This window comes from Corynebacterium sp. HMSC28B08 (assembly GCF_001806865.1).
Lineage (GTDB): Bacteria > Actinomycetota > Actinomycetes > Mycobacteriales > Mycobacteriaceae > Corynebacterium > Corynebacterium auriscanis.
Window position 1 is genome coordinate 83,599 of the sequence record NZ_KV786178.1, and the last position, 100,566, is coordinate 184,164.

A 100,566-nucleotide genomic window follows, 5' to 3' on the forward strand; every position below is an offset into this window, starting at 1 on the left:
TTTTTAGCAGCGCAGCCTCGCAGTGTGTGAAAGTATGCGCGCATGAGCGCTGCGGAATTGTTTTCGAAGACCGGTCCAATGGAATGCGTCGACAATGGTGCTCGATGAAGGACTGCGGTAATCGTGCGAAGGTTGCGCGCTACGCGTCCACGACAGGTAGTGCCTAGGATTCCCGCGATACCCCAGCGCGGAGGAGGGAATCCCGATCGTATCTGCAGCGAGTTTTCGGCGCGGGGTTGATAGAAGGCGTTGGTGTACGGATTCTCGTTAGGGAAAACAGTTCCCCTGGGTTTAATATTTTGTTAAACAGTTCTTAATCGAATAAGCCCGGGGTATGCCCGGTCTAACCCCCGATCACAATAAGGAGGTGCCCGACCATGACGGAAGGGCTGCGCCTTGACGCTTCCTGGGTGGACTACACACTGGTGGCGCTCTACTTCGCCTTTGTCCTCGGAATTGGATGGGCTGCGAAATCGCGAGTTTCCAGCTCCATCGACTTCTTCCTCTCTGGCCGGTCCCTGCCCGCATGGGTAACGGGACTGGCTTTTATTTCGGCCAACCTGGGTGCCGTGGAAATCGTGGGCATGTCCGCCAACGGCGTGCAATACGGTTTCGAAACCATGCACTACTTCTGGATCGGTGCGATTCCAGCCATGGTGTTCCTCGGCATCGTGATGATGCCGTTTTACTACGGCTCCAAAGTCCGATCCGTGCCAGAGTTCATGCGCCGGCGCTTCGGAAACGGTGCCCACCTGGTCAACGCACTGTCCTTTGCCGTCGCGCAGTTGTTGATCGCAGGTATTAACCTGCTGTTGCTAGCCAAGGTCGTGAACTCCCTGCTTGGCTGGCCCCTATGGATCACGCTGGTCATCGCTGCCGTCATCGTCCTCAGCTACATCACCTTGGGTGGTTTGTCTGCCGCAATCTACAACGAGGTTTTGCAGTTCTTCATTATCATTGCCGCCCTACTGCCGCTGACCCTCATTGGTCTGCACAATGTGGGTGGCTGGAACGGGCTGAAGGAGAAGGTTGTCAACCCTAACCACTTCCACACCTGGCCCGGCACCGAGATCTCCGGATTCGACAACCCAGTGGTTTCCGTCATTGGACTTACCTTCGGCCTCGGTTTCGTACTCTCCTTTGGTTACTGGACCACCAACTTCGTTGAAGTTCAGCGTTCTATGGCCGCCGATTCTCTATCAGCAGCCCGCAAGACTCCCATTATTGGCGCGTTCCCCAAGATGTTCGTTCCCTTCATCGTTGTTATTCCCGGCATGATCGCTGGTGCGACCGTGACCCCACTAGTTGACGGTTCGGCGCAGCCCAACGATGCGATGTTGTACCTCATGCGCGACATGCTGCCGAATGGCCTGCTGGGTGTGGCGCTGGCTGGTTTGTTGGCTGCGTTCATGGCTGGCATGGCTGCCAATATCTCCGCGTTCAACACCGTGTTTAGTTACGACCTGTGGCAAACCTACGTGAAGAAGGATCGCGACGATAGCTACTACTTGCGCATTGGCCGCATTGCTACCATCGCCGCCACCGCCATCGCCGTTTTCACCGCTTTGCTGGCGAACAACTTCGGCAATGTCATGGATTACCTGCAAACGCTATTTGGATTCTTCAATGCCCCACTGTTTGCAACCTTCATCCTGGGTATGTTCTGGAAGCGAATGACTCCAACCGCGGGTTGGGTGGGCTTGGTCCTGGGTACGACCTCGGCGATTGTCTACTGGGCTATCGCCAGCTTCGGTGGTACCGACATCAGTTTCTTCAACCTACCGGGGCAGGGCACTGCGTTCGTTGCTGCGTCTCTCGCATTCGTTGTGGACATCGTTGCCTCCGTTATAGTCTCCTTCGTCACCAAGCCCAAGCCGGATAGCGAGTTGGTTGGTTTCGTTAAATCCGTTACCCCGAAGGAACACCTCATGGATGAGGCAGAAGCATCGCTGCCTTGGTATCGCCGCACCGTGCCACTGGGCATTTTGTGCCTTATCTTAGCCCTCGGCCTCAACGTCATCTTCGCCTAGACCTCGAGCAAAAAAGGAGGAAAACAATGAGCAAGTTTGCAACGCGAGCATTCGATATCCGCAACGTTATTGGGGGTCTGTTGGGGCTGTACGGCTTGATTCTGGTGGTCAGCTACTTCTTCTTGGACCCAGGAATTGACGCCAGTACGGGCCAACCGAAAGATGAGGTCTACAACCTCTACGCCGGAATCGCGATGGTGGTTGTGGCGGTAGTGTTCTTTGTGTGGGCCAAGGCATCACCGGTCCGCGCAGACCAAGGCAGTGCCAATGCCACGGAGGATGAGCGTACCGAGCACGCCACTCGCTAGTTGGGGTGAGCGTGGAAGCTCGGCCGGAGCTCCACCGCGCTCCCGGTAAGCACCATCGCGGCGAAACTGCACGTGAGGCTGCGCGGCCGAGCGCCAAGACAACGACGGAAAGGGATGGGTCTCGTGAACGACAAAGCACAACCGGTGAAGGATCCTCAAGAAAACCTAGGCGGTGTGCGGGTAACACGCACCACCTTGGCCGATGGTCGCGAGTTGATCTACTTCGACGATGATCCGGTGTATGTCTCTGGTGAAAAGACGCGCGAATTGCGCGATTCCCGCGAACTGCCGCCAGCGAAAACGGTCTCCGAGATGCGCCGGGACCCCCTCACTGGGCAGTGGTATGCCTATGCCGCGCACCGCATGAACCGCACGTTTATGCCCCCTGCCAACGAGAATCCACTGGCCCCTACCCGGCCCGGGGAACTACCAACCGAGATTCCCGCAGACGACTACAACGTCGCGGTATTTGAAAATCGGTTTCCATCCCTTTCCATGCATATGGACTTTCAGGAGGACTTTGCCACCCGTGTGGATGGCGAGGAACTCTATCCGCGTCTGCCTGCGAAGGGGCGCTGCGAGGTCGTGTGCTTTACGCCTGACGTAGAGTTGTCCTTCCGCGATTTGCCCTTCCGACGCGCCCGCACGGTGGTGGAAGCATGGGCACACCGCACGCGCGAGCTCTCCGAGCTTCCGGGTGTGCGTTACGTGTACCCATTTGAGAATCGCGGCGCAGAGATCGGAGTGACCTTGCAGCATCCGCACGGTCAGATTTATGCGTACCCTTATTTGCCACCGCGTGCGAAAGAGATCGCAACCCAAGCTGCAGCGCATCGCCAGGAAACGGGGGAGGACCTCTTCGACTCGGTACTCCGGGCAGAGCAGCGCAGTGGTCGGCGCATTGTGGCCGCAGGCGAACACTTCACCGCCTTCGTGCCCGCGGCCGCCAAGTGGCCGGTAGAAGTCATGCTGATTCCGCATCGTGCAGCACCCGATTTCGCGGCGTTGAGCGATGAGGAAAAGGATGAGCTTACGCGCATGTACCTAGACCTGTTGCAGCGCTTTGACCGCTTCTTTGACGGTGTGGATCGCACCCCGTATATCGCCAGTTGGAACCAAGCACCGATCGGCCCTGAGCGCGCTCACGGCCGCCTGCACCTGCAACTGTTTTCCATGATGCGTTCTGCAGACAAGATGAAGTTCCTTGCAGGTTCCGAATCAGGACAGGGCGCTTGGATTTCGGATACCACCCCGGAACGCATCGCCGACCGCCTGCGCGAAATGGCGCAGGACTAAGCACGTCCGCCCGCCCGCGACCTACATATCAACACAACGAAAGCGATTTCCTTGAGTACGACGGCAACTGGAAGCGAACCCACCCAACCCCAGTGGATGCACACTCGGGACCGGGCAGCGGCCATCACGGATGTTCGCAACCTGTTCAGCGAACAATTTACCGGGCAACCGCAAGGTGTGTGGTCTGCTTCCGGGCGCGTGAACCTCATTGGCGAGCACGTGGACTACGCGGGTGGCATTTGCCTGCCGTTTGCGCTGTCCCAGCGGACGTACGTGGCCGCCCGCGCTAACAACGACGGGGTATACCGCATTGCCTCCCACTGGTCGGGCGGGATCACCCGTGCGGAGATCCCCACCCAGGACGTTCGCCCAGGCCACCCCGCGGATTGGACGGGGTATATCGCAGGTGCCGTGTGGGCGGCGTGGAACAACGGCACCATGCCGGCCGCATGGGCCAATGGCATCACCAACCCCGGCTTGGACATCGCCATTGAATCGGATGTGCCCGTGGGCGCGGGGCTTTCCAGCTCCGCTGCGCTGGAATGCTCTACGGCACTGGCCGCGTGGGAAATCAGCACGGGCAGCACCCTCGCCGAGCAAAGCCAAGTGGCCCAGAAGAAGGTATTGGATGGATTGCGCGCGGCGTCGATCCAAGCAGAAAACGACGTGGTGGGCGCCTCCACCGGTGGCCTTGACCAAACGGTTGCACTGTTTGGGAAGGCGGGGAATGCGCTGGCGATTGATTTCGCCACCAACGCAGAACAGCAGGTCACATTCGATATCGATTCCCGGGGATTGGCGATCCTCATCATCAATACCAACGCCCCACACCAGCTCGCCGATGGGCAGTATGCCGCCCGGCGCGCTGTTACCGATGGGGTAGCGGCAGATCTGGGTGTTCCTACGCTGCGGCAGGCCCCTGATGCAGTGCGGCGCTGCCAACCGTGGGCCGACAAGCAGTGGAATTCTTGGTCGGCGGAGCAGCAGCAAGATATGCCATTGGAACGGTGGCGCGCGGTGGTCGAGGCGCGGGTACGCCACGTGGAAACCGAGATTGACCGTACCGCACGTGCCATTGAGGTGTTGCGTGCGGGCGAGTTCCGTCAGTTCGGGGAGTTGATGCAGGCCAGCCACGCCTCCTTGCGCGATGACTACGAGGTTACGGTGCCGGAGCTCGATACCGCCGTGGAGGTGGCGCTGCGTCACGGTGCCCTTGGCGCCCGCATGACCGGCGGCGGATTTGGTGGCTCGGCGATCGCTCTGGTCGATGCTTCTCAGGCTGAAACGGTCGCTGCCCATATAGCTTCTTCTTTTGCCGACGCCGGATTCGCCCGACCGGAGTTTGCCATCGCAATTCCAAGTGAGGGCGCGCGACGGGAAGAATGATCCGTCCGAATGCAGGTTTTCAGTATTCCAGCTAGAAGATTCGAAATGGCTTTGCGAAGCTAACCGGGGTAACCTGACTAACCGTGTTTCGCACCATGTTGAAATCTAAAATCCACCGTGCCACGGTCACTCAGGCAGACCTGCACTACGTAGGTTCGTGCACGATTGACGCCGACTTGATGAAGGCCGCCGATATCCTCGAGGGTGAGCAGATCGACATCGTGGATATCAACAACGGCAATCGACTGACTACCTACGCCATCACTGGAGATGCCGGTACGGGGGTTATTGGCATTAACGGCGCAGCTGCCCGTCTGATCAGTCCAGGGGACTTGGTCATCATCATTGGGTATGCGCAGTATTCCCAGGATGAGCTGGAGGGTTATAGTCCCAATGTCATTTTCGTGGATGAGAATAACAAGCAACTTGAGTTTTGCGATGACCCAGCTCATGCGCCGGAAGGGTCGGGGTTGTTAAACCCACGGCATCCGTCGGAAAGCAACTAGGCGTTCTACCTCCCCCAATAAAAGGTGTATGTCATTTACATCTTATAAAGACTGGTTCTAGGATGAAGCTATGCACCTAACCACTTTTGCCGATCTGGGTCTGCGATCCATGATGATGCTGGGCGACCTCCCGGAGGGGGAACGCCTCACCATTGCTGATCTGGCAAAAGCGACCAACGCATCGGAAAACCACTTGGCGAGGGTTATTGCCAAGCTTGTCGATATGAAGATGGTGGTTTCTGTACGAGGGCGCAACGGCGGGGTGTATCTATCGGACTCGGCCCGTGGGGCCAGTGTGGGAAGAATCTTGAGGGAACTCGAAGGCCCCAGCGAAGTCGTTGACTGCACTGGTAACAAGCCTTGCCCTCTTGCCGCACGAAACTGCGCCTTGCGGCATCGTCTTGCTGACGCCCAGGAAGCGTTCTTCGCAGAGTTAGATGGGGACACAATTGGTGGACTCATCGCAGCCACACGTCCGGTTGGAACGCGAATCTCAGAGGATGCCCACGGACCCTCTCGCACGCTCGGATTGCCGACGGTACCCCTGAAATCTCAGTAAAGGGGACCGAGAGTATAACGAGCGGGCGCGAACAGTACCGAAAGTTGGATGTCAATGTTCATCAGCACGAACCCCAAGACCGATCGCACCGCTCTGTCCGGGGAAAACGCCGAAATCATCCGCCAAACCCTTCCCGTCATCGGCGACAACATCAACGCAATTACCCCGGTGTTCTACCGCACCATGTTCACCAACCACCCAGAGCTGATCGCCGATACCTTCAACCGCGGAAACCAACGTTCCGGCGAACAGCAGAAGGCGCTGGCCGCGTCCATCGTCACTTTCGCAGCCATGCTGGTTGACGCTAATGCTCCCGATCCAGTGGAAATGCTGTCCCGTATCGGGCACAAGCATGTGTCTTTGGGAATCACCGCGGACCAGTACCAGATCGTTCATGACAATCTGTTCTCCGCCATCGTGGAGGTTTTAGGTGAAGCCATCACGCCAGAAATCGCGGCTGCGTGGGATGAGGTGTACTGGCTCATGGCCGACGTGCTCATCGATTACGAATCAGACCTGTACAAGTCCGCGGGTGTGGAGGCGGGCGATGTCTTCCAGAAGGTAGTGCTAAAGGGCAAGAAACAACTCAGCGAGGCCGTTACGGAGTACACCTTTGCCGGCCATGGTTTCGATAAGGCGCTGGCAGGGCAGTACACCTCTATCGGTGTGAAGCTTCCCGATGGTGCCCGTCAACTTCGTCAGTACTCCCTGATCAGCCACGATGCTGATGGGTTCTCGGTCGCTGTGCAGCGCGATGGTGAGGTATCCAGTTTCCTCCTCAATGACGTCCACGTTGGCGACGAAGTCGATGCCACCCTTCCAGCCGGCGATCTGGTTCTTCAGCCAGGTGATTCGCCAGTTGTTTTGGTGAGCCAGGGCATTGGTTCTACCCCAATGACCGGTATGCTTGCCTCTCTCGTTGCTGCTCAGGGTCAGGTTGACCGCCCTGTAGTTGTGCTTCATGCAGACGCCGACGAGGCTGCTTACGCCCAGCGCGAAACCACCGAAAAGCTAGTTGCTGCTCTGCAGCAGAAGGGTTCCGCCGAGCACATCACTGCCTACCGGGATCGTGGCGAGTCCCTCGACCTGGCCAAGCTGCTTGCCGATGGGAAGCTGCCTACCAACGCGGAATGGTACTTGTGTGGTGGTAACAACTTCCTGCAGAATGTTCGCGAGCAGCTTGAAGCAGGTGCTGCGGACTTGGCCCCGGCTGCGGTTCACTTCGAACTATTCAGCCCAAATGATTGGTTGATTGGCTAAAACCCGAGTGAACCCCTGGGATCGGTACTGCCTTCCCGCTCCCAGGGGTTCGCTGTGCTTGCCTATTCCCTAGGGAAGCTAGGCCGTTTCAATCTCAGGTGTGTGAAGATTCTCTTTCCCCGGGGGGGCTTGCGGACGCACACACCCCACCCTTGTTCACCATGATGAAGATTCTCTTTCCCCGGGGGGCTTGCGATGCCGGTGTAGCTCAAAGCTGATGTCAGTTATCGGTCAACGAAACCGTGTCGTGGTGATGCAGTAGGCTATATAGCCGTGACTGATGCAACTAACACCCCGCGTAATGATTCTGCTCAAGACCTTCCGGAACAGCTGCGAATCCGCCGCGATAAGCGCACCCGGATCCTGGAATCCGGGAAAGATGCGTACCCGGTAGAGGTGCCACGCACCCACTCTCTCGCCGAGGTACGTAGTCGCTGGGAAGTGTTGCCCAAGGACGGCGATGAAGGGGAGGCGCCGGGCGTCGATAAGAAAGAAGGTGTGACCTACCTGCAATCGGGTGAAGAAACCCAAGAGGTTGTAGGGGTGGCCGGCCGCGTTATGTTCGTACGCAATACCGGCAAATTGGCGTTTGCCACGTTGCAGGATGGCGACGGTACTACTTTGCAGGTCATGCTCAGCTTGGCAGAGGTCGGTGAGGAGGCACTGGCCGATTGGAAGGCGCTGGTAGACCTCGGAGACATGGTGTTCGTGGAGGGGCGGATCATTTCCTCCCGTCGTGGCGAGCTGTCGGTGATGGCACAGCGGTGGTTCATGGCCGCGAAGTCATTGCGTCCGCTGCCTGTGGCACACAAGGAAATGAGCGAAGATACGCGCATTCGTCACCGCTACACTGACCTGATCATGCGGGAACAAGCCCGCAACAACGCGATGACCCGCATCAAGGTGATGCGTGCACTGCGGAACGCGCTGGAACGCCGCGGTTTCCTGGAGCTGGAGACACCCATGTTGCAAACTCTGCACGGCGGTGCAGCTGCCCGTCCGTTCGTGACGCACTCCAATGCGCTGGATATTGACCTTTACCTGCGTATTGCCCCAGAATTGTTCCTAAAGCGCGCCGTGGTGGGTGGCTTGGATCGCGTATTCGAAGTGAACCGTAACTTCCGTAATGAGGGCGTGGATTCCTCTCACAGCCCCGAGTTTGCAATGCTCGAAACCTACCAAGCCTATGGCGATTACAACACCGCCGCTACTACCACACGGGAAATTATCCAGGAAGTGGCCACTGAAGTGTTCGGCACCACCAAGGTGACTCTCGTGGATGGCACTGAATACGACTTGGGCGGCGAGTGGCCAGAGATGAAGATGTACCCATCGCTCAACGAAGCTTTGCAGAAGAAATACCCGGGTCAGCCGGAGGTCACCATCGCTTCCACTGTGGAGGAGCTGAAGCAGCTGGCCAAGGTTGTCGGCCTCGACGTGCCAACCAAGGGCGGCTGGGGTCACGGCAAGCTTGTGGAAGAGCTATGGGAGCACCTGTGCGAAGACCAGCTGAATGGGCCGGTATTCGTGCGCGACTTCCCGGTCGAGACCTCGCCCCTCGTTCGTCAGCACCGTAGTGAGCCGGGAGTGACTGAGAAGTGGGACCTGTACGTTCGCGGGTTCGAATTGGCCACTGGTTATTCCGAGTTGGTTGACCCGGTAATCCAGCGTGAGCGCTTTGAGGATCAGGCCCGCCTAGCCGCGGGTGGAGATGACGAAGCCATGGTGCTGGATGAAGACTTCCTTGCCGCGATGGAGCAGGGAATGCCCCCAACAGCAGGTACGGGAATGGGTATCGACCGACTGCTCATGGCTTTGACGGGCCTGGGTATCCGCGAGACGATTTTGTTCCCAATGGTGAAACCCGAGCGCGATAATTAACCGGTGTGGGTGCGCGAACGCGCTTTTCGTGCATCCACCTAGTGGGGGTGGGGACTGTAACTTAACTACTGTTTTCCCCAAAAGTGTGACGCAGGCCATGAACTAGTTTAGGATATAGACATAATTATCCGAACATGCAGATGCTTAAGATTTGCACTGAAAACCAGTGAAAGGTGGCCGCACGAATGAGCGACCAAAGCAAGCGTGACGATTCCACTCCGGGTCTGAACAACCTCAAGCGTGATGCCATTGGTACCGCGATGCGCGTACTGACCCGCTTCACCGGCTCCGACTTGGCTGAAAAGTACGGTCTGGGCAAGAAGGTCGACCGGGTGGCGTACGAATCTACCAAGACCGGTATGCGGACCTTGGGTGCCGTCAATCGTCAGTTCAAGAAGATCAAGGGCACCGGCAAGCCAGTGCGCCTGCCAAATCAGACCACTGACGACAACGAGCAGCCAGTACCAACCGAGGCGCCAAAGCCCGGCAAGGCACTGTTTGACCTGAACCCAACCGAGGATCAGGAAATGATCGTCGCAGCGGTTCGTGAGTTTGCTGAGGAGCGCCTGCGCCCAGTAGCTGCCGAGTCCAACGAGTCCTCCACACCTCCAGAAGGATTGCTGGAGACCGCTGCTGAGCTCGGTGTGGCACTCATCAACCTGCCAGAAGAGTACGAAGGCATCGCAACTGCCTCTGGCGCCACCACCAACGCACTCATTGCAGAGGCCCTTGCTTTCGGCGACATGGGCTTGGCTACCGCTGTTCTGGCTCCAGCTGCCGTTGCAAACGTCATCACCAACTACGGCGATGACGCACAGCAGAAGACTTACCTGCCAGAGTTCGCAGGCGAATCTGTGCCACCAGCAGCGGTGATCGTTTCCGAGTCCCGTCCACTGTTTGACCCGTTCGAGCTGCAGACCGCCGCGGTCCGTGAAGGCAGCGATATCGTCATCAACGGCGTGAAGACCATGGTTCCAAACGCTGGCGCTGCAGAGCTGTTCATCGTGGCAGTCAACCTAGACGGTGTGAACACCTTCGCCATCGTGGAATCCGACACCGAGGGGCTGGTTGTTGAGGCCGATCCTTCCATGGGCCTGCGTGGCGCTGCATTGGGCCGCGTGCTGTTCAAGGACGTTCGCGTCCCGGCCGAGAACCTGCTGGGTGGCGCTGACCTGTCAGATTCTGATCGGACCGAGCAGTATGCAGAAATCATCCGCCGTGGTCGCCTGGGCTGGGCTGCTCTGGCTTCCGGCACCGGTGAGGCCATCCTCGAGTACACCAAGAAGTACGTCAACGAGCGCGAGGCATTTGGCGAGCCAATCTCCCACCGCCAGGCAGTTGCCTTCATGGTGGCGAACCTCCGCATCGAGCTTGACGGCCTGCGCATGATCCTACTGCGCGGAGTTTCCCGCCTCGATCAGGGGCTGTCCTACCACCGCGAGGCTGGCCTTGCACGTCGCTTCGCTTCCGACAAGGGCATGGTTATGGGTCTCGATGGTGTACAGCTGCTCGGCGGACATGGCTTCACCAAGGAGCACCCGGTCGAGCGTTGGTACCGCGACATGCGCGCTATCGGCATCGCCGAGGGCGTTGTCATCCTGTAAAACCCGCCAATCGATCACGTAACTGATCATCTACGACCTAGAGGAACCTGAAACATGATTAATCTGGAACTCCCTAAGCGCCTTAAGGCGGGTGCCAACCAAGCCCACCAGGCCGCAGCGGAAATCTTCCGTCCCATCTCCCGCAAGTACGACCTCAAGGAGCACGCCCGTCCGGTAGAGCTGGACACCATGGCATCCCTCGTAGAGGGCATGGCCGATGCTGGCCAGGCTATGGCCGGTGCATCCGGTGGCCGTGGCGATTCCAAGAAGAAGCAAAACGATGGCGTGAAAAACGGCGGCAACATGGCTTCCGTGCTGAACGTTATCGAGACCTGCTGGGGTGACGTGGGACTAACCCTGTCCATTCCTTACCAGGGCTTGGGCAATTCCGCGATTGCCGCCGTTGCTAACGACGAACAGCTCGAGCGTTTCGGCAAGGTATGGGCCGCCATGGCTATCACGGAGCCACAGTTCGGCTCCGACTCCGCAGCCGTCGCCGCTACCGCAAAGCTGGATGGCGACGAGTACGTGTTGAACGGTGAGAAGATCTTCGTTACTGCGGGCGAGCGCTGCACCCACGTTGTGGTGTGGGCATCCGTGGACAAGTCCGCTGGCCGCGCAGCCATTAAGTCCTTCGTTGTGCCACGCGATACCCCAGGCTTCGAGCTGGTTCGCTTGGAGCACAAGCTGGGCATCCGCTCCTCCGATACCGCCCACTTCATCTTGGATAACGTCCGCATCCCGAAAGAGAACCTGCTGGGTTCTCCTGAGGTGGACACCAAGAAGGGCTTCGGGGGTGTTATGGCCACCTTCGACAACACCCGTCCGCTGGTGGCCGGCATGGCCGTCGGCGTGGCGCGCGCTTCCCTCGAGAAGCTGCGCGAGGTACTGACTAACGCTGGCGTCGAAATTGATTACGACAAGCCGGCCTGGGCCCAAAGCGCGGCTGCTTCCGAGTACATCCGCTTGGAGTCCGATTGGGAGGCCGCTTACCTGTTGACTTTGCGCGCTACTTGGATGGCGGACAACAAGATTCCTAACTCCAAGGAGGCTTCCGAGTCCAAGGCGAAGGCCGGACGCATGGCTACCGATCTGACCTTGCGTGCGGTGGAGATGGCCGGGGCATACGGTTACTCCGAGCGCGACTTGCTGGAGAAGTGGGCTCGTGACTCCAAGATCCTCGATATCTTCGAGGGAACCCAGCAGATTCAGCAGCTCATTGTTGCGCGCCGTGAGCTGGGACTGTCTTCCGCACAGCTGAAGTAAACCCCGCTTTCTTCCGAAGGAAATTGCCCTTGTACAGGTGAATTAGGCTCCCTGTACAAGGGTTTTTTGTTGCATGGTGCCCAAATAAGGGGAGGGGGAGTAACCTATTGTTTTCTTTTTAGCCCATTTTCGTTAAAGTTTTTGCGGTTATGCGTTCACCTGCTGCAATGCGCAGCAGTAGCGAGTACGTACCAGAAGGCGCGCCAGTTCCTATCGATTCTGGCGATCGGCAACAAGTAAAAGGCGTTTAGGAAATGGCGAACCAGGTCCCCGGTGGGGGTTCAGGATCTAATCGAATGGTAGAAACACTGCAACTATCGGACGATACCGTTCAACCTCAGGTCAATAACGACAAATGGTGGCACATCGCATTCGGTGGCATGCTCCTCGTGGCTGTCCTTTACTTTGGGGCCTGGACAACGCAGCACATCCCGTCTTCCGCGAATTATGTTGTGCTTGCAGTTACCGTTGTTTTCGGTTTGTTCATGGCATTCAACATCGGTGGCAACGACGTCGCGAATTCCTTTGGTACTTCCGTCGGTGCGGGTACGTTGACCATGAAGCAAGCCCTCATTGTCGCCGCAGTCTTTGAAGTTGGAGGCGCACTGTTAGCGGGCGGTTCAGTAACCAAGACCGTCCGCAGTGGCATCGTGGATCTCGATGAGATCGACCTATTGCCCATGGACTTCGTCTACATTATGATCGCTGCGCTCATGGGCGCTGCGATTTGGTTGCTCATTGCAACGAAGAAAGGTTGGCCGGTATCCACGACCCACTCGATCGTCGGTGGGATCGTGGGAGCGGCCCTGTGTCTAGGTTTTACTACTCACACGGGTGGCTGGTCTATGGTGCAATGGGGGGAAATCGGCCGAATTGCCTCCTCGTGGGTTATTTCCCCACTACTCGGCGCCTTGGCAGCTTATCTGCTGTTCAGTGTGATCAAGCGGACCGTGTTGCAATACAATGACCGTGCAAATGCGGGGTTGGAACGGGTGCGCCGCGCGCGCATTAACCATGCTTCCCGGCACAAAGATCTGTTCCGCAGTCTTAGCGAAGTCCAGCAGATTGCGTACAACAACGAGATGGCCCGGGATGCTGTGACGTACTCGCGTGGAGATTTCACGCGCGAGCAGCTGGAGAGCGACTACTACCGCGAACTCTACGATCTTGACCAAGAGGCGAACCAACTCAACGTCCACAAGGCGCTGGTGTATTGGGCACCGCCGCTGGCCGCATTTGGTGCGGTGGTGATCACCGCGATGCTGTTGTTCAAAGGGCTATCCAATGTGGACATCCATGTGTCCGCCGTTGGGTCTTTGCTTATTATGGCTATGATTGCCGTCTTGGTGTGGACCAGCGTGTACATGGTTGCTAAGGCCTTGCGGAAGGAATCTGTGGATCGTTCCACATTCATTCTGTTCAGCTGGATGCAGGTATTCACCGCATCAGCCTTTGCTTTTAGCCACGGCTCTAACGACATTGCCAATGCGGTGGGACCGTTTGCGGCGATTTTGGACGTTCTAGCTACTGGCGAAATCAATTCCGAGGCAATGGTGCCGACTGCGCTGCTGTTCGCCTGTGGCATCGCGCTGGTGGCAGGACTGTGGTTCATTGGCCGCAATGTGATCACTACGGTTGGATCGGGCCTTACCAATATTCACCCGGCCAGCGGATTTGCCGCGGAGCTGGCGGCAGCCGCCATTGTCATGAGTGCATCACTACTAGGACTGCCCGTGTCCTCCACTCACATCTTGATCGGCGCTGTCCTGGGGGTGGGAATTGTTAACCACGAAGCGAACTGGGGCTTGATGAAGCCCATCGCGATGGCATGGGTGATTACTATTCCCGTGGCGGCAGGAATTGGCGCGATGGGTCTCTTTATCCTGCGCCTCGCATTCGGAGCCTAACGCCTTCGGGTTGTGACCGCTCCAGGGGGAGCGGTCTTTCGGCCGTAGTTCTGCTGCGTTAAGGTCATTCACGAAAAACCTTAGGGGTTGGTCTTCGGTTTTCCTCCGGCCTGGGCAAGTTGTTGTATTCTAATTAATTACTGTGATTTTTGTCTTATTTTCTGATAAAAATTAATCTATAGTTAACCCAGTGGCTAAGAGTGGGATAATCTCTATTTGCCCCTGATTGAAACAATCGCCCTGCGCAATTCCCTGTGCCCAATGAAACCAATGCAGTGGAAACCACCATCGTCTTTCGGGCAAAGGGTAAACCGGCGCTTGACTACACTCAGGAAGGCTTTAACACTCATGACCGTGGATACCTCGAACGCAGCGGGGGCTGCGACCAACAATGCTGGGGCGGTGAAGGGGGCCGATGCTAGCGATAAATGGTGGCACCTCGCTTTCGGGCTTTTGCTGCTGGGTACCGTCGTTACTTTCGGCCTGTGGGTGACCGACTACGTTGGCGCCACATCCCATTACGTCGTTCTTATTGTCACTATCTTCTTTGGCCTGTTCATGGCTTTCAACATCGGTGGTAATGACGTTGCCAACTCCTTTGGAACCTCCGTGGGTGCGGGCACGTTGACGATGAAGCAAGCGCTTATGGTTGCCGCTGTTTTTGAAGTTGGCGGCGCCGTCCTGGCCGGTGGCAGTGTGACCGAAACCGTCCGCAGTAACATCGTCGATCTTGACGGTGTGCAGCTGGAGCCCATGGAATTCGCCTACATTATGATCGCGGCTCTCCTCGGCGCTGCACTGTGGCTGCTGGTTGCTACCAAGATGGGATGGCCCGTTTCCACCACGCACTCTATCGTCGGCGGCATCGTCGGTGCGGCCGTCACGACTGGTCTTATCACCGGTAAAGGTGGATGGGACATGGTCCAGTGGAGCGAAATTGGCCAGATCGCCATTTCGTGGGTGTTGTCCCCGGTGCTGGGTGGTCTGGCAGCGTATCTGCTCTTCCGGGCCATCAAGGGTGGAATCCTTCGCTATAACGAGGCCGCTGATATGCGACTACGCGAACTGAAGCAGAAGAAGATCGAACATCGCCGTCGCCACAAGGAGGCATTCGAGCGACTCAGCGAAGTTCAACAGATTTCCTACACCAATGCCATGGCTCGTGATGCCCAGACCGTCATGGACGATGACTTCGACCGCGAACAGTTGGAGTCGGAGTACTACCGCGACCTTTACCGCCTGAATGATGAAGCCGAGGACGTGGAAGCCCACCAGGCCCTGGAACGCTGGGTTCCGCTGCTCGCTGCGATTGCGGCGGTCATCATCACCGCGATGATGCTGTTCAAAGGGCTGAAGAACATCGACTTCACCCTCTCCACCTTCAACACGGTGCTGATCATGCTTATGGTTGGCGCAGTCGTGTGGATGGCCGTCTACATCTTCGCCCGCACAATGAAGAACAAATCCCTGGACCGCTCCACCTTCCTGCTTTTCAGCTGGATGCAGGTGTTTACCGCGTCCGCGTTCGCATTTAGTCACGGCTCTAACGACATTGCCAACGCGGTAGGCCCCTTCGCCGCCGTTGTGGACGTTATTGCTCACAATGAGATCCGTAGCTCTGCTAGCGTCCCCGGTGCCCTGATGGCTGCCGCGGGTATCGCACTGGTTGCCGGCCTGTGGTTTATTGGCCGTAACGTGATCAAGACCGTTGGTACGGGCCTGACGAACATTCACCCAGCCAGTGGCTTCGCCGCCGAGCTTTCGGCAGCTGCTGTGGTGATGGGAGCTTCTTTGCTGGGGCTGCCCGTTTCTTCCACTCACATCCTGATCGGCGCCGTTTTGGGCGTGGGCCTAGTGAATAAGGCCGCTAACTGGAACCTCATGAAGCCCATCGCGTTGGCGTGGATCATCACTGTGCCTGCCGCCGCTGCAGTGGGTGCGGTAGGCGTCTGGATTCTTCGTATGGCGTTCATGGGTTAACAATTAGCTTTCGAACGCTCCCTTTTCTCGAGCCCGGTACGCATGATCCACCGGGCCGCGGCCGTGCCCCACGCGTAGCGCGGCCGCTTTTTCTATAGCCCCATGCAGCCACTGGGTCGCCCAGACCAAGGCGGCGTCGTAGGAATTGCCACCACCCAAACGAGTAGCCAAAGCAGAGCTCAGAGAACAACCCGTGCCGTGAGTATGTGGCGAATCAACGCGCGGGGAGGAAGCGATGTGCAAGGGGGAGGTGCCAACGGTGGCGCGGTGTGCCTCGGCGCTTTCGGTAGCGCTATGTGGTGCCACCCAGGCGTTACCTGCTTCTTCCCCGTTGAGATGGCCTCCTTTTACTATTACATTGACGCCGTGCTCATCCGACCACGCCTGGGCCTGGGCCACGGCTTCATCGAACGAACCAGCGGGAGTTTGCTCGCACAAGATCGCCAGCTCTGGAATGTTCGGAGTGATCACGGCGTGGTCGGCGTAAGCACTCAACGAGGCAGCAAAGGAGCGTACGGCCGCTTCCGCATCCTCGGCGAGCAGGCGATCCTCGCTGGTGGCGATCATCACGGGATCGAAAACCAACACGGGCACGGGGTGGTTGGCCAGCCAGTTTTGTACCACCTCGGTGGTTGTGAGATCACCGAGCATGCCGATTTTGACGGCATCGAGATCCACGTCCTCAAAAACCGCTGCCAGTTGCTGTGTGAGGAATTCGGCGCCAGGAGTGTGTACGGCGCGAACTCCCTGCGTGTTTTGTGCGACCAAGCTTGTAACGACGGATAAGCCATAACCTCCGGCGGCGAAGATGGACTTCAGATCGGCTTGGGCACCTGCGCCACCGGAGGGATCCGTGCCCGCGATGGAAAGCACGCGCGGGGCAAGGGGGAAGTAATTGCGGTTATTCATACCTCCTATTGTGCCTCCGGTTGCGCTTTCGGTTCTGGTTCCGGTTGCAATTGCCGGCGCGTTTTCCTTGATGCCCGCTGACATGTCGGAGGGGGAGGGGGCAGGTCGGTTAGGCTCCTGTGTCTGGCTGTGGCAGTTCGCGTGGAACCACCTTGCCTACTGGGTTCCGCGGCAGCTCATCTAGGTAAACGAAGTAACGTGGAACCGCGTGGCGCGCTAGCTTCTGCTTGACCTCGGCAATAACCCCCTGCTCGAAGGACCGCTTTTCCTCGTCAGTGAGTTCTGCCGCCTTCCTGTTCTTGAAAACGACCCACGCGCACAGGGCTTGGCCGTACATGGGGCAATCAACGCCACGAACAGCAGCTTCCTCGATTTCTTCGCGAGAAGTGAAAATGTTTTCTGTGTCCTGTGGGTAGACGTTTTCCCCACCGGAGACGATCATGTCGTCACTGCGACCGGCGATGAAGAGCAAACCCTCTTCGTTGTAGTACCCCAGATCGCCAGTTGCGACCATTCCGTCAACAACGTCCTTGTCGGAACCGGGGCGGGTATAGCCCTCGAAGAGCATGTCGTTTTTGACGAAGATGCGACCGGTTTCACCAGCGGGTACTTCCTTGCCCTCGTTATCCAGGATCTTCAAGGTTGTGGCCATCGGCGGCCTACCAGCGGTCTTGGGGAAGCGCCTCAATTCTTCTGGCGTGGCGATGGAAGCCCAGCTGACTTCGGTAGAGCCATATAGGTTGTACAACACGTCGCCGAACTTCTTTTGCGTTTCCTCGATTACTGCCGGTGGCAGAGCTTCGCCTGAGGTTGCGATGATCTTGGTGCCAGGGTTAAACCCTTCCGGAACAGCATCGAGCATGCGGCGGAGCATGGTGGGAACCATAGCGATGGTGTACGGCCGGTTCTTCTCGATGACCTGAACTGCGGCCTCAGGAGTGAATTTGCGCTGCAGAATCATTGTGTTGCGCAGGGCTAGGGCCAGCTGGATCTGGGCGAAGCCCCATGTGTGGAACATGGGTGCGGCAAGGAAGGCTGGGCGGTGGTGCTTCAGCGGGATGCGGCTCATGATCGACGAGGCCGGCATATACGTCTTGGGCTCGGGACGGCGCGCGCCCTTAGGAGTACCAGTAGTGCCCGAGGTCAAGATAATCGTGCGGCCCATTCGTGGACGGGAGGGGACAGTGAGATCTTCTGGTGTGGTCCGTAGAACCTCATGCAGGCTGGCCCACTCGTTGCTGCGGGTGGCGTAATCACCGCTGTCGATGGCATCGCGAACATTGCTCTGGGGCTTTTGGGCGGCCTCCGCTTCGCGGCTCAGTCCCAGGGTGTCGCCGAATTCCCAAGCGACAATCACGTGCGCGCCATTGAAGTCCTTCGGCAATAGCGGCAGGAATTCCTCGTCGATGAACATTACATCGACCTTTTGCTCGGTAAGAACCGCGCGGGTTTGCTCGGCCGAGGAACCAGTGTTGAAGAAAACGATGTCCGTACCCAAGCGCCCGTGGGCACACAGGGTGAGGATGAGACCGCGGTGGTTACGGCACAGTACACCGATCTTGTCGCGCTCACGCACACCGCTGCGGAACAGGGCGCGAGCCAGCGTATTGGTCTGCTCGTGCAGTTCGGAGTACGTCATCGAACCAGCGTCGTCGATGATTGCCGTATGGAACGGGTCGCGAGCTGCGCCGATGGAGAGCAACCCGGCCGGAAGGAAGCGCCACTGGTACATCGATTGCAGCGCTTTACCTGCAGCCATGGGGGTCATAGGGCCCAGTACACCAGACTTGAAAAGCGGGACTGTGCCTTTGGCGAGGGTGCCCACGGTATCGGCATGGTCGCGCAAAGTTAGTTTGGGAGACATCGCTGCAGCGTTCATCAATCCGGACCTTTCCCAGCAGGTTTTTTGAATATATCTGCTGGTTAATTGTTGAATGGTTGTGTATTTCCACTCATGTGGTGACGTGGTCTTGACGTTAGCGTAGGGCGTGGGGGTATGGAGGAGTTTTGAGAAAATATTTATTTGTTTAGGGATACGATTCCTCGTTGCTCTCATAGGGTGTTCGCTGAAGGCGGACACCCGGGAAGCTTGAGTCAGAATAAGCTTGTGACCTGCGAATAGTGAGGTGGCTGGGGGCGTGGGGGCGTCGGAATAAGACGAGTAGAGGCGGTTGTTAGTACAAAGGCAATCGTTGTTGTCGGGTCGCACCACTATGGTGGGCAGCAGACCTTCCACCAGAAAGAAGAGGGAGTACACCATGTTTGAGAGGTTCACCGATCGCGCTCGTCGCGTTGTTGTGCTAGCGCAGGACGAAGGCCGTGCGCTGAACCACAATTACATCGGCACGGAACACATCCTGCTTGGCCTCATTCAAGAGGGCGAGGGGGTCGCGGCCAAGGCGCTGGAGTCCATGGGTATTTCTCTCGACGCCGTGCGTACCGAGGTTAAAGAAATCATTGGCACTGGCGGTCATCCGCCAAGCGGGTACATCCCGTTTACTCCGCGTGCCAAGAAGGTACTGGAACTGGCGCTACGCGAGGCACTCCAACTGGGCCATAAGTACATCGGAACGGAACACCTCCTGCTCGGTTTGATCCGTGAGGGTGAGGGAGTAGCTGCCCAGGTTCTGGTGAAGCTGGGCGCCGACCTTTCCCGCGTGCGTCAGCAGGTTATTCAGCTGCTCAGCGGCTATGAGGGCAACGAGAGCTCCGAAGAGGGCGAGGGTGAGCCCGCAGCTGCTGGCGTGGGCTCCGCTGCGAGCGCTACTAGCGGTAGCAAGATTGGCCAGAAATCGAATTCTCTGGTGCTTGATCAGTTCGGTCGCAACCTCACCCAGGCTGCCAAGGACGGCAAGCTCGATCCGGTAGTGGGGCGCGAAAAGGAAATTGAGCGCGTGATGCAGGTCCTCAGTCGCCGTACCAAGAACAACCCTGTGCTGATCGGCGAGCCGGGTGTGGGTAAGACTGCAGTTGTTGAGGGCTTAGCGTTGGACATCGTCAACGGTCGTGTGCCGGAGACGTTGAAAGATAAGCAGCTCTACTCGTTGGATCTGGGTTCCCTGGTCGCCGGTTCCCGTTACCGCGGTGACTTCGAAGAGCGCTTGAAGAAGGTGCTCAAGGAGATCAACCAACGGGGAGACATCATTCTGTTCATCGATGAGATCCACACCCTGGTTGGCGCCGGGGCTGCGGAGGGCGCGATCGATGCTGCAAGCATCCTCAAGCCCAAGCTGGCGCGTGGTGAGCTCCAGACAATCGGTGCCACCACGCTGGACGAGTACCGTAAGCACATCGAAAAGGATGCAGCCCTGGAACGCCGTTTCCAGCCGGTTCAGGTACCGGAGCCATCCGTTGATCTGACCATCGAGATTCTCAAGGGCCTGCGCGATCGCTACGAGGCACACCACCGCGTGTCCATCACAGATGGCGCACTCGCGGCGGCAGCGCAGTTGGCAGATCGCTACATCACCGACCGCTTCTTGCCGGATAAGGCCGTGGACCTCATTGATGAGGCCGGTGCGCGTATGCGCATCAAGCGGATGACGGCACCGAAGTCCATCCGCGAAGTCGATGAGAAGATTGCAGCAGTCCGCACCAAGAAGGAAGCGGCCATCGATGAACAGGACTTCGAGAAGGCAGCAGCTCTCCGCGATGATGAGCGCAAGCTGACCGAAGAGCGTGAGGAAAAGGAAAAGGCTTGGCGCGCTGGCGAGCTCGACGAGGTTGCAGAGGTCGGCGAGGAGCAGATTGCTGAGGTCATGGGCACGTGGACGGGCATCCCGGTCTTCAAGCTGACCGAGGAAGAGTCCTCCCGTCTGCTGCGCATGGAAGATGAGCTGCATAAGCGCATCATCGGCCAAGAAGATGCAGTCAAGGCAGTATCTCGCGCCATCCGTCGTACTCGTGCAGGCCTCAAGGATCCCAAGCGCCCATCGGGTTCCTTCATCTTCGCTGGTCCATCAGGTGTGGGTAAGACGGAGCTCTCCAAGGCACTGGCGGAATTCCTGTTCGGTGAGGATGACGCTCTAGTGCAGATCGACATGGGTGAGTTCCATGACAAGTTCACAGCTTCTCGCCTGTTCGGTGCCCCTCCGGGATACGTTGGATATGACGAAGGTGGCCAGCTGACCGAGAAGGTTCGGCGCAAACCATTCAGCGTTGTTTTGTTTGACGAGATTGAAAAGGCGCATTCCGAGATTTACAACACCTTGTTGCAGGTTTTGGAAGACGGTCGCCTCACCGATGGGCAAGGTCGCATGGTCGACTTCAAGAACACCGTGCTGATCTTCACGTCAAACCTAGGCACTAGGGACATTTCCAAGGCCGTTGGCATGGGCTTCTCCAGCGGTGGGGAAGACGATGAATCCACGCAGTACGCGCGCATGAAGGACAAGGTGCACGATGAGCTGAAGAAGCACTTCCGCCCTGAGTTCCTTAACCGTATTGACGACATCGTTGTTTTCCACCAGCTCACCAAGGAACAGATCGTTCAGATGGTGGACCTGTTGTTGCGTCGTGTCACCAATGCGCTGGAGCAAAAGGACATGGGACTAGAGATTTCCGAGCAGGCCAAGAACCTGCTGGCCAAGCGTGGTTTCGATCCCGTATTGGGTGCTCGCCCACTGCGTCGTACAATTCAGCGCGAGATCGAGGACCACCTGTCCGAGAAGATCCTCTTCGGAGAGATCGGGGCAGGAGAGATCGTCACCGTAGACGTGGAAAATTGGGACGGCGAGTCCAACGGCAAGGATGCGAAGTTCGTTTTCGGTACCAAGGTGAAGCCACTGCCTGAGGCAGAGGAAGCAAGCCCCGCAGATGAGGCTCAAGAGGCTGTCGTTGGAGCCGCTGAGAAACAGGTGCCAGAGGACGAGGCTTACGACACTGCCCAGGAATCCGGTGAAGGAAACTGGTCTAAGGAGCAGTAAGGACTCCGGCTGCCCTTCCCTTGAGGCTTTCCGGTTCGTACCTGAAGCTAGAAGAACCAGAGACCGGCCCCCGGTGCACTACCCCAAGTGCGCCGGGGGCCGGTTTTTATGCTGGTTTTCTTTGTGGGCTAGCGCGGAATATTACCGCAACTCGTGGTGGGGTAGGGCTTCCCACGGAAAACGGCATCCAGCCAGTTCATGGCCGGAGCCAGATTGTCCAACATCGGTAATACGTGGTCAATCAACGGAGCGACCGGAGGCAACGGGGTTTCGCGGTAGTATACCGACGTCCCGGCCTCGCACCACTGCCGTGCCATCGTGCGAGCGCCCTGCACAGGAATGGAATCGTCGTTTTTTCCATGCCCAACGAATACTGGAACGTTAGGTGGCCTGTGACCGATTTCCTGATCAGCCAAGACGGACTTCAGTGGCTCCTGCTGGGCGAGCTGCTCCAAGGACTTACCGGATTTGGTGAGGGTCCGGGTATCTACATACGCATGCCGGGCTAGGGACTGCGGAATGCATTCATCGGCAGTCTGCTCTAGCAACCGCTTACCTTTATCGTTGAGTAAATCATCAACCAAGGGTTTGAGTTCTGGTTTCGCGGCAATGAAACCATTGATGGCATATCCCAAAACCCCGGCCAGAGGCTTGCGATCAATCGCAGCTGCGGTTTGGGCCAGGTTGGCTGGTGTACCCCCGGCGTAACCCGCGACCACGTTAATACCCTTGCCATAGGTGGGAGCCAGCTCCACGGCAGCTGCGGATCCGCCACCGCCCTGGGAGTATCCATAGAACGCCACTGGAGAGGCCGAGGTGATGCCCTTTACGTTCAAGTTGACAGCCGCACGGGCCATATCGATGGTGGCTTGCCCTTGCTCCACGCGGTTCATGTAGGTGTGTTGGCGGGAGGTGCCCAAACCGGGCAGGTCGGTCAGAGCAACATTCCAGCCACGCGCCAAGGCGCCTGCCACCGGAATGGCCTCATATTCCAGCCCCACCGACAACAGCTTTCCCGGAGCACACGCATCGCCACTGCCCTGGGTGCCGGGTGCAATAGTAAGCAAAGGTCGCGGCCCTTTTCCTGTCCATGGCTGAGACGAGCGCAGTACGGTTCCGGTGACTGGGATTCGTTGACCGTTGTTGTCAGTGGACACATAGGCCACGCGCTCGGACTTCGACATCATCCAGTCGACGAATGGCAGTCCAAAGGCAAATTGGCTCGGTGCCCGCTTGATGACATCGCCGGGGTTGCCCGACACAGTCGCTGGAAGGGAATCGTAGAACCCGCGCGCATTGCGATCCAAAGCCCCCCATGTATTAGATGACAGCATGTCCGCCGGTCCTTGGGAGGATCCCAGGGCGGAGGAGGACCCCGATGCTGCAGATCCACGGGCCGAACCTTCCGCCGCATCGTAGGAGGGGCTCGGTGCCGGCTGGGCGGCTGCCAGGCCGGCACCACCTACGGCACTACCAATTCCGACGCCACAAGCTAGCGCCACAGAAGCTGATGCTTTGCACACCCGCTGCGAGATGAAAGATACTAGTGAGGTTCTCATGAATGATGACTATAGTTTTACCGCAGACATATTTTTGCCACGTAACGGAAAATACTTCGGAAATTGATGTAATTCTTGCGCGGAGCTTCCCGGACTCTTGCAGGTCTGCGATGTTCTGCGGCAACTATTGCGTTGATTAAAAGCCGAACTATGTGGGCAAACGCAGCCCGGTTAATCCGGTTTCGGGCTTTGGTTCAGATCGGTTGCGGTTAACTGTTGCGCGTTCTCCTCGGGCCTCGGTGTGCTCTGCTATTCCCTCCGTGGGCGCTGCGTTCGAGGGATCGTTACTGGTGGTTGCGTCTTGCCGATGCCCGTCGGTGCGCTCCGCTAACCCGTCTGCAACCAGAGAATTCACTGCCCGGGTGAGCTGTGCTTTGTCGTGCCACAGCAGATCGATCTCGGCACGAGTGGCGCGTGAGTCTTTGCGAGAACGCAGTAAACCCATAATTTTGCCCCGCACCTGCCGGTCGGTGCCTTCGAACTTCTGAACGCGTTTGGCGGCGGATGCTTTCTGCTGTGCTGAGGGCTCTGGTCGACCCGCGGCTACCCACTGACAGTGTTTCCGCACAGGGCACTGATCACATTGCGGGTTCTTGGCTCGGCATATAAGTGCCCCCAGCTCCATGAGGGATGCGGTCATCATCTGTGCATCCTCGTGTGCCTGAGGATCGTGATGATGGGGTTTGACGTGGCGTCGAACCAAAAACGGATCTGGATCCACCCACGGCATCAATTCGGCGACATCCACCAAGTCCCGTGCGCGCGCCGGCCCCTGCAAATAAGAGCCGAAAACTACTCGGTGAAGTACACGGCGCACGTTGGTATCGACCACGGGGACTGCTTGCTCGAATGCAAAAGCGGCCACAGCGCGGGCTGTGTAGGAACCGATACCAGAAAGGGATTCGAGTTCGGCGATGGTATCGGGCACGTTCCCGTCGTGGCGCTGAGTGCAATCACGGGCACACTCCTGCAACCGGAGCGCACGGCGCGGATAGCCGAGGTTGGCCCACATTAGCAAAACTTCGGCCTTGGAGGCGACAGCTAAATCTGCGGGCTGGGGCCACCTCCTCATCCATGCTTCCCACAGGGGGATGACCCGAGAAACGGGGGTTTGCTGCGACATGACTTCGCTCACTAGAATTGCCCACGGCGAGGTATCTGGGTGGCGCCAGGGCAACACGCGACCGTGGCGGGCGAACCAGTGGTTAAGATCGCGAGCGAACTGTAGCCGGTCTATGGGGTAGGCGCTGAGGCGCCCTTCCGCGGAGGTGGCGAGGGGGTAGTCAGGGGTTGGCATAGCAAAAATAAGTCTATCCAAGGCAGAATTAAACGTATGACAAGCCCGCACGAAATGACACCCCAACAAGCTTGGGAAGCGCTGCGCACAGGCAATGAGCGCTTTATGCAAGATAATAGTGACCACCCCAATCAAGGCCCCGGTCGTCGCCAAACCCTTACCCAAGGGCAGCGCCCGCATGCCGTGGTACTAGCGTGTTCGGATTCGCGCGTGCCCGTAGAGATCGTTTTCGATCAAGGCCTAGGGGACCTGTTCGTCATCCGTACGGCGGGTGAGATTACGGACCTCTCCGTACTCGCAAGCCTGGAATTCGCCGTTGATGGCCTAGGCGTGCCTCTGGTTGTGGTCCTCGGTCACGAGAGCTGCGGGGCTGTGAAGGCTGCCCAGAACGCTCTCGATGGCGGAGATCTTCCAGATGGATTCCAACGCGTGCTGGTGGAGAAGGTTACGCCCTCCCTGTTGTCAGCACGGAAGAAGGGGTTCGAGGGCTCCGATGAGTTCGAGAAGAACCACGTGCGGGAAATCGCGGATCACATCGTGGATCGATCCCCTGAGATCCAAGCGCGCGTCAAGGATGGGCGGTGTGCCGTCGTGGGATTGCGCTATCGTCTGTCGGACGGCCGCGCGGAGCCCCTGGTTGGGTTCGGCTTGGACATTGAAACTGGTGAACCCAGCGCCTAAAATGCGGCGAATTTTGACGTTCCAAGACGTGTCATTACCGCAGGCGAGCGCACCAATCGGCTAGGGTGAGCCCCGTGACTGATCCGAACTCCCGCAAGCCGCTACCCCCCGAGGTCTACAAGCGCCGGCGTATCGCTGCCGTCGTGGTGCTGGTGCTGGTGTTGCTACTGTTGTGGTGGTTGATCGGGTCTCTGGGTGGGGACGAGGAAACGCAGAATGCGGCGTCGAATCAAAAGGCCCAGACCACCCAGACCTCGTCGGTGGCTGCCAGCGACAGTGCCACTCCGACAGAGACGAGGAGTGAAAGTTCCGCGCCGGGAGAATCGGACAAGAATAAGGAGCAATCCCAGACCCCCAGTGAGACCGCAAAGGACGAAGGTAAACCGAAGAAGGACACCTGTGGTTTGTCGGACCTGGAAGTAATCGCGAAGCCTGGCGCACCTTCTTTCGCGCCGGATGCGGTGCCGAACTTCTTTGTCACCATCAATAACCCCACCGCCGCCGATTGCACGATCGACTTGGATCAAGACAAGTTGAGCTTCGAGGTCTTCACGCTCAACAACTACCAGCGTGTGTGGGGTGACCTAGATTGTAATGAACCAGGGGCTTCAGGCGAGCGTGTAATCAAGGCAGGGGAATCCGCCAAGTATTCGTTGAACTCTTGGTCGCGCACGACCAGTGCTCCGAGCGCATGTGAAGCGCGACAACCCGTGGGGCCCGGCGGTTACCTTTTGTACGCGCACGTGGGTGATAACACGTCCAAGCCCGCCACGTTTAACCTGCAGTAACGCTTAGCCAGCAGTAACGTTCAAGCCTGCAGCAACCTTTAACCAGCAGCAACCTTCAAACCTGCCCACTTCACGGCCTCGTAGAGGTGGCCTACTTCCGTGACTTTCATGTTCTTAGGGGCATCGTAAAGGCAGTTTTTGGGAACTGCTGCTGAGGTGAAACCCAGGCGGGACGCCTCGGCTAGCCGTTGGGTTAATTGTGGAACGCGCCGGACTTCTCCGCCCAGGCCCACTTCTCCTACCGCGATCGCCCCCAGGGGGAGCGGGTGGCCAGTGGCAGTGCTTGCCAAGGCCAACACTAGGGCGAGGTCGGCAGCGGGCTCCTGGATGCGGATGCCCCCGACGGTGGCTGCGTAGACTTCCTTTTCGGTCAAACGCAAGCCGCAGCGTTCGGAGAGTACGGCCAGGTTCATGGAGACGCGCCCCGCATCGATCCCAGTGACGTAGCGTTTCGGGTTTCGGATATCGGAGTTGACGGCGAGGGTTTGCACCTCGGAGACCATGGCCCGGCGACCATCCATCGTGACGGTGATGGCCGTGCCGGTAACGGATTCGGTGCGGTGGTGCAAGAAAAGACCTGAGGGATCGCTGACTTCGCGGATGCCGTGTGCGGTTTGTTCGAAACAACCGACTTCGTCGGTAGCACCGAAACGGTTTTTGATACCTCGCAAAAAGCGCAGGGCCGAGTGCTTATCCCCTTCGAAGTTCAACACCACATCCACGAGGTGCTCGATGGTACGGGGGCCGGCTACATTGCCCTCCTTCGTCACATGACCAATCGCGATGACTGGGGTGCCGGAGGCCTTGGCGAAGGTCGTGAGTGTGGACGTTACCGATCGGGTTTGGGTTACACCACCGGCCACTCCTTCTACACCTGTTGCCTGCATGGTTTGCAGTGAGTCCACGATCACGAGTTCAGGTTTCACGGCTTCAATGTGAGCGAGGGCGCGCTCCAAGTCGTTTTCATTGGCCAAGTACAGTCGATCGTCCAATGCGCCTGTGCGTTCTGCCCGGTGGCGCACTTGTCCCACGGATTCTTCCGCGGTGAGGATCAATACGGTTCGTCCCAGTTTTGCCCATCGCGCGGCTACCTCCAGAAGGAGCGTGGACTTTCCCACCCCGGGCTCGCCCGCCAAGAGAACCGCGCTACCGGGCACGATGCCACCGCCCAACACGCGGTCCAGCTCGGCCAAGCCACTGGGCCGGTGGTTGGCAATGGTTGGATCGATCTTGGTGACCGGCTGTGCTGCGGCGCTGCTGGGAATCAACCCCGCGGAGCTGCTGACAGCAGCGCGACTACCCACAATGGCCGTGGCCGGCGCTTTTTCCTCAAGTGTTCCCCATTCACCGCACGAGGGGCAGCGGCCCATCCACTTGGAGATCTGGTACTCACACGCAGTGCACGTGTAGACGGTGTTCTTCTTTGAGGTCTTGGCCATGGGGTCCACAATAAACAACCGGCCGGACACGCAATGGTGCCCGGCCGGTTTGATATTCGAACAGGGGCTTTATCGAGCGCGTTGAAATAGGGAAACGCGCGCGACCCCTCCGCTGCGGGTGCTTAGTGCTGGTGCTCGCCGCCAGCCTTTGGGGCGTCGGTGGAGACGTGGGTCTCGGCATCGCGGTTCAGGGTGCCGGCCTTCGGGGTGTAAGCAACGATAGGAGCGTTGACCTTTGCACTGCCGGTATCGAACTTGATCTCAACTTCCTTCTGACCACCGATGTGCGCACCGGTCAGGCCGGAGATGGAGGTGGTGACGTAGCTGTTGCAGGAACCCTGCTGGCCACCCTTCTTCATCGAATCAACGGCATCCTTGTAGTCCGCAACGAGGGAGCAGTTGGGGCCAACGGCCTTATCACCCTGAAGGGTGACGGGCTTGCCGTCTACCTTCACGGACTGGAGGTTAACCTTCTTGCCGACCTGGTCAACGTTGCCAGCAGTGAACTTCACGGAAAGCTGGTTGTTTGGATCCACAACAACGGCTACATCGCGCAGAGAAATCTGCTTACCGGCCTGTGCGAACACGCCGTTCACGGCGGGAACTTGATTGGCCGTCTGAGAGATGTGACCTGCACCGCAGGCGGTCAAGGCCAAGGCGGAACCAGCGGCCACGGCAGCCAACGCAGCACGCGTGGCGGTCGACTTCTGGGACTTCACGATGAGATCCTCCATCTGAGGCGATAATGCAATAAACGTCTAGCCAATAGATTAAACCCTTCGCACCGCGAATACATAGTTGTGTTTGCGCTGCTGACCTATGGCGGGGGCATTTGATGGGTTTTTCGCCCCAAATAAGGGTGGAAGGCGGGTGTTCCGGCCCTTTAATCGATTGTGTGCACTCAAGGGCAGCCCCGTCATGTCCGTTGACAGGCCGGGGCAGCCTCGGTGCCCAACTGCAGTCTGGGGTAGAATCTGAAAGCCAGCTGGTTAAAACCCCTAGGTTGACTTGCCCTAGGCGAAAGTGGTTATAGCCCCCCAAGGAAGGATGAGTTCTCTCACTCATGGAGTTCAAGGTCGGAGACACAGTCGTTTACCCGCACCACGGTGCCGCCGTGATCGAGGGGATCGAGCAGCGCGAGTTCAAGGGGGAGAAGGTCGACTACCTGGTTCTCCGCATCAACCAAGGGGACCTTTCGGTTCGCGTTCCCGCAGCTAACGCGGAAAAGGTGGGTGTGCGCGATGTGGTCGGCGAGGAAGGGCTTCGCAAGGTCTTTTCCGTCCTTCGCGAAACCGATGTGGAAGAAGCCGGCAACTGGTCCCGCCGCTACAAGGCTAACCAGGAGCGTCTGACTTCCGGTGACGTCAACAAGGTCGCCGAAGTGGTTCGTGACCTGTGGCGCCGCGATCAGGACCGGGGCTTGTCCGCAGGTGAGAAGCGGATGCTTGCTAAGGCGCGGCAGATCCTCGTCGGTGAGCTGGCCTTGGCTGAGGGGGTGGACGACAAGAAGACCGATGCCCTCTTGGAAGAAATGCAGGAGGCGATTAAGCGTCACCGCGAGGCAGCCGAGGCCGCACGGGCAGCAGGCATCGAAGATGAGGATCCCAAGCGCCCTGGCACTCCAATCGATCTCGATGAAGAATTGGATGAGGACGAGGATTAATCGCCGCCCCGCTGCCAGCCCTTGTGCGCATTCCCCTATGACAGCGGTGCGCGTGGGGGAGGGGGCGGTTCGCTTCTCGGTGGATTCAAGTACGGTGCACACGGAGTAACGCATACCCATGATCAATACGGATCACGTCTTCGCGCTGGTCGCCGCCGCCGGCAGCGGAACGCGGTTGGGATTTGATACCCCGAAGGCATTCGTCAAGTTACGCGGTCGCACGCTGTTGGAACGCAGTCTCGACGCGCTGGCTGAATCCCAGTCGGTGGGTCATGCCATCGTGTTGGTCAGTCCTGACATGGTGGACGCAGCCCGGGAAATTGTGAACCACCCGGAAAACAAACTGTCGTGGGCCCCGATGGGCGTCGGAATAGAATTAGGAGGCAGCGAGCGGGTTGACTCCGTTTACGCTGGCCTGCAAAAGGTTCAGCCCCTTGCCGCCGGTCGGCCGGATTCGTTGGTTCTTATTCACGACGCCGCGCGCTGCCTAGTCCCCGCTCAGCTGGTAGCGGAAGTTGTCACTGCAGCGGGCGATGCACAGTCGGGCGCGATCCCGGTGTTACCCGTAGCCGATACCATCAAGGTGATCGAGCCGCTGGGGGCGCAAGTTAGTCACGCGGTCGCGCGGTTAGATGGGGCAGAAAAGGTCGTGTCCACCCCGCCACGAAGCATGCTCCGAGCAGCACAAACACCGCAGGTTTTCCGGTTTGATCAGTTGCTGGATGCAAACGAGCGGTATCTGAACGCGGTGGAGATTGGCTCGGCCCATCCCACCGAAAAGCACGGCTTGGACTCGGTGCAAGAAGCTACGGATGATGCGTCCCTCATGGAGATGGCGGGCTATGAGGTGGTCGCTGTGCCGGGGCATCTCCTGGCAATGAAGATCACCACGGAAATGGACTACCGGGTGGCAGAAATGCTGCTGGCCGGAATGGAAGAATAAGACTATACAAGGAGCCGACCTTCATGATTATCCCTCGAGTTGGAATTGCCACCGATGCCCACCAGGTGGAAGCAGGGAAGGACTGCTGGATGGCCTGCCTGCTGTGGGAAGGGCAAGACGGTTGTGAGGGACACTCCGATGGTGACGTAGTGGCTCATGCGGTGGTGGATGCGCTGCTCTCTGCGGCGGGGCTGGGGGATTTGGGAAGCTTCGTTGGGGTGGGACAAAAAAAATACGACGATGTCTCGGGTGCACGACTGCTGAAGGAATGTCGGGCGTTGCTGGAATCCAAGGGGTTCGTTATTGGCAATGCGGCAGTACAGATGGTGGGGAACCGCCCGAAGATGGGAACGCGCCGGAAGGAAGCGGAAAAGGTTATGGGCGACCTGATCGGCGCACCAGTTTCGGTGTCCGCCACAACTACCGATCACATGGGCTTTACGGGCCGTGGTGAGGGGGTAGCCGCGGTTGCTACAGCGGTGGTGTGGAAACCGAACAAGTAGCTGTTGACATGGCTCCCGGGGGGTAATCTACAAAAGTTGATAAAGGTCTTCACCAGAGGGAGCTTATGAGTAAGTGTATAAGCCAATGCTCGGTCGCCCGACCCGAGTGGGGTGGGGGTACCCAGGTCATGCCACGTACTTTTTCAAGCTACACACCTGGGGCTGGCAGTCAACAAGCGCGAAAAACTTCAACATGTACTTCTAGATGGGGAGTGAATCTTTGAATCAAGCTGCCACCTTTAGCTTCCATTATCCGCGCACTCGAGAAGGCGTGACCGTTACGGGGTTAAAGATTACCGGACGGCCAACCGTGTTGCTAGGAACCAATGGTGCGGGGAAAACAACACTCATGAGGCTATTGGCCAAGCAGTTGCGTCCTAAAAGCGGTCACGTTCCTGAACTAGGAAAAGCTGTCTATGTTCCACAACGTTTTGAAGGCATACGCGGCTTTCGTGTGATTGATTACGTGGCTTATGTTGCATGGCTCAATGGTGCAGGATGGTCTGATAGTAAACAGGATGCGCGTCATTGGATTAGCTTTGTGGGGTTAAATTCCCAGCGCGATAAAGAATGCCGGCAACTGTCGGGAGGACAGCAAGCGCGACTTCAAATTGCTACAGCTCTAAATTCTCGTGCAGAATTTGTCCTGCTCGACGAGCCTAGTGCCGCTTTGGATCCCCTAGCTAAACGCGACTTGCAGGATCTGTACGAATCAATCGCCAATTCCGGTGTAGGGCTGTGGGTGTCTAGCCATCAGCCACTTGAGATCGAAGCACCATTTCTAGACGTAGTTGTCTTGAATCGGGGTGCAGTTGACTTCCAGGGGACTGTTGAGGAATTCTTGAACCTCGCGAATGACTCTAGTGGGTCACGCCGATCTTCTGATTGTTCAGATTACACTCACGCTCTGGCTGTGGCCTTTAGGAGGGGGCGTTGACGGTGAACCGAGTCCTCTTAACCAACATTGGCTTGCTCTGCGGTGCTTTTGTGCTTGCGCTGTGGAGTGTAAATGTCAATGCTCTGCCCTCTAGAACAATTCCGAACATTGTTTCGAACAGCCTTGGGCTGTTTTATGTACTTGGCCCTGCATTAGGGTTAATTGGAGCCAAAGAAATGGCTCGTTTTAAAGGCTTGGTGCGATCGCGCACGTCAGGAATATTGATAGGAAGAATTGCCTTCCGATCGTTAGGGTACGCGGCCGTTTTTGGGATTTTGGCCCCGTCGATATATTTGGTGGCACAATTATTAACAACAGGATCTTTTAACTTGTCAACGGATCTGATTATGGGTGCGTTGACTATCTGTCTTCAATCGATGACGTGGATCGCTTTTGGTGCTGCGCTAGGACTCTATCTTCCGGCGGTGGTGGCGGCTGCGCTGGGACTGTTCGTGCCGTTTATCCTTGCAGCCTACCCGGTAACCATGGGGAACGTGGCATGGCGACAAATGTTCGGTCAACCATACACTTCTTGTTGCTCGATTTCCCAGCAAATTGATCCAATTTTGTGGAAGTCGTCGATATTGGTGTTGGGGTCAATTCTTGCGGGCGCTTTCATTCTGGTGTTGACATTTAATAGAAGGCAAAAACCCGTGCTATTGACGAAGTTCTTTAGTATTGTTGTCCTTGGGTTAGTCGCTTGTGCTGGATATGGCGTAGCTAAACAGGGAAATTACGATTTGGCCGTTCCTCGTCCTGAGGATGCGATGCGCTGTGAGGGAGATATTTGCTTATGGCCTGAAACGCCAGCAGAGCAACGTGTTGCGAATGAGAGGGTGTGGAACTCCCTTGGAGTTCGAGGGTACCGCTTAGTTGATACCGAACTGGTGTCTGATCGGCATCTGCTATTCGCGCGCACCAGTGACGAGCGTGAGGTTAGAAAATATATACTCACGCAGCTACTTGTACATGAACCAGAACTGAAGAATTCTCGTTCGTGCTGGAGCTCCGAAGATGGCGAGCTGTCTCTTGCCGACGCACTGCCTGATCTGGAATTAGAAGACTTGGAATCCGCTGTCTTGACTTCGTCGGGAAAGTGGCGCGGATTACACGGGACGAATCAGGGAATCGATGTTCGAATGATCGCTAGACATGTCAACCGGGAGTGCCAGGGACAATGGTGAATTCTTTATCGAGGGTTCCATTGTATTGTAAAGGCCATTCAGTGCCGCTCGTGCTGGTCATTCATGTCATTTGCCTGGTGGGTGCTGTAATGCTGGGGACTACATCTATCCCTGTGCCGTGGGCCTCGTGGAACTCGGCTGGGTTTATTCCTTTCAATTTTGTGTTTTCTACTGCATTGGTGAGTTCTGTAGTTGTATTTTGGGAGAGTCGTCTCTCTATTTTGGAAGAGAGTTCTCATCAATCATGGGTAGTGTGTGATTGGTTATTCTTGTTGGTGTGTTTGGCTGAGTGCGTGGTTGTCGCTCTGCTTGGTAACGGCGGTATGCTCCAATACACCCTGATTTCCTTAGCTGTCCTCTTTGTTGCCTGTTTTCTAACGACAATTCGGAGGGCGTTTTATACAGTCTTGCTGACCACGGCAGCTCAATGCATTCTGATATCCGTTTTACCGAGTAAGTGTTTGCCTGTTTTTTGGCCCGCTAAGACGAATGTCATTGTTTTGGTCGGAGTTTTAACTGTCGTTTTGTTTGCGCTCGTGCGTTCTCCGATGAAGAAGGGCTACTCGCTCTTCGGTTAGTTTTTAATTCTGGTGTCGGTACCCGAGAATACCTTTTGAGAGACAATTACTGAGCTGGATATTTCGTCGTGTCTATACGGTTACAGATTTCCCCCAGCCCGTCGATAGCGATCCTCACCTCGTCATTGTGGGCTAGGTAGCACGGCGGCGTCATGCCATGGCCCACGCCCTCGGGCGTACCAGTGACGATCACGTCACCGGGCTCCAGCGTGGCGAAATTACTGATGTATTCCACTAACTCAGCCGGTTTGAATACCAAGTCCGCCACAGAGTGTTCCTGGCGTAACTCTCCATTGACCCACGTGCGCAGCATCGCGCCGTCTGCCACCGGATCGTATTCGTCCGCGGTGGTCAGCCACGGGCCAAAACCGCTGGAACGATCCAAGTTCTTCCCCTGCAGCCACTGCTGCGTGCGGTACTGCCAATCGCGCTGGGAAAAGTCATTCATAATCGTGTAACCGGCGATGGTGGGGCGGGGAATCCCACTCTTGGATCCTTCCGTGTTGCTTTCGCTCGCACCGATGACCACCGCTAATTCGCCTTCATAATCCGCCTTGTCTTGCATCCCTGGCGGCACCACGATATCGGCAAACGGCGCAGCCAACGCGCTGGCGTATTTCACGAACAAGGTGGGATGATCCGGAATAGGATGCCCCATTTCCTCGATGTGCTCGCGGTAATTCAACCCCACGCAGAAAATCTTTCCGGGCTTCGGGATTACCGGCCCCAACTGGGCGGCGGAAAAAGAAATCTCCGGCAGCTCAGCCATGATGGCCTGGTCTACATTGAGGTCAAATGGCAGGTGGGCGTCGAGCGAAAAAGGCAGCAACACCCCGCGGCCGTGACCTTCCTCGAAAGAAAAGGACGTGACGGCAATAGGAACCCAATCGCCACGAGAGGAACCGCGGAGGTCACCCCGGTACGCCGATCCGGGTGGAAAATGTATGGTAGCTAGCTTCACAGTGGGTACTCCTACGTACAATGACGATTGTGACTTTGCGAATCTACGATACTGCCACCCGCCAACTCCGCGATTTTGAACCGGCCCGTGAGGGGCACGCTTCCATCTACCTGTGTGGCGCTACCGTGCAATCCATCCCGCACATCGGGCACGTCCGCAGTGGTGTGGCCTTCGACATCCTGCGTAATTGGCTGCAGGCGAAGGGGCTGGACGTGGCGTTTGTGCGTAACGTGACGGATATCGATGACAAGATTCTGACTAAAGCCGCCGAAAACGGTCGCCCGTGGTGGGAGTGGGCTGCAACGCACGAACGTGCCTTTAGCTGGGCTTATGACCAATTGGGGGTGGCCCCGCCTTCGATTGAACCACGCGCCACCGGGCACATCCCGCAGATGATTGAGTACATGCAGCGGATCATCGACAACGGTCACGGTTATGCGGCCGATGGCAATGTATACGCGCAGCCTGCGACTATCGAGAACTACGGTTTCCTGTCGGGGCAGAAGCTGGACGAGATGGACCAGGGCGAATCCGCCGGCACAGGCAAGCGCGATCCGCGTGACTTCACGATGTGGAAAGCAGCCAAGCCCGGTGAGCCCGCCTGGGATACCCCTTGGGGTCGCGGTCGACCAGGTTGGCACATCGAGTGCTCCGCTATGGCAACCACCTATTTGGGTGGCGAGTTCGATATTCACTGCGGTGGCCTGGATCTACAGTTCCCGCATCACGAGAACGAGGCTGCGCAAGCTACCGCCGCAGGCGACGGTTTCGCCCGCTACTGGATGCATAACGGCTGGGTGACCATGAGCGGCGAGAAGATGTCTAAGTCTCTAGGCAATGTGTTGAGCATCCCCAACGTGCTGAAGCTCGTTCGTCCCGTTGAGCTGCGCTATTACCTGGGTAGCGCTCATTACCGCTCGATGTTGGAATACTCGGAAACGGCATTGGGTGAGGCCGCTGCCGGTTACCGTCGCATCGAGAAGTTTCTGTTGCGTGCGGCTGGTTCTCTTTCTGGTTCCGACGCCACAAGCTTGCCCGAGACCATTCCGGCTGGTGAGGTAACGGATGCCTTCGCCGCGAAAATGGACGAGGATCTGGCGGTGCCTCAGGCGTTAGCTCAGATCCATGAACGGGTGCGCGAGGGCAACAAGCTGCTCGAAGGTAAGTTGGACGAGGCGAAGCGTGCGGAGCTGGCACAGATTGGCGGGGAAGTCCGCGCGATGGCGGCTGTGCTGGGTGTGGACCCGTTCAGCGAAACGTGGCTGGAGTCCACCAAGGCTACCACGGGTGGATCGGATGCCGCGATGGGTGCCCTTGATGTGCTGGTGAAGTCGGAGCTGGTACGCCGGGCCGAAGCGCGCGCAGCCAAGGATTGGGCGACCGCGGATGAGGTCCGGGATCGCTTGGCCGAGGCCGGTATTGAGGTCACGGACACCGCCGATGGCGCGAAGTGGGCGCTGAAGGGGTAACAATACCAACAATTTTCAGCGGTCTGGGTCTATCGTTGAAAACCGCTGGGGTGAATTGGAGCCGTCGATAATCCGAGTGGAGAACGAAGATGGCCGCTGGGTTCAGCGACCGATGTAACTGGGGGGGTAATTTTTGCCAGTCGGGTGGGACTAGGAATTTACTTGAACGACGAGGTCTGCGACCCGGTTGACATAGTCCGCAACGAAATCTCGGGTGCCTTCATTGGCAAACTCACCGTCGTCTGCGATGAGGGAAGGGGATTGCCCGAGGAATACCTCGGGCTGCCCTACACTCGGCATGTCGAAGTAGGAGAGCGCCAAGCGGAGATTCTTCTGGGAGCTGTAACCGCCCATTCGACCCACCGAATGGCTGATGATTCCCATTGGTTTGTTCTTCCATACCACGTCGGAGTTTGGCTTAGATCCAATGTCCACAGCATTTTTCAGGCAAGCGGGAATCGTGCGGTTGTTTTCTGGGGTGACGAAAAGAATTCCGTGTGATTCCTTGATGAGCTGCCGGAATTGCTTGTACTCGTTTGGTTCAGAGACATCGGGGACGTTGGGGTCGTCGTATTCGAAGTTGTAGAGCGGGAGCTTGCTGATATCGATGATTCGCACCTCCCAATCTTGCGGGAAGAAAGTCATGGCTTGCTTGGCGATCTTGAGTGCGTAAGAATCGCGGCGTAGGCTGCCAACAAGCACACTGATTACGTAATGGGTGGACATAGGAAAACTCCTTTCGCGAGTTTCATTAGGTAAAGGGGATGGGGTTGAGGGAGACTGCATCAGTCACTCTCGTTCATGGGAAGTAGACGTTTTCAAGAGCGGAGCGATGTGATCGTCACGGGCGAGGCAATTTCGCTCGTGATTGCGTCTGGCTAGAAATCCCAGTCGGTATCTGCGGTGTCCTCAGCCTTGCCCATGATGTAAGAGGAGCCAGAACCGGAGAAGAAATCGTGGTTTTCATCTGCGCCTGGGGTCAGCGCGGACAGTATTTCTGGGCTGACATCGGTCTCCTCGGCCGCGAAGTGCGGGTGATAACCGAGGTTCATCAGTGCCTTATTCGCGTTGTATTTCACGAATTTCACAACATCAGGCATGAGCCCCAGCGGTTCGTAGAGCTCCGCGGAGTACTGGACTTCCAGTGCGAAGAGCTTCTCAAGTAGCGCATGAGTGAATTCCGAAAGCTCTGCGGTGCGCTCCGGGTGGTTTTCCAATCCGCGTTGGAATTTGTATCCGGAGTAGTAACCGTGGACCGCCTTGTCCCTCAGGATCAACCGGATCATGTCGGCGGTGTTCGTAAGCACCCCACGAGTGGAAAAGTGCAGCGGAAGGTAGAAGCCTGCGTAGAGAAGTACCGAGGAAAGGAGGGTAGCCGAAACCTTTCGTTTCAGTGGGTCCTCCCCAAAGTAATGTTCCAATACGGAGTGACACCGTTGCTGTAGCACGTCATTGTTGACGGCCCATTCATACGCTGCGTTAATCGATGGGGTGTTCGCCAGCGTTGAAAACACACTCGAGTAGGATCGAGCATGAACTGACTGCATGAATGCGATATTGGTATATACCGCTTCTTCATGCTCGGTTTGGGCGTCTTGAATCTGACTTATTTCGCCCACTGTTGCCTGCATGGTATCCAGCAGGGTAAGTCCCGTGAATACCCGCATTGTCAGTGTTCTTTCCATATCGGATAACCCATTCCAATCTTTGAGGTCATTCGACAATGGAACCTTTTCCGGCAGCCAGAAGTTTGCGGTGAGACGCTGCCAAACTTCTTGGTCTTTGTCATCTTGGACTTTATTCCAGTTGATGGGGCGAATTCTTGCCCCTGGATTGTATTTGGCTTTCGGGGGTGTAACCGATTCGGCAATTGTTATGCGCATTCTTCTCCTTTGGGTCTACTGTCAATTGATAGTTTCTGGTCTGGCAGAGCCACGTGTTGCTAGTGCGTTGCGCCACCAAGGTGCGGTATTGCCGACGTTTTTGTTGCGCTGATGTGACATCCACAAAGCCGTGTTGCGCTAACGCAGTTGCGGTGGGCGTTGTGAAACATGACCGTGCTTCACATCGATTCCCTAGGCAACCGTTTCCAGAATTCTGTGAGTCCTTCGTTGACTCTCTGCACGTCACGGTCGGTGCCGAGCAGTTCAAAGCGGTACAGCTCGGGCACTGAACACTTCTTTGCGATGATGGGGCCTGCGATGCAGAAGTGCTCACCGAAGTTAGTGTTTCCACTAGTGATCACCCCACGAATGAGCTTGCGATTATCGGGGATGTTCAAGAACTGGATTACTTGCTTCGGCACGGCCCCTTTGAGTTCTCCGCCACCGTAGGAAGGAACCACGAGTACGTAAGGGGACGTCACTCGGAGCATGCCTTCGACTCGTGGCCTCAAGGGGATGCGCAGCGCTGGTCGGTCCAGCTTCTGGATGAAACGATGGGTATTCCCCGACGCGCTTGAAAAATAGACGAGATCAGCGGGTTTTCCAGTATTTACACTGCTTCTCAGGCTGACATTAACCGTACGCGTGCTGTTGCTGGTGGCGGACATACAGAAAGTTTTACCACGGCATGAACTGGATGTCTACGTTCTACCTAACTTTAAAGTTCAATGGATTGAAGTTTAATCGGGTGCGCAGTTTAGGTGCGGGGGAGTGGGAACTCACTGGTTCCCTCCTCAGGATTCGGGTACTCGTCGGGTTGAAGTGGAAAATTGTCAGTTTGAGTGGCGCCAGGTGAGGGCAGCTCATTACGCTTCGACCACATTGGGTTCAGTCCGGGCATGAACCACATGGTGGTGGCAACGATGACTGCAATGATGCATCCCCCCACGGTGGACCACCTTGGTGGGATGTACCAGAACCCAGCTATGACAAGTAGGCCCATTGCGCCAACGATCATGGGGATGATGAGGCCAAGGTTCAAGCGACGGGCGACCTGGTACTCCTCCCAATCGGCACCGGGGAAGCGGCCACGCGCTTGGGATCGGATTCGACGCGGGGTTTTTATGGCGGGCACTGCACATGCGATGAGAGTTAGCGCAAAGCCGGCGCTGGCGACAATGACGTCCCCGATGACGGCGCCATAGGCCATTACGCCGAGTGCCACAGCAAGGGCGAGTCGCTCTGAGGGGGACAGAGAAATCGTCACATGGGGGTCCACTTCGGGGTAGAGCGTTTCGAGGGGGTTTTCGATGTAGTAGTTCATTTTTTGTCATCTCTTAGGGGTGTGACGGGGGTATTTGGGAGCTGTGCCGAAACAATTTCTAGGCGACGGAGGATTGCCGTGCTAGCTTGTGCTTAGGTTTGCCTTACCTAGTTAACCGTAGGCTACCCTAATGTGCAAAAGGGACTTGGTAAGAGAAACCGCTTCCAATCTCCACAGTTTTCGTTTCGATTAGGAATTACATGTCTCTTTCACTTTCTGGATCACGACGGGGCCTGCTTCACCGGCAGATTAACCGCAGGTCGATGGCTCTGGGTGCAGTTACCACGCTCATCTGGGCGCCTATCGCGGCAACTATCGGCAGTACTCCCGTCGCGCTTGCGGCCAGCACCTGTGAATTCAATTGGGGGATCAAACAGAGCTATCGCCAGTACATTCAAGGCCCCGTCGCCAAGGGTGGCTGGGGCGGGGACGGTATCGGCTTCACCGGCGATAAAGTGGGCGCTAACGGTGCATTCAAATTCAGCCCCCAAAAGCCACAGGTGACAGGTGACACTGTCACAGTGCCCCTTAACGGTGTGCTTCACTTCAACGGCCACAACTACGGCGGCGAGGATTTATTGGACATGACGTTGTCCGATTGGAAGATTCGCGCCAACGGGAACATGGCCGACATCCTGGTGGATTATGTTTCCTACGAATCCGACATGGTGAACAAGACCAAAAAAGGTAACAAGATCACCGGGGATGACGAAGTAATCGCCACAATCAAGCTCGCCAATCCCGTCAATACCACGTCTGGAGCGGTTGATCTTTCCGGGAATACAACCCTTACACAGGGTGGCCACCGCTTATTCCTTGCTTACGACGCAGGGGTATCAATGGATCCGACCAGCGGCGGCGTTGCTCTTGATGGCAGTTGCGGGTCCGGATCAGGTTCTGGTGCAGGTGCCGGTTCTGGGTCCAAGCGCCCTCTGACCACCATCAGTGGTAATTTCACAGGGTTCAACAAAGAAGCCATGTCGATTCTGTCTGAGACAAACGACACCATGAACGCGCTTACGTCGTTCATGGGGAACACCCAGGCATTCCTTGATGAGTACGAATCCTTTGTGAAACGTGGCGGTGGCAATACCGTTTCAGGTGGAAGTGCGTCTGGGGGTACTACTTCTCACACCTCTTCTCCATCGGGTAATTCTGCCGGAAACAGCACGAAGTCCAGCTTAGACGCCGCAGGAACTAGCCACGGCACGTCCAAAACAACGGCGGGAACCGACAAAAATGCCACATCACACGGTGGAAATGGCTCATCCCGGATCGCGTCGGTGGCTGGCGGGGGTGCAATTGGTGACGCAGGCGTTGCGGGCAGCACATGTGAGGCTGTGAAGTCGGTTGAGAGCGGCGAGGCCGCATGGGCAGTAAAAGAATCTTTCCAGTCCTACATCACCGGATCCATTGCCAAAGGCAAGTGGGATTTGAATGGAGTGGGCTTCAATAGTGGTCAATTCCAATTCACGGCCAATGGTGGCAACGTTGATACTGATGCAAAACAGGGATCTATCTCCCATGGAGGAACCCTGCACTTCACAGGCCACAACGGAATCTTGGATTTGAGTATTTCCAACCCTGAAATTCAGTTTGAGGGTGAATCAGGAAAGCTCGTTGCCGATGTTCGTTCATCAACCATGGAAGGTGAAAAGAGAGATTTCGGCCGCACGGCCCTAGCAGATCTGAGCTTCACATCGCTTGATGTTTCGGATGGTTCGGCACGGGGTAAGGCAGACGTTTCGTTGACCAGCGATGGGTCTAAGGCTTTCGCAGAGTTTTACGAAGCAGGCACCCAACTAGCACCCATCTCGTTTAGCTCACAACTGGGCGGTCAAGGTGACTGTGCCGGGGTGGGGGGTTCCACAACTTCTGGTTCCTCAGCGGGGCAGGGCGGTGCAGGTTCTGCGGCCTCGCGTACAGCCGCTGCTGCCAAACTTGCTGCGAAAAACCGGAGTGGAGATGCAGGCACTAACGGTGATTCCTCCTCCACTGGTTACGAAAACGGTTCTGACAAATTCAAGATCAAGTCGGCCGCAGCTGATGACAGCGGATCAAACCCAACAACCTACCTGCTCCTACTGATCGCGGGATTTGTCGTTGCAGGCGGAAGCATTGGCCGATTAGTCGCAAATAACCCGTCTTAACAGTCGTTAATGACGAGAAGACGAGATTGAGAAGAGTCAGAAAGCACGTTTCATGGTTAAAACCCTAAATTCAACCGTAAAGGTTGCGATCTTCGCTTTTGCTGCTCTCATGTGCGCGACAGTCCTGTCCGCATGCGGTGTGAAAGGCGCCTATAGTTCCGACGATGATTCTTCCCTGCGCGATAGTCTCAAAAGCGCAAGTGACTTGCAAAATCCCCATAGTTTTGAGGGGGTTTCCCACGTTAAGGATTTCACCGATGTGGAACCAATCACCGCCAATCCTTCACCGGTTCTACCAGTGGAATTAACGGACGCAGATGGCAACGAGGTGAAAGTTGAAAGCGTTGAGCGAATCCTGGCTCTCGATTTGTATGGCACCTATACCAAGACCCTGACTGGTTTGGGCTTGGCGGGAAACATCGTGGGTCGAACGGTTTCCTCCACCGAGGGCATTGTGGCCGATAGGCCGGTGGTCACCCAGGGAGGACACAATATCAACGTCGAAGCGGTTCTTTCGCTGCGGCCCAGTGTGGTTATCGTGGATCACTCCATTGGCCCGCGCGATGCCATCGATCAGATTCGTGCAGCCGGAGTGACCACAGTCGTTATGGAGCCGACCCGGACCATTGATTCGGTCGCTGAAGACATCAAAACTTTGGGTGCAGTTGTGGGCCTCGTGGATGATGCGAAAAAACTAGCTGATCGTACAGTCGAAGAGATTGATCTGGATAAGGAAGCCATTAAGAAGATGGTCCCCGCCAACCCAATGCGCGTGGCATTCCTTTATGCCCGCGGTAACGGCGGCGTCTTCTTCATCATGGGCAATGGCACCGGCGCGAAGGATCTCATCGAAGGAATCGGTGCTATTGATGTAGGAACCGAAAATAATCTCTCCTACATCGAACCAGCCAACGCAGAAGCCCTCGCCCGCTTGAACCCAGATGCATTCATCATGATGACTGGTGGTTTGAAATCGACCGGTGGCATAGACGGTCTGCTGAAACGACCCGGGGTAGCACAGACAAAGGCCGGACAAAAACGGCGTGTCATCACGATCCCCGACGGTCAGTCCCTTGCTTTCGGACCAATGACTGGGCAGACACTATTGCGGACAGCGCAGGCGCTATATGACCCACACGGCTAAAACACACGAGGTTTTTCAGGCTCGGACGCGGCGCCGGATATGCGTATTCAGCTTGCTCGGAATCCTCGTCATCTTAGCGGCATTGCTGTCCATTGTGCTGGGACAATACTACGTTCCTCTCAATCATCTGGGAGCCATCTTGTTGGGAAGGGATCATCACGCGGATCTCGCATCCAGTGTGGTGTGGGATATCCGCCTACCTCGGATCCTCCTTGGGTTCCTCGTAGGCGCGTGCCTTGGAGTGGCGGGGACACTCATGCAGGCAGTATTTGCCAACCCGTTGGCCGAGCCATCGATCATTGGGGTCACGGCTGGAGCAGGTGTCGGTGCCGCCCTGGCAATCGTGTTCAACATTGCCTTCTTGGGCACGTTCACCACTCCATTCTTTGCATTTCTCTCTGCACTCATTGCTACCGTGCTGATCTACCAACTTGCCCGCAGCAATGGTCGAGTGGTGGTGATCAACCTGGTTCTCACCGGCATCGCGGTCAACGCAGTTTGTGGAGCCGTCATCTCCTTCATGGTGTACCTAGCCCCGACCACGAGTAGAGAAGAGATCATTTTTTGGCAAATGGGTTCCCTCAATGGTGCTCAGTGGAAGCACGTGTGGGTGGTACTTCCCATCGCAGTGATAGCGGTAGCTGTCGCTTTGCGCCTTGGCGGTGCACTAGACGTGCTGGCTTTGGGTGATAAAGCAGCTGGACACACGGGAATCAACGTTGGCCAACTGCGCGTGATCGCGATTGTTGTCTCAGCCGTGCTCACAGCGGGTGCAGTTGCGTTCGCAGGGCTCATCGGTTTCGTGGGACTCATCATCCCGCACCTGTTGCGCACGGTGATGGGGCCGGAAAACCACCTGCTCATCCCCGCTTCGGCCCTGGGTGGCGCGGTGCTCATTGGACTATCCGATGTGGCTGCTCGCACGATGATCGAATTTGCAGATCTTCCCATTGGTATCTTCACCGCGCTTGTTGGTGGTCCCACGTTTTTTGTAATGCTTCGACGCATGATGAGGAAGGGGATGCATTCATGACCATTAATGCTGACGACGTTGCCATTGAAGTAACTGCGCTCAACGTCAACGTTGGCACAAAGCAGTTGCTGAGCGATATCAGCTTCACCGCCCGTAGGGGCGAGGTCACCGGCCTGATCGGTCCGAATGGCGCAGGAAAATCGACCTTGCTGGCTGCATTATCTGGAGACCTAACTCCGTCTTCGGGGACAATTTCTGTCGGCGGACTTAACCCGTCGCTTGGCGACGCAAAGACAATGGCTCGTCGTCGCGCGGTGTTGCTCCAAGACGTCTCCGTATCCTTTGAATTCTTGGTTCGGGATGTCGTGGCAATGGGCCGGCGACCTTGGCGAGGCGAGGTCGATGGTAGCTACGATGAGCTCGTCATCGATGCAGCCCTAGAAGCTACAGATACGGCCGCACTTGCAGACCGAGATATCGTCACTCTTTCCGGTGGGGAGCGAGCACGTGTTGCCCTCGCCCGAGTGTTAGCGCAGCAAACACCGATCATCTTCCTCGATGAACCGACCGCGCCGATGGATATCCGGCACCAAGAACAAGTCCTTAGCCTGCTCCGAGAAATCGCTCACGCAGCCGGCACTGCGGTGGTGGTTGTTTTGCACGATCTCAACGCGGCGGCTGCGTATTGCGACCACATCACATGTCTTTCGGGTGGTCGCATCGTCGCCGATGGGTCGGTCGATGAGGTTTACACCGATGAAACCTTGACGATGATCTATGGATGGCCGGTCGAGGTTACGCGGAGTGCAGACGGTCGCATTACCGTCTGTCCGCGGCGGAGGGATCCGCCCGAAGCAGCAGGTCGACTGCTGAATCAATACAAATCCAACTCGTTTCATTAACCCCATCTCAGGAGGAGTAAATCCATGACCATCAAGTCACTTCGCACTACAATGACTGCTGGTGCTATAACCCTTGCACTTGGCAGTACTGCGCTCACGGTTCCTTCTGCTGCAGCAGCAGAAGAAGAAAAGCAAGGATCCTTAACTGCTCAGTGCAAAACGTTTGTCACCGGCGGCACGTTTAACTGGGGAGTAAAGAATAGTTTCCGCCAATACATTCAGGGGAATATTGCTCGAGGTAGCTGGAGCTTGGACGGCAACGTCCAAGAGTCGGATCCAAGCAACCGCGCGGGCAAAGACTTCCAGTTCAAGTTTGAAGTGGATCCCAAAACCTCGACAATTGAAGTTAATGACGAGGGGAAGGTAACGAAGGCAGATATTCGTACGAAGCCGTCAAAAATCACTTTTGAGGGGCACAAAGGCTCGTTGTACACGAATTTTCTGAACCCGTATGTGATCGCGGAAGGTAATGGCATCCAGGGTGGTGCAGGGTACCTCGCGTACTACGTGCCGGGTAAAGGAATGACTGAATACACGCCAGAAGATCGTATTGAGCAGAACAAGGTCACCGGCAGTGATGTGTTTTCGAAGGGGCAGGGGACGTGGACTGTTGGCACAGGCACCATCAATCTGGATGCCTCCAACATGATGTATGTGCCCAAGCCCGGTACGGATTCATGGAAAGGCATTCTTGAGGGAGTTGATGCCTTGTTCATGGGGTTGTACAACGCTAAATACAAGCCGGAACTGGATGACATCAATGTCGTGCTGACCACCGAGGAGAAGTGCAGCCTTCCCCAGACACCGCCACCGGCAGCCGATCCTGATCCAAACATGGAGACCGGAGGGAACGACACTCAGGGTAGTAGCAGCAATAACCAGGGTAGCTCCGGTAGTGAAATGACTTCCGGCCATTGGAAGAAATTCGCAGAAGTGTGGAATTACCTCCTAGGTGCCGCGGGAATTCTCGGAATGTTCGCGATCCTCGCCCATGCTCTGAAGGTTTCGGGAGTCTTCGAGGACGTGAGTAAGCAAATCAATGACTTTTTGCACAAAGGCAAACTTCGTTAATGCATTTACATGATGTACTCAATCTCCTGAAAGGAATAGAACAATGACGGCTCCTACAGCCACCAACTACGCCACCGCGCCTCTTTCTGAGGTCTTGCGTGATGCCACTTCCATGGCTCACGAACATGCAGAAGGTTCGACGTTCATGACGAAGCTTCTCAGCGGAGACCTCAATGCCAATGCGATTTCCTCGCTCTCGGGCCAACTGTGGTTCATTTATGACGCCTTAGAAAACGCTGTTCGTCGAGTTTCCACCACACCGGTTGCGGCGCCAATCGTGGATACCCGTTTGGAGCGACGTGCTGCGCTGGAAAACGATCTTTCAAAATTAATCGGCGCTGGTTGGCTCGACGAGATACGAATTCTTCCTGCGACAACGAGATATGTCGATCGTCTGAATTCTCTTGGGGAAGTGGACGCTGCCCGGGTTATCGCCCACCACTATGTCCGTTACCTCGGAGATATCTCCGGTGGGCAAGTGATCGCAGCGCGTCTAGCCAGCTTCTATGACATCGATTCGGAGGCATTGAAGTTTTATGATTTCTCCGCTATCGGCAAGATTCCTCCATACCGGGCCAATTACCGCCGACAGCTCGACCAGCTTCTCCTCGCTGAGGAACAACGCGTCGAGCTGATTGAAGAAGCCAAAGAGGCTTTCGCATTGAACACTGCGGTGTTCGCGGACCTATTTGAGGTCTGCGCATAGCTGGGACCCAAAACGGTCAGCGACAAGTACCCCGCTCATCCCTGCGCCTCACCCGGCGTCCCATCCCGATGCTCACCTGGCGTTCACCCGGCGTCCCACCCCGATGCTCACCCGGCGCCTCACCCCATTCGTCTACTTCTACCTATCGTTCATCTGGGAATCCCCCTCGCGGATTTCCGCTTATCAAGGAGACTATTCATGTCCCGTACCGCTACTCGCGGCATCATCGCTGCTTCTCTAGCTGGCGCCGTCGCTTTCAGCGGAATGGTCGTTCCGCTGGCTCATTCTGCGGAGCCATCCACCGAAACTACTCCAGCCCTAGAAACTGGCGCCTTCGCGTGGCCCATCAAAGCCTCGTTCCTTAACCATGTTCAAGGACCATTTGCCCGTGGCACGGTCACCGCCAGCGGTGGTGCGGAATTCAAGGGAAACCAGTTCGTGTTCCCCGTTAACTCGACGAAAACCTCTTTAGATGCGCAGGGTAACGGAGTCATCAGACTGGATGGCGCTGCGCACCTCGTGGCGTATCGAGGTTTGGGACCTAACGGTGGCCCAGCTCTCGATATAAAGTACTCAGACCTCCAATTAAGAGTCGCTGGCACTCGGGTTTCCCTGATTGGTGACTACGCTCTATCTGGGAAAACCGCGAATGAGCCAACGCAGTTGAATAACCACGGCGATGATGAAATCCTCGCTACTTTCACCGTGGATGCGCCGATTCGGCCGGGGACAGACTTCTCCGCGATGGATCGCCCCACGGCGGCAGGAATTGGGTTGCAGCATTCGCTGCTTCGCTACAAAGAAGGTGAGGCATTCACGGATGCGGATGTGGACCTTGTGCTTGACTATGCCAATGATAGGAAGGCTGATGATGTCACCCCGGTAGAGCCACAGGGCAGTGCGACCGGCTCGGTGGGACCTTCTCACGGTACAGCTAACGGGTCCTCGACGACCGGAACCATCTTTGGGGTAATTATGGCCCTGATCGCAGCTGTGGGTGGTGGCGCACTCGCGCTGGGGATGGCGGGGTGGCAGGGCGTTCTGAAAAACCTTGGTATTCGCCTGTAGGTATTGAAGTCGGTTCATTCTACCGGGGTAAGGCGCCCAGCTGTGGCAACGACCGCATCGTTGCGACTGCGTTGCGTTCCGTCGTACTGGTTGCTCCGCAGCCGCGTTACGCCAGCGCCTTACCCCGCTGTTCCGGCAACATAAACGCCGCGATGGCGGCGATTGCAAAAGCCGCCCCGAACACGGCGAACAACACACCCTGGCCACCAACGGCCAGAATCGGCGGCACAATCAGCGGAGCCAGGATCGACGCAATACGACCGAATCCCGCAGCAGCTCCCGTGCCAGTGCCACGCAGGTGCGTGGGATACAGCTCTGGCCCCACTGCGTACAGTGCACCCCACGCGCCGAGGTTGAAAAAGCTCAACAAGCAGCCGGCGGCGATGATTTGCCATTCGGCATTCGCGAAGCCATACAGCCCTGCGGCCACCGCCGAACCCGCCAGGAACGTCGCCAGCGTCGGGCGCCGGCCCCAACGCTCAATCAGAAATGCACTCACCGCATACCCTGGCAATTGCGCCAGTGTGATGATCAGGGTGAACGTGAAGGACTTCACCAGCGTAAAACCCTGTGCGTGTAGCAGCGACGGGATCCAAATGAACGCCCCGTAGTAGCTCAAGTTGATGCAGAACCACACCGTCCACAGTGCCGCCGTGCGTTTACGCAGCGCGGTCGCCCAGATGGAACTGGTTGTGTCTAGGTCTTTTTCTTTGGCCGACGCCACGACGTGCCCAAATTGGCTTTCCTTCGGCTGAGAGTTTAGCGCGGGGGAGGCCTCGAAGTCGCGGACGATCTTCTCGGCCTCTTCGTGGCGCCCCTTGTTCTCCAGGAAGCGGACGGATTCGGGCAGGCCTAGGCGGATGACGAGGGCATAAAGCGCGGGGATGCACCCCATGGCGAGAGCCCAGCGCCACCCGGCGTCGGAAGAAGACACAATGAACGCGCCGATACACGCGGCGGCGATCCAACCAACGGCCCAGAAGGCTTCGAGCAGCACGACCATACGACCGCGTGCCTTGCGAGGGGAGAATTCAGAGACCAGTGTGGATGCCACGGGGAGTTCAGCACCCAGGCCCAAACCAACCACGAAACGCAGTGCGATGAGTACAGCCAACGAACCCGCCAGGGCGCTGGCACCTGTTGCGATACCGTAGATCAACAAGGTGGCGGCGAACACGTTGCGTCGACCGAATTTGTCCGCCAGCAATCCGCCGAGGGTGGCGCCGATGGCCATGCCTACGAAGCCAATTGAGCCCAGCCAGGATGTTTCAGTCTTGGTGAGATGCCATTGCGCGGCCAGAGCGGCCATGATGAAGGAAATGAGGCCCACGTCCATGGCATCGAGCGCCCAGCCGATACCAGAGCCGGTGAGAAGTTTAACGTGACGTCGAGTGACGGGAAGCTCATCCAGTCGATCGTTGCGAGAGAGCTGGCCAGTTGCCGCGACATTAATTTCGGCAGTGGTGGAGCCAGGCTGCGAGGAGGGGTTTTCCATAAAGATGAAAATAGTACATCGCGGGGCTCTAACGATAGGATGGGCGACAGTCAATCAAGAAAAATAATGCATGTAATCGAGTATGCAGAGGGGCCAGATCATGGCAGGAAATTCACGCCGCACGGGTGCAGTGCGCAAGACCGAGCGCAAGGGGGCTCCGAAGGGGTCGGGAGGTCAGAGGCGCAGGGGGCTTCGTGGCCGTAAAGCCACGCCGAAGGCAGAGGATCGCACGTACCACCCCGCGTATAAACGCAAGAAAGAAGCAGAGCGCCGCGCATCGGGTGCGCACAACCGTCGCGATCGCGCCGACGCTGTGGAATTGGTTGTGGGCCGCAACCCCGTCGTGGAGTGCCTGCATGCGAATGTCCCGGCAACCGCGTTGTACGTGGCCGAGGGTACGAAAAATGATGAACGCCTCTCCGAGGCAGTGCATACCTGCGCTGATCGCGGTATCTCCGTGTTGGAGGTGAGCCGCCAAGAACTCGACCGCATGACGGGAAATGGGATGCACCAGGGCATTGGCCTGCAGATTCCGCCGTACCAATACACCGAGGTCGAGGACCTTATTGCGTCGACCACAAGTGCTGCCACTCCCGGTATGGTCGTGGCGCTCGACAACATCACCGACCCTCGTAACCTTGGCGCGGTTATCCGGTCTGTGGCCGCATTCGGTGGTCACGGGGTTATCATTCCCGAACGACGCAGTGCTTCAGTGACTGCAGTGGCGTGGCGGACATCCGCTGGAACCGCCGCGCGCCTTCCCGTCGCAAAAGCCACGAACATGGTGCGCACCCTCAAGCAATTCCAACAGGCCGGTTATCAGGTAGTGGGACTGGACGCTGGGGGCGATCACACCCTCGATACGTACGACGGCACCACCCCTGTGGTGATCGTGGTTGGCTCGGAGGGCAAGGGATTGTCCCGACTCGTGGCGGAGACATGCGACACGATCATGTCTATCCCGATGGCCAAGTGGGTGGAATCCCTCAACGCCTCTGTTGCTGCGGGTGTTGTGTTAAGCGAGTTCGCGAGGCAGCGTCGCGTGAAGTAGCGCGGGGTTTGCATTGGGTGGGCGTCCCACGCGCCTGAAGTAGCGCGTGGTTTGCATTGGGTGGGCGTCCCACGCGCCGACCGCCAACCGCCGACCGGCGGGCGGGTCCGGTGGGGGCGAGGCTCTTGTGGCCAATGCGGATCTGAGCGCGTGCTGCCACACGTCCCGCTAGCCCAATAGCTCGGAAAGGTCCACCCGCTCCCATGCCTGTCGTAGCTCCGACTGGGGGTCCGTTTGAAGTTGTTCGGCGCGGGGCAGGGTGGCGTCGAAAATAAGGGTGGAAAAGCCGGTGGAGTAGGGAGCGAAACCTGGGTCGCCGTCGTGAATGAAGGCACGCCAGCGATCGTGCATAGCCACCGAGGTGGCATGCAGATCGTCACGACCACCCATGAGTAGCGCAACGCGGCCCTTATCTTCGCGGTAGCGCCTGAATAGAATCGGCAGGTCCAGCGCGTGCATGGAACCTATTCCCGCGCGGCGAAGAAACGGAGTGGTGGTATCCAAACGGTAGAGCCAGGCCTTGCCCGGCGCGTGATTGCGTGCGAGTTGCCATGTGGGGGCTGTAAATATGGAGTCGCCGAAGAAACGGCCAGTCATCAGGCGCGAAGAGGCCGACGCATAGTGCTTTTCCAAAATCTCCATGCCCCGCTCGCCATGGACGCGCGCGAAGTTGTTCGCGCGTTGGCGCTGCACCCTTCGAGGGTTGGGCTCTAGGCGCATCATGTCGTACTCATTGAGGTTGGTACCGGTCAGCAGTGGAATGTCCAACGTCGCGCCGGGTGCCAATGGGTGCCGGGGTAGCAGGTCGTTATCAATAAGCGGGGCGAACGGTCCAGGGATGCTGTGGGGGTTAGCTGCTTGGTAGCGCACCAGTTCGTCGGAGAGCTGCCCCAGAATAGCTGCATCCGCGGTGAGCATCGCCTGGGTGGATTCACGTAACTTCGCAGGCGAGAGCTCCGGGGGATCTACGCGGACCCGTGTGCGCTCCTTCACCGGTAGCCGTTGTTCACGTTCAAGACGGTAGAACCAGCGCGCTGCCCGGTCGGTCCACTCCTTCGCATGCTGGCGGGAATGCACCATGTTGCCGGCAGGCGATTGGGAGATCGCCCCGCGCACAATGCCCCGGAGGGACGGGGTGGCCAACAACGCGTTGACCATGGATCCACCGGAGGATTCTCCCATGATGGTCAAACGATCTGGATCCGCGCCAAACGCTGCGGCGTTGGAGTGAATCCACTGGATGGCCGCGATGAGGTCGGAATGGCCCGGATTAGTTTCCACATTGTCCGGGCCGTATGTTCCCTCGCCGACGGCGAGCTGACCGAGAATTCCAATCCGGTAGTTTACGGCGACAAACACGCAGTCCATGGATGAGGCGAAGTATTCACCGGAGAACATGGGCTGGGCGGCGGAACCATGCACATTGGAACCTCCGTGGATCCACACGACGATGGGGCGATGGGCTTCGCGGTTGAATACCTCTCCGGCTTCCGCGTTGGCATCTGGCACAACAACGTTGAGCCACAGGCAATCTTCGCTACCGAAGCGGCGACCCCCCGTTTTCTTGGGTGCCGGGCGGTACTGGGCGCAAAATGGGCCGGAGCGATCGGCGTGGTAGACCTTAGTCCAAGGGGCAATGGGGCGGGCGCGTTTGAAACGAAGAGGGCCGATGGGCGGTTCGGCGTATGGAATACCACGGAAAGCTACCACCCCGTTTTCTTTGTGTCCTTTGATCGGGCCCGAAGAGGTGTTAACTACCCATGGGTTGCGGGAGTGAGGGGTTCCAGGGCTTTGTAAGGGAGGAACCTGTTGAGGATGCAAACTGTCTGTTGACGGTTGAATTGAATCGTGCGGGGCATATGGTCGATTGGGTTGAGTCACATATTCGACCTTATAACTTATTAAAGCTCTTATAAATACCGCCCGTGGATTGAGGCTGCTCCGTGGCAGCCCGGTCTGTTCGGTCAGGTCAGTATAAGGGCGTGGTCGGCCCCAGGGGCGCTTATCCCTACGACCCAGGGACTGAGTCAGCTGGGTGGTGGGGGCGCTCAGTCACATCGTCGGAGTATTCCTGCGCGCGGTGTTCATCGGCATTCAAGGACCGAGAAAACGCCCATTCAATCCCGCGGCACACTAGGTAGATCGCGAAGCTCAGCGATGTGACGAAGACAGATACCGGCAACCCCGGCGCCAAGGACAACAGCAGGCCGCCCACGGCTGAAATCACCGAGAATGTGCCCGAGAGCAACACGGCGATCAGGGGATTGCTCGTGACTCGCACCGCGGCCGCACCCGGGGTGATGAGCAATGCGATCAGCAGTAGCGCTCCCACGATCTGCACGCCCTGGCTGGCCACCACTCCAATGAGGGCGGCGAAAACCAGCCCCAGAGTTTTGACCTTCACACCCGAGGCCCCAGCCAGCGCGGGATCGACGGTCGCGAATAGTAGCGGTCGCCACAGCAGCGCCACGACTGCCACCACGGCGACAGTTAGTACCGCCAGAAGCCCCAGCGAGCTGGAACTCACACCCACAATCTGACCGGTCAACAGGCTGAATGCCGAGGAACTACGGCCGGGGTACAAGTAAATGAACAGCACGGATAACCCCATGCCGAAGCTCAATACCACTGCAACAATCGAATCTTGTTCCTTCGCCCCCAGTGCGGTCAGTATCACGGCGGCGAGGACGGCGCCCACGAGCGCGCCCCAGCTCACTCCCATCCCAACCAGTAAAGCAGCGGACGCTCCCATAAGGGCCAGTTCGCCGGTGGAGTGCGCTGCGAAGCTCATGTGTCGCATCACAATCAACGGTGCAATGGCGCCGGAAACAATTCCCAGCAAAAGGGCGGCAATGATGGCATGCTGCACGAAATCCACTTGCAGTAGCGTGAGCGTATCAGCCCACCAATCACCCGTGTGGAAATCCGTCATATGACAATCAGCCTTCCGTCCACGTTCAGAACTCGCACATCGGTTCGGTACAGCTCCGATAGGGTCTCGGACGTCATTACTTCTTCTACCGAACCGATGGTATGCCCGTGGGGCGTGAGGTACAGGACCCGATCTGTCACATGCAGAATGGGGTTAATGCCGTGCGTGACAAACAGCACGGCGGTGTTGTGTTCCCGTCGGCGCCGATCTAATAGTTCTACGGTTCGTTTTTGCGCACGCATGTCCAGGGACAACAACGGTTCATCGCACAGCAATACGTCCGGATTGTTCGCAAAGGCCTGCGCTTGCCGAATGATTTGTTGTTGACCACCCGAAAGCTGGCCAATTCTGCGATCGGCCAACCCAGTTGCCCCTACTTCTGCCAGGGCCTGGTCAACGGTTTTCCGGCTTGGCTTTCTTTTTTTGACGACGCCATGGGCCACAGCGAGCCCGACTAAATCCCGGGCTCGGATGGGGATTGTGGGATCGAACATCCGTTGCTGGGGAATGTAGCCGATCCGCCCATTGACCTCGCATGAACCGCGGGTGAGCTTGCGGGTACCCAGCGCAGCATTGAGGAGCGTGGATTTCCCTACTCCGTTGGTTCCCAGAATTGCAAGGAACTCACCTGGCGCGACCTCGAAGGAGAGGTCGCGCCAGAGCGGTTCCATCGCGGCGTCGGTAAAAGAAAGAACCATAGTTGAGTAACCTACGCCTTTATTTGGTGGCGGCTTCCAGATCGGAGATCAGCTTCTCAGCGTACTGCAGGTAGTCCTGATTATTGTCCGGGGTTTCGTTAACGTTGATGACCTTCACACCGGCATCCTTAGCGGCCTTGGTGAGTTGTTCAGCCGCGGGGGTTTGCGACTGCTCATTGGTGATCAGGATGTCGGCTTTCTTAGAGGTAATGGTCTCACGAGCGGCAGCCAGGTCTGCAGCGGAAGGCTCCGACTCGGCGAAAACGGACTTTGCGAAGGCTTCCGGGGTGACATCCGTGAGACCCGAATCCTTCACTACGTCCGAGGCGATTGATTCCGTGAGCACCACGTTCTTGCCCTTGAGCGCCTTGATACGATCGGCGAACTCATTGGTCTTCTTCTTGAAGTCCGCTGGATCCTTGGCGATCGAGTTATCCTTCGCGTTCAGCTCCTTGGCCAGATGGTCGGCGAAGTTATTCACCGTTTCCATGTCGAACCAGATGTGAGGGTTCTCGCCGTGGGCGTGGTCATGCTCGCCGTGAGCGTGCTCGTCGTGCATCGCATCGCTGGGCGCGGCTTCGTCGTGGTTGTGCTCGTCGTGTGCGTGCTCACCCTCGTGCTTGTGCTCGTCGTGCATCGCATCGCTGGGCGCGGCTTCGTCGTGGTTGTGCCCGGCGTGGGCACCCTTGTCACCTGCGCCGTGATCGTGGTGGTGCGCTTCACCCACCGGCTTGGCTGTGATGAGGGGAGTGCCGCTTTCCACGTGATCGGTCAACCAATTGTCGTAACCCGCGCCATTCCCCACCACGATGTCTGCGGACTTGAGTTCGGCCAAGTCCTTAGCGGTGGCCTCGTACTCGTGTGGATCGTCCTGATTATTGTCCAAGATAGTGACTACCTCGACGTTGTTGTGCCCCTTGGCAACCTCTTCTGCAATGTCGCCCCATACCGAGGTGGACGCAACAACCTTGATGTTCTTGCCATCGGCAGCTGTATCAGTCGAACCACCATCTGCACACGCAGTAACTCCCAACCCCAAGGTCAGGGCGGCTGCAAGTCCGGTCAAAGTCTTCTTCATTCGAAATCACCTATTTCTCGTCTCGACGCTGACAACCGTTCCCAATTATTCCTTATTGCATAGTACTAGGGCATGGTGAGCTTTCCTATTCCACGACCGCTTACAGTAGTGACTATGAATCGTCGTTCAGCACGCCGTGGCACCCTCGCATCGATCGCCGCGGAAATCGGGGTTTCGCGCACCACTGTGTCGAATGCCTATAACCGGCCGAATCAACTGTCGCCTGAGCTGCGCGAGAAGATTTTGGCGACCGCTGAACGCGTAGGTTATCCAGGCCCGGATCCCACCGCCCGTTCACTGCGAACGCGCCGCGCCGGTGCCATCGGAGTTTTACTGACCGAGGACATGACGTATGCCTTTGAGGATCAAGCATCCGTGGAATTCATGGCGGGCGTGGCCACGGCCTGCGGCCCCCTAGATTCGTCGATGCTCGTGCTACCTGCGGGCGTCGGTAATCCAACGGAAAGAGCAGCGCAGCTGGTCAACCAAGCTAGCGTGGATGGTTTCATCGTCTATTCGGTAGCCGCCGATGACCCCCACTTGGCTGCAGTGTTGGCCCGGGGACTACCAACCGTGATTTGCGATCAGCCCGTGAAACCCGCTGCCAAGGGAGATTTCGGTTTTGTGGGAATCGACGATCGCGAAGCAATTAAACCAGCGGCGCAGGCCGTTGTGGATGCCGGTCACACCAATATTGGGGTGCTGTGTATCCGCCTTGACCGTACCCCCAACGATGGTCCCGTTTCTGCCACTCGCCTGCGTACGGCTCAAATGCACGTGCAGCGCTCCCGCGTGCAGGGGGTTTTGGATATTCTTTCCGACGCCGCGCTGGATCCAGCCCACGTTCCCATAGTGGAACGCCACATCAATAATCGGGAGACTGCGAAAGAAGCCGCACGCGAACTGTTGACGTCCCACCCGGAATTGACCGCGGTGGTGTGTACCACGGATTCAATGGCGATAGGAGTGTTGGAATATGCTCGCGAACAGGGAATTTCGATTCCCGCGCAGTTGAGTGTTACCGGTTTTGACGGCATCCCGGAGGCCCTACACGAAGGCATTACAACGGTACGACAACCAACGCAGCTTAAAGGCCAACACAGTGGCGAGATGCTGGGAGCGATCCAAAGCGCCGGTTTCGCTAAGTCGGCAAACTTTCCGGAAACACACGTGATTCTGGAGACGACCTTTAAGCCCGGAACGTCAATTGCTCCACCAGTTGCACAAGGTAATCGCGCATAGCGGTGGGGGAGCCCAGACCGAACTCCGCGGCTGTTGGCTTGCCTTTTCCGTCTGAATCGACGTGGATACCGATGTCGTATCCGGGCCTCAAAAGCTTCAGTACAGACTCGTCCGTCGTATCGTCACCAGCAAAAAGTATCCGGTCGATGCCATGTTCGTCGCAGAAAGCCTTCACATAATCGCCCTTGGAGGTGGAATCCACCGCCACTTCCAGGATGCATTTGCCTTCAGTGATCTTTGCCGATGGTTGGGAACTGGCGAATTCCCGGTAGCGGGCGGTGGCAGTGGCGGCCGCGTGAGGATCCTCCGCCGTGCGGCTATGCAAACCCACGGCCAATGGTTTCAGCTCCACCCACACGCCGGGGGCATCGGCGGCTACGTCATGCGCTACCTCGGATAGCCGCTGCCACAAGTCCAGCTGCCCCGGCGAGAGCTGGGGGTGAGGCTGGCCCAGCTGGGCCTCGACCACCCCTTTGCCAATGGGGGCAGGTTCGGCACCGTGGCTTCCCACCAAATGAATATCGCAGGGCAGCTGCAACTGGGTGGCCGTCACGAGATTGCCCAGGTTGCGACCAGAGATGATCATGGCTTCCACATTGGGTAGCCCGGCGGCTTTCTCTAAAGCTTCGATTGCGCCTGCCTCCGCCCGGCTAGCCAGGGGCTCGTCAGAAAAGGGCGCCAGCGTTCCATCGAAATCCATCGCCACCAGCAGTTTCTCATCGGTCGGTACATCCGGGATGATCGGGGCGGGAAGACCGCCGGAATGCGCGTTCGTGGACATGTGGGGCATGGTTGCTTCGCCTTTCTGCGGTGCTTGCTCGCTGTGTCAATGGTTTCGCTGTCGCCACGGGGATAGCGCTGCGGCCAGTGTTGGGTCTGCGGTGCTTGCTCGCTGTGTCAATGGTTTCGCTGCCGCCACGGGGATAGCGCTGCGGCCAGTGTTGGTTCTGCGGTGCTTACTAGACGTATCCGATTTCTACTTACTGGGCCCACTGATGAACTCCATCGCCGGCGTGGTCTGCCACTGTTGCTCGTCCCCGTCCTTGCGCTGCAAACGCAACGTGGAATCCACGGGGCGTGAAATCGCCATGTCATGGCCCGCCAAAACCTGCTTTATCCGATTAGCGTTGTCCTCATCCCCCGGCACACACTTCGTATCGTCACGCTGTTCGGAGGTGATATCGCCAAACCGAAGCGCCGAGCCTTCCTCGAGCCATTCCACGCTGCCCCGTAAAGCGATGCACCCACTGGCCCCAGTGAACTCTCGATCACCGAAAACGAGGAACGCCCGCCCCTGCTGGTTTTCGGGAAGGATGGAGGGCCGGGTGGCGTCGGAAGTAATTTGAGTGACCTGCCACTGCGTGGTGCCCAATGGTGTTTCCTGCGTGGCGCAGGCGGCCAATGGAAGACCAGCCACGATGCACACGACGGTGATGCGGGCAATGTTTTTCAACGCGACGGGTGGCACTAGGCGTTATCCACCTTCTGCAACTGACGAAGGAAAGATTCGGCCCAGCGGTTAACGTCGTGCGTACGGACGTGATCCCACATGTCCAGCATGCGCTGACGGCGAGAGTTCGGGTCATCCGTCGCGGCCTTCACCACCGCCATGGCCGTGGAGTCGGGGTCATGGGGGTTACACAGGTAGGCCTGCGTTAGCTGGGTGGCCGCGCCCGTGAACTCCGACAACACCAGCGCACCCGAACCGTCGGAGTGGCACGCCACGTATTCCTTGGCGACCAGGTTCATGCCGTCCTTCAGTGCAGTGACTAGGAGTATATCGGCGGCGGAGTACAACGCGGTGATGTCTTCAAACGGCAAACCAGCGTGCGTGTAGTGCACGACCGGGCGACCCAGCGAACCGTAATTGCCGTTGATACGAGAAACGATCCGCTCCACCTCCTCGCGGACGCGCTGGTAATCCTCCAGGCGCTCGCGGGACGGGGTGGCCACCTGCACCATCACAACGTCTTGAGCTTTAAGGTCCCCGGAATCCAGCAGGGTCTCTAGAGTTTCCAACCGATGCGTGATGCCCTTGGTGTAATCCATGCGGTCCACACCGGCAAGCAGCAGCTTGGGGTTGCCCAACTGCGTGCGCAGTTTTTCCGCACGGGCCATCACCTCGGGGGACATGGCTGTCTGATTGACGTGCCTAGCATCAATTGAGATGGGGAAGACCCCCACTTTGACCTCGCGCGTGGACCCGTCACTGTCTTGGACCTGAACCACGCCGACGATGTCACCTGGTTGAGGCAGGCGGGCCCCACGGACGAAAGTGTGCTCATCTTCTGCGTGAGCATAAGAGACGTCCTCGCCCAGCGCCTGCAACGTGTCTAGGAAATTGATGGCGCCATCGGCGGTGTGGAAACCCACGACATCCGCGCCCAGCGTTCCCTCTAAGATCTCGCGGCGCCACGGCAGTTGCCGGAACAACTCCGGGGCGGGGAAGGGGATGTGAAGGAAGAAACCGATGCTCAAGTCGGGGCGCTGTTGTCGCAGTTGCCCCGGGACTAGGTGCAGTTGGTAATCCTGCACCCACACCGTGGCGCCCTCAGCGGCCTCACGCGCCGCGGCATCCGCGAAGCGCTTGTTGACCTCCTGGTAGCGCTCCCAGTAGTCCTTATCGAACTTTGGGCTGACGATGAGGTCGTGATACAAGGGCCACAATGTTGCGTTGGAAAAACCCTCGTAGAACAACTCGTGGTCTTGGGCATCCAAGTTCACCGGCAGCATCCGTACGCCGGCCTGTTCAGCCGAGGGCATGTCATCGACCGCGACTTCATCCGTGCAGCCCGGCCAACCAACCCATGCCCCCTCACGTTCATGCAAAACGGGCTTCAACGCAGTGACCAACCCGCCAGGGGAGGGGTTCCACTCCACTTTATCCCCGTTGAGCACTCGGTCGACGGGTAAACGATTGGCGACGACGATGAAATCGCTAGTCATGAGAAGCTTTTACTCCGCAGTCTTAGAGGTTTTCTTCGTGGCTTTGGAGGCTTTTTTGGTTGTCTTCTTTGCTGCCTTGGTGGTTTTCTTCGTAGCCTTGGTGGCTTTCTTGGTCGCCTTCTTGGCAGCCTTCTTTGCCCCCCGCTTCGTGGTCTTGCGGGTCGCCTTCTTGGCCTCGGCTTCCTTGGCCTCAATTTCGGCGACAACGCGGCGGTGGATCAGTCCCTCTGGCTCTACACCCAGCATGCACATCAGCGTGGCTGCATCGAGGAAGTCCTCGGAAAAAGTAGCGACAATGCGCTGCGCTGCTGCGGCGGTCTCCGCCTCCACGGCGTGGAGGGACTCGGTGTTGTTGGAACGATTGTCGGTGACCTTCGGCGGCACGTGCGCAACCCCTTTTCTCTCTTGATGCGGGTCTATCTTCGTTGCACCAGCGCGACCAACTAGGCGAGCAACCGCGTTGCCGGCGGGGGAGCCGGCCGTACGTCGTGTCGCGTATCCAGTTGGGGCACTAGCTTCATCGGGCAGAGGCTTTTGGTGAAAAACCCCTCAACCAACAGTATTTTACGCGAAAAGGTTTCAGTTGGTGCGATCAGTCTCCCTTGGGCTCTTCGGGCTTCGGCATTTTGTGGTCCAGCTGCCACAGGGATTCAGATCCCTTCTTTTCTCGACGTCGCCAGTGCAGTGGCTGACGAACTCGGCCGTCCACTGTGAGGCGTGGTTGGGAGATATCCCTGCGGCGCACGATTCGAGGGCGAATGAGCTGTTGGTATCGATTGATAATGCGGCGCGGCCGGCGGATTCGACGCGCGGTCCACTCACCCAACACAACCCCCGCGGCCAACGTGGTGGCGGTAGCCAGCGCCAGCGCCAAATTGGAAATACCCACAACGAATTGCTCGCTCAGCATGGAGCTCATACCGCGGTAGAGCGCCAAACCGGGCAGTAACGGAGTGATCCCGGCGGCCGCGGTAATCTGCGGCGGAATCATGTACCGACGGGAAAGCAAACCACCGGCAAAACCAACAGCCAGGGCGCTGGTGCCATTGGCGAACATGGGCGACCAACCCGCGACACTCTGAATGACGAAGAACGCGGTGGATGCTACCAGCGCGGTTAAGCCAGCTACGATTGTTGCGCGGCGCTCGGTGAAACACGCGATACAGAAGAAGATAGTGGCGAAGGCCCCGGAAATGATCTGCAGCGGAACGGAGCCGAACTCGCCTGACGTTTGGGAGGTATCGATGGGAGGCAACGTAATGCCGATCCATGCCATGGCTTGAATTCCGGCACCGATACCCGCAATGATGCCGCCGGTTTGCAGCAGGGTTTCAAAGAAACGGGCGGAGGACGTGACAGGGGCGCCGGTAATGCCGTCTTGGAGGGCTTGCACCAGCGTCAACCCAGCCAGCAGCGCCACGATGCACGATGCGATAACCAACGAGGGCGGTAGGAAAAAACCCAACTCCACACCCACGGCATAGGTGAGAGCCGCAGGGATCACGGAAGCGAAACCGCCCAGGACGTTTTGGAAGAACACGGGCAGGGATTTGGATGCCAACCACGCGTTGGCAAACACCGTGAAGATGGTGGTGACACACGCTACGAAGGCAATGATCCAGCCACCGCCCAGCAGCAACCCGACCGAACCGGCGAATCCGCCCCAGGCAAGCAGTGCGTAACGGTTGCGGAAAGGCAGGTTAGAGGTCTCGATCTCGAACAGAATCTGCTGGGCCATCTCCAGCGGCGTGGCGCCCGCCACGATGGATCGCACCAACCGATCGACTTCTGTCAACCTGGAAAAATCCGTGGTGACCTTGTGCACAACACGGAACACCGACGTCGCAGGCTGGTTCTGGTTGAACCGCGCATACACCGTGATGGTGTTCAATGTGATGTCCACGTGCGTGTAGTGCAAACCGTAGGCGGTGGCAATGGCCCTTATTTGGGCTTTCGCATCGGTATTTCCGGTGCCGGCCGCTAAGAGCTGATCGCCGATGCGGGCCGCCAGGTCCATGACTGCGTGCACTTTAGCGGGATCGCTTAAGTCGACCGGTGCCAGGGGTGATGGCGGTGGTGCGAGGCGAATCGCATCGATCGTTGCGCGATTGCCGGTGAAGAGCAGCTCAGCGCCCTTGCCAATGGCGCTCCTCAGGAAATTACTCACCCGTCACACGCTACATTGCTGCCCTTTTCTTGTCAGCAGGGGCCGGACGTTCGTACATGGTCCTAATGTGGTGGCGGTTTGGTGCTCTGGCTTAGCTTGCTGGTACTCTATCTCTTATCCATTGTGACGCCGCGCTGCAGTCGGGCGCGGTTAATTTTTGGGTTCTGCTGGAGTGGCGCAATCGGTAGCGCAACGGTCTTGTAAACCGTAGGTTGCGAGTTCAAGTCTCGTCTCCAGCTCCACTACTTTCTACGCTGTTTGTGGGCGCTATTGTGTCAGCATGACTCTTTGGAAACTCAGCGACGATTGGCTGCGCAATCATACATCTCCAGACTTGGTCTACACCGTGGTCCTGCGGTTGGATTCCCCAGACATCACGCAACGCGTGTGGCAGCAATTCGGAGAACGGGTTGTGGATGGAGCGGAGGCTGGGGGAGGACCGGAAGGCCACCCCACCGTGCTGTGGGGTGGCGCATACCTAGAACTGGTGGGGGATCGGGAGATTGAAGCTGGCAGTGGTGGGGAAGATGCCTTGGATTCCCTCGACTACGTGATCAATGAGTTACTGGCTAACGCTATTGCTAGCGCAGATGTGAGCACCAGGATTACGGTGGTGTCGGCCGCGCGTCAGCTGGTCAAGGACTAGCTACTGCTGAAAGCCGTAATACATGACTTTGCATTCGCCGGATTCCGATAGGCCCCGGTGCTTATAGCCGATGCGTTCATAGACGTGCTCGGCACGGTCGTTGCCGAAGTCCACGGCCAAGCTAATTCCCGGTGCGCCGGAAACTTTAGCCAATAACATCGCACGTTCCATGAGAATGGTCCCCAGACCCCCGCCGGGGTGACCGGGTGCGAGCGCTAACGCCACTTCAGGCACATCAGCGCTGACGAAACCACTGCAGTGCTCCTCTTCGGTTCCTCTACGCAGCCAAGCAGCACCAATATCGCGACCATCCTTTTGGATAATGATCCCGCCCTGATCTTCAGTCCACAAACCGACGTAGTTGTGGCTATCTTCGCCGAATCCCTCGGGCAGTTCCCGATCTGCATCCCCGAAAGTTTCCGCTTCGCGAAACATCCGCTCGATAAACGAACGGTCGGCTTCGGTGGGGCGACGGAATGTGATGGCAGATCCGTCTTTGGCATGGGTGGGCGAGTAGGGATCAGCCGTGTGAAGTGAGTTTGACATGCACTCTAACGTAACAAAAGCCGGCCTCCAGGGAGACCGGCTTAAGGGAGAACGTGGCGTCGATTAAAAAACCACGCCCAACGGCGATAAAAACCGAAGGGTCCTAGAAGATGAAGACTTGGTCGCCAACGTTCAGAGACGCGAAGTACTGAACGGCATCCTTGTGATACAGGTGGATGCAGCCGTTGGACATAACGTACGGGTCGCCCTCGTGAAACGCATGGCCATTGTTAGTGAAGTACACGGAGTATGGCATTGGAGCATTGCCGAACTCGCGAGAGATCTCGTCCTTCACCTTACGGGTCACGACCATGGAGCCACGTGGAGTTTCCTCGCCGCGCTTACCGGAGGAGATGCGAACCGGACCGTAGGTGCGCTTACCGTTGCGCTGCAACCAGGTGACCTGGTTCTTCAGGTCAACACAAGCGCGTGCAGATGGAGGGCAAGGATTGTTGGCCTGACGGGCGGCAGCGCGTTTCTTCGCAGCGGCAGCGGCAGCGCGCTTCTTGGCAGCAGCTGCTTCGGCACGCTTCTTCGCGGCAGCACGAGCGCGCTCGGCTTCACGAGCCTTCAGGGCGCCAGGGGCGATGAAGTTGGCCGTGTTATCAATGCCTTGACGAACCGGGCCACGAAGCTGAGGGGGCAGATTGTTCGTCTGGTTGTACAGGTTGTCGCGTGCGTCCAGAACAGCCTTATGATCTGGGGTTGCGGAACCAAGAGGGCCTGCTGGAGCAGCAGAAGCGGTACCGGCACCCAGAGAAAGCGCGGTGAGCATTGCAACGCCGGCTGCGGTTGCGCGGCGACGCAAAGAAGGTGGGTTGTTCGAAGTCATGGCAAGAAGCTTAACCTGTCTATTAGTTTTTGCATAGTCGACATTCAAATGTTGGCACCCGTGTGTTGCGCATGATTTTTCACAGGAACTGTACAGTTGATGTACAGGACCGGCGATATTCGTTGGATGACAATGAGGGACATGACCATGCCGAATAATGCACCAACCAAGGTTCTCGTCGTCGACGATGAATCGAATATTTCTGATTTGCTCAAGGTGAGCCTCAAGTTCCAAGGCTTCGAGGTGGAAACGGCAGATAGCGGCCAAGCAGCGTTGGACATTGTCGATGAATACCAGCCCGATGCTTTCATCTTGGATGTCATGATGCCGGGAATGGATGGGTTTACCCTCCTCAACAAACTGCGCTCGCAGGGCCACGATGCCCCTGCGCTATTCCTCACCGCCAAGGATGGGGTGGAAGATCGCATCCACGGGCTGACTATTGGTGCGGACGACTACGTGACTAAACCTTTTAGCTTGGAGGAAGTCATCACCCGCCTGCGCGTGATCCTGCGCCGCGTGTCCCCAGAAGATGAAAAAGAATCGAATGTCATCACCTACGAAGATCTCACCCTCGACGATGACATGCACGAGGTCACTAAGGCAGGAAAGGTTGTGGACCTTTCGCCCACAGAGTTCAAGTTGCTGCGCTACCTCATGGTGAATGCGGAAGTGGTTCTTAGTAAAGCCAAGATCCTCGACCACGTGTGGAACTACGATTTCGGTGGCGACGGAAACGTCGTGGAATCCTACGTGTCCTACCTTCGGCGAAAGATCGATACCGACGACCCACGCCTTATTCACACCGTTCGAGGTGTGGGGTACGTGCTACGCAAGCCCCGCACCTAAATCGAGAATCGACCGGTCCCCCTTGTCCACGGAGAATTTGTGACTCATATCGATCCCCCGATGGGAACGGCAGTCAAGGCTGAGCATCCCCGCAAGAACTTCGCGGGGCATTTCCTTTCCCACTACCCGCTGCGTATTTCGCTAGTGGTAGTAATTACCGCCCTTGCAGGGGTTGGTCTCACGATCTCCAGTGCGGTAGTCACGTCCACCCTGCAACGATTCATGATCCAACGTGTGGATGATCAGTTGGCAAACGCAACTGATTCGTGGGCACACCGCACTTCAACCAGTCGCACAACGCCGTATGGCGACTTGGGTAAAACTGAGGACCCCCGTGGATCGGGCAGCTCGGACGGGTCCTCCTCAGGCGGCCTGCTTGGATCGTATCCAAACAAAAGCGATGTGGATCGGCCTCCCAGTGACTTCTATGTGCTGGTAGTAGATGGCCCCGTTGCCTATGAGCAGTTCAACAGCGTGAACGAATCGAAGCCGGAGGTTCGTGGCCTCGACAAACCAACCCCTCCTACGACCGTGAGCGCCCGCCCGGGCAGTGCCTCACCCACGGCGTGGCGCGCGGCGAGTGTGCAGAACCAGGATGGCACCGTCACGATCGTTGCGCTGCCCCTAGCCGATGAAGAACACACCATTACCCGCCTCATCGCGCTGCAGGTCATCATTGGCCTTATCGCTTTGGCCGCCATTGTGGTGGCCAGCATGTATATCGTCCGCAGGGCGCTGAAACCACTGAACCAGGTAGAACACACCGCCTCGTTGATCTCGCGCGGCCACCTTGAACAACGCATCCCCACCTGGTCCCCAAACACGGAGGTGGGGGCGCTATCGCAAGCCCTGAACCGAATGCTGGCACAGATCCAAGGGGCGTTCATGTTTGTGGAGAATTCCGAGCGTCAAGCCCGCGGGTCCGAGGCCGCCATGCGCCGTTTCATCGGCGACGCTTCCCATGAACTTCGCACCCCGCTGACCTCCGTGCGCGGATACGCAGAGCTCTACCAATCCGGAGCTACCGATGATGCTCGCATGGTCATCGACCGCATTTCCGAAGAGTCTGCCCGTATGTCCCTCCTCGTCGAGGATCTGCTGGCGCTGGTGCGCATGGATGAAGGGCGCCCACTGAAACAGGACCGTGTGGACGTGCTGGAGCTGGTGCTGCACTCGGCGGATTCCGCTCGCGCCGGTTTCCCCGGGCGACACGTGTCGGTCAACAATAGGTGTGGGGACATTCCGGTGGTCATTGGTGATGCTAACCGGTTGCACCAAGTGGTGGGCAACTTGCTGACCAACGCACTTCGTCACGGTGGGGATGCCGCCCAGGTTCAGATCAACCTGTCCCAAGGTAGTCACACCGTCATCATTGAGGTTTCAGACGACGGTAACGGCATCGCCGAAAAGGACTTGCCCCATCTGTTCGAACGCTTCTATCGCCCGGATGTCTCGCGCTCACGTGCATCGGGTGGCTCAGGGCTGGGCCTTTCCATCGTGAAATCCCTCGTAGAGGCCCACGGTGGCACCATCACCGTGGCCAGTCGGCTGGGGGACGGAACTACCTTTACCGTCGAGCTGCCGTCCGCTGCGGAGGATGTTCCAGAGCATGCTTAACCAATCCAGCGACCTTGCGGTTGCGCACCAGCATGTTGTGGGCAACCTCTAAATCGGGGTAGTACTTCTGCACCAACACCAAACGCAGAGGCCCAGGATGCGCGGGAGTACCGGTCCATTCGCTATCGTCGGCAAGTGCAAACGCGGCTTCCAAAGGAACAGTTCGGTCATACTTCGTAGCAATCTGCGTAATGGGGACCGTGCAGGTGGCCGTTTGATGCAACACCGCGGTCAATTCCGGGGAGCCAACGATCTGTTGGGCGAACGCGGGACCGGCTACGGCATCGACGATTCGCAGCGCGGCGTCGGCACTAGGCCGACCAGACCACGGCATGCGAACACCCCGAAAATCGGCGCCCAACCCAACTATATGGTGCACAAACCGACCAGCGCGCGGTCGGGATGCCACAGCGAGGGACAGCAACCCGCCCTGTGAATGCGCCACCAAGTCGAACGTGGGCGATTTGGTCTGATCGTGTAGCTCCTCCAACTGCTTTTCAATTTCTTCGATGGAGCCGTTGAGGGCTCGCGTGCCATTATCGCCGTAACTCACGCTAAAGACGCGCCGGGACCGCCCGTCGTAAGTGGAACGCAGATACGGGACCAAACGGTTGAAATTCCCGCGGCCCCCCACGGTGCCGTGCACGACCACCACTGGCCGAGGCTCTCGCTGGCTCAGCTGGTACGTCGGCGACTCCTCCCAATGCCCTAGATCCGGCAGGTAGGAGAAAATCGATCGGCGCGCTGCCTCCGTCACGAATCCCACTCCTCTTCTTGCCCCTCATCATCCCGTAGTGCCTGCACAAGCGTCTCGTGCACTAACTCTTGGATGGCGGGATTGCTGGGCAACTCTTCATGCCTACATTTACCGACGCCCACGTCCTGCACAAAAACATTCTTCACTAGGTCCGAGTCCTCCATGGACAAAAACGCATTCTCGTGCGGGACAACCGTCGAGTCATTGCGGGTGGCGTAATTGGTGTAGCGAATCATTGGGCGGGTATCGGGGCTGGCCGCGAGTGTTTCTAACACAGGGGAGCCGATGATTTGTTGCATACCGGCAGCGCCGAATACACGGCGAATGGTCGCAGCGGCCATGCGTTGCGTGGTCTCTGAGGTCAGGAGGTTCCCCAGCATTCCCAAAAGCGTGGTCCCTTGGTGGGGTGAGCCCAAACTGATGAGGTGGTGGACGTAATCCTCCCCGCCTAATTCGTTGATCCAATACCGAGCCAGCAACCCGCCTTGGGAATGCCCTACAATATCAACGGCCTCGGCGCCGGTAGCTGACAAGACCTGTTCGATGTATGCGCCGATATCTTGCGCTGAGGTGGGGATATCCTGCGTTCCATGCACTCCATAGTCGGGGCTAAACACCACAAAGCCGTCGTTGCGCAGGCGAAGAACAAGGTTTTGCCACACGTTTTTAGAACTGATGGTGCCGTGAATGAGCACTACCGGGTAGGGCCGATCCAATGTGGGCCGGGCTTGCCAAAGGTCATCTGCGTAACCGTGGGAGACCTGGCGCGCACCCAGTGGGGGATCGGGGATGGCGCCACGTAGTTGCGGCATTGATGGGCGGGTGACACCCAGGTTGCCGGGAATGTCGTAGATGAAACGCCCCGTTGAAGCTACGCCGTTGGATAGACGAGTAAGCCACGTCCGTTCTGATTTGTCGAGCAGTGGTTCGTCGGATTCTGACAGGGCAGTGCCGTCGGCATTTTCACCTGCAGCCTGCTCAGCAGTGAGGTCATCGGGTGGTGTGCCGTCCAGTTCATTGGAATCGGCGAAAGAGCTGGAGCTACCCGTGGCGAATTCGGGATCCGCCCAATCAGGGGCTAGCGCGAATTCGTCATCGGATTCATCGTCATCTTCGATGGGGTAGGGGCGCTGCTTGGAGGTCATTAGTCCTTGGGCTGTTCCTTGAGGTCAGTGGTGCCCAGAATCGCGCGGATCTTGTCGGCGGCAGCTTCCATCTTGGCCGGGTCGGTCTCATCCATTTTCATCACGTTCGCCAGTGAGTAGCCGGACATGTCGGCAGCGGGGAAAACGTGGATGTGAGCGTGGGGAACCTCAAAACCGGCGATGAGGTACCCAGCGCGTGGAGACTTGAAAGCCTCGATAATCGCCTGGCCTACTTTTTGCGCAACTTCATTGCAGTGTGCCCACAGGGCAGGATCCATATCGGTCCACCGATCGACTTCTTCAACTGGAACCACGAGGGTATGTCCGTATGCGACGGGCTCGATGGTGAGGAAGGCCACAACCTTGTCGTCACGGTAAACAAATCGACCGGGTAGTTCTCCATTGATGATCTTTGTGAATACGCTCGTCATGGTTCTCGATGGTAGCGCCGGACCGTCAAACATGTGGTGGGTAAAGTATTCACTATGCGCATTCTTGTGATCGGAAACGGTGCCCGCGAGCACGCTTTGGCTTATTCTTTGTCCCAGGACCCATCGGTGGACGAGGTCCACGTCAGCCCCGGCAACGCGGGTATGGCTGCTGTTGCTACTCTCCACCCCTCTGGTGATGCAGTTGAACTAGCCAGGGACATTCAGGCGGACCTCGTTGTCATCGGGCCGGAAATCCCATTGGTCGCCGGTGTTGCAGACGAATTGCGTGCGGCCGGTTTCGCCGTGTTTGGTCCGTCCAAGCAAGCTGCTCAAATCGAAGGCTCCAAGGCTTTTGCGAAGGATGTCATGGCGCGCGCCGGGGTTGCCACGGCGCAGGCCCAGTCGGTGCCGGTCGGTGCTTCGGATGCTGATATCGACGCCGCTTTGCACAACTTCGGCCCCATGTACGTGGTGAAGGATGATGGCCTCGCCGGTGGAAAAGGTGTGGTTGTTACTGATGACCGCGCTGCGGCTGTGGCTCACATTAAGGCTGTTCATGAGGGTGGAAATCCGGTCTTGTTGGAAACCTTCTTGGACGGCCCGGAGGTATCCCTGTTCTGTCTCGTCGACGGGGAAACCGTCGTTCCGCTGCTGCCCGCCCAAGACCACAAGCGTGTGGGTGAAAACGATGAGGGTCCCAACACCGGTGGCATGGGGGCGTACACTCCGCTGCCGTGGTTGCCCGAAGATGGTGTACAGCGCATCGTCGATGAGGTGTGCCGTCCAGTAGCCAAGCAAATGGTGGAAGATGGGGTTCCTTTCAACGGCTTGTTGTATGCCGGGTTGGCGTGGGGCAACAATGGCCCATCGGTAGTGGAATTCAATTGCCGTTTCGGTGACCCGGAAACCCAGGCGGTGCTGGAGCTGCTCAAGACTCCGCTCGGCGGGGTGCTGGGCGCGGTAGCACGTGGTGAGCTGGAATCACTGCCCGCGCTCGAGTGGAAGGAAGGCTACGCCCTGACGGTCGTACTGGCTGCAGAAGGGTACCCGGAAGCACCAAAGACGGGCGAGGTTATTTCGGGGGCTGATGCCGGGAGCGAATCCAAGGGGATCCGGGCCGCTGGTGTGGCGGAAAAGGATGGGAACTTGGTTTCGGCAGGTGGCCGCGTGATCAATGTCATCGGCTCGGGCGCCACGCTCGAAGAAGCCCGCGACCAGGCCTACCGCGTGATGGATAGCGTGACCTTGCCGGGTGGGCACTTCCGCAGGGACATCGCCCTCCCCGCGGTCGAGGGGCGCATTTCGGTCTAATAGCACCTTTCTTTGCAAGCTTGGCAGGATTTTGTGGGGATGGAGCGTTGACCAGCCTGTGGTCATGCGTGGTAGGGATTTCCCTTCTGCGCTGCGGTCTCGTTAAATTGCCCATATGCCTGAAGGTCATGTGATTCACCGGCTCGCGCGGCACCTCAACCAAAACTTTGGGGGCCAGGTTATGAGGGTCAGTTCTCCCCAGGGGCGTTTCGCCGCCGAGGCGGCTCTGATCGATGGGACTCAGTTATGCCAAGCACGTGCGTGGGGGAAGCACTTGTTTTTGGAATTTGGTTCCAAACGTATCGTGCACATCCATTTAGGTTTGATTGGATCGTTTCGGATCGAACCTTACCAATCGGATACGCCGTGGGGACAAGTTCGTTTGCATTTGCATCGGGCGATAGATGACGGGGGAGCGGATGCCTACGCGCTGAGCAACACAGATAGGCAGGCCGGCTCGGTGAAAACGCAAAGCACAGGCACCGCAGGTGGCGCAGCCATGCTTGATAACGCGGCCCAGTCAGACAATCAGGCCGTAGCTGCTAATCTACGGGGCCCGCAGTGGTGCCGGTTGATTACCGAGGCCGAGATGGACATAGAGATCGGCAAGTTAGGGGCGGATCCCCTGCGGCCCACCGATCCTTTGAACCTTGAACTAAAAGAAGAAGTCTTTCGGCGGTTGACGCGCAGTCGCCGATCGATTTCAAGTTTGTTAATGGACCAGAAGTTCTTTGCCGGGGTAGGCAATATCTACCGCGCCGAGGTGCTCTTTCGTTTAGGGATCAATCCGGAAACGCGGGGCGATGTGGCGTCGGAAAGAAAAGAAGAAATCTGGGAAGACCTGGTGGAGCTCATGGCTTACGGCGAGCAGCACGGACGCATCGATACAGTGAGGCAAGAGCATAGCCCTGAGGCGATGGAAAGAGCACCGCGGGAAGACGACCACGGAGGAGAGGTGTACGTGTACCGCCGGGCGGGGCAACCGTGCTTGGTGTGTGGGGATGGCGTGCAACATGCGGTGGTGGAAGGGCGGAATCTCTTCTGGTGTCCCACGTGCCAGCGATGAGGCACGGTAGGAGGTCCCGTGACTGCCGTAAGAGCAGGATGCATTCTTTCCTGGTGCTCCGATTACCAGCGATAAAGGCGCGGTAAAAACTGGTAAAAGCGGTGGTGGGGGAGAGGTAGCAGGTGCGAGGCGGACTTGTGGGATAATGACGGACGTGCCTGCGAAAAAGAAGATTTCAAACGTCCTTGCTAACCGATACGCATCCCCTGAGATGACCGCGATTTGGTCACCGGAGGACAAGATCGTCATGGAGCGCCAATTGTGGATCGCCGTGATGAAGGCCCAGCAGGAGCTGGGTGTTGAGGTTCCTGCCGAAGCGATCCAGAGCTACGAGAAGGTCATCGATAACGTTGATCTGGAATCGATCGCGGAACGGGAGAAGGTCACCCGCCACGATGTAAAAGCTCGAATCGAAGAGTTCAACGCCCTGGCCGGCAATGAGCACATCCATAAGGGAATGACGTCCCGCGACCTGACCGAAAACGTCGAACAACTGCAGATCTACCGCTCCCTGGAGATTGCTCGGAACAAGGCCGTGGCCGTGCTGGCGCGCATCGGCAAACGAGCGGGCGAGTACGAATCCCTCGTAATGGCGGGGCGTTCCCACAATGTGGCCGCGCAGGCGACAACGTTAGGAAAGCGCTTTGCCTCCGCCGCAGACGAATTGCTCATCGGTCTGGAGCGGATCCAGGATCTGCTGAATCGCTATCCACTGCGCGGTATTAAGGGGCCAATGGGCACCAGCCAAGACATGTTGGACTTGCTCGGTGGGCAGGAGGACAAGCTGGCGGGCCTCGAATGGAAGATTGCCGACGAGCTAGGATTCCGTCGCGTGTTCGACTCGGTGGGGCAGGTTTACCCGCGCAGCCTGGATATGGATGCGTTGTCCGCACTGGTAGAACTCGGCGCGGCGATGAGCTCCCTGTCGATGACGATCCGTTTGATGGCGGGTAACGAGACCGTGACGGAGGGGTTCAAGGAAGGCCAGGTTGGGTCTTCCGCGATGCCACATAAGATGAACGCCCGTTCGTGCGAGCGAGTTGGCGGCATGCAGGTGCTGCTGCGCGGTTACCTGACGATGGCCGCGGACCTAGCGGGTGCGCAGTGGAACGAAGGTGATGTGTTCTGTTCCGTAGTTCGTCGCGTGGCGCTACCGGATGCATTCTTTACGTTCGATGGCATGTGCGAGACGTTCCTGACCGTGTTGGACGAATTCGGTGCATTCCCCGCGATGATCGAGCGCGAACTGGACCGCTACCTGCCATTCCTGGCAACAACGAGGATCCTGATGGCCGCTGTGCGCGCCGGGGTGGGGCGCGAAACTGCGCACGAGGTTATCAAGGAGCACGCGGTTGGCGTGGCTTTGAACATGCGCGAAAATGGTGGCGAGCAGGATCTGATCCAGCGCCTAGCCGCCGATGAGCGCTTGCCCCTAACCGAAGAGGATCTAAACGAAGCGCTGGCCGACCGACATGCCTTCATCGGTGCGGCGGAGAGCCAAACGCAGCGTGTCCTGCGCCGTGTTACTGAGATTACGAAACGCTACCCGCTGGCGGCGGCGTACACACCAGGGGAGATTCTGTAACCCGCAGGTTGCTCCGGGTAGGCCCAGTGTAGGTCTAGGCAACCGAGCACTCGGGGAACCGGGTGCCCGGGCAACCCCCGGGTGGCCAGACTTAGGGCGTTAGCCCTAAGTCGCGGGCCATCCCCAGCAATCCTAGCCCTGGTGCAGCGGGATCGACCCGCCCGGAATCGAATCCAACAGCCGCTGGGTGTAGTCCTCGCGCGGATTCATGAACAGATCATCGGTCTGTCCACGCTCCACGATTTCGCCTGAACGCATCACCAGCGTCTCATCCGCGATCTGCTTCACCACCGCCAAGTCGTGGGTGATGAAGAGGTACGTCAGGTCCATCTGGTGCTGCAGGTCGTTGAGCAGCTCCAGCACTTGTGACTGCACCAGCACGTCCAGTGCGGACACCGCTTCATCGAGGATCAACGCTTCCGGGCGCAAAGCTAGCGCACGAGCAATCGCCACGCGCTGCCTCTGCCCACCGGACAGCTCTCCGGGGTAACGGTGCATCATTGATTGAGGCATCGCAACCATATCCAGCAGCTCGCGCACCCGCTGCTCGTGTTCCTTCTTGTTTCCGATTTTGTGGATCCGCAGTGGCTCGCTGATCGTAGAGAAAACGGAATACATCGGATCGATCGAACCGTAGGGGTTCTGGAAAACGGGCTGCACGTGGCGCCGAAACTTTAATTCCTGCTTGCGATCCAGGTTCGTGACGTCTTCGCCATCGAACGTGATCGTGCCACTAGTGGGCTGCAACAGCCCCAGAACCATCTGTGCCACGGTTGACTTACCAGAACCGGATTCGCCCACCAGAGCCAGTGTCCGCCCACGGTCGAGGTAGAAACTGATGTCCTGCGCCGCCACGAAGTCCTTCTTTTTCCACGGTTTTTCTCCGCGTACTTGGTAGATCTTCGTGAGGTTCTTTGCCTCAATCAAGGGCTTATGGGTCGACGCCCCGCTGGTGCCACCTTCCTTGCCCTCTGCACTACCGACTGGCGTGGCCTTGGCGGGCGCGGGGGAGGCCTTGGACCGCTTCGTATCCTCGGGACGCTCACCCTCGCCTGCGCGTTGAGGATCGTTTTTGGCCGCGCTCTGTGCAGTCACCTCGGACCTCCGCGCCGACAAGCTCGGTGCGGCGGACACCAACTTTTTGGTGTAGGGATGATGTGGGTCTTGCAGAATCTCCAGTGCAGGGCCCGATTCCACGATGCGCCCCTGGCTCATCACCACGATGCGTTGAGCGCGCTCCGCAGCCAACCCCAGATCATGGGTAATGAGCATCACCGCGGTGCCCAGTTGCGCGGTCAAGTTGTCTAGGTGATCCAGGATCTGCTGCTGCACGGTAACGTCCAGCGCAGAAGTAGGTTCATCGGCGATGAGCAGCGTCGGGCGGGCGGCTAAACCGGCGGCGATCAACGCACGCTGGCGCATACCACCGGAAAACTGGTGGGGGTACTCGTCTACGCGCCGGGATGATTCCTTCATACCGGCCTCATCCAGCAACTCAATAGCGCGCTGGTGGGCTTCGGAACCGGTGGCGATGTTGTTGTATTTCAGGCCTTCCTTGATGTGGTGGCCAATGGTCCATACCGGGTTCAGGTTGCTCATCGGATCTTGCGGGATCAACCCCACAGTATTGCCCCGAATAGCGGTGAACTGCTTTTCAGAGAAATGAGTGATGTCCTGGCCCGCTAGTTCGATGGTTCCACCCGTCACACGCCCACCACCGGGGATAAGCCCCAGCACCGCATGCGCAGTTGTGGATTTACCCGAGCCTGATTCTCCCACGATTGCCACGGTTTCACCCGGGTAAATCTCGAGGTTTACGTCGAAAACCGTGGGCAGCGGATTCTTCTTCGTACCAAAGGCGATATCCACCCCGCGCATGGACAGGACGGGGGAGGGGTTGCTGTTGGCGTCGGATTTATTACCGACGCCCACACGGCTGGCGGTCGAGCTATCAGTAGGGGCCGAGGAGTCAGCAGGTGAGGTCATCGGGTGCGCTCCTTAGGGTCGAGGGCGTCCTTCAAGGTATCGCCCAACAGGATGAATCCCAGCACAGTCATTGCCAAGGCAGTAGCCGGGTAGAACAGGTTGGAAGGGGCCACGCGCAGTGTGGACTGTGCAGTGGAGATGTCATTGCCCCAGGAAACCACGGTTGGAGGAAGCCCAATGCCCAGGTAGGACAAGGTGGCCTCGGCAACGATGTAGATGCCCAAGGACGTGGTGGCCATGACGATGATCGAAGCCAAGCAGTTCGGCAAGATGTGACGGAACAGGATGCCGGACTTGGAAAGCCCCAGCGCGCGAGAGGCGGAAACATAGTCGTTGTTCTTCGTGGACAAGACGGCGGAGCGAACCACGCGCGCCATCTGTGGCCAGCCAAAGATTGACAAAACGAATACGACCGTGAGTGTATTGCGCACACTAAACATCTGCATCAACACAATGCCGGCCAGCAGCAGCGGGATGGCAAACATGATGTCCGTCAGCCGGGAGAGAATGGCATCGACCCATCCGCCCACGTAACCGGCGACGGACCCCACGATCACGCCGATGATGGTGACAAAGATGGTGGTCAACAGACCCGTGACCACGGATGCCCGCGCCCCGTAAATGGTTCGAGCGTACACATCGTAGCCCTGCAGCGTGAAGCCGAAGGGGTGCCCGCTGCGGCTCGGGGCCAAAGAATTGTTGAGGTCTGCCGCGCGGGGGTCCGTGCTGGAAAACAGGCCAGGGAACAAGGCGACTAAGAGGGTCAACACAATGATCACGGATGCGACCCAGAACAGTGGGCGCCGGCGTAGCTGCTTCCATGCGCTGCCCCACATACCCGTAGGGGCGCTATCGGGGAGCAACTGGTCGCGGGTGAGGACGTCCTCGGTTTCAGTTTCGGCTACCCAGCGTTCCTGACGGCTGACGACCGGGCCGATCCCGCGGTGTGCCATAGCGAAATTGGAATTGTTGTTAGAGGAATTAGGCATAGCGAATCCTTGGGTCCAGCAGGGCGTAAAGCAAGTCGATCACGAGATTCGAGATAACGAAGATGATGACGAGCACGGTGACAACACTGACGACGGTGGGGGATTCACCCAGGTTGACGGCTTGGAAAACGAGTCCGCCTACACCGTGAATGTTGAAGATGCCCTCCGTGACGATCGCGCCACCCATGAGTGCTGCGAGGTCGGCGCCGATGAAGGTGACGACGGGGATCATGGAGTTGCGGATCACGTGGTTTCGGATAACAGCCCAGCGCGGTAGACCGCGGGACTGTGCCGTGCGCACAAAGTCGGCACGCAGGTTTTCGGCGATTTCACTGCGAGTGAGGCGCAGGACGTATGCGAAGCTGACTAGGCCCAACACGGCGGCGGGGAGCAGCAGTCGTTGAAAAGAGGCATTGCTGCCGACGGTGGGTGGCACAACACCCCATTGAATTCCGAAGAGGAACTGCCCCACGAAACCGATGACGAAGATTGGAACTGCAATGATGACCAGGCTGATGACCAGCAGCGTGGAATCGAAGAAACTGCCTTTCTTCAGACCGGCGATGATGCCGAAGCCGATACCGAAGATGATCTCGATCGCCAGGGCCATCAGTGCCAATTTGATGGTGATGGGGAATGCCTCGGCCAGCACGTCGATGACCGGGCGATTGGAGAACGTCATACCCAAATCGCCTTGGAAAACACCGCCTAAGAACAGCAAGTATTGCACAACGAATGGTTTATCCAGGTTGTATTGTTCGCGGATCGCATCCAGCACATCCGGATCGGCGGCCTTTTCACCGGCCAGAGCGAGTACCGGGTCACCAGGTGTGAGGAACACCATGGCGTAGATCAAGAAGGTGGCCCCCAGGAAAACTGGGATTAGTTGGAGAAGGCGTTTGCCGACGTACCACAACATTAGTTGTCACCTTCCTTCGTGAGCTTGGTGAATTCGGGGTAGCCGTTCCACCCGGTTTGGAAGTGCTTTAGGTTGGGATTCCACGCCGTGGATGCAGATTTGTACCACAGGGGAATCTGCGGGAGGTCTTCCATGAGCACAGCCTGAGCTTGGTTGTAGATGGGTTGAGCTTTCTCCGCGCTGGGGCTACTTGCGGCTTTGGCCAAAAGAGCATCGAACTCAGCGCTGGAGTAGTCCGTGTCGTTCGAGCTTCCTTTCGTCCGATACTGGCTTTCTAGGAAGTTGGCAATCGAGGGGTAGTCGCCCAGCCAACCCGTGCGGTAGCCGGCGCCGACATTGCGGTTCACTACGTCGTCGCGCAGGCCCTTGAAGTTTGGATAAGCCCTACCTTCGGCGGGAATCCCTAAGGTCTGACGGATGCTGTTGGTCACTGCCTCTACCCAGGATTGGTGGCCACCGTCGGCATTGTAAGCAATTTGGAACTTGCCCGTAAAAGGCCGGATCTTATCGGCCTTCGCCCACAGTTCGCGAGCCTTTTCGGGTTGGTAGGTAAGAACTTCCTTGCCCTTGATGTCAGGGGTTCCGCCCAAGGTAGGGGAGCCGAAGTCCTCCGCGGGGGTCCGGGCACCGAAGAACAGTTTTTCCGTGATGAGATCGCGGTTGATCGCCATGCTGAGTGCGTGCCGGCGCAGCTTTCCTTCCTCGTCATTGCCAAAGTGCTTGAGGTTGAAAGGAATGCCGAAGGATTCGATGGAAGCCATGGCACGGTTACTGTGCGACTGAGGGAAATCGGCTTGGTACGACGGGTATGCGTTTGGGCCGACGGTTTCACGAACGGAGTCTAGATCACCGGCTTGCAGATCGGCGTAGGCGGTGTCCAGGCTGGTGTAGAACACAAAATTCAAACCTGCGTTTTGAGCCTTGTCCTTGCCGCTGTAGTTGTCGAAGGCTTTGAGGCGAACGTTGACATTGTGCGTCCATGCGTTGTCCCCATCCATCATGTAGGGGCCATTGCCGATGGGGTGTTCGCCGAACGCGTCCATGTCTTTGAAAGCCACTTTTGGCAGTGGTGCGTAGGCGTAGTAACCCAATCGCAGCGGCCAGGTGGCTTCGGGAGCGCTTAGTTCCACAGTGAACGTGTGGTCGTCTATCTTGGTGAGGCCGCTTAACTTATCTGCGGTGCGGTTGTCTCCACTGAGCTCGTCAAATCCCTTGATGTTGGAGAAGAAGTCGCTCCCGAGTTGTGCGTTTTTGACGTCCGCACCGTAGTTCCATGCGTCGATGAAGCTATCGGAGGTGACCTCTTCACCGTTGTGGAACTGCCAACCGTCTTTAATTACCACGGTGAACTTTGTGGAATCCGCGTTGGGTGTAATGGATTCCGCTACCTGGTTGTATGGCTTACCTTCGGGGTCATAGTCAACGAGGCCGTCGAAGAGTGTTTCCATCAGCGTTCCGCCACCGTTTTCGTTGGTGTTGGTCGGTACCAAGGGGTTTTGAGGCTCGGAACCGTATACGGAGATGTACTCCGCAGGGGTGTCGGGTTGCTTGGTGGAACATGCTGCGAGGCTCGCGCTGAGGGTAATGGCAGTGAAGGCCGCCAGAACTCTTGTCGCTTTCATGTGCCGTCTTTCCTCTTTCACGTGAAGCTGCGCCGGGGCTGGCCAAGCCACGCTGGAGTTCAGCGCGAAACGTTGTCCGGTAGCACAGCATTGGAACGATAATAAGAGTGGTAGTCATTAAAATGAAAAAGAAAATGTTGCCTAGGACACGTTTCGGGGGCAATTATTAACTACCTTGCATGCTCCCCGCGCAGGAATAGCGATGTTTGTGCACCAAACGAGGTGGGTGGTCCCCACCCACCTCGTTTGGAATAGTAAAAGCACTCATACGGGTCTAGACTTTCTCACCATGCGTCCTGAACTTTCCGACTACGAGCACATCTCCGCAGGCAAGGTCCGCGAGATCTACGAAATTGACGATGACACGTTGTTGATGGTTGTTTCCGACCGGATCAGTGCTTACGACTTCATCCTCGATACGGAAATCCCAGATAAGGGGCGGGTGCTTACCGCGATGAGCGCCTTCTTCTTCGACAACATCGATTTCCCTAATCACCTGGCTGGCCCGTTGGACGATGAGCGCATTCCCGCATCCGTCCTGGGGCGGGCAATGGTGTGTAAGAAGCTGGACATGGTGCCATTCGAGTGTGTGGCTCGCGGCTACCTCACCGGTTCTGGGCTTAAGGAATACAACGAAACCGGATCGGTGTGTGGCGTCGAGCTCCCAGAAGGCCTCACGGAGGCATCCCGGTTGCCAGAGCCAATCTTTACCCCTGCCACGAAGGCTGAGGTTGGTGATCATGATGAAAACGTAAGTTTCGACGTTGTCGTCGAGGCCCTCGGCGAACAAAGGGCCAAGGAACTTCGCGACGCCACCCTGTCGATCTACTCCAAGGCCGCGGGAATGGCACACGAGCGCGGAGTGATTTTGGCGGATACCAAGTTTGAATTCGGCCTCGATGAGAATGGGCAGTTGGTGTTGGCTGATGAGGTTCTCACCCCGGACTCCTCCCGATACTGGCCAGCGAATGAGTACGAAGAGGGCAGGGTGCAGCCCTCGTTCGATAAGCAGTATGTGCGCAATTGGCTCACCGGGCCGAAAGCTGGCTGGGACAAGAAGGAAGGAACCCCTCCACCAGCACTGCCCGGTTCCGTCGTCGAAGCCACGCGTGCGCGTTACGTAGAGGCCTATGAAAAGATCTCGGGCAAGCGTTTTGCCGACTGGATCGGTAGCTGCGTGTAAACCGCCATTGCATAAAAAGCCAGCTGTGTTTGCAATCGTGGGCTGGTCAAACCCCGCATGAGGGCGTGCCACGCTTTACGGACGTAAAGACGAGGCGGATATCGCTAGTCAAACCCCGCATGCGGGCGTGCCACGGTTTACGGACGTAAAGACGAGGCGAATATCGCTAGTCAAACCCCGCATGAGGGCGTGCCACGTATCAGACCGCGCAGAACCGACTGCAGACATGAACCCCGCTGTTAGAGTGGGGTCCATGTCGATCGAGAACTCCTCACATATCAGCGCTCCGGTGCCCCGGAAGCAACCTACGACCCGTACGTTTCACGGACGCGAATTCGTTGATAACTACGAATGGATGCGCGATAAGGAATCGGAGGAGCTGCTGGCGCACCTCCAAGCGGAGAACGAGTGGACAAACCACCGCACGGCGCATCTCGATGCCCTGAAGAAGGACATCTTCGAGGAGATCAAAGCGCGTGTGCAAGAAACCGACCTATCGGTCCCCGTGCGATCCGGCCAGTGGTGGTACTTCTCGCGTACTGAAGAGGGTAAGAATTACCCGGTTATGTGCAGGATCCCCGTCCGCGATATCAATGATTGGACCCCGCCGGCTATCGAACCGGGGGTTCCCGCCGAAGATGAACAAGTTTTCCTCGATGCCAACCAATTGGCGGAAGGAAGCAAGTTTTTCAGCTTAGGTGCTGCCAGCGTGACCCTCGACGGCTCTAGGATCGCCTATTCCGTGGACCTCGCCGGTGATGAACGCTTCACTATGCGGTTTAAGGACTTGACGACCGGTGAGCACTGGCCGGAAGAAATCAGCAACATCAGCTACGGCGCCACATGGGTGGGAAACGATACGGTCTACTACCAGCGGGTTGATGAGGCCTGGCGCCCGCACGAAATCTGGAAGCACACGCTGGGCACTCCGGTAGAAGAAGATGAGTTGATTTTCCGTGAGGAAGACGAGCGTTACTGGACCGGAGTGGGTACCACCCGATCCGAGCGCTACCTGTTGGTATCCACGAGCTCCAAGGTCACCAGCGAATGCTGGTACCTCGATTTGCAGGACCCTGATGCGCAGCTGACCTGTATTCTGCCACGCGAGGATTCCGTGGAGTATGGAGTTGATCATGCGATCGTCGATGGTCGTGACTACTGGATGGTTGTGCACAACCGCAATGGCGTGAATAGTGAACTGGGTTATCACCCGGTGGGTGTGATCGAGTCCCTCGCGGAAGTATCCCCTCTTGTCCCACACCGCGATGATGCCCGCGTGGAAGGGGTGGAGGTTTTCCGGAACTACCTCGTCCTGGAGTTGCGCGAGGATGCGGTGGAAACCGCTTATCTTATGGACATCCGCCATGGATTCGGTGAGTTTCAGCAGATCGACTTCAATGAGGAATTGGTCAGCATTGTCGTCGGAGGCAATTCGGAGTGGGATAGCCCGGTGTTACGCGTGGTTGTATCCAGCTTCGTGCGTCCTACGCGAGTATTCGAGATGGATCTGGAAACGGGCGAGAAGATCCTGCGAAAGGAGCAAGTGGTCCTACCTGCGCCCGATGGCAGTCCGTTCACACCAGGTGACTACGAGGCGCGCCGCATGTGGGTTACGGCCCGCGATGGGGAACAGGTGCCGGTATCGCTGATCTACCGTTCCGGCTTGGATCTCGATCGTCCGAACCCCGTGCTGCTCTACGGTTACGGATCCTACGAGATCTCCCGTGACCCAGCGTTCCTCACCGCACGTCTTCCGCTGCTCGACCGGGGCGGCATCTTCGCTATTGCCCATGTGCGCGGCGGCGGTGAGATGGGTCGTTCATGGTACGACAACGGCAAGCAGTTGAAGAAGATGAATACCTTTACGGACTTCATCGACGTTGCTGATCACCTCATCGAGACGGGCTTGACCACCGCGCAGACGATGGTGGCCGAGGGCGGTTCGGCCGGCGGCATGCTCATGGGTGCGATTGCTAACATGGCGCCAGATCGCTTTAGCGGAGTGCAGGCCATTGTGCCCTTTGTGGATCCGCTGACATCCATGCTCATGCCCGAACTGCCCTTGACCGTCACTGAATGGGACGAGTGGGGTGACCCGTACCATGACCCAGAAGTCTATGACTACATGGCTGGTTATGCCCCTTACGAGAATATCGATCCGCACACTGATTACCCGGCGATTTTGGCTGTGACCAGCCTGAACGATACCCGTGTGTTGTATGTCGAACCCGCCAAGTGGGTAGCCAAGCTGCGCGAGGTTGCCGGAGCTGATGCCCTCATGAAGATCGATCTGACCTCCGGCCACGGTGGTGTTTCTGGTCGCTATGAGCAGTGGAAGGAAATCGCTTTCGAGACCGCGTGGGAGCTTGAGCGCATGGGGTTGGTATAAGCGATTTCCCCTAAAAGTAGCCTCGCTGTAACGCCCTCTTTACCTATATCTGCCATGGTTCCAAGGCATGAACGCCTCCCGCCAGCCCCGCCTCATGCTCACCGTTAGTTCCATCGGTAGTGACGATGTCATTACCGCCCAGCGGATCTGTGACATGGCACGCGAATACGGTTATCGCGCGGGCTTGGTGGTGACGGTCAACGGGCCCAACTGGCGCCTCCGTGAAGACCCGCCGGCCCTCGAATTGATCCTGGATTCCGCTGCCCGTCACCACGAAGTCCTTCTGGGGGGTCTGGGCCCCCTGTACCATTCCTCCGGACGAGTCGAAAAAGGAGAGTTCTTCCAGCTTGGCCGCCACGAATCGTCCCTCCGCATCAACGGTGCATGCCGGCAACTCCACCAGTTGGGCATCCATCCGCACGTGTTCGCTCCGTCCCGGTGGGGCGCTTCCGCCGGTGCTATGGAGGCGGCGCGAAATGCGGGCTTCGGTGTCGCAGCTGATGCTTACTACGTCTGGGACCTCGCCAAGGACATTGCGCATCCGGTTCGCGTGCTTGCCTTCGGCGAAGGTTTCGGTGCCGCCAAATGGTGGCGTCGCAACTTGTTGCGCACCGTCCAACGCATGGCCCTCAAGGGGCAAGACGTCCGCATCTCCGTGTCCGCGGGCAAAGCCTCAAAGGACTCTGTCTTCAAGGACCTCGAGCGCGCCCTGCACATCCTTCACGCTGCAGGCTACGCAGGCACCACCTATGAATCCTTCACCCGCCCGCGCGAAAGCACATTTGCTGGCCGTGTGGGCGTCGCTTAAAAAGCTTTTTTATTACCGACGCCCCTCGCCCCATCCGCCGAAGGGGCACCCTAGGTGAACGCCGGATTTGGGTGAGGTGGGTCAATGTTACGATGGTGCAGTAAATTCCACCCTTACAACTGGGAGAAGCGAAATCACCATGGCTCGTGTTGTTGTCAACGTTATGCCGAAACAGGAAATTCTTGATCCTCAGGGGCAGGCAGTGGTCCGCGCCCTGGGCCGCATCGGAATCAGTGGAGTAAACGATGTCCGTCAGGGCAAGCGTTTCGAACTGGATGTGGAGGAAAGTGTCAGCAAGGAAGACCTGGAGCGAATCGCTCGGGATCTGCTGGCGAACACCGTGATCGAAGACTACGACGTCGTTGTCGAGACCGAGGATGCGGAGGCTGCCAAGTGAGTGCACGCATTGGCGTGATCACCTTCCCGGGCACCCTCGACGATGTGGATGCCTCCCGTGCGGTGCGACTGGCGGGCGCGGAGGCTGTTGAGTTGTGGCACGCGGACGAGGATCTCAAGAACGTAGACGCCGTGGTTGTTCCCGGTGGTTTTTCCTACGGCGACTACCTGCGCGCTGGGGCAATCGCATCCATCGCTCCGGCGATGCGAGCTGTGGTGGAATCCGCGGGGCGGGGAATGCCGGTGCTGGGTATCTGCAACGGCTTCCAGATCCTGCAGGAAGCAGGGCTTCTGCCAGGCGCTTTGACCCGCAACGAGGGCCTGCACTTTGTTTGCCGCGATATTTACCTCGAGGTGGACAACAAGAACACTCCGTGGACCCAGGGGCTGCCAGACCGCATTCTCGTGCCAACGAAGCACGGCGAAGGCCGCTTCCAGGCTGACGATGAAACCCTCCAGAAGCTGGAGGACGAGGGCCGCGTGGTATTCCGCTACGCCGTAAACCACAACGGATCCCGTAATTCCATCGCCGGCGTGTGCAGCGAAAACGGTCGTGTCGTTGGCCTCATGCCCCACCCAGAACACGCTGTAGAAGAACTCACCGGCCCATCAACTGACGGACTGGGTTTGTTCACTTCCGTTCTGCACACCCTCGTTTCTTAGGAGCCGACGCGAAACATGACTGAGAATAAGATTCACAACGATACCGTCGCTGCGGCACAGGCAAACCCGGATCTCGAACAGCCCTACGCCGAACTGGGATTGAAAGACGACGAGTACGCACGGATTAAGCAGATCCTCGGCCGCCGGCCCACCGATGCCGAACTGGCGATGTACTCCATCATGTGGTCGGAGCACTGCTCGTATAAGTCCTCCAAGGTGCACTTGCGATACTTCGGTGAGACCACGACGGACGAGATGAAGTCCAAGATGCTCGCGGGCATCGGTGAAAACGCCGGTGTGATCGACATCGGCGATGGCCACGCGGTTACCTTCAAGGTGGAAAGCCACAACCACCCTTCTTATGTGGAGCCCTACCAGGGTGCAGCCACCGGTGTGGGCGGTATCATTCGCGACATTATGGCTATGGGCGCACGTCCAGTTGCCGTCATGGACCAGCTCCGTTTCGGTCCAGCCGATGCCCCGGATACACAGCGCGTTCTGCCCGGTGTGGTTGCTGGCGTGGGTGGATACGGAAACTCCTTGGGACTGCCCAACTTGGGTGGCGAGACCGTCTTTGACGAGTCCTACGCGGGTAACCCGTTGGTGAACGCACTGGGTGTGGGCACCCTGAAGGTCGATGATCTGAAGCTGGCTTTTGCCTCTGGCACGGATAACCGGGTGATCCTGTTTGGATCCCGCACGGGCCTGGATGGCATCGGCGGTGTGTCCGTTTTGGCGTCGGACACGTTCGAAGAAGGCGCCGAGCGCAAGCTGCCGGCCGTGCAGGTGGGCGATCCATTTGCCGAGAAAGTACTCATCGAGTGCTGCTTGGACCTGTACAACGCTGGCATTGTCGTGGGCATCCAGGACCTGGGTGGCGCGGGCCTGTCGTGTGCTACCTCCGAGCTGGCATCGGCGGGTGATGGTGGTATGCACGTCAACCTCGACAACGTGCACCTGCGTGCCGAGGGCATGACCGCGGCCGAGATCCTCAGCTCCGAATCCCAGGAGCGCATGATGGCGGTCGTCAAGCCGGAAAACGTCGATGCTTTCATGGAGATCTGCCGTCGTTGGGACGTGCTGGCCTCCGATATCGGCTACGTCACTGATCAGGACAACCGTCTGACCATCGAGCACCAGGGCGAGATCGTGGTGGACGCGCCACCGCACTCCATGGCCGAAGAAGGCCCGGTGTACGAGCGGCCCTATGAGCGCCCTGCCGACCAAGATCAGCTCAATCAAGAACCAAACCTGGAGCGCCCACGCACCGCGATGGAGCTGCGCCAGGTGGTGCTGGATCTGGCAAGTTCCCCGGCCCTGTGCTCCCGCGCATTCATCACTGAACAGTACGACCGCTACGTCCGCGGCAACACCGTGTCCGCCAAGGATGCCGATGCAGGTGTGCTGCGCATTGATGAGGAAACTAACCGCGGTATCGCCGTTGCAACGGATGCTTCCGGCCGTTACACCAAGCTGGATCCCCGCACGGGTGCACAGTTGGCGCTGGCTGAGGCACACCGCAACGTCGCAGCTACCGGCGCCACCCCAGTCGCCGTTTCGAACTGCTTGAACTTCGGCTCCCCGGAGGATCCCGGAGTGATGTGGCAGTTCCGTGAGGCTGTTCGTGGCTTGGCCGACGGCTGCGCCGAGCTGACCACCCCAGTCACCGGTGGCAACGTGTCCTTCTACAACCAGACGGGCACTACCCCTATCTTGCCGACCCCAGTGGTCGCCGTTCTGGGAACTATTGACGACGCCTCCACGCGCATCCCCCAGCAAGTTACTCCACGGGTAGCCGCAGCCCAGGGCACGGACTTTGATCTGGTCTTGGTCGGCAAGAAGACCCAGGATGAACTGGGTGGTTCGATCTGGCAGCAGGTCGCGCACGATAACGCACTGGCCGGCATGCCACCACAGGTCGATTTGGCAGATGAGCAGAAGCTCGCAGAGCTTATGAGCTCCCTGCGCGGCAAGGTTGTTGCCGCTTCGGACTTGTCCGAGGGTGGTTTGTCCCAGGCATTGGTCGAGCTGGCGGTACAATCCGATTTCGGCCTGGTTGCTGACCCCACCGCGTTCCTTGAGGCGCCTACCGCGGGTGAAGGGGAGAGCGGCGATAGCGAGCAGATCGCAGCAGATTTGTTCGTGGGACTATTCTCCGAAACCGCATCCCGTATTCTGCTGGTTGTGGAGAGGGATAAGCGCGACGAGGTCGTAGCGGAAGCGGAGCGCACTGGCTTGGCTGCGGCTCACATCGGACGCACCGGTACCACGGACGATGCGGACCAAGCTGTGATCGTGTTGGCCAAGGGCGTGGTGGCGTCGGAAGAAAAACCAACCGATGTACCGCAGGCCCTGGTCTACAACCTCGACGAGATCCGCAGCGCCTGGGAAAGCACCCTGCCCGCGCTGTTTAGCCACGCGGCGGGAAACAACTCGGTTATTGAGTAATCCGGTACTCGTCGCGAAGCGGCTTTACTAGCGGCTTGGGCACGAACTCGCTGCGCAGCTCGCGCAAACGCAGCGAGTGTTGCTCGAGCCGCTTATCTTCGTTTGTGACTGGGACGAACTTGCGGGCCGCGAGCGGATTGCCGTCGATGTCCATGGCGATGTAGGTAAACGATGCGTGGATGGCCACGGGCAGGTTGTTCTTGCCGTGGCGGGGGTCGCCAGCGCGCAGGTGCACGATCACGGACATGGAGCGGGCATCCGTGCGGATCAAGCGGGCATCGACCTCAACCAGGTCGCCAATGTGGACCGGGCGGTAGAAGCGGATGCCACCGGCGTACACAGCCACGGTTCGCTCGCCCGACCACTGCATGGTGCAGGCTGTGGCGGCCTCATCAATCCACTCCATGGCCGTACCACCGTGAACGTTGCCACCCCAGTTGACGTCTGTGGGCTTAGCCAAGAAGCGGTTCGTGAGCTGGGGTGCAGTGGAATCCTCGGTGTAGGTCTGTCGCAGCATCTCCTCTTCGATGGCCTTGCGCAGCTGCACGCGCGACAAGGCGGCCTCGGCTACGCGCTTTTCCTCATCCGTTTTCGGCACGTAGTTGGGGACGGCCTTGGCCTTCCGGTTTTCATCCATAGCTACGAAAATCACCAAGCAGTCGCACGCGCGGGTGAAAATACCCTCGCGCGGATCGGCGGAAAACACCTCGTTGACGATATGCATCGACGATCGGCCGGTGTAGGCGATTCGACTGCGCACTTCCACCATGTGTCCGGAGGGAATGGGGCGGTTGAAGTGAATGTGGCCCACATAAGCCGTAACGCAGTAGGACTGCGCCCAGCCGACGGCACAGGCATAAGCCGCCTTGTCGATCCACTCCAGCACGCGGCCACCGTGGACGCCCATGGAACCTGCCATCAGCACATCGGTGGGTGCCGCGAGAAACCGTAGGGTGACCTCCGGCGAGCGGTTCGTGGCATCGTCGGTAGTGGAGCTGGTTTCGTGCTCGGCCATAGTGGTCTCGTTCTCCTCTTTTAACGTGGTCGCGCGTATTTTCCCCAATACGTCCAAAATTTTATCCTAACGCCTCGAGTAGCCTTGGTGGGCATGAAGCGAACATTGTCTGGTCCCGAACTCTCCGCTGCTGCGCGCACGGCAGTTGCGGAGGTGCTCGATTGGGTGCGCAATCCCCAGGGGATTCCTGCTCCCGGCCGTCAACCCCAAGCAGAGGCGGTGCGGTTGACTACTGCTTTGCTGGCCGACCTTGCACCAGGCAACAGTGTTGAGGTTCGTGTACCTCCTTTCGCCGCCGTCCAATGTGTGGCTGGCCCGGACCATCGTCGCGGTACCCCACCCAATGTGGTGCAGTGTTCGCCGTTGGAGTGGTTACGCCTTGTCGTGGGGGAAGTGGGTTTTTCTCTATCCGACGCCGAGCGCTCCGGGACTCGCGCCGGTGAGATCGAGGAGCACCTTCCGCTGCTGCGGTTTCCTTGAGCGTTACAACGCGAAGGGTCAGCCGTTACCTCTTTGGGAATTGCGCCGGTGGCGGGTAACGTTGGGGAAGTGGCAAACGAACTGAGCCAAAGCAACGGAACCAGCGCCCACACGCGAGGCACCGCATGCGGGCCCTACGACACCCTGGGGGAGACCGAACCTCGCGAGGAATGCGGTGTATTCGGAGTCTGGGCTCCTGGGGAAGACGTATCCAAACTCTCTTACTACGGCCTTTATGCGCTCCAGCACCGCGGGCAAGAAGCCGCCGGAATCGCTGTGGGTAATGGTGATCAGATCGTCGTTTTCAAAGACCTGGGTCTTGTCAGCCAAGTCTTCGACGAGCAATCGCTTGAGTCCCTCAAGGGGCATATCGCCTTGGGGCACACCCGCTATTCGACCGCAGGTGGCGCTAGCTGGGAGAACGCCCAGCCCATGTTCCGGATGGCCCCCAATGGGACCGACGTAGCCTTGGGGCACAACGGCAACCTGGTTAACCACCAAGAGTTGACCTTGGAAGCTGCGCGGTTGGGGTTGGTTGATCCCAAGACCCACCCGTCCGATTCCGATGTCATGTGTGCCCTGCTGGCCGCAGCAGTCCGCGATGATCACAGTGTCGAGGAATCCGCGGTGGAGCTTTTCTCGCGCGTCCGAGGCGCGTTTTGCACCCTGTTTACGGATGGTTCGGCGCTGTATGCCGTGCGCGATCCCCACGGTGTGCGCCCACTGTCGATCGGGCGCCTGCCCAATGGTGGCTGGGTTATCGCCAGTGAAACCGCTGCGCTGGACATCGTGGGTGCGGCCTTTGAGCGGGACGTGGAACCCGGGGAAATGATCGTCGTTGATGAAGATGGTCTGCGTTCCCGGATTATTGCGAAGGCGCAGCCGAAGGGTTGTGTATTCGAATACGTCTATCTGGCCCGCCCCGATTCCGTGATCCGCGGTCAGGTGGTCAATGCCACCCGTGTGGGAATCGGTCGTTCTCTGGCGAAGGAAGCTCCGGCCGAGGGTGATTTGGTGATCCCCGTTCCGGATTCCGGAACCCCAGCTGCGGTGGGTTATGCCCAGGAATCTGGTATTCCGTTCGGCCAGGGCCTGATGAAGAACGCCTATGTGGGTCGTACCTTCATTCAACCTTCGCAGTCCATCCGTCAGTTGGGTATCCGACTGAAGCTCAACCCGCTGCGCTCGGTGATCGAGGGCAAGCGGTTGATCGTGGTGGATGATTCCATTGTCCGCGGAAACACTCAGCGCGCGCTGATCAAGATGCTGCGCGATGCGGGAGCGGCGGAGGTGCATGTGCGCATTGCCTCACCACCAGTGAAGTGGCCGTGCTTTTACGGAATCGACTTCGCCTCTCCGCAGGAGCTCATCGCGAATACGGTGCAGCAGGATGATCCGGTTGCGCGAATTTGCGATGAAATCGGTGCGGATTCCCTTGCCTTCGTGTCCAGCGAAGCAATGATCGAGGCATCGGGACAGCCTAAAACGCAACTGTGTTCCGCATGTTTCGACGGTGTTTACCCGTTGGGCTTGCCCAACGACAACCCAAATTCTGCACTTGTTCGCAGTATGCAGGTGGAACACGGGATGAACCCCTCCGCGTGCGGTACAGCGGACGAATTGGATGAGTTCGTCCGATAACCTAGAGCTGTAGAAACCGGGCCTCACTAGGCATGAGCCCATTCCATTCAACAATCAAGGACTTTCATGACCGATCAGCAGCAGACCAACGGTGCCTCTTACGCCGCCGCCGGCGTCGATATCGAAGCGGGAGACCGCGCCGTCGAGCTTTTCGCCCCATTGGCTAAGAAAGCTACGCGTCCGGAGGTGCGAGGTGGCCTAGGCGGCTTCGCTGGCCTTTTCGCCCTAGGTGAGTACGAGAAACCGTTGCTGGCGGCTTCCTCGGATGGTGTGGGCACCAAGTTGGCTGTGGCCCAAGCGATGGATAAGCATGACACCATCGGCCGGGACCTGGTGGCTATGTGCGTTGATGACCTCGTGGTCTGTGGAGCGGAGCCATTGTTCCTCCAGGATTACATTGCTATTGGCAAGGTTGTACCAGAGCACGTCGCCAACATCGTGAAGGGCATCGCGGAGGGCTGCGAAGAAGCTGGATGCGCTCTTCTGGGTGGCGAGACCGCGGAGCACCCCGGTGTGATGAAGCCGGGCGAGTACGACGTGTCCGCGACCTCCGTCGGTGTTGTCGAAGAGGCCAAGGTGCTTGGTCCCGACATGGTTCGTCCCGGTGATGTTGTCATCGCCATGGCATCATCGGGTCTGCATTCCAACGGCTACTCGTTGGCTCGCCACGTGCTGCTGGAAACGGCAGGTCTGCCACTCGATGGTTATATCGAGGAACTCGGCCGCACGTTGGGCGAAGAAATGCTGGAGCCAACCCGTATTTACGCTAAGACCTGCTTGGATCTGGCAGCTGAGTGCGAGGTACACACGTTTGCTCACATCACCGGTGGCGGCCTGGCCGCGAACCTGGCCCGCGTTATCCCTGAAGGCCTGGTAGCGGAGTTGGATCGTGCGACGTGGACCCCGGGTCCGATTTTCCAGCTCATCGCTCGTGAGGGCAACGTGGAGCAGGCTGAGATGGAGAAGACCTTCAACATGGGCGTGGGCATGGTCGCTGTTGTCAGTGAGGAAGATGCTGAACGCGCCCTCGCGATGCTGACTGCTCGCCACCTCGACGCATGGAAGCTGGGCGAGGTTTCCGCTAGTGGTGACACTGCATCCGGCGCCGTTTTACGCGGGGAACACCCACGCGCCTAAACGTGGTCCTTGGGCTCCCGGGTGGTTTCAAACTCACGGGGCCCGTGCTACGTCGGGCCTGCGGAGCTTTTCTGTGGGCACGGGATGCCCACCACTCGGTCACAAAGGCATTGAAGTACAGCAGATGCACGTTGCTGGAACCCAAAACGACTAACCCCACTTCCGTGTTTAGAACTAACAGGCAGTGGGGTTAGTCGTTTTTTAATGAAAGCTGGTGCTCGCAAGCGTGGGGGGATCAACTCAGCGAGACGAAGAGTGATTGTCTTCGTCGTTCCATTCATCCCATTCGTCGTCGTCATAAGACGAGTAGCGATCATCGTCGTTGGAGGAAGAACCCGAAAGTTCCCTCTGCAGACGCTCCAGATCCATCTCTGGAGTGTTGTACTTCAACTGACGAGCAACCTTGGCTTGCTTAGCCTTGGCACGGCCGCGACCCATGGCCTGACCCCCTTGCGGTGTCCTCGGGCGACTCAGGAGTTCGGCCACCCTGCTTTTACGTTTAAAGTTTCTTCCTGTCCTACACCATAGCGGGTGCGCAAATATTTTTCCGCAAAGGGGTGCCCTCAACACGCCCATCCCCTAGGCGTGGTCGAGGCGGTTCAGCGTGCTGACGTGCGATTTTCCAAAAAATCTAGCTCGTCGAGAAAAATGAAAAATTTGAATTCAACGGAACTTATAAGTGGGTGACAACCTGCAACAGGTTTCAAGTAATTCGTCACCTTCTTGCGCTGTTTTGTCGGGCTCTTCGGCGTTTTCTCCCTTGCTGGTCCTATGCCCTAGGGCTGTTGCGCAGCTGGTTGATTGCTGCTTTGTCGGGGTGTTGGGCGCTTTCTCGCCTGCTGGTCCTATGTCCTCGGGCTGTTGCGCAGCTGGTTGATTGCTGCTCGCCCCGGTCGCACCGTGTCATCGCGGACTAGGTCGGCTGGGTCAATCGCCGCGTCTACACCGTCGGCTTGCAGAGCCGGGACTTTTTCTGGGGTCGACGCCAGCTTCTCCACAACCCCGCGCTTGACCAGAGCCAAAGCGATGGGCCCTAAATCACCGTCATGAGCACTGCTACCTACGCGGCCGATGGACGATTTACCGGCGGTGAGTTCGGATCCGACTGCAGGCAGTCGGTTGGCGGAACCGTCGAGATGAAGCAACACGATAACCCGCGGTGGCTTGCCCAGGTTTTGCACGCGCGAGACGGTCTCCTGGCCCCGATAGCAACCCTTGTTGAGGTGTACGGCGTGGGCGCTGGGGCCGTCGGTCACCGTACCGAGCGTGGTGGCCTCGGCAGACCGCGGGCCCGTGAAGAACATGGATTCGTGGGGGATAGTTCGCTCGTCGGTATCGATGCCTACCTCAGGGATGCGAGCGGCGATGCGAAGAGCGTCGTAGGCCATGTGTCCGGTGGGGGCTGCAACCTTAGAGAGCACATCCCAGGCAGCAGCAATGTCCTCGCGGGGAACCCAGATGTCCAAGGCTCCCATTCCGCCGGACGAATCCGGAATCCCGACAGCCCGGAGGCTGCGAGCGCGCCACGAATGGGCGCCGGGGAGGGTCGTTATAGCGTCAATAAGAGCAGCCAGAGGGGCATCGGAACCCAGGCCAGCCTCGCTCGGAGATGCGAGAGAGGAATGAAGCTCATTGGATGCGGAGTCCGTATTCAGGCTGCCCGCGGCGTCGACAAAAGGAAGAAGGCGCCCTACGACAGTCAGCTGGGCCAGAGGCAGGACCTCGACCTCGACCTTGGCCCAGAAAATCATCTTGGTTAGGTAGTCCGCCAAGCTGTCAGCGTGTGCGGCAGGGCAGTCCAGCAGTAGACCTTCGGGCAGGGCTGCGATGCCAAACTGATGGGTAACGCGACCCTGGAGGTCAAGGAGCAGCCCATAAGTGGCTGCGCCGGGATCGATGGCATTGACCTTCTGGGAAATGAGGTCGTTGAGCCACGTTCGGGCCTCCTCGCCCCTCACGAGAATGGCAGTGCGGTCCCAACGATCGACGAGACCCAGCGAGCGGGAGAGGCGTTGCTGCTCAACAAGCGGGTCACCGTAGTGGGCTGCGGTGGGCGTGGTCGCATCGTCGACCACGTTGGCCGCGCCCGGAACGTGGGAAACCAGTGGGCTAACGGAATGTTCCAACACATCTTCCATGGTAGGCACAAACCTCATTCGGGGTTTGTCTGGGGGTGTGTTGCGACGGTGGCGTGGGTTTGCCGATATAGGCTTGGGGGCATCGGAGCGCCAATGAAATGATGGCGCTCATATTGCTGGAGAATCGGGAAGAGCCACAGATGACTAGTCGGGATTCGCACCAAAACACCGTGGTTGTGAGTGTTTTGCGAAGTGGAATGGATACCTCTTTGGAACCAGAAGTGGTAGATCCAGGATCACCCCTAATCTACGCCGATGACTTGGCTGCGGTGCGCGGTGATGGGGTGTTTGAAACACTAATGCTGCGTGATGGACAGGTTCGCAAATTGGAAAGGCACTCTCGCCGATTTCGCAATAGCGCCATGATGCTCAATTTGCCCGAACCCGATATTGACCAATGGCATCGGGCGACCGAACTGGCAGTTCACGCGTTCGCAGAGACGGTGGGCGCACCCGAAGCCGCGCTGCGGTGGGTCTATTCGCGAGGCCGCGAGTCCACCGGTCAACCCACCGGATGGATTACGGTGGCTCCCATCAGCCCGGAAGTTGTGCGGGCCCGTGAGGAGGGGGTGGACGTAATGACGGCTGAGCGAGGGTTCCGCATTGACCTCTCACAGCGCTCACCGTGGGCGTTGGTGGGAGCGAAGACGTTGAGTTACGCGGCGAACATGGCCGCGTTGCGCTCCGCTAAGGAGCGGGGTTATTCGGACGTCATCTTCATCTCCGACGAGGGCCACGTTTTGGAAGGGCCGACGTCCTCGGTGATCGTGGTTAAGGGCAAGACATTGCTGACGCCGCCTACCCACGCCGGCATTTTGCCCGGCACCACCCAGGCTGCGCTGTTTCAGATCGCGGAAGCGGCCGGGTGGGAAACTGCCCAGCAAACCTTGACAGTGCAGGATTTGCTGGACAGCGATGGGGTGTTGCTGGTCAGTTCCGTGCGCGCATATGCGCGGGTGAACTCCATTGACGGTCACCCCATTGGCGAAACCGATAATGCCACTGAGATCCAAGCCATGGCTTGGCAGGCAGTGACCAGCTAACTGGGAGGTCGCGGACTAGCCCACAACTCGGTGAAGCTGTGCAGATAACCACGGCACCATCTCACCGTCGATGAGGCGCTCATCCACCCAACCCAGATCGTTGTTTGGCATCAGTCCATACAGACGTTTGCCTGGGCCCAAAGCAGCTGGCCCCGTCGCGGTCACCATGGTGGAGGCGCTTTCCAGCTCCCACGCGCGCTCAGTCATGGGCTTGCCGTACATGATCTCGACCATGCCATCGGAGTGCGAGACGATGAGTTCGATTTCATCTTTGTCGTTGATACGCCAAAAACCGGTCTCGCGACGATCAGGGGTGGACATGGGCTGGCCGTCGTCATCCATTCGCCAGGTGCGGGACTCGTAGCGCAGACGATTTTCTCCGTCGTGGGCGATAACGATCTGCTGGCCGAAAGTGTGCTCGCTTTCACCGGGATGCGCCGCTTGGCCCTGTCCTCGCCACACACCTACCAAAGGCAACAGGGCAAGTAGTCCATCGTGCAGATTTGGGCCGAGCCGAAGATTCGCTGTATCGGCAGGAATCGGGATGTCCTCAAAGTCCGGCACGTTCTTGTGAGCCGTCTGCTTCGCTGCTTCGGCAGCACGATCCACGGCCTGGTTTGGATCTACTTTGCCGGGTGCGTGTGTTTCGCCACTCTCTGCAGGTTCGTTCCGGGGGTTTGCTTCATCACTCATGGACCCCAAGCATACCGGTCGGCTATAGGCCCGGCTTTTCCTCCTCCGCCAGGCGGCGACCGTGAGGGATCAGGTCTTGCAGGCTAACGGTGGTGTAAAGCTGTTCTGACTCGAAGAAAATGGAACCACCCGCCACATAAACCCGCTTCGGCTTTTCTTTGAGGGGCAGTCGTTCTCCGGGGATCTTGAGGGTAAAGGCCTGCTCAATACGACTTCGAGTTTTTTCGCTTAGCTGATCGCCTTCTACTAAGGCCGCAGAACCCAGGAGCCCTTCTTGCGCGGTTTCCGATGGCCCCTTCAGAACGGCGGTGGGGGTGAGGTACACATCGCCTTCTTTGATTCGCAGCTTCATCTCGACGGTCGCTGGGGCTTTGAAGCCTTTCGGTGTGCCCTCGAAGATAGCTTCGGTTTCCCAACCGCCACGTGGTGAAATATCGTCGCGGTTCTGTATGAGCAGATCGTCGACCTGCATCTTATTGCCGATTGTCACCCCGTCCAGTTGCAGCCGCGTAAATACCTTTTTGGCTGGCGCATTGGTGAAAGGTTGTCCTAGTACGGCCCGCCACGGCAGCGTGACATATTGGGCGGATTTGTGCACGCTCATGAGTCCCCACTCGGGCATGTCCACGTCCTTGGCGTTGACAGTAATAGCTTGTACTTCGTGGGTGAAAACAGATGCGGTGTAGGGCGATCCTGCGACAAACACGCTGGGCGGATTGGCGAGGTTGGAGTTTTCGTACAGTGTCTTCGAATACAGGTGCTCGGTCCGACCTGCGACCAAGCTGTCGGTGAACGCGGTAACCACAACCAGGATGACCAAGGTGATTAACGCGCGCACTCCCCACTTCGCCCAGCGGGGGCGAGCGGGCACAGGTGCGCAATTCGCGCGGGCTGCCGCCGGCGAATCGGTTGTCTCCGCAGGGGAGGCCGATTCTGCAGAACTATTATCGAGATTGGTCATCACTCACATTTTTACCCCACTTCACCGATTCCCCAAGTCACCGCACTACAGTAGGCCACAGCAATAAGGAAGAAAGGCTGGCCGTGAACATTGTCATGCTGACGAATGCCGCCGATATCGGCGGGGCGCTCCCCGCCCTGCCTTTGCTGAGTCATTCCCTTACTCGACTTGACGCCAAAGCTGCATCGATCCGGGAATTGAGCGGTGCGGATATCGTCATCATCGATGTGACAGGGGATAATCTCCTGCGTGCCCGGGATCTTTGCCGTGCGGTCGCCGCCGCCCATCCCACGTTGCCTGTCGCCATTGCGATTGCAGAAGCCAGCCTCATTGCGGTGGACTCGTCGTGGGCGGTCGATGATTTTATGCTTCCAAATAGCTCGCCCGTTGAGATTGATACTAGGTTGCGCCTACTCACCACCAGGCGCCCAGTTGCGGTCGACCAGGCCGAAAACTCCCAGGTAGCCGCCATCGGAGGTCTGGTGGTAGACGAGGTGACATATGTGGCCCGCATCGATGGCGCCCCTCTGGACCTGACTTACAAGGAATTCGAGCTCCTCCACTTTCTCGTGCGCAATGCGGGGCGCGTGTTTAGCCGGGAGCAGCTGCTGCAGGATGTGTGGGGGTATGACTATTTCGGTGGCGCTCGGACGGTAGATGTACATGTCAGGCGGCTGCGGGCGAAATTGGGTCGGGATTACGAACATTTGATCGCCACTGTCCGTAATGTGGGTTACAAGGCTGTCGCTCCGGAGGAGTGGCAGTAGCCCCCGTGGAATGGAAAAGCTATGACTGGACACATTGACACCGAAGTTTTCACCGATCTGCCTACCGATCTTGAGTTGGTCGAAAAGATCGAGGAGGTACTCGATCGAGTCACTGAGTCAGATGGCGTGGCCCCCTTGGGGGAGGCGTTTCTGCGGGGTTTGCGGGAGGACCGCGGACATACTCACGTTGTTGCTTTTGAAAAGGGTGAGGTAGTCGGTGTTTTGGCCATCGATTCTGACCGCGTTGTGGAACTGGCTGTTTTACCTTCTCGACGCCACGCTGGAATCGCCACACGCCTGTTCCAGGCACTCAAGCAGTCGGCTGGTTTTAGCGGGGTAGTGGATGTCTGGGCACACGGGGATGGGTCGGAAGCACAGCGATTCGTGGCCACATTGGATGCACGGCGTACCCGTGAGCTGCTGAAGATGGCGGTATCGTGCCCTCCCGGCTCTCCGAGAGCGAACGAATTTGCCATGATGGCCGAACGCGCGCGCAAGAGCTTGACCGGCAGCGGAATTAAGGTCCTGAACTATGCGGAGGCCTCGGAGAAGTTTGGCGTCGATCATGTAGACGAAGAGTGGGTACGAGTAAACAACGAAGCTTTCGCTTGGCACCCGGAGCAGGGTGGTTGGAGCGTGGAGCACCTGCGCCGAGAAAAGGACACCGGCTGGTTTGATCCGGATGGGGTGCTGATGTTGTGGATTGACGATGAGAACCCGGAATGCATGGGATTCCACTGGACCAAGATTCCTCTGGCGGAGCGGGAGAAGGACGAAGGACAACGGGTCGGTGAGGTCTACGTTGTGTGCCTGGCGGATGCGGCGCGTGGCAGGAAACTAGGAGGCCCCGTGACTTTGGTGGGGATGGACTACCTCATGGACCGTGGTGTGGGGGAGATTGAGCTGTACGTAGAAGGAGATAATGCGCCGGCGGTATCTACGTACGGGAAACTGGGATTTTCCGTCGTACATACCGATGTGGTGTACCGCGGGCAGCTCTAACTGGGATTTTCCGTCGTACATACCGTTGTGGTGTACCGCGAGGGCGGCTCTAACTGGGAGCGCTGCCGTGTATTGGTGGGCGTGTGTTAGCGAGGTCCTCTCGTAGCGACCTTCGCAGAAACCAAATGCGGCTGGCCGTAGGCGGGAGGGCCACCACGTATGCTCAGGTGCTGGGGTCAAACCAATTGCGGGGGCCGGCGGGGGATTGGTGTGGTGAGCTTTAGCGGTCAGTTTTCGTTGTGGGGTCGGGGAGGCTGATGGTGAAAATGTGACCCCAGTGCGCTTTGAGGTTAATTCAAGGTAAACTCGATGTGAGAGCGCCTGTTTCGGGGGTAGGGGGGTGGTGTGCTTTCCAAGGAAAATCCAAGGTTGATGCTACGAAGTTTTACTGCTCCGACCAGCGAGTTTGATGGAGTTAACGAAGAGTTAACCTCTAGGGCTCCTAGAGTCCATAGGCGGTCGTTAGATTCTCAACCGAAGCACAAACACCTGTTAGGTGGGCTGCGCGCAAAGTCGGTCACCAATCGACCGAGGCTATACAGCTTGCGAGAACTGGGAAAGTTTCGTGCATATTCAATCCACACTGCTGTCACAAGACCGATACTCGGAGGAATGTAACGTGACCTTCACTAACAAGCGTGCTACCGCTGCTGCCGCAGCTCTGATGGCTGGCTCCTTGATCCTGACCGCCTGCTCTTCCGCCGATAAGGGTGGTTCGAACGGTGGTTCTGGCAAGAGCGAGAGCAGCTACCCAATGACCGATGCTAAGGGCGAGCTGAAGGGTGAGGGCGCAAGCTCTCAGCAGAACGCTATGGAGAACGTTTTCGGCCCAGCCTTCTCTGAGGCTGGCAATACCTCGGCTTACAACGCAACCGGTTCCGGCGCTGGTCAGACCCAGTTTGTTTCCGGCCAGGTCGACTTCGCGGGTTCTGACTCCGCATTGAAGGACGACCAGATCGATGCCGCTAAGAAGCGTTGTAAGGGTAACGATGCATGGCACCTCCCAATGGTTATCGGCCCAGTAGCGGTCGCTTACCACGTTGAGGGCGTTGACTCCCTGAACCTGTCCACCAAGACCGTGGCAAAGATCTTCAAGGGCGAGATCAAGAACTGGAACGATCCTCAGATCGCCAAGGAGAACGAAGGCACCGAGCTGCCAGACAAGCCAATTTCCGTGTTCTACCGCTCTGAGGAGTCCGGTACTTCTGACAACTTCCAGAAGTTCCTGAAGGCCGCCACCGGCGACTGGGAGGGCGAGGGCAAGGCCTTCCCCACCAAGGTTGGTTCCGGCGTTAAGGGCTCCACCGGCGTTGCTGGCGAGGTTGAAAAGACCGACGGTGGCATCACCTACGTTGAGTCCGGTTTCGTGAAGGACAACGACAAGGTTAAGCCAGCCAAGATCGACTTCGGTGCAGGCCCAGTTGAGTTGAACAAGGAGTCCGTCAACAAGGCTCTGGAGAATGTGAAGTTCAAGGGCGAGGGTAACGACCTGGTTGTTGACTCCAAGGCTCTGTTCGCTCAGAAGGGCGAGGGTGAGTACCCACTGGCTCTGACCACCTACGAGATCGTTTGCTCCGCAGGTTACGACGACAACGTTGCGGGCCTAGTCAAAAACTTCATGTACACCATCCTGGACAACCAGGAGAAGCTCGGCGACGAGGGTTACATCCCAGCTGAGGGTGAGTTCAAGAAGAAGCTTGAGACCGCTGTTGGCGCTCTGAAGTAATTCGGCGCTATCAAGTTGCTACTTCGGTGAGTGCAGAGAAGTAGTTACAAATATGTCCTGCTAGCGCTCACCAACCTAGCCCCCAAGTCGAATTTATCGATTGGGGGTATTGGTGCGAAATAGGCATTACGTTACATTCCTAAGTATTTTAAGGACCCACTTTCATGGCACATGCCAACAAAATCGAGGTTGATCGAGAACCTCAGGCGGTTGCGACGGAGGGGCAAGGGCGCGATCAGCTCGAAGCTCCGGATGGCAACAGCCAACGTGTTGGAGGCTCGCACGTCAAGCGGCCCGGAGACGTGATTTTCGAATCGCTCGCCAAGACTTCGTCCATCCTCATCACCTTGATGATCGCACTGATCGGCTTGTTCCTCATCTGGCGTGCCGCTCCTGCACTGGGGCGTCTGCGCGATGGGATCGGAAGCTTCTTCACCTACGGCGATCGTTGGGACACCAACTACACGACTAACGACGGTGGATGGATGCAGTTCGGCATTCCGAACTTGTTCTTCACCACTGTGTTGGTTTCTCTTCTCGCTTTGCTGATTGCGATGCCAGTCGCATTGGGCGTGGCGATCTTCCTGTCCAACTACTGCCCAAAGAAACTCATTAAGCCCCTCGGCTTCCTCGTGGACCTCCTGGCTGCGGTCCCTTCCATCGTTTTCGGTATCTGGGGCATGCAGATCCTCGGGCCAAGCCTGGGTGGATTCTACGAATGGCTGTCGTCCACCCTTGGCGGATTCTTCCTCTTCAATTTCCAAGACGGAACGTCGCCACCATTCTCTACCAGCCGTAACGTCTTCACTGGTGGCATCGTCCTCGCTATCATGATTCTTCCCGTGATTGCGGCAACCGCGCGCGAAGTGTTTGTGCAAACCCCACGCGGCCAAATCGAAGCAGCTCTGGCACTGGGTGCCACCCGCTGGGAAGTTATTAAGATGACCGTTTTGCCATTCGGTCTATCCGGTTACATCTCTGGCGCGATGCTCGGCCTTGGTCGTGCGCTGGGTGAAACGATGGCGTTGTACATGGTTATCGCGTCCGCACCTAGTTTCCGTGCTTCTCTCATGGACGGTGGTACCACCTTTGCCACGGCCATTGCTAACGCTGCTCCCGAGTTCAATGACAACCTCAAAGCCGGTGCCTACATTGCCGCTGGTCTGGTGCTATTCGTCTTGACTTTCTTGGTCAACGCGGCAGCGCGCGCGGTTGTAGCGAAGAACAGTTAGGAAAACGACATGTCACACGCTGTAACCGAAGCTCCAACAGGAGCATCTAACCAGCTGCTCCAGGGAATCTCTGGTAGCCGCAAGGCCAAGGACAAAGTCGCCACAGTGCTGGTTTACCTGACTATGGCCTTGGCGCTGGCCCCACTTATTTGGGTTGTTGCAAACGTGGTTATCAAGGGCCTGCCCGTGGTTCTTGATTCCAGTTGGTGGGCCTTCGATATGGCCGGCCAACCTAACTCCAAGCCCGGTGGCGGTATTTCGCACGCCATTATCGGTACCTTGACTCAGGTCATTGTGACCTCATTGCTCTCCGTTCCCATCGGTGTGTTCACGGCAATCTACCTGGTGGAATACGCCAACGGAAGCTTCCTTGGGCGCATCACCACTTTCATGGTGGACATCCTTACCGGTGTTCCTTCCATCGTGGCCGCTTTGTTCGTCTATGCCATGTGGATCACCATGTTCGGTTTCGACCGCTCTGGCTTCGCAGTTGCTATTGCTTTGGTCTTGCTGATGATCCCGATCATCGTTCGCAACACGGAAGAGATGCTCCGCATTGTTCCGATGGATCTGCGTGAGGCCGCTTTCGCCCTGGGTGTTCCTAAGTGGAAGACCATCTACAAGATCGTTTTGCCAACCGCGCTATCCGGTATCGTCACCGGCGTAATGCTGGCTGTGGCTCGCGTGATGGGTGAGTCCGCCCCAGTTCTAATCCTCGTGGGCGCAACCCCAGCCATTAACTGGAACGTATTCGAAGGAAACCAGAACTCCCTGCCGCTGTTCATGCTGCAGATGTACCAAGCAGGTACGAACCCCAACGTGATCGACCGCATGTGGGGTGCTGCATTCACCCTGGTGCTATTGGTTGCCGTCCTGATGATCGGCGCTCGCCTGATTTCCAAGCGCTTCTCTGTCAAGGTCTAAACGGCCAACGCAGTCAACTCTTCTCATCGCTAAACACTGAACACACCTTGGCTCCACAACCGCGGAACCGGGCCCTAAGCCCAGGTGCGGAGCCGAACAAATACTTAGGAGTACCTCATGGCCAAGCGCCTTGACCTCAAGGATGTCAACATCTACTACGGTGACTTCCACGCTGTACAGAACGTCAACCTCAACATTCCACCACGTGCTGTGACCGCCTTCATCGGCCCATCAGGTTGTGGCAAGTCCACCGTCCTGCGCACCCTGAACCGTATGCACGAGGTAATCCCGAACGCCACCGTACAGGGCGAAATCCTCCTCGACGGTGAGGACATCTACGGTCCAAAGATCGACCCAGTATCCGTACGTAATACCATCGGCATGGTGTTCCAGAAGGCCAACCCATTTCCAACCATGTCCATCGAAGAAAACGTGGTCGCTGGTCTGAAGCTGTCCGGTGAAAAGAACCGCAAGAAGCTGCGCGAAGTTGCCGAAAAAGCCTTGCGCGGCGCCAACTTGTGGGAAGAGGTGAAGGATCGTCTCGATAAGCCAGGCGGTGGCCTCTCCGGTGGCCAGCAACAGCGTCTTTGCATCGCCCGTGCTATCGCTGTGGAACCGGAAGTTCTTCTGATGGACGAACCATGCTCTGCTTTGGACCCAATTTCCACTCTCGCGGTGGAGGATCTCATCCACGAACTCAAGGAAAAGTTCACCATCGTTATCGTGACGCACAACATGCAACAGGCAACCCGTGTGTCCGACCAGACCGCGTTCTACTCCCTGGAGGCAACCGGTAAGCCAGGTCACCTCGTCGAGGTTGGACCAACCAAGAAGATCTTCGAAAACCCAGACAAGAAGGAAACCGAAGACTACATCTCTGGACGCTTCGGATAAGTTCTGCTGTTGCTCGTCAGTCGAGTAGCCCGAGGAATAAAGTGGCGGGAAGCCGGCGAAAATGCCGGCTTCCCGC

Annotated in this window: 89 protein-coding genes and 1 tRNA gene (1 of these 90 only partly in view); 55 read left to right on the forward strand and 35 right to left on the reverse strand. The window is 57.9% G+C overall.

Features of this window, described 5'->3' with window-relative positions; genetic code table 11:
- From HMPREF3098_RS09060 to HMPREF3098_RS09120, 13 genes are all read left to right on the forward strand, one after another.
- A protein-coding gene (locus tag HMPREF3098_RS09060; protein WP_168156014.1) for a CGNR zinc finger domain-containing protein crosses the window boundary here: on the forward strand, positions 1 to 167 show its 3' end. The gene continues 433 nt to the left of window position 1, outside the view; 167 of the gene's 600 nt are visible here — the last part of the coding sequence; its start codon lies off the left edge, out of view; the stop codon is at positions 165 to 167.
- Positions 168 to 377: 210 nt separating this feature from the next.
- Complete coding sequence (locus tag HMPREF3098_RS09065; protein ID WP_070434866.1) at positions 378 to 2,030, forward strand: sodium:solute symporter family protein; 1,653 nt, start codon at positions 378 to 380, stop codon at positions 2,028 to 2,030.
- A 26-nt stretch (positions 2,031 to 2,056) separates the two neighbouring features.
- Positions 2,057 to 2,338, forward strand: a complete 282-nt coding sequence (locus HMPREF3098_RS09070; protein ID WP_070434867.1) for a cell wall anchor protein — start codon at positions 2,057 to 2,059, stop codon at positions 2,336 to 2,338.
- 114 nt (positions 2,339 to 2,452) lie between these two features.
- Positions 2,453 to 3,634, forward strand: coding sequence for a galactose-1-phosphate uridylyltransferase (galT, locus tag HMPREF3098_RS09075; RefSeq protein WP_083284406.1), 1,182 nt, complete (start codon positions 2,453 to 2,455; stop codon positions 3,632 to 3,634).
- Between the two features lie 96 nt (positions 3,635 to 3,730).
- A complete protein-coding gene (gene galK / locus HMPREF3098_RS09080) occupies positions 3,731 to 5,020 on the forward strand; it encodes a galactokinase (protein WP_070434868.1) in 1,290 nt (429 codons plus the stop codon).
- An 83-nt stretch (positions 5,021 to 5,103) separates the two neighbouring features.
- On the forward strand, positions 5,104 to 5,526 hold the full coding sequence (gene panD / locus HMPREF3098_RS09085) for an aspartate 1-decarboxylase (protein WP_070434869.1): 423 nt from the start codon (positions 5,104 to 5,106) through the stop codon (positions 5,524 to 5,526).
- A 70-nt stretch (positions 5,527 to 5,596) separates the two neighbouring features.
- Complete coding sequence (locus tag HMPREF3098_RS09090) at positions 5,597 to 6,085, forward strand: RrF2 family transcriptional regulator (protein WP_070434870.1); 489 nt, start codon at positions 5,597 to 5,599, stop codon at positions 6,083 to 6,085.
- 54 nt (positions 6,086 to 6,139) lie between these two features.
- Complete coding sequence (locus HMPREF3098_RS09095) at positions 6,140 to 7,345, forward strand: globin domain-containing protein (RefSeq protein ID WP_070434871.1); 1,206 nt, start codon at positions 6,140 to 6,142, stop codon at positions 7,343 to 7,345.
- A 273-nt stretch (positions 7,346 to 7,618) separates the two neighbouring features.
- Complete coding sequence (gene lysS / locus HMPREF3098_RS09100; protein ID WP_210385970.1) at positions 7,619 to 9,226, forward strand: lysine--tRNA ligase; 1,608 nt, start codon at positions 7,619 to 7,621, stop codon at positions 9,224 to 9,226.
- Positions 9,227 to 9,411: 185 nt separating this feature from the next.
- Complete coding sequence (locus tag HMPREF3098_RS09105; protein WP_070434872.1) at positions 9,412 to 10,830, forward strand: acyl-CoA dehydrogenase family protein; 1,419 nt, start codon at positions 9,412 to 9,414, stop codon at positions 10,828 to 10,830.
- 54 nt (positions 10,831 to 10,884) lie between these two features.
- Positions 10,885 to 12,096 carry an acyl-CoA dehydrogenase family protein gene (locus HMPREF3098_RS09110; RefSeq protein ID WP_035114536.1) on the forward strand — a complete coding sequence of 404 codons (1,212 nt, stop codon included), beginning with the start codon at positions 10,885 to 10,887 and terminating at the stop codon, positions 12,094 to 12,096.
- Between the two features lie 296 nt (positions 12,097 to 12,392).
- Positions 12,393 to 14,003 (forward strand): inorganic phosphate transporter, encoded by a 1,611-nt coding sequence (locus tag HMPREF3098_RS09115; RefSeq protein ID WP_070434873.1) that lies wholly within the window; start codon positions 12,393 to 12,395, stop codon positions 14,001 to 14,003.
- A 348-nt stretch (positions 14,004 to 14,351) separates the two neighbouring features.
- Positions 14,352 to 15,983: an inorganic phosphate transporter gene (locus HMPREF3098_RS09120; protein WP_083284408.1), complete on the forward strand. Its 1,632-nt coding sequence runs from the start codon at positions 14,352 to 14,354 to the stop codon at positions 15,981 to 15,983.
- A 3-nt stretch (positions 15,984 to 15,986) separates the two neighbouring features.
- Here HMPREF3098_RS09120 and thiD read toward each other — a convergent pair whose 3' ends face one another.
- Both thiD and HMPREF3098_RS09130 read right to left on the reverse strand, forming a co-directional pair.
- The gene (gene thiD / locus HMPREF3098_RS09125; protein ID WP_083284436.1) at positions 15,987 to 16,892 is read right to left on the reverse strand and encodes a bifunctional hydroxymethylpyrimidine kinase/phosphomethylpyrimidine kinase; all 906 of its coding nucleotides are present in this window, start codon (positions 16,890 to 16,892) and stop codon (positions 15,987 to 15,989) included.
- A gap of 109 nt (positions 16,893 to 17,001) precedes the next feature.
- Positions 17,002 to 18,771, reverse strand: a complete 1,770-nt coding sequence (locus HMPREF3098_RS09130) for an AMP-binding protein (RefSeq protein ID WP_070434875.1) — start codon at positions 18,769 to 18,771, stop codon at positions 17,002 to 17,004.
- A 379-nt stretch (positions 18,772 to 19,150) separates the two neighbouring features.
- Between HMPREF3098_RS09130 and HMPREF3098_RS09135 the strand changes: the two genes are divergently transcribed.
- Positions 19,151 to 21,817, forward strand: a complete 2,667-nt coding sequence (locus HMPREF3098_RS09135) for an ATP-dependent Clp protease ATP-binding subunit (protein ID WP_070434876.1) — start codon at positions 19,151 to 19,153, stop codon at positions 21,815 to 21,817.
- 128 nt (positions 21,818 to 21,945) lie between these two features.
- Here the strand turns inward: HMPREF3098_RS09135 and HMPREF3098_RS09140 are convergent, their stop codons facing one another.
- Both HMPREF3098_RS09140 and HMPREF3098_RS09145 read right to left on the reverse strand, forming a co-directional pair.
- Positions 21,946 to 23,376: an alpha/beta fold hydrolase gene (locus tag HMPREF3098_RS09140; RefSeq protein WP_083284410.1), complete on the reverse strand. Its 1,431-nt coding sequence runs from the start codon at positions 23,374 to 23,376 to the stop codon at positions 21,946 to 21,948.
- A 148-nt stretch (positions 23,377 to 23,524) separates the two neighbouring features.
- Positions 23,525 to 24,673 carry an HhH-GPD family protein gene (locus tag HMPREF3098_RS09145; RefSeq protein WP_083284412.1) on the reverse strand — a complete coding sequence of 383 codons (1,149 nt, stop codon included), beginning with the start codon at positions 24,671 to 24,673 and terminating at the stop codon, positions 23,525 to 23,527.
- A 36-nt stretch (positions 24,674 to 24,709) separates the two neighbouring features.
- Here HMPREF3098_RS09145 and HMPREF3098_RS09150 point away from each other — a divergent pair, with 36 nt between their 5' ends.
- Complete coding sequence (locus HMPREF3098_RS09150; protein ID WP_070434877.1) at positions 24,710 to 25,354, forward strand: carbonic anhydrase; 645 nt, start codon at positions 24,710 to 24,712, stop codon at positions 25,352 to 25,354.
- A gap of 74 nt (positions 25,355 to 25,428) precedes the next feature.
- Positions 25,429 to 26,142, forward strand: coding sequence for a hypothetical protein (locus tag HMPREF3098_RS09155; protein ID WP_070434878.1), 714 nt, complete (start codon positions 25,429 to 25,431; stop codon positions 26,140 to 26,142).
- Positions 26,143 to 26,180: 38 nt separating this feature from the next.
- Here HMPREF3098_RS09155 and radA read toward each other — a convergent pair whose 3' ends face one another.
- Positions 26,181 to 27,581 (reverse strand): DNA repair protein RadA, encoded by a 1,401-nt coding sequence (radA, locus tag HMPREF3098_RS09160; RefSeq protein ID WP_070434879.1) that lies wholly within the window; start codon positions 27,579 to 27,581, stop codon positions 26,181 to 26,183.
- Positions 27,582 to 27,703: 122 nt separating this feature from the next.
- Positions 27,704 to 28,315 (reverse strand): hypothetical protein, encoded by a 612-nt coding sequence (locus tag HMPREF3098_RS09165; protein ID WP_035114523.1) that lies wholly within the window; start codon positions 28,313 to 28,315, stop codon positions 27,704 to 27,706.
- A 329-nt stretch (positions 28,316 to 28,644) separates the two neighbouring features.
- Here HMPREF3098_RS09165 and HMPREF3098_RS09170 point away from each other — a divergent pair, with 329 nt between their 5' ends.
- The 6 genes from HMPREF3098_RS09170 (at position 28,645) to HMPREF3098_RS11390 (ending at position 33,389) form a co-directional block, all read left to right on the forward strand.
- Positions 28,645 to 29,244 (forward strand): CarD family transcriptional regulator, encoded by a 600-nt coding sequence (locus HMPREF3098_RS09170; RefSeq protein WP_035114521.1) that lies wholly within the window; start codon positions 28,645 to 28,647, stop codon positions 29,242 to 29,244.
- Positions 29,245 to 29,362: 118 nt separating this feature from the next.
- Entirely contained in the window at positions 29,363 to 30,187 is an 825-nt protein-coding gene (locus HMPREF3098_RS09175; RefSeq protein ID WP_035114517.1) for an IspD/TarI family cytidylyltransferase, read from the forward strand.
- A gap of 23 nt (positions 30,188 to 30,210) precedes the next feature.
- Entirely contained in the window at positions 30,211 to 30,690 is a 480-nt protein-coding gene (ispF, locus tag HMPREF3098_RS09180) for a 2-C-methyl-D-erythritol 2,4-cyclodiphosphate synthase (RefSeq protein ID WP_070434880.1), read from the forward strand.
- A gap of 220 nt (positions 30,691 to 30,910) precedes the next feature.
- Complete coding sequence (locus HMPREF3098_RS09185) at positions 30,911 to 31,627, forward strand: ATP-binding cassette domain-containing protein (protein WP_141739736.1); 717 nt, start codon at positions 30,911 to 30,913, stop codon at positions 31,625 to 31,627.
- Entirely contained in the window at positions 31,624 to 32,811 is a 1,188-nt protein-coding gene (locus tag HMPREF3098_RS09190) for an ABC transporter permease (protein ID WP_141739737.1), read from the forward strand. Before HMPREF3098_RS09185 ends, HMPREF3098_RS09190 begins: the two co-directional genes overlap by 4 nt.
- A 50-nt stretch (positions 32,812 to 32,861) precedes the next feature.
- Positions 32,862 to 33,389: a hypothetical protein gene (locus tag HMPREF3098_RS11390; RefSeq protein ID WP_141739738.1), complete on the forward strand. Its 528-nt coding sequence runs from the start codon at positions 32,862 to 32,864 to the stop codon at positions 33,387 to 33,389.
- Between the two features lie 46 nt (positions 33,390 to 33,435).
- On the opposite strand, the gene HMPREF3098_RS09200 is transcribed toward HMPREF3098_RS11390, so the two are convergent.
- Entirely contained in the window at positions 33,436 to 34,350 is a 915-nt protein-coding gene (locus HMPREF3098_RS09200; RefSeq protein ID WP_083284416.1) for a fumarylacetoacetate hydrolase family protein, read from the reverse strand.
- 29 nt (positions 34,351 to 34,379) lie between these two features.
- Between HMPREF3098_RS09200 and cysS the strand changes: the two genes are divergently transcribed.
- Positions 34,380 to 35,819 carry a cysteine--tRNA ligase gene (cysS, locus tag HMPREF3098_RS09205; RefSeq protein ID WP_210385971.1) on the forward strand — a complete coding sequence of 480 codons (1,440 nt, stop codon included), beginning with the start codon at positions 34,380 to 34,382 and terminating at the stop codon, positions 35,817 to 35,819.
- A 150-nt stretch (positions 35,820 to 35,969) separates the two neighbouring features.
- Here cysS and HMPREF3098_RS09210 read toward each other — a convergent pair whose 3' ends face one another.
- The 4 genes from HMPREF3098_RS09210 to HMPREF3098_RS09225 all read right to left on the reverse strand — a co-directional run bounded on the left by HMPREF3098_RS09210 (position 35,970) and on the right by HMPREF3098_RS09225 (position 39,026).
- The gene (locus tag HMPREF3098_RS09210) at positions 35,970 to 36,545 is read right to left on the reverse strand and encodes an NADPH-dependent FMN reductase (RefSeq protein WP_070434885.1); all 576 of its coding nucleotides are present in this window, start codon (positions 36,543 to 36,545) and stop codon (positions 35,970 to 35,972) included.
- Positions 36,546 to 36,697: 152 nt separating this feature from the next.
- Positions 36,698 to 37,702: a class 1b ribonucleoside-diphosphate reductase subunit beta gene (gene nrdF, locus HMPREF3098_RS09215; protein ID WP_083284418.1), complete on the reverse strand. Its 1,005-nt coding sequence runs from the start codon at positions 37,700 to 37,702 to the stop codon at positions 36,698 to 36,700.
- A 179-nt stretch (positions 37,703 to 37,881) separates the two neighbouring features.
- Positions 37,882 to 38,370 (reverse strand): class Ib ribonucleoside-diphosphate reductase assembly flavoprotein NrdI, encoded by a 489-nt coding sequence (gene nrdI / locus HMPREF3098_RS09220; RefSeq protein WP_235700744.1) that lies wholly within the window; start codon positions 38,368 to 38,370, stop codon positions 37,882 to 37,884.
- An 89-nt stretch (positions 38,371 to 38,459) separates the two neighbouring features.
- Complete coding sequence (locus tag HMPREF3098_RS09225) at positions 38,460 to 39,026, reverse strand: hypothetical protein (RefSeq protein ID WP_070434886.1); 567 nt, start codon at positions 39,024 to 39,026, stop codon at positions 38,460 to 38,462.
- A 200-nt stretch (positions 39,027 to 39,226) separates the two neighbouring features.
- Here HMPREF3098_RS09225 and HMPREF3098_RS09230 point away from each other — a divergent pair, with 200 nt between their 5' ends.
- The 7 genes from HMPREF3098_RS09230 to HMPREF3098_RS09260 all read left to right on the forward strand — a co-directional run bounded on the left by HMPREF3098_RS09230 (position 39,227) and on the right by HMPREF3098_RS09260 (position 47,040).
- The gene (locus tag HMPREF3098_RS09230; RefSeq protein ID WP_070434887.1) at positions 39,227 to 41,176 is read left to right on the forward strand and encodes an HtaA domain-containing protein; all 1,950 of its coding nucleotides are present in this window, start codon (positions 39,227 to 39,229) and stop codon (positions 41,174 to 41,176) included.
- 52 nt (positions 41,177 to 41,228) lie between these two features.
- Positions 41,229 to 42,320: a heme/hemin ABC transporter substrate-binding protein gene (locus HMPREF3098_RS09235; RefSeq protein WP_070434888.1), complete on the forward strand. Its 1,092-nt coding sequence runs from the start codon at positions 41,229 to 41,231 to the stop codon at positions 42,318 to 42,320.
- The gene (locus tag HMPREF3098_RS09240; protein WP_070434889.1) at positions 42,304 to 43,353 is read left to right on the forward strand and encodes a FecCD family ABC transporter permease; all 1,050 of its coding nucleotides are present in this window, start codon (positions 42,304 to 42,306) and stop codon (positions 43,351 to 43,353) included. Before HMPREF3098_RS09235 ends, HMPREF3098_RS09240 begins: the two co-directional genes overlap by 17 nt.
- Entirely contained in the window at positions 43,350 to 44,195 is an 846-nt protein-coding gene (locus HMPREF3098_RS09245; protein ID WP_035114491.1) for a heme ABC transporter ATP-binding protein, read from the forward strand. Before HMPREF3098_RS09240 ends, HMPREF3098_RS09245 begins: the two co-directional genes overlap by 4 nt.
- A gap of 24 nt (positions 44,196 to 44,219) precedes the next feature.
- Positions 44,220 to 45,266, forward strand: a complete 1,047-nt coding sequence (locus HMPREF3098_RS09250) for an HtaA domain-containing protein (RefSeq protein ID WP_052095033.1) — start codon at positions 44,220 to 44,222, stop codon at positions 45,264 to 45,266.
- A 43-nt stretch (positions 45,267 to 45,309) separates the two neighbouring features.
- On the forward strand, positions 45,310 to 45,972 hold the full coding sequence (locus HMPREF3098_RS09255; RefSeq protein WP_035114489.1) for a biliverdin-producing heme oxygenase: 663 nt from the start codon (positions 45,310 to 45,312) through the stop codon (positions 45,970 to 45,972).
- Between the two features lie 198 nt (positions 45,973 to 46,170).
- Complete coding sequence (locus HMPREF3098_RS09260) at positions 46,171 to 47,040, forward strand: HtaA domain-containing protein (protein ID WP_070434890.1); 870 nt, start codon at positions 46,171 to 46,173, stop codon at positions 47,038 to 47,040.
- Between the two features lie 106 nt (positions 47,041 to 47,146).
- Here the strand turns inward: HMPREF3098_RS09260 and HMPREF3098_RS09265 are convergent, their stop codons facing one another.
- Positions 47,147 to 48,535, reverse strand: coding sequence for an MFS transporter (locus HMPREF3098_RS09265; protein WP_083284420.1), 1,389 nt, complete (start codon positions 48,533 to 48,535; stop codon positions 47,147 to 47,149).
- 100 nt (positions 48,536 to 48,635) lie between these two features.
- On the opposite strand from HMPREF3098_RS09265, the gene rlmB reads away from it, so the two are divergent.
- A complete protein-coding gene (gene rlmB, locus HMPREF3098_RS09270) occupies positions 48,636 to 49,586 on the forward strand; it encodes a 23S rRNA (guanosine(2251)-2'-O)-methyltransferase RlmB (protein WP_070434946.1) in 951 nt (316 codons plus the stop codon).
- A 168-nt stretch (positions 49,587 to 49,754) separates the two neighbouring features.
- Here the strand turns inward: rlmB and HMPREF3098_RS09275 are convergent, their stop codons facing one another.
- The 4 genes from HMPREF3098_RS09275 to HMPREF3098_RS09290 form a co-directional block, all read right to left on the reverse strand.
- Complete coding sequence (locus HMPREF3098_RS09275; RefSeq protein WP_070434947.1) at positions 49,755 to 51,407, reverse strand: carboxylesterase/lipase family protein; 1,653 nt, start codon at positions 51,405 to 51,407, stop codon at positions 49,755 to 49,757.
- 187 nt (positions 51,408 to 51,594) lie between these two features.
- Positions 51,595 to 52,518, reverse strand: a complete 924-nt coding sequence (locus tag HMPREF3098_RS09280; RefSeq protein WP_070434891.1) for a metal ABC transporter permease — start codon at positions 52,516 to 52,518, stop codon at positions 51,595 to 51,597.
- Positions 52,515 to 53,216, reverse strand: a complete 702-nt coding sequence (locus HMPREF3098_RS09285) for a metal ABC transporter ATP-binding protein (protein WP_070434892.1) — start codon at positions 53,214 to 53,216, stop codon at positions 52,515 to 52,517. The genes HMPREF3098_RS09280 and HMPREF3098_RS09285 overlap by 4 nt, the downstream gene beginning before the upstream one ends.
- Positions 53,217 to 53,235: 19 nt before the next feature.
- Complete coding sequence (locus HMPREF3098_RS09290; RefSeq protein WP_070434893.1) at positions 53,236 to 54,294, reverse strand: metal ABC transporter solute-binding protein, Zn/Mn family; 1,059 nt, start codon at positions 54,292 to 54,294, stop codon at positions 53,236 to 53,238.
- 114 nt (positions 54,295 to 54,408) lie between these two features.
- Between HMPREF3098_RS09290 and HMPREF3098_RS09295 the strand changes: the two genes are divergently transcribed.
- Entirely contained in the window at positions 54,409 to 55,536 is a 1,128-nt protein-coding gene (locus HMPREF3098_RS09295; protein WP_070434894.1) for a LacI family DNA-binding transcriptional regulator, read from the forward strand.
- Here the strand turns inward: HMPREF3098_RS09295 and otsB are convergent.
- The 5 genes from otsB to HMPREF3098_RS09320 form a co-directional block, all read right to left on the reverse strand.
- Positions 55,484 to 56,317, reverse strand: a complete 834-nt coding sequence (gene otsB, locus HMPREF3098_RS09300; RefSeq protein ID WP_168156015.1) for a trehalose-phosphatase — start codon at positions 56,315 to 56,317, stop codon at positions 55,484 to 55,486. The two genes, HMPREF3098_RS09295 and otsB, sit on opposite strands and share 53 nt — an antisense overlap.
- A gap of 195 nt (positions 56,318 to 56,512) precedes the next feature.
- The gene (locus HMPREF3098_RS09305; protein ID WP_083284422.1) at positions 56,513 to 57,004 is read right to left on the reverse strand and encodes an META domain-containing protein; all 492 of its coding nucleotides are present in this window, start codon (positions 57,002 to 57,004) and stop codon (positions 56,513 to 56,515) included.
- Positions 57,004 to 58,482, reverse strand: a complete 1,479-nt coding sequence (locus HMPREF3098_RS09310) for an alpha,alpha-trehalose-phosphate synthase (UDP-forming) (RefSeq protein WP_070434896.1) — start codon at positions 58,480 to 58,482, stop codon at positions 57,004 to 57,006. Before HMPREF3098_RS09310 ends, HMPREF3098_RS09305 begins: the two co-directional genes overlap by 1 nt.
- A gap of 9 nt (positions 58,483 to 58,491) precedes the next feature.
- Entirely contained in the window at positions 58,492 to 58,866 is a 375-nt protein-coding gene (locus tag HMPREF3098_RS09315; protein WP_070434897.1) for a hypothetical protein, read from the reverse strand.
- A gap of 208 nt (positions 58,867 to 59,074) precedes the next feature.
- Positions 59,075 to 60,499, reverse strand: coding sequence for a threonine/serine exporter ThrE (locus HMPREF3098_RS09320; protein WP_083284437.1), 1,425 nt, complete (start codon positions 60,497 to 60,499; stop codon positions 59,075 to 59,077).
- A gap of 316 nt (positions 60,500 to 60,815) precedes the next feature.
- On the opposite strand from HMPREF3098_RS09320, the gene HMPREF3098_RS09325 reads away from it, so the two are divergent.
- Positions 60,816 to 60,891: transfer RNA gene (locus HMPREF3098_RS09325), tRNA-Thr, on the forward strand.
- A gap of 38 nt (positions 60,892 to 60,929) precedes the next feature.
- Complete coding sequence (locus HMPREF3098_RS09330; protein WP_070434899.1) at positions 60,930 to 61,295, forward strand: hypothetical protein; 366 nt, start codon at positions 60,930 to 60,932, stop codon at positions 61,293 to 61,295.
- Here the strand turns inward: HMPREF3098_RS09330 and HMPREF3098_RS09335 are convergent, their stop codons facing one another.
- Together HMPREF3098_RS09335 and HMPREF3098_RS09340 are read right to left on the reverse strand one after the other, a co-directional pair.
- Entirely contained in the window at positions 61,296 to 61,841 is a 546-nt protein-coding gene (locus HMPREF3098_RS09335) for a GNAT family N-acetyltransferase (RefSeq protein ID WP_070434900.1), read from the reverse strand.
- A gap of 103 nt (positions 61,842 to 61,944) precedes the next feature.
- Complete coding sequence (locus tag HMPREF3098_RS09340; RefSeq protein WP_070434901.1) at positions 61,945 to 62,673, reverse strand: L,D-transpeptidase; 729 nt, start codon at positions 62,671 to 62,673, stop codon at positions 61,945 to 61,947.
- 141 nt (positions 62,674 to 62,814) lie between these two features.
- Between HMPREF3098_RS09340 and HMPREF3098_RS09345 the strand changes: the two genes are divergently transcribed.
- Complete coding sequence (locus HMPREF3098_RS09345) at positions 62,815 to 63,522, forward strand: response regulator transcription factor (RefSeq protein WP_172644067.1); 708 nt, start codon at positions 62,815 to 62,817, stop codon at positions 63,520 to 63,522.
- Between the two features lie 60 nt (positions 63,523 to 63,582).
- Positions 63,583 to 65,139: a sensor histidine kinase gene (locus HMPREF3098_RS09350; protein WP_083284424.1), complete on the forward strand. Its 1,557-nt coding sequence runs from the start codon at positions 63,583 to 63,585 to the stop codon at positions 65,137 to 65,139.
- Here the strand turns inward: HMPREF3098_RS09350 and HMPREF3098_RS09355 are convergent.
- From HMPREF3098_RS09355 to HMPREF3098_RS09365, 3 genes are read right to left on the reverse strand one after another with little or no spacing between them, the layout of a single operon-like run.
- Complete coding sequence (locus tag HMPREF3098_RS09355; protein WP_070434902.1) at positions 65,090 to 65,896, reverse strand: esterase/lipase family protein; 807 nt, start codon at positions 65,894 to 65,896, stop codon at positions 65,090 to 65,092. The two genes, HMPREF3098_RS09350 and HMPREF3098_RS09355, sit on opposite strands and share 50 nt — an antisense overlap.
- Positions 65,893 to 67,041, reverse strand: a complete 1,149-nt coding sequence (locus tag HMPREF3098_RS09360; protein ID WP_083284426.1) for a lipase family alpha/beta hydrolase — start codon at positions 67,039 to 67,041, stop codon at positions 65,893 to 65,895. Before HMPREF3098_RS09360 ends, HMPREF3098_RS09355 begins: the two co-directional genes overlap by 4 nt.
- Entirely contained in the window at positions 67,041 to 67,472 is a 432-nt protein-coding gene (locus HMPREF3098_RS09365) for an HIT family protein (RefSeq protein WP_070434903.1), read from the reverse strand. Before HMPREF3098_RS09365 ends, HMPREF3098_RS09360 begins: the two co-directional genes overlap by 1 nt.
- Before the next feature lie 54 nt (positions 67,473 to 67,526).
- Between HMPREF3098_RS09365 and purD the strand changes: the two genes are divergently transcribed.
- The 3 genes from purD to purB all read left to right on the forward strand — a co-directional run bounded on the left by purD (position 67,527) and on the right by purB (position 71,434).
- Complete coding sequence (gene purD, locus HMPREF3098_RS09370) at positions 67,527 to 68,783, forward strand: phosphoribosylamine--glycine ligase (RefSeq protein WP_070434904.1); 1,257 nt, start codon at positions 67,527 to 67,529, stop codon at positions 68,781 to 68,783.
- 115 nt (positions 68,784 to 68,898) lie between these two features.
- Positions 68,899 to 69,849 carry an Fpg/Nei family DNA glycosylase gene (locus HMPREF3098_RS09375; RefSeq protein WP_070434905.1) on the forward strand — a complete coding sequence of 317 codons (951 nt, stop codon included), beginning with the start codon at positions 68,899 to 68,901 and terminating at the stop codon, positions 69,847 to 69,849.
- Between the two features lie 145 nt (positions 69,850 to 69,994).
- Positions 69,995 to 71,434, forward strand: a complete 1,440-nt coding sequence (purB, locus tag HMPREF3098_RS09380) for an adenylosuccinate lyase (protein WP_070434906.1) — start codon at positions 69,995 to 69,997, stop codon at positions 71,432 to 71,434.
- A gap of 132 nt (positions 71,435 to 71,566) precedes the next feature.
- Here the strand turns inward: purB and HMPREF3098_RS09385 are convergent, their stop codons facing one another.
- Genes HMPREF3098_RS09385 through HMPREF3098_RS09400 form a run of 4 tightly spaced genes read right to left on the reverse strand, consistent with a single transcriptional unit; the run spans position 71,567 to position 76,950 of the window.
- Positions 71,567 to 73,420 (reverse strand): dipeptide ABC transporter ATP-binding protein, encoded by a 1,854-nt coding sequence (locus HMPREF3098_RS09385; RefSeq protein ID WP_371440982.1) that lies wholly within the window; start codon positions 73,418 to 73,420, stop codon positions 71,567 to 71,569.
- On the reverse strand, positions 73,417 to 74,409 hold the full coding sequence (locus HMPREF3098_RS09390; protein ID WP_246815917.1) for an ABC transporter permease: 993 nt from the start codon (positions 74,407 to 74,409) through the stop codon (positions 73,417 to 73,419). The genes HMPREF3098_RS09385 and HMPREF3098_RS09390 overlap by 4 nt, the downstream gene beginning before the upstream one ends.
- Positions 74,402 to 75,328, reverse strand: a complete 927-nt coding sequence (locus HMPREF3098_RS09395; RefSeq protein WP_070434907.1) for an ABC transporter permease — start codon at positions 75,326 to 75,328, stop codon at positions 74,402 to 74,404. Before HMPREF3098_RS09395 ends, HMPREF3098_RS09390 begins: the two co-directional genes overlap by 8 nt.
- Positions 75,328 to 76,950 carry a peptide ABC transporter substrate-binding protein gene (locus HMPREF3098_RS09400; RefSeq protein WP_070434908.1) on the reverse strand — a complete coding sequence of 541 codons (1,623 nt, stop codon included), beginning with the start codon at positions 76,948 to 76,950 and terminating at the stop codon, positions 75,328 to 75,330. The genes HMPREF3098_RS09395 and HMPREF3098_RS09400 overlap by 1 nt, the downstream gene beginning before the upstream one ends.
- 289 nt (positions 76,951 to 77,239) lie before the next feature.
- Between HMPREF3098_RS09400 and HMPREF3098_RS09405 the strand changes: the two genes are divergently transcribed.
- The 6 genes from HMPREF3098_RS09405 (at position 77,240) to purL (ending at position 84,837) form a co-directional block, all read left to right on the forward strand.
- Positions 77,240 to 78,133 carry a phosphoribosylaminoimidazolesuccinocarboxamide synthase gene (locus HMPREF3098_RS09405; RefSeq protein WP_035114665.1) on the forward strand — a complete coding sequence of 298 codons (894 nt, stop codon included), beginning with the start codon at positions 77,240 to 77,242 and terminating at the stop codon, positions 78,131 to 78,133.
- 253 nt (positions 78,134 to 78,386) lie between these two features.
- Positions 78,387 to 80,522 carry a S9 family peptidase gene (locus tag HMPREF3098_RS09410; RefSeq protein WP_070434909.1) on the forward strand — a complete coding sequence of 712 codons (2,136 nt, stop codon included), beginning with the start codon at positions 78,387 to 78,389 and terminating at the stop codon, positions 80,520 to 80,522.
- A 67-nt stretch (positions 80,523 to 80,589) separates the two neighbouring features.
- A complete protein-coding gene (locus HMPREF3098_RS09415; protein ID WP_070434910.1) occupies positions 80,590 to 81,330 on the forward strand; it encodes a polysaccharide deacetylase family protein in 741 nt (246 codons plus the stop codon).
- 139 nt (positions 81,331 to 81,469) lie between these two features.
- Entirely contained in the window at positions 81,470 to 81,727 is a 258-nt protein-coding gene (gene purS / locus HMPREF3098_RS09420) for a phosphoribosylformylglycinamidine synthase subunit PurS (protein WP_070434911.1), read from the forward strand.
- Positions 81,724 to 82,389, forward strand: a complete 666-nt coding sequence (gene purQ, locus HMPREF3098_RS09425; RefSeq protein WP_035114439.1) for a phosphoribosylformylglycinamidine synthase subunit PurQ — start codon at positions 81,724 to 81,726, stop codon at positions 82,387 to 82,389. The genes purS and purQ overlap by 4 nt, the downstream gene beginning before the upstream one ends.
- Positions 82,390 to 82,404: 15 nt before the next feature.
- A complete protein-coding gene (gene purL, locus HMPREF3098_RS09430; RefSeq protein ID WP_070434912.1) occupies positions 82,405 to 84,837 on the forward strand; it encodes a phosphoribosylformylglycinamidine synthase subunit PurL in 2,433 nt (810 codons plus the stop codon).
- Here purL and HMPREF3098_RS09435 read toward each other — a convergent pair.
- Positions 84,827 to 85,852, reverse strand: a complete 1,026-nt coding sequence (locus HMPREF3098_RS09435; RefSeq protein WP_070434913.1) for an acyl-CoA thioesterase — start codon at positions 85,850 to 85,852, stop codon at positions 84,827 to 84,829. The two genes, purL and HMPREF3098_RS09435, sit on opposite strands and share 11 nt — an antisense overlap.
- A gap of 93 nt (positions 85,853 to 85,945) precedes the next feature.
- Here HMPREF3098_RS09435 and HMPREF3098_RS09440 point away from each other — a divergent pair, with 93 nt between their 5' ends.
- The 3 genes from HMPREF3098_RS09440 to purM all read left to right on the forward strand — a co-directional run bounded on the left by HMPREF3098_RS09440 (position 85,946) and on the right by purM (position 89,110).
- A complete protein-coding gene (locus HMPREF3098_RS09440; protein ID WP_052095028.1) occupies positions 85,946 to 86,332 on the forward strand; it encodes a sterol carrier family protein in 387 nt (128 codons plus the stop codon).
- Positions 86,333 to 86,371: 39 nt separating this feature from the next.
- Positions 86,372 to 87,973: an amidophosphoribosyltransferase gene (gene purF, locus HMPREF3098_RS09445; protein ID WP_371440987.1), complete on the forward strand. Its 1,602-nt coding sequence runs from the start codon at positions 86,372 to 86,374 to the stop codon at positions 87,971 to 87,973.
- A 66-nt stretch (positions 87,974 to 88,039) separates the two neighbouring features.
- Complete coding sequence (gene purM, locus HMPREF3098_RS09450; RefSeq protein WP_070434915.1) at positions 88,040 to 89,110, forward strand: phosphoribosylformylglycinamidine cyclo-ligase; 1,071 nt, start codon at positions 88,040 to 88,042, stop codon at positions 89,108 to 89,110.
- 240 nt (positions 89,111 to 89,350) lie between these two features.
- Here the strand turns inward: purM and HMPREF3098_RS09455 are convergent, their stop codons facing one another.
- Positions 89,351 to 89,548 (reverse strand): DUF3073 domain-containing protein, encoded by a 198-nt coding sequence (locus HMPREF3098_RS09455; RefSeq protein WP_035114430.1) that lies wholly within the window; start codon positions 89,546 to 89,548, stop codon positions 89,351 to 89,353.
- Positions 89,549 to 89,955: 407 nt separating this feature from the next.
- Positions 89,956 to 91,266 (reverse strand): CAF17-like 4Fe-4S cluster assembly/insertion protein YgfZ, encoded by a 1,311-nt coding sequence (locus HMPREF3098_RS09460; protein WP_246815918.1) that lies wholly within the window; start codon positions 91,264 to 91,266, stop codon positions 89,956 to 89,958.
- A gap of 179 nt (positions 91,267 to 91,445) precedes the next feature.
- On the opposite strand from HMPREF3098_RS09460, the gene HMPREF3098_RS09465 reads away from it, so the two are divergent.
- Positions 91,446 to 92,291: an aminodeoxychorismate lyase gene (locus HMPREF3098_RS09465; protein WP_246815921.1), complete on the forward strand. Its 846-nt coding sequence runs from the start codon at positions 91,446 to 91,448 to the stop codon at positions 92,289 to 92,291.
- Positions 92,292 to 92,306: 15 nt separating this feature from the next.
- Here HMPREF3098_RS09465 and HMPREF3098_RS09470 read toward each other — a convergent pair whose 3' ends face one another.
- A complete protein-coding gene (locus HMPREF3098_RS09470; protein ID WP_070434917.1) occupies positions 92,307 to 92,984 on the reverse strand; it encodes a heme-binding beta-barrel domain-containing protein in 678 nt (225 codons plus the stop codon).
- Positions 92,985 to 93,006: 22 nt separating this feature from the next.
- A complete protein-coding gene (locus HMPREF3098_RS09475) occupies positions 93,007 to 93,945 on the reverse strand; it encodes an LmeA family phospholipid-binding protein (RefSeq protein ID WP_070434918.1) in 939 nt (312 codons plus the stop codon).
- A gap of 83 nt (positions 93,946 to 94,028) precedes the next feature.
- Between HMPREF3098_RS09475 and HMPREF3098_RS09480 the strand changes: the two genes are divergently transcribed.
- The 6 genes from HMPREF3098_RS09480 (at position 94,029) to pstB (ending at position 100,490) form a co-directional block, all read left to right on the forward strand.
- Complete coding sequence (locus HMPREF3098_RS09480; protein WP_070434919.1) at positions 94,029 to 94,712, forward strand: winged helix family transcriptional regulator; 684 nt, start codon at positions 94,029 to 94,031, stop codon at positions 94,710 to 94,712.
- 21 nt (positions 94,713 to 94,733) lie between these two features.
- Positions 94,734 to 95,714 (forward strand): mycothiol synthase, encoded by a 981-nt coding sequence (gene mshD / locus HMPREF3098_RS09485; RefSeq protein ID WP_070434920.1) that lies wholly within the window; start codon positions 94,734 to 94,736, stop codon positions 95,712 to 95,714.
- A 619-nt stretch (positions 95,715 to 96,333) separates the two neighbouring features.
- Positions 96,334 to 97,440 carry a phosphate ABC transporter substrate-binding protein PstS gene (pstS, locus tag HMPREF3098_RS09490; RefSeq protein ID WP_141739741.1) on the forward strand — a complete coding sequence of 369 codons (1,107 nt, stop codon included), beginning with the start codon at positions 96,334 to 96,336 and terminating at the stop codon, positions 97,438 to 97,440.
- A gap of 164 nt (positions 97,441 to 97,604) precedes the next feature.
- Entirely contained in the window at positions 97,605 to 98,672 is a 1,068-nt protein-coding gene (gene pstC, locus HMPREF3098_RS09495; protein ID WP_070434921.1) for a phosphate ABC transporter permease subunit PstC, read from the forward strand.
- A gap of 9 nt (positions 98,673 to 98,681) precedes the next feature.
- Positions 98,682 to 99,596, forward strand: a complete 915-nt coding sequence (gene pstA / locus HMPREF3098_RS09500; protein WP_070434922.1) for a phosphate ABC transporter permease PstA — start codon at positions 98,682 to 98,684, stop codon at positions 99,594 to 99,596.
- 117 nt (positions 99,597 to 99,713) lie between these two features.
- Positions 99,714 to 100,490 carry a phosphate ABC transporter ATP-binding protein PstB gene (gene pstB, locus HMPREF3098_RS09505; protein ID WP_070434923.1) on the forward strand — a complete coding sequence of 259 codons (777 nt, stop codon included), beginning with the start codon at positions 99,714 to 99,716 and terminating at the stop codon, positions 100,488 to 100,490.
- The last annotated feature ends 76 nt before the right edge of the window (positions 100,491 to 100,566 follow it).

Bases quoted from the DNA above. Each gene is read 5' to 3' on its own strand.
- HMPREF3098_RS09065 (WP_070434866.1), top strand. From the start codon at position 378: ATGACGGAAGGGCTGCGCCTTGACGCTTCCTGGGTGGACTACACACTG.
- HMPREF3098_RS09070 (WP_070434867.1), top strand. From the start codon at position 2,057: ATGAGCAAGTTTGCAACGCGAGCATTCGATATCCGCAACGTTATTGGG.
- galT (WP_083284406.1), top strand. From the start codon at position 2,453: ATGGGTCTCGTGAACGACAAAGCACAACCGGTGAAGGATCCTCAAGAA.
- galK (WP_070434868.1), top strand. From the start codon at position 3,731: ATGCACACTCGGGACCGGGCAGCGGCCATCACGGATGTTCGCAACCTG.
- HMPREF3098_RS09090 (WP_070434870.1), top strand. From the start codon at position 5,597: ATGCACCTAACCACTTTTGCCGATCTGGGTCTGCGATCCATGATGATG.
- HMPREF3098_RS09095 (WP_070434871.1), top strand. From the start codon at position 6,140: ATGTTCATCAGCACGAACCCCAAGACCGATCGCACCGCTCTGTCCGGG.
- HMPREF3098_RS09105 (WP_070434872.1), top strand. From the start codon at position 9,412: ATGAGCGACCAAAGCAAGCGTGACGATTCCACTCCGGGTCTGAACAAC.
- HMPREF3098_RS09110 (WP_035114536.1), top strand. From the start codon at position 10,885: ATGATTAATCTGGAACTCCCTAAGCGCCTTAAGGCGGGTGCCAACCAA.
- HMPREF3098_RS09115 (WP_070434873.1), top strand. From the start codon at position 12,393: ATGGTAGAAACACTGCAACTATCGGACGATACCGTTCAACCTCAGGTC.
- HMPREF3098_RS09120 (WP_083284408.1), top strand. From the start codon at position 14,352: ATGACCGTGGATACCTCGAACGCAGCGGGGGCTGCGACCAACAATGCT.
- thiD (WP_083284436.1), bottom strand. From the start codon at position 16,892: ATGAATAACCGCAATTACTTCCCCCTTGCCCCGCGCGTGCTTTCCATC.
- HMPREF3098_RS09130 (WP_070434875.1), bottom strand. From the start codon at position 18,771: ATGAACGCTGCAGCGATGTCTCCCAAACTAACTTTGCGCGACCATGCC.
- HMPREF3098_RS09135 (WP_070434876.1), top strand. From the start codon at position 19,151: ATGTTTGAGAGGTTCACCGATCGCGCTCGTCGCGTTGTTGTGCTAGCG.
- HMPREF3098_RS09140 (WP_083284410.1), bottom strand. From the start codon at position 23,376: ATGAGAACCTCACTAGTATCTTTCATCTCGCAGCGGGTGTGCAAAGCA.
- HMPREF3098_RS09145 (WP_083284412.1), bottom strand. From the start codon at position 24,673: ATGCCAACCCCTGACTACCCCCTCGCCACCTCCGCGGAAGGGCGCCTC.
- HMPREF3098_RS09150 (WP_070434877.1), top strand. From the start codon at position 24,710: ATGACAAGCCCGCACGAAATGACACCCCAACAAGCTTGGGAAGCGCTG.
- radA (WP_070434879.1), bottom strand. From the start codon at position 27,581: ATGGCCAAGACCTCAAAGAAGAACACCGTCTACACGTGCACTGCGTGT.
- HMPREF3098_RS09165 (WP_035114523.1), bottom strand. From the start codon at position 28,315: ATGGAGGATCTCATCGTGAAGTCCCAGAAGTCGACCGCCACGCGTGCT.
- HMPREF3098_RS09170 (WP_035114521.1), top strand. From the start codon at position 28,645: ATGGAGTTCAAGGTCGGAGACACAGTCGTTTACCCGCACCACGGTGCC.
- HMPREF3098_RS09175 (WP_035114517.1), top strand. From the start codon at position 29,363: ATGATCAATACGGATCACGTCTTCGCGCTGGTCGCCGCCGCCGGCAGC.
- ispF (WP_070434880.1), top strand. From the start codon at position 30,211: ATGATTATCCCTCGAGTTGGAATTGCCACCGATGCCCACCAGGTGGAA.
- HMPREF3098_RS09210 (WP_070434885.1), bottom strand. From the start codon at position 36,545: ATGTCCACCCATTACGTAATCAGTGTGCTTGTTGGCAGCCTACGCCGC.
- nrdF (WP_083284418.1), bottom strand. From the start codon at position 37,702: ATGCGCATAACAATTGCCGAATCGGTTACACCCCCGAAAGCCAAATAC.
- nrdI (WP_235700744.1), bottom strand. From the start codon at position 38,370: ATGTCCGCCACCAGCAACAGCACGCGTACGGTTAATGTCAGCCTGAGA.
- HMPREF3098_RS09225 (WP_070434886.1), bottom strand. From the start codon at position 39,026: ATGAACTACTACATCGAAAACCCCCTCGAAACGCTCTACCCCGAAGTG.
- HMPREF3098_RS09230 (WP_070434887.1), top strand. From the start codon at position 39,227: ATGTCTCTTTCACTTTCTGGATCACGACGGGGCCTGCTTCACCGGCAG.
- HMPREF3098_RS09235 (WP_070434888.1), top strand. From the start codon at position 41,229: ATGGTTAAAACCCTAAATTCAACCGTAAAGGTTGCGATCTTCGCTTTT.
- HMPREF3098_RS09240 (WP_070434889.1), top strand. From the start codon at position 42,304: ATGACCCACACGGCTAAAACACACGAGGTTTTTCAGGCTCGGACGCGG.
- HMPREF3098_RS09245 (WP_035114491.1), top strand. From the start codon at position 43,350: ATGACCATTAATGCTGACGACGTTGCCATTGAAGTAACTGCGCTCAAC.
- HMPREF3098_RS09250 (WP_052095033.1), top strand. From the start codon at position 44,220: ATGACCATCAAGTCACTTCGCACTACAATGACTGCTGGTGCTATAACC.
- HMPREF3098_RS09255 (WP_035114489.1), top strand. From the start codon at position 45,310: ATGACGGCTCCTACAGCCACCAACTACGCCACCGCGCCTCTTTCTGAG.
- HMPREF3098_RS09260 (WP_070434890.1), top strand. From the start codon at position 46,171: ATGTCCCGTACCGCTACTCGCGGCATCATCGCTGCTTCTCTAGCTGGC.
- HMPREF3098_RS09265 (WP_083284420.1), bottom strand. From the start codon at position 48,535: ATGGAAAACCCCTCCTCGCAGCCTGGCTCCACCACTGCCGAAATTAAT.
- rlmB (WP_070434946.1), top strand. From the start codon at position 48,636: ATGGCAGGAAATTCACGCCGCACGGGTGCAGTGCGCAAGACCGAGCGC.
- HMPREF3098_RS09280 (WP_070434891.1), bottom strand. From the start codon at position 52,518: ATGACGGATTTCCACACGGGTGATTGGTGGGCTGATACGCTCACGCTA.
- HMPREF3098_RS09285 (WP_070434892.1), bottom strand. From the start codon at position 53,216: ATGGTTCTTTCTTTTACCGACGCCGCGATGGAACCGCTCTGGCGCGAC.
- HMPREF3098_RS09290 (WP_070434893.1), bottom strand. From the start codon at position 54,294: ATGAAGAAGACTTTGACCGGACTTGCAGCCGCCCTGACCTTGGGGTTG.
- HMPREF3098_RS09295 (WP_070434894.1), top strand. From the start codon at position 54,409: ATGAATCGTCGTTCAGCACGCCGTGGCACCCTCGCATCGATCGCCGCG.
- otsB (WP_168156015.1), bottom strand. From the start codon at position 56,317: ATGTCCACGAACGCGCATTCCGGCGGTCTTCCCGCCCCGATCATCCCG.
- HMPREF3098_RS09310 (WP_070434896.1), bottom strand. From the start codon at position 58,482: ATGACTAGCGATTTCATCGTCGTCGCCAATCGTTTACCCGTCGACCGA.
- HMPREF3098_RS09320 (WP_083284437.1), bottom strand. From the start codon at position 60,499: ATGGACCTGGCGGCCCGCATCGGCGATCAGCTCTTAGCGGCCGGCACC.
- HMPREF3098_RS09330 (WP_070434899.1), top strand. From the start codon at position 60,930: ATGACTCTTTGGAAACTCAGCGACGATTGGCTGCGCAATCATACATCT.
- HMPREF3098_RS09335 (WP_070434900.1), bottom strand. From the start codon at position 61,841: ATGTCAAACTCACTTCACACGGCTGATCCCTACTCGCCCACCCATGCC.
- HMPREF3098_RS09340 (WP_070434901.1), bottom strand. From the start codon at position 62,673: ATGACTTCGAACAACCCACCTTCTTTGCGTCGCCGCGCAACCGCAGCC.
- HMPREF3098_RS09345 (WP_172644067.1), top strand. From the start codon at position 62,815: ATGACCATGCCGAATAATGCACCAACCAAGGTTCTCGTCGTCGACGAT.
- HMPREF3098_RS09350 (WP_083284424.1), top strand. From the start codon at position 63,583: ATGGGAACGGCAGTCAAGGCTGAGCATCCCCGCAAGAACTTCGCGGGG.
- HMPREF3098_RS09360 (WP_083284426.1), bottom strand. From the start codon at position 67,041: ATGACCTCCAAGCAGCGCCCCTACCCCATCGAAGATGACGATGAATCC.
- HMPREF3098_RS09365 (WP_070434903.1), bottom strand. From the start codon at position 67,472: ATGACGAGCGTATTCACAAAGATCATCAATGGAGAACTACCCGGTCGA.
- purD (WP_070434904.1), top strand. From the start codon at position 67,527: ATGCGCATTCTTGTGATCGGAAACGGTGCCCGCGAGCACGCTTTGGCT.
- HMPREF3098_RS09375 (WP_070434905.1), top strand. From the start codon at position 68,899: ATGCCTGAAGGTCATGTGATTCACCGGCTCGCGCGGCACCTCAACCAA.
- purB (WP_070434906.1), top strand. From the start codon at position 69,995: ATGACGGACGTGCCTGCGAAAAAGAAGATTTCAAACGTCCTTGCTAAC.
- HMPREF3098_RS09385 (WP_371440982.1), bottom strand. From the start codon at position 73,420: ATGACCTCACCTGCTGACTCCTCGGCCCCTACTGATAGCTCGACCGCC.
- HMPREF3098_RS09390 (WP_246815917.1), bottom strand. From the start codon at position 74,409: ATGCCTAATTCCTCTAACAACAATTCCAATTTCGCTATGGCACACCGC.
- HMPREF3098_RS09395 (WP_070434907.1), bottom strand. From the start codon at position 75,328: ATGTTGTGGTACGTCGGCAAACGCCTTCTCCAACTAATCCCAGTTTTC.
- HMPREF3098_RS09400 (WP_070434908.1), bottom strand. From the start codon at position 76,950: ATGAAAGCGACAAGAGTTCTGGCGGCCTTCACTGCCATTACCCTCAGC.
- HMPREF3098_RS09405 (WP_035114665.1), top strand. From the start codon at position 77,240: ATGCGTCCTGAACTTTCCGACTACGAGCACATCTCCGCAGGCAAGGTC.
- HMPREF3098_RS09410 (WP_070434909.1), top strand. From the start codon at position 78,387: ATGTCGATCGAGAACTCCTCACATATCAGCGCTCCGGTGCCCCGGAAG.
- HMPREF3098_RS09415 (WP_070434910.1), top strand. From the start codon at position 80,590: ATGAACGCCTCCCGCCAGCCCCGCCTCATGCTCACCGTTAGTTCCATC.
- purS (WP_070434911.1), top strand. From the start codon at position 81,470: ATGGCTCGTGTTGTTGTCAACGTTATGCCGAAACAGGAAATTCTTGAT.
- purL (WP_070434912.1), top strand. From the start codon at position 82,405: ATGACTGAGAATAAGATTCACAACGATACCGTCGCTGCGGCACAGGCA.
- HMPREF3098_RS09435 (WP_070434913.1), bottom strand. From the start codon at position 85,852: ATGGCCGAGCACGAAACCAGCTCCACTACCGACGATGCCACGAACCGC.
- HMPREF3098_RS09440 (WP_052095028.1), top strand. From the start codon at position 85,946: ATGAAGCGAACATTGTCTGGTCCCGAACTCTCCGCTGCTGCGCGCACG.
- purM (WP_070434915.1), top strand. From the start codon at position 88,040: ATGACCGATCAGCAGCAGACCAACGGTGCCTCTTACGCCGCCGCCGGC.
- HMPREF3098_RS09455 (WP_035114430.1), bottom strand. From the start codon at position 89,548: ATGGGTCGCGGCCGTGCCAAGGCTAAGCAAGCCAAGGTTGCTCGTCAG.
- HMPREF3098_RS09460 (WP_246815918.1), bottom strand. From the start codon at position 91,266: ATGAGGTTTGTGCCTACCATGGAAGATGTGTTGGAACATTCCGTTAGC.
- HMPREF3098_RS09465 (WP_246815921.1), top strand. From the start codon at position 91,446: ATGGATACCTCTTTGGAACCAGAAGTGGTAGATCCAGGATCACCCCTA.
- HMPREF3098_RS09470 (WP_070434917.1), bottom strand. From the start codon at position 92,984: ATGAGTGATGAAGCAAACCCCCGGAACGAACCTGCAGAGAGTGGCGAA.
- HMPREF3098_RS09475 (WP_070434918.1), bottom strand. From the start codon at position 93,945: ATGACCAATCTCGATAATAGTTCTGCAGAATCGGCCTCCCCTGCGGAG.
- mshD (WP_070434920.1), top strand. From the start codon at position 94,734: ATGACTGGACACATTGACACCGAAGTTTTCACCGATCTGCCTACCGAT.
- pstC (WP_070434921.1), top strand. From the start codon at position 97,605: ATGGCACATGCCAACAAAATCGAGGTTGATCGAGAACCTCAGGCGGTT.
- pstA (WP_070434922.1), top strand. From the start codon at position 98,682: ATGTCACACGCTGTAACCGAAGCTCCAACAGGAGCATCTAACCAGCTG.
- pstB (WP_070434923.1), top strand. From the start codon at position 99,714: ATGGCCAAGCGCCTTGACCTCAAGGATGTCAACATCTACTACGGTGAC.